Origin of the sequence: Providencia sp. PROV040, from assembly GCF_032706145.1 — a bacterium.
Classification (GTDB): Bacteria; Pseudomonadota; Gammaproteobacteria; order Enterobacterales; family Enterobacteriaceae; genus Providencia; species Providencia hangzhouensis.
On record NZ_CP120530.1, the window covers coordinates 3,460,288 to 3,575,630 of the forward strand.

Consider the following 115,343-nt stretch of genomic DNA (forward strand, 5'->3'; position numbering starts at 1 on the left):
CAAAGAAGCGACAACAATACCAATCAGCGCCATAAACAGGAAGTTACCCATACCTGTTAAGCTACGTTTAGTGGTATAGCCGTAGAAGCTTAATGCACCAAACATTACCGCAGTAATGACAAATGTGCCCGCAACAGACTCACCAGTATATGCGGCAAGAATAACTGAAATCGTTAAGCCGGTGAGCAATGAATAGAGCATAAACATGCCCGTTGCTGCCATGCCACTAATTTTTTGCAGCAGGAATGAAATGCCCATCACTAAACCAAGTTCAGCAATTATCATTCCAAAAAAGAGAATCTTATTGGTTGCAATGGTGTAGTACAAACCACTGCTTACAGAATACCATGCCACAAAAGCTGTCAGCAGTAGACCGACTGTCATCCAGCCGTATACTTGCGACATAAATGCCTGAACGCCAGTATTGGCACCCTGGACAAGAGAATCATTACGTTGATCAAACTGACCCATGATGGTTACCCTTTCGCTAAAAGAAAAATCGACCCAGTAAAAATACTGCAATCGGAGAAATTAACCAAAGTCTAACACATTCTTTTGACAATACCATTCAGCAAATTCGTATTTTTTAGCGGAAAAAATGCGATTACCAGCGGTTTGCAGACGCCTCGTCGGTTTCTTTCGCTTCCACCCAACGTTCATTTTCAGGTAAGGTTTCTTTTTTCCAAAATGGGGCTTTCGTTTTTAAGTAATCCATAATAAATTCAGCCGCTTGAAATGCTGCATTACGATGAGCACTCGTGACCCCAACAAAAACAATTTCTTCACCGGGTTGTAAGGTGCCAATGCGGTGGATCACACTAACTCTCTGCAATGGCCAACGCTCTTTTGCTTCTATGACTATATTCGCTAACGCTTTTTCAGTCATTCCTGGGTAGTGTTCGAGTGTTAATGCCGCAACGCTGTCACCTAAATTATGGTTACGCACTTTCCCCGTAAAAGTCACCACTGCGCCATCACTATCACACTGTGCAAGCCATTGATATTGCTCACCAACACTAAAATTTTCAGTTTGTACTGCAATATGGGTGTTTTCCATATTACCCCCCAGTGACAGGTGGGAAAAATGCCACTTCGTCCCCTTCTGAGAGAGGGTGGTCTAGTGAAACAAATGATTGATTAACAGCGGCAAGTAATTTGCCATCTTCAAGTGCCAACGCCCAACGATCCCCTTTTTGTGAAAGTGCTTGGCGCAAGTCTTCCACTTTTTGGTACGAGTCTGTAAGTTCTAAACGTTCCGTTCCAACTAGCTCACGTACCTGAGCAAAAAATAATACTGTGATCATTATTCCACCTTAAAATGTCCAGATTTGCCGCCTGTTTTCTCTAATAAACGAACAGGGCCAATCACCATATCTTTTTGCACGGCTTTACACATGTCATAAATCGTTAACGCAGCAACGGATGCGGCTGTTAACGCTTCCATTTCTACCCCTGTTTTCCCTGTTAACCGGCAACAAGTTTCAATACGGACGCGGTTATGTTCAGGTTCCGCTTTCAAGGTCACTTCAACTTTGGTTAACAACAATGGGTGGCATAATGGGATAAGCTGCCAAGTGTTTTTTGCCGCTTGAATACCCGCAATACGTGCCGTGGCGAACACATCCCCTTTATGATGGCTACCATCGACAATCATCGTTAAGGTTGCTGGGTTCATGGTGACATAAGCTTCTGCGCGAGCTTCACGGACAGTTTCAGCTTTGGCTGAAACATCAACCATATGCGCCTCGCCCGACGCATTGAGGTGAGTCAGTTGGGACATATTTTCTCCTGAAATAAAAAAGAGTTAACCGCCGATTACGGATAAATTTGGTGTAATTCCGCTATCGCCCATATGCAGAAAATGGGTTTCTCGTTTATGGTGTAAGCCCCGTTGAATACGCGCTTTTAACGCTTCGTTTTGGTCATCTGCGCCCAATAAATCACGAAGTGGAATACCATTTTCACCAAATAAACATAAATGGAGATTTCCTAGTGAGGAAACACGTAAGCGGTTACAGCTTTGGCAAAAATCTTTTTCGTAAGGCATGATAAGCCCAATTTCGCCTTGGTAATCTGGATGACTAAAGACTTGAGCTGGCCCATCACTACGAGAACGAGGAAGCATATACCAGCCTTCTTCAATTAAGCGATCGCGAATGGTTTCGCCCGAAATATGAAAGCGTTGGAAGATATCACTACCATCTCCCGTTTCCATGAGTTCAATAAAACGTAATTGAATTGGTCGGTGCTTGATCCAATTTAGGAATGACTTCAACGCAATATCATTGACATTTTTCATGAGCACTGCATTGACTTTTACTTTTTCGAAGCCTGCTTCAAAGGCGGCATCAATGCCTTTCATCACCTGAAAGAATTTATCTTGCCCTGTGATGGCCGCAAATTGGCGTGGATCTAAGCTGTCAACGCTCACATTGATCGCGTTCAACCCTGCGGCTTTCCATTCATGCACATCTCGCGCCATACGGTAGCCGTTGGTTGTTACGGCTATTTTTTTGATTGATTCATTTTCATTGATGGCAGCAATAATATCACTGAAATCTTTGCGCATAGTCGGCTCACCGCCCGTAATACGCACTTTTTCTGTGCCTAATTCTGCAAATGCCGTACTGATACGACGAATTTCATCTAATGTTAAGAATTCATGGCGACCGCTTGGCTTGTAGCCATCGGGTAGGCAGTATGTGCAACGAAAGTTGCAAACATCTGTTATAGAAAGCCGAAGATAATAAAATTTCCGGTCAAATTGATCGACAAGTTGCTGCATAATCACACCTTTCCAAGTACGGGAGATGCAGACATTTCTATCTTGCACCCTGGTGGCTCTAGGCCACGGCCAGTGCATCATATTCAGTCGTTCAAACTTAGACGCAAAGGCTAGGAGTTTTATCTGGAACCGAGTCACTGATTTTAAACTGTAAAATGCGTCACTCTGTTCACTTAATTTATGTAAGGATTCTAGCCGATAGAAATTGAAAAAGCGAATTGCAATTCGATATATATCATTATATACAACGACTTACAAAAGACATAGTTGAATCACCGAAGCTATTATTATCAATGACAATTTTCCATTTTGAGTGGTTTCAAACCGTATAATTTCATACTAATTGATTAACATCTCTAACTATTTAATTAAACATTTATTGATATAGATCTAAAATGGGGAACAAGCTCCCCATCTGATTGTTTACGTTATAAATATCAGCACTTAACGCTTATCAAAACCGATATTTCAAATTGAATAATTGGCATATCAATTAAAAATAAATAGTGAAGCACAGAATTCATTAATCAAAACGCTAAATAATTTGCGTTGTTAGTTGTGATTAGGCGACAGATGAAGATACCTTGGAATTACACACCAATACAGAATCGTCTCTTTTATTGTTTTTTGTCACGGTACTTAAGCCAAGAATGATGTTTTATGATAGATTAACGCCCAATTTATTTTAGTCGCCATAAAACGGGCATTAGCGTAAAAAACGTATTTCGTAACTCGCTGGTTTACTTGCTTTTATAAGTACTGAAAATTAACTGATATAGGAACACTATGCCGAATTGTAGTCTGGCGGATCTCAAACATGTTGTCGCTTTAGGTGGCGGCCATGGGCTTGGTCGCGTGATGTCTTCACTTTCTTCTTTAGGTTCTCGTTTAACGGGTATTGTCACCACAACCGATAATGGGGGCTCGACTGGTCGTATTCGTCGCTCTGAAGGTGGGATAGCTTGGGGAGACATGCGTAACTGTTTAAATCAGCTAATTACTGAGCCGTCCATTGCTTCAGCGATGTTTGAATACCGTTTTAGCGGAAATGGTGAGCTTTCAGGCCATAATTTAGGTAATTTAATGTTAAAATCATTAGATCACTTAAGTGTGCGGCCACTAGAAGCCATAAATCTTATCCGTAATATGCTAAAAGTCGATGCGCAGTTGATCCCGATGTCGGAATCTCCTGTTGATTTAATGGCTGTCGATGAAATGGGTAATGAAGTGTACGGTGAGGTGAATGTTGATGCCTTACATGAAATCCCACAAGAGTTACGTTTGTATCCAACAGTCAAGGCAACTAAAGAAGCCTTGCAGGCTATCCACCAAGCAGACTTAATTATTATCGGCCCTGGCAGTTTTTTTACTAGTTTAATGCCATTATTACTTTTGGATGAAATTGCGGCTGCACTACGCGAATGTAAAGCCCCGATGATTTATATTGGCAATTTAGCGAAAGAAATTAGCTCCCCAGCTGCAAACCTGTCTTTACCTGACAAACTAAAAATGATGGAACAGTATATTGGCTGCCAAAAAATTGATGCGTTAATCCTTGGCCCACGCACACAAACCAATAATATCAGCCCTGACCGCAAAATAATCCAACGGGTACTCGAAGCTGACGATATTCCGTATCGCCATGATAGAAAGCTGTTACTGCAAGCCATCGAAGAAACCATCAACTTGTTATAATCCCCAACCGCCATTCCGCTGCTAAATACCCGCAGCGGAAAACCTTCCCTAAAATTAGCCCTTTGTTTCCCGTATTTCCACAAAATCTATTTTCAAAATACTTTGCGTTGTGGGTAGGCGGCAAGTGAAGGCAGCTCGGGGAGCATACATAAAGTATGTGACCCGAGTGACTGAACGAAGCCAACACCCCCACAACGCGAAGTATGAAGAAAATAAAGGCAGCTCGGGGAGCATACATAAATATGTGACCCGAGTGACTAAACGCAGCCAACACCCCCACAGCGTGAAGTATGAAGAAAATAAAGGCAGCTCGGGGAGCATACATAAATATGTGACCCGAGTGACTGAACGAAGCCAACACCCCCACAACGCGAAGTATGAAGAAAATGATGAAAATTAGGAATTAGCGATAAACTGGGAGCGTATCTCCTGCAATTCGTCTCTGACTCGCGCAGCCGCTTCAAATTCAAGATCTTGAGCATGTTTATACATTTGCGCTTCAAGTTGCGAAATCCGTTGCTCCAATTCTTTTGTTGACATTGATTGAATATCAACCGAATTATTATTTTTGGTATTGTCTTTCGTGCGGCTTTTTCCTTTGCCACCCACTTTGTGACCAATTTGCAGAATATCACCGATTTTCTTATTCAACCCTTGTGGAACAATGCCATGTTCTTCGTTGAACGCCATTTGTTTAGCACGGCGACGCTCTGTTTCTGCAATCGCTTTTTGCATGGAGTTGGTGATCCTGTCTCCATAGAGGATTGCCTTACCATTTAAGTTACGAGCCGCACGCCCTATGGTTTGAATAAGCGAACGTTCCGAACGCAAGAAACCTTCTTTATCCGCGTCTAAAATAGCCACCAGAGATACCTCTGGCATATCCAAGCCTTCTCTTAATAAGTTGATCCCAACCAGCACATCAAACTCACCAAGCCGCAAGTCGCGAATAATTTCCACGCGCTCGACTGTATCGATATCTGAGTGAAGATAACGAACTCGCTCCCCGTGTTCTTCGAGATATTCCGTTAAATCCTCGGCCATACGTTTAGTTAATGTGGTGACTAACACACGTTCATTTTTCTGCACACGTATACGAATTTCAGACAGTAAATCATCTACTTGGGTAGAAACTGGGCGAACTTCAATTATCGGGTCAAGTAGGCCTGTAGGCCTAACAACTTGCTCAATCACCTCATTGCCTGATTTATCAAGCTCATAGTTACCCGGTGTTGCTGAAACATAAATAGTTTGCGGCGCTAAAGCTTCGAATTCTTCAAAACGCATTGGCCGGTTATCTAATGCAGAAGGAAGACGAAAACCATATTCAACTAAGGTCTCTTTTCTTGAGCGGTCCCCTTTGTACATCGCGCCTATTTGTGGGATGGTAACGTGAGACTCATCTACCACTAGCAAGCCATCTGCAGGCAAGTAATCGAATAATGTCGGAGGTGGTTCACCGGGCGCACGACCCGATAAGTAGCGCGAATAGTTTTCGATACCTGAACAATAACCGAGCTCATTCATCATTTCTAAGTCGAATTGTGTTCGTTGGGTAATACGCTGTTCTTCAAGTAGTTTATTGTTTTCCAGTAATACTTTTCGCCTATCCGCTAATTCAACCTTAATTTGTTCCATTGCTTCAAGGATACGTTCTCTCGGTGTGACATAGTGCGTTTTTGGATAAACGGTAAAGCGAGGAACACGATGTTGTATTTGACCTGTCAATGGGTCAAATAATGATAACCGTTCAACTTCGTCATCAAATAGCTCAACGCGTAAGGCATATTCGTCTGATTCCGCTGGGAAAATATCGATAACTTCGCCGCGAACACGGAAAGTCCCTCGCGTGAAGGCTTGGTCATTACGCGTATATTGTAAGTCCGCTAAACGCCTTAAAATTGAGCGCTGGTCGATAATCATGCCATCCGTTAGGTGCAACATCATTTTTAAATAGCTGTCAGGGTCACCCAAACCATAAATAGCTGACACAGAAGCCACCACAATTACATCGCGGCGTTCGAGTAAGGCCTTAGTCGCAGATAGACGCATTTGCTCAATATGTTCGTTTACAGAGGCGTCTTTTTCAATGAAAGTATCTGAGCTTGGGACGTAAGCTTCAGGCTGATAATAGTCATAGTAAGAAACGAAATATTCCACAGCGTTATCAGGGAAGAAGGCTTTCATTTCACTATAAAGCTGTGCCGCTAAGGTTTTATTATGCGCCATTAGCATGGTGGGCCGGTTCTCTTGCGCAATGACGTTGGCAATAGTGAACGTTTTACCGGACCCCGTTACGCCTAATAGAGTTTGATGAGCAAGTCCATCTTGTAGCCCTTCCCTTAATTTATGGATAGCTTCGGGTTGGTCCCCTCCCGGCTGAAAATCAGAATACAGCTTAAAATCCTTACTCATATTAACGCCCCTTAACAAGTTTCTTCCAATATGATACTGGATAAAAAACCAGCTTCAAGTATTGAAGCTAAATTTTCTGTTAATCTCCGCTCTGATATGTTTATAAAAATGTTATCCCCAAAAAAGTACTTGACCTTTTTGAAACTTTATATTTTATGCTATTGCATTTTTATGCCATACCTCAAATACAAATTGAAGGCTTGATTTTATTTAACCATTTGTATTTATTATAGATTAATTTAAAGTCCAGAATCACATCAAATAAACCCAAAGCCGCTTGTCACCTAGCGTAGAACTTGTTTTATAACGTTAATACACAAGGTTATCCACAGAAATGGTGGATAACTCTTGAAGCCCTTAGAGCTCATGGATTCACAGGATCTCTAAGATTTGCTCGATGGAGGCAAAATGACAAAAAGATGGCAGTTTAATGAAAAAATTTTTAAGTAGTAACTGCTATGAAAAACAGATTTTATATTTTTTATTAAGATCTGAGTGGTATTTTTACTGAAATACTTGACAGTATTTTAGTTGAGAACGTTAAAAAAGATCGGCTCCCTATTTAACAATTGATCAGCCCCAAGCATTGAGTGTGGCTTGGGGAAAAGTATTGATATTTTTATATAATCAAATAGTTAATAAAGAAAGATCCAAATAGCTTCCTAATTTACCGTTGAGTGTTTTTTGGTGTGGGATCACCCCTAAACAAGGTGCTTTGATCATTCGGTTAAGTGTTGACAAATATTGCTCTTGGAAAATACCTGCGGGTTCAACTTCATTGGCAACCCAGCCGGCTACGGGTAAACCTGCAGCTTCGATAGATTCCATGGTTAACAATGCATGGTTTATACAGCCTAACTTAACACCAACAACTAAAATAACGGGGAGTTGCTGTTCAATCACCCAATCTGCATAAGTTTTTTCTACAGATAACGGGGTATACCATCCACCAGCCCCCTCGACTAATAACCAATCCGCTTGGGACTTCAAATAAGCCAACCCTTTATTTATCACTGAAAATTCAATGGGTTGATTTAATTTCTCACTGATAATGTGCGGTGAAGTTGGCGCTTCAAATACAATAGGATTAATCGCCTCATAGGGTAATTTTACTCGGCTATTGGCTTGTAATAACAACGCATCGCTATTACGTAGGCCATCCGCCGTGAGCTCACTCCCAGATGCGACAGGCTTATAGCCCACCGTATTCAAACCTTGATAACCTGCAGCTTGCAATAAAGCACAACTTACAACGGTTTTCCCTACTTCTGTATCCGTTCCTGTTACAAAATACATTTTAGTCACGGTAAATCGCTCCAAACACCGTATGATAAGTTAGAGGTAAGCCTTGCTCTGTCATTGGATAGAGCAAAGCAAGTTGCTGCAAATGCTGGCGGGTCATTAACCCTGCTTTACGCCCAGCAGTCAAATGTGTCGCCCCAATGCCTTTCAATGAATGAAGCAACGCTATTAATTCAGGAAAATAGACGGTATCCTTCTGAAAAATAAGTTTATGTCTCCATGACTGACAACTATTTTGTATCTGCTGAACACTGAGAAAGGAATTCACATGTGAATAGCCGTCAAGTGAATGCCAAGCTGAAGACAATTCTGCGAGAGAATGCTCTGCAAGTGTGGTGAACACCACAACTCCCCCCGGTTTTGTCACTCGATATAATTCACTTAATGCTTTGCTGAGATCTTGGCACCATTGGACCGATAAATTGGAAAAAACCACATCAAAGGTTTGTGAATCTAACGGAATGGATTCTATGTCAGCACATAAATAATGATCAGCCACAGCTTTCGTTTGCGCCATTTCGAGCATACCAGCAGAAAGATCTAAAGCCGTGATGTGATGTCCTTGATTTTTCAGTTTATGGCTAAAATACCCCGTACCGCACCCTGCATCTAAAATATGTAATGGTGCTGTGAGTTCTGAACTGTTTAAGACTGAAGTCAGTTGACCAAGCAGTTGTGTTCCTGTTGATCGTTGATAACTTGCCACTGAGTCATAACTTTTAGCCGCACGGCCAAATGCCGCTGCAATTTTATGCTTTTCACGACTGAGCGATAACGTCATGTAAAGCCTCCAATAATTGATCGATATCTTGACGTTGATGCGCAGCGCTTAATGTGACTCGTAACCTAGCACTCCCAGGCGGAACCGTTGGCGGCCTGATCGCTTGCACCCAAATATTTTTTTTGCGTAAGAAATTGGCTAACTGTTGGCTAGCTTGGTTTTCCCCGATAATTAATGGTTGAATAGCCGTCATTGAATTAGCCAGCTGCATGCCATTAAAATCAGCATTATTTCTAAAATACGCAATATGTTGGTTAAGGTCTTCTCGTGCTTGATCTGCGAGCTGAATTTGCTCAACTGCCGCTAGAAGCGCGACAGCCTGAGCCGGAGGCATTGAAGTGCTATAAATTAAATGGCGTGCGGATTGGACAAAAAATTCAGCCGTTGACTCATCACACAATACCGCTGCGCCACTTAAACCAAACGCTTTACCAAATGTCACGACTAAAATTTCAGGTTTAACCCCATTCGCGAAGCAACTACCACGGCCTTGTTCTCCGATAACACCAATACCGTGTGCATCATCAACCATCAGCCAAGCATGCTGATTTCTAGCGATTTCCTGCAATTGTTGAAGTGGAGCACTATCGCCATCCATACTAAAAACGCCTTCTGTGACGACAAGCGTTTTTCCCGAAACCGGTTTTTGAATTAAGTTATCAAGTGATAGAGGGTTATTATGCTTAAAGCGCCTTAATTGAGCCCCTGAATGAATCGAGGCCTCCATTATTGATGCATGGCTAAGTTTATCCGCTAAAATACGATCATTTGCCGTCATTAATGCCGTGATCACCGCATGGTTCGCGGCAAAGCCTGAAATAAACAATAAGGCTTTTGGGTAGCCGAGCCAATCAGCGAGAGCATGCTCTAATTTATCATGTGCTTTGGTGAACCCTGTAATATGGCCCGATCCTCCACTACCCACACCATATTCATCAGCCCCACGTTGCCACGCGGCAACCACTTGAGGATGATGGGCTAATCCCAAATAATCATTGGATGAGAAATTAAGAAATTCTTTTCCAGCCAGAAAAAGCGAACGACCATTGGCACTATCAATACACTGCCGTTGACGCCAGATAGAAGCCTGCTTACGCTGCTCTATCTGGTTTTGTATAAATGATTGCCAAGTCATTATACTGCTGCGTTATAAAATTGAGGGTTATCGGCGGTTAACAACGTTTCGGCTAACTTAGCGGCTTGATGGTTATCCCCTTCGTCAGTTTCAATTCGCTCAGGGTTAATATCCAGTTTTCTAAATAGTGCTAAATCTTTGTTTTCATCAGGATTTGGCGTCGTTAATAATTTACACCCATAGAATACTGAGTTCGCACCGGCCATAAAACATAATGCCTGAGTTTGCTCATTCATGTATTCACGGCCTGCCGACAGCCTAACGTATGACGTTGGCATCATGATACGTGCAACGGCAATAGTACGAATAAAATCAAACGCATCGACATCTTCGTTATCTGCCATCGGGGTTCCTTCAACCTTCATCAACATGTTGATCGGCACACTTTCTGGCGGTTTAGGTAAATTTGCCAGTTGCACCAATAAGGCCGCTCGGTCACTGACTTTTTCGCCTAAGCCTAAAATCCCACCAGAGCAGACTTTGATCCCTGCGTCTCGGACATTTTCGAGTGTATTTAAGCGGTCTTGATAACTGCGAGTCGTAATAATATTGCCATAGTATTCAGGAGAGGTATCAAGGTTATGATTATAATAATCTAACCCGGCTTCTGCTAAGCGTTGAGCTTGAGAATTATCAATCATCCCTAAAGTCATACAGGTTTCCATCCCTAATGACTTCACTTCTTTTACCATCATTTCAAGATAAGGCATATCGCGTTCTTTCGGATTGCGCCATGCCGCGCCCATACAAAAACGCGTTGAACCTGCTTGCTTAGCTTTTTTCGCAGACTCCAGAACTTGCTGAACTTCCATTAGTTTTTCAGTTTCTAGTCCTGTTTTATAGCGCGCGCTTTGCGCACAATACTTACAATCTTCTGGGCAAGCCCCAGTTTTAATCGATAGCAAAGTACTGACTTGCACTTGCTGGGGGTCGAAATGTTGGCGATGAATTTGCTGTGCCTGAAATAACAATTCAAAAAAAGGCATTGAAAACAGTTCATTAGCTCGTTTTATTGTCCACTGTTTTAATTGGCTCACGGAAACTCTCCAGTTGAAAAAGTTGTTGCCAGTTTAAATATTGCGATTATCATGTCAACTAAAATGATCTAAAAAAGTTGACAATGATAACGAATGGATAACGTAGATATTCAGTTTGATGCCAAACATATTTGGCACCCTTATACCTCGATGAGCCAGCCAATTCCGGCTTATCCGATTGTTGAAGCCCATGGCGCCGAGCTAATCATGGCCGATGGGAAAAAATTAATTGATGGGATGTCTTCATGGTGGGCAGCCATTCATGGTTATAATCATCCTGTATTAAACCAAGCGGTCACAACGCAATTAGCGAAAATGTCCCATGTGATGTTTGGCGGAATTACGCACCCACCCGCAGTGAACCTATGCAAACAGTTGGTAGCAATCACGCCAGAGCCGCTGGAATGTGTGTTTCTCGCTGACTCAGGGTCAGTGGCGGTTGAAGTTGCTCTGAAAATGGCATTGCAATATTGGCAAGCCAAAGGGGAAAAGCGTCAACGGATCCTCACATTACGTCATGGATATCATGGTGATACCTTCGGTGCGATGGCCGTTTGTGACCCTGATAATTCAATGCATGGCCTGTATAAGGGGTATTTACCTCCGCATATTTTTGTGGAAGCCCCACAATGCGGTTTTTACGATGAATGGGATAGTGCAGATTTGCACCCTCTTGAGGTACAACTTGCCGAAAATAGCCATGAAATTGCAGCGATCATCCTTGAACCGATTGTTCAAGGCGCTGGTGGAATGCGCATCTATCACCCTGAATATTTAAAGGGAGTTCGCCATTTATGTGATCAATATGGTCTACTGTTGATCGCTGATGAAATTGCGACTGGTTTTGGTCGTACGGGTAAATTGTTTGCTTGCCATCATGCTGATATATCACCCGATATTATGTGTTTAGGTAAAGCACTAACTGGGGGCTATATGACACTTTCTGCCACTCTCACAACTCGCCATGTGGCAGAAACCATTAGCAATGGTGAAGCAGGTTGCTTTATGCATGGACCAACCTTTATGGGTAACCCTCTTGCCTGTGCGGTGGCGGATGCCAGCCTGACTTTGTTACTCAATAGTCCTTGGCAGAAAATAATTGCCACTATCGAACAACAACTTAAGGCTGAACTGATGCCTTTAATATCCCACCCTAGTGTTGCAGATGTACGTGTTCTTGGTGCAATTGGCGTGATTGAAATGAAGCAGCCAGTCAATACAGCCGCTTTACAAAAAGTATTCGTGGAAAATGGTGTTTGGGTTCGCCCATTCGGCAAACTTATTTATGTTATGCCACCGTATATCATCACCCCCGAGCAACTCAGTAAAGTAACAAATGCAATGGCAAAAGTGTTGGGATAGCACAATAAATGCAATGATAATCGAAGTGATTTTTTCTGGATTTTTAATCTAGAGTATTTCATAAATCATTTGAGCTGTAACAAGGCGGCAAGTGAAACTAAGCCCTAGGAGCATACACCAGTATGTGACTAGGGTTAGTAAACGTAGCCAACACAGTTACGGCTCAAAGGATGACTGAAATAACCCACATAGGACCTTTCCCGACCATATACCTTCCTATTTGTGTCAATTTCCCTGTAATCGGGTCAATTTCAGAAACTGAAATATGGTCTGATTTTTGCCCACTCGAAATTAAAAAACGCCCTGTCACATCAATATTAAAGCCTCTTGGGTGCGTCTCTGTTGGGTAACGTGCTTCTAATGTTAGCTCGCAACCGTCATCAGAAACCAGATAGTGGCTGAGGTAACTTTCAGAACGTTCACTAACATACAAATGGCGGCCATCTGGCGTAATGTGGATATCTGCAGCCCAGCGCTGACTTTCGTTACCTAATGGGTAATTTGCCAAAGTTTGCATGTTACGATAGCGAGTAAATTTACGATACACGCCTACCGTTGAGTCTAACTCATTCACACAATAAATGACTTTTTCAGTAGGATGGAAAGCCAGATGACGGGGGCCGGATTTCGCAGCTGTGGTAATTTGATCTGCGGTTGCTTCGGTTAAATAACCATTTTCATGTAAATCGAATAAACGGATATGGTCTTCGCCTAAACAAGGAACCCAAAGCTGTTGGTTATCAACATCAACATGGGAAGAATGTGGATTACGCAAGCCTTCAATCACTTGAACAACGCGATCTGGGACGCCTTCTTCATTAATGGTTAACACTGACAAGTTATGTTGATGATATGAAGGAACAAATAGATATTTGCCATTATTATCAAGGGATAAATGAACCGGTGTACCTGGAATTGATGTCTCCGCTTTTAAACGTAGTAACCCTTTCTCTTCAATTTCATAGGTTACGACACGGAAATTCGGGCGCACACCAATATAAAGGTGTTTTTTATCATGGCTTAATACCATAGGTTGCACTTGACCCGGTGTTTTTACCGTTTGCAGAAGAGTAAGCTCCCCAACCTCATTCATCGACCACACGTGAATTTGCTGACTCTCGGGGCTCGCAATATAAACAACCTGATTCATCCTGACTCCTTAATTCATGATAAAAATACAAAACCGCATCTATAATCCACTATATTGGCTTCACTATACTTTATATTATGCAAATTACACTGGGTAAATAGCACTGACGCGGCTGTTACATATCGTACCAAGAACAAATAATAATGATACTAAAACGGTTCAGTTAACGTTATGATGATAAAACATATCAAGTTGACTATTTTTATAGCAATAATTTCTCGTTATTCGTTAAATTCATCATCTCCCTATCTCTACCCCTTTAGTAAGATAGGTAACAACTAAATCACGTGGAGCCGTTTATGTCATACCGCGTTATTGCGCTCGATCTTGATGGAACACTGCTTGATCACCAAAAGAAAATTCTGCCTGAATCTTTAGCAGCCTTACAAGAAGCACGCCGCCAAGGCGTCAAAGTGATCATTGTCACAGGCCGCCATCACGTTGCGATTCATCCGTTTTATCAAACTTTAGATCTCGATACTCCAGCCATTTGTTGTAATGGAACCTACCTATACGACTATTTAGGCAAAAAAGTTCTAAAATCAGATCCTATGACCCTCGATTCTGTCACACAAATGATAGACAAACTGCGTGGAACAGATATTCAGCATTTAATGTATGTTGATAATGCAATGCTCTATAACGCACAAACAGAAGGCATTAAACGTACATTGAATTGGGCCGAATCCTTACCTGTTGCACAGCGTCCAACCATTGAATTTGTTGAAGATTACGCTGATGTGATGCATAACTATGATTCTATTTGGAAATTTGCTGTTAGCTCGCCAAATACGGAGCAACTTCATCAAGTCGTTAGCGAAATTGAAAATGATTTTGGTTTGGACTGTGAATGGTCTTGGATGGATCAGGTTGATGTCGGCCGCAAAGGCAATAGCAAAGGCCAACGCTTAAAAGAATGGGTCGAATCCCAAGGGATGACGATGAATGATGTTGTGGCTTTCGGTGACAATTTTAATGACTTAAGTATGCTGACAACCGCAGGTTTAGGTGTCGCAATGGGCAATGCCGTTGATGAAATCAAGCAACAAGCCAAGCTAGTGACTCGAGTCAATACTGAGCCAGGTATTGCTGAAGTTATCCGTAAATACGTTCTGTAGTCTACTCGCTAATTATCAATTCAAAGGAAAGCCCTGCTTTCCTTTTTTATTTTTATAAAATTTTAATCCTCTAAGTAATTCGTACTACAGCTGAATGTAGCCAACAACGCGGTAGCACGAACTATACGAGAATTTAGAGGTGGCGGGAAAGTGACACCGACTTCACCTGCGCGTAAACTTTACGCCCTTTGCGAATAGAAAGCTCATCCCTTGCCCAGCGAGTGATCCGCGCCCATAAATAATGTTCTTCTCCTAAATCTAGCTTCACATCTACTTGCTCGCCATCTTCAATCCATTCAACCACTTCTGCGGCTAAAATATTACGAATACTGCTCACTTGCGGTTTTTCAAGCACCAAAGAAACATCAGCGGCGTCAATACGTATACGCACATCAACACCTTGTTGGGCTTCAACGCGTGGGATCCACAGTTTTTGGCTACCTACAATCACCGCTGTCATTTCATAATCAGGGTGTTGGCTATGCACCTTTGCACTTACCACACTGCTTAACGTTTCTTGCTGTAACCAAGGGCGCAAAGCACTGCTTGCCCAAACATCTTCCAAAGCGCCAAAAGCTTTAACTTTTCCTTGCGCCATGACAATCACTTTGTCAGCCAGACGCAAAATTTCATCCAAACTATGGCTAACATATAAAATGGGAATTTTAACGTCTTGAGAAAGCTTTTCTAAATACGGCAGCAATTCACGCTTTCTGGGTAAATCCAAAGAGGCTAATGGCTCATCCATCAGGAGAATTTCAGGGGCTGTTAATAGCGCCCGTCCGATAGCGACACGTTGTTTTTCACCACCAGAAAGAGTTATAGGGTAGCGATTGAGTAATTTTTCAATCCCTAATAATTCAACAATATCATCGAAGCGATCTTTCATTACGGGTGACATGCCATAACGCAAATTGCTTTTCACCCGATAATGGGGAAATAGCCGTGCATCTTGAAATACATAACCGATATGGCGTTGTTCAGGTGGTAAGCAAATACCTTTTTCCATATCCACCAATGTGCGGCCATTTAATACAACACGCCCTGTATTAGGTTTAGTTAACCCACCTATCACATTGATAAGCGAGGTTTTACCAGCGCCTGAAAGCCCAAAAACGGCAGTAATACTTTCCGTTGGCAATTGCGTTGTGACTTCAAGCTGTAAGTCCCCTAGTTTTTGAGAAAAGTCGAGTTCTAACATGCTAAGCCACCCCCAAACGCTTTTTACCCCAACGGGTGAGCCACTCTGAAATCAGTAATGAAATCAAGGCTAAAATAATCGCAATCACACATAATCGCGCAGCGTCTACTTCCGCCCCTGGCGTTTCAATTAAGGTGTACATCGCTAATGGGATGGTTTGTGTTTCACCTGGTATATTCGAAACAAAAGTAATTGTGGCGCCAAATTCACCAAGTGAACGTGCAAATGCTAATACTGTTCCGACAATAATACCGGGAAGAGAAAGCGGAATGGTGATCGTGAAAAAGACACGTAGCGGTGTTGCGCCTAATGTCCTCGCGGCTAATTCCAATTTTTGGTCAACCGCTTCAAGCGCCAAACGGATCGCACGCACCATCAGTGGAAACGCAACCACAGCAGACGCAAGCGCAGCCCCCCGCCAACTAAAGGTAAAACTAAAGCCAAACCAGTTATATAACCATTCACCGATAAAACCGCGTTTACCCATACTGATCAATAATAAATACCCCACTACCACTGGCGGCAATACCAGTGGTAGATGAATAATACTATCGAGCAGTGTTTTTCCAGGAAAATTACAGCGAACCAATACCCATGCCATTAAAATACCTAACGGTAAACTGAAAATTACAGCCACACTGGATACTTTTAGACTTAGATAAATCGCTTCCCATTCATAAGGACTTAACATCTGCAAAAAAATACTCTCTTAACATTTATTTAGTACGAGGTTCAAAACCATAACGTTTGAATACTTCTGAAGCCGCTGGGGTTTTCAAGTATTCATAATAATCACGGGTTGCTTTGTTATCTTGATCTTTAACAATTGCCATTGGGTATTCAACAGGTTTATGGGTATCTGCAGGGAAGACACCTACCACTTTGACTTTTTGGCTAGCGACAGCATCAGAGCCATATACAATACCTAAAGGCGCTTCTTGGCGCTCAACCAATGCCATACCACTACGCACGTTATTTGTACGTGCTAACAGCGGGTCAACTGTTTCCCATGCACCTAAGTTGCTTAATGCTTCTTTGGCATAAATACCAACAGGGACATGGTCAGGGTCACCAACGGCTAAACGACCACCATCTAACAGTTTTTTCCAATCAGTTTGTTTATTAATTTCAACTTTATCAATTTTGGCATCTTTCGGTGCAATTAACACCAATTCATTACCTAATAATGTATAGCGTGTATCTTCTACCATCAATTTTTTATCGATAGCATAATCCATCCATTGCTGGTCAGCCGAAATGAATAAATTAGCGGGGGCACCTTGCTCAATTTGACGAGCCAGCGTTGAAGAAGACGCATAGGATGCAACAACCTCTACTTTAGTGTCTTTCTTATATTGCTCAGAAATTTCATTCAGTGCATTAGTTAGAGAAGCCGCTGCAAAAACCGTAATTTTATCAGCTGCAAAGCTATTGCTAGCCATCGTTAACGTCAATGTTGCGCCAGCGAGAAGTGATACCAAACCTTTTTTCATTTTTATCTACCCTAGTATTAATCGACACGTTATATATAACAGGACACAGCGATAACTTAAAGTCAAACTCGTAATAAAAGTGTGCTGGCGCAAGAAATGATGCAATTTTGTTGCATGTTTTCTCTAAAATCCCACGAACGATGAAAAATTCCTCAGCCGTAAAATCGTTTTTATATAGAGAACAATTTATATCCTTTGTAACTTTATCGGCACAAATCGTACACAATTGAATATTTTATCCAACTTTTGCAGATAGATAAAAACAGAGGAGATAATATGGCTATTCAACCGACAGCGCTTTCTCCAACCCAAGCTCACTATATGAGTGGATTAACCATTGAGCAATTTAATGGGTTATTTGAAAAAAATATTTCCCCTGAAGCTTTAGCTTCTTTAGCAGAATCAGCGGGTAATGGGAACTTAGAGAGTATCGATTTATTACACAATATCGCTCTACGGCAAGACAACGAAGGAAGAAAAGCAGAAAATATCCTATTTGATTTATTTAGTGGAAAGCTGCCTGCAAAGAAAGGTATAGATAAAGAAATACAAGAAACTAGCAAAAAATTATATCAATTACACCTTAATACAAAAATCAAAAAACACCTAAAAGATTCGAAACTAACGACCCCTTCTAAGCTCCTTTATATTGTCGGATCTGCAATAGAAAAAGTTATTGATAAAATTAGTTTAACTAAACTATTGATGAAAAATGAACCCGCGGAATCTACTCTTTGGGATAATAACAGGATGACAACAAGTGATGAGATTGATGCAAGCAATAAAAATAACCCAACTTTGCCATCAAACATGACCATCAATTGCTCAATAGGACTCATGCAAAATGGCTACAACTTATTAGCCGATGTAATTGAACAAAAAATTTTAAATAATAAAACATTAGATAAATGTGAGTTATTTCCTATCAATATCAATGAGAACCATTGGGTCTTAGCTGTGTTCTATCAGCCGGAACATAAGCAAGATATGAAATGTGTCGTCTTTAATTCATACCAAAATGTCAGCCCTGAAATTACTAATGAAATAGCAAAAGCCGCAGAAAAGGCAGGTATCATAGAAAAAGATATAACCTATATTGAAGGGAATATCCAACAACAAGTCCCTAACGGATGTGGATTATTCGTTGTTGAAGCTATTAAGCAACTCACTGAAAATACTCAGCAAGATCCTTATGATACATTAAAAGAATTTCAAGAAAGTTTTATAAAAAAGACAATGGCTGAACAAAAAGAGTTTAATATTCAAAACCGCAGACAGCTATATTCAAATTACCATGATAGCAAATATCCATCATTATAATGCCCACTGCTATATGAAAAACCCCCTGACTGCATTTACAATCAGGGGGTCTATAATCAGTCAGACAAGAAATTTTGTTAAAAATTACTTGTTTTCAGTATTATGATGATGAGGTACGTGTGCTTTAGACAGTAAGTTAAAGAACGCGCCCAAACCGTAGATCAAACCCATGATCAAAAACATAACAACTGGAACCATCATCAGGGCAAAACCCAAACTTTTAATTAGTTCTAACATAGGAAAAAGCCTCTTCAGTGATACTGTACCCACCAGCCTACAAGATACGCTGACGAGGGAAAACTTGACTCTCAGTATATTGAGTATAAATCAAATCAAAATAATAACGCACAATTACGTTATAATGGAGACTATTTTAGACAAAATATTATACTAACGACATACTAAACGTGCTTTTTACGTCTGTCATCACCAGCCACGCCGGAAGGGAGAAATTTATGCAGGCCGAAATTTTACTCACACTGAAGCTACAGGGCAGTTTATTTGCTGATCCTCGCCGTATCGCGCTACTAAAACAAATTAAAGCGACAGGGTCAATCAGCCAAGGCGCTAAACTCGCAGGGATCAGCTATAAAAGTGCTTGGGATGCCATCAATGAAATGAATCAACTCACTGATGATATCCTTGTTGATAGGGCGACAGGTGGTAAAGGCGGTGGCGGCACAACACTGACTCACTATGGTGAGCGATTACTTCAACTATATGATTTACTGGCGCAAATTCAGCAAAAAGCCTTTGATGTACTCAAAGAAGATAATCTCCCTTTAGACAGCTTATTAGCAGCTATTTCGCGTTTTTCACTGCAAACCAGTGCCCGTAACCAATTTTTTGGGACGTTAATTGCACGCGACCACATGCAAGTTCAGCAACATGTACAAATTCGTTTAGCAGACAACAGAACGGTGATCAACGCCGCACTAACAGAGCAAAGCGCTAACCGTTTAGGGTTAACGGAAGGGAAAGAAGTGCTTGCATTGATTAAAGCACCTTGGGTCAAAATTACTAAACAACCTAACCCAACAGGCTTTGATAACCGCCTTGAAGGCAAAATTACCACTTTAGAGCGGGGTGATGAGAACAGTGAAGTGATTGTGACACTCACAGGCGGTGAAACTTTATGTTCAACTATGCCAAATAGCGAAATTGATGCCCAATCTTTGAAAGTGAATAATAGCGTTATGGCATTATTCAATGCGGACCAAGTGATTGTTGCCACACTTTGCTAATTTGCTAGTTTGCCCTGCTTACTTACAATAAAAGTAAGTAAGCATTCACCTTTTTTCCTTATCATATCGTTCTGTTGTTGACTTTAGCTTCAATCCTGATTATTTGTGATAGATGACTCGGTAAATAATCATGATAAGGAAGCTTGATGGGCGCAATAACAATACAACACGGCAACTTTAAGCTCAGTGAAATTCAGACTTTAGACATTCAGCAACTTAACATCGAAAAAGGGGAAAATTGGGCTTTTATTGGTGCCAACGGTAGTGGTAAATCATCACTCGCTCGAGTACTTTCCAATGAGCTCCCTCCACTTTCTGGTGTCGTAAAAAATACATTCACCTCTCCTGTTCGTCTATCATTTGAACAATTACAAAAAATCATTAATGAAGAGTGGCAGCGCAATAATACAGATATGCTCAGTGATGATGAAGATGACACGGGATATACAGCAGCTGAAATCATTCAATTTAACCATAAAGACAATGAATACTGCCTTGAGCTTGCCGCTCGCTTCGGTATCAGTGACTTGTTGTCTCGTCGGTTTAAGTACCTTTCTACGGGTGAAACTCGCAAAGTACTGTTATGCCAAACATTGATGGGTAATCCTGACTTACTGATCCTTGATGAGCCATTTGATGGCCTAGATGTTTATTCAAGAAGTCAGCTCAGCGAACTACTATCAAGTTTGTCTGAAAAAGGCTTAACTTTAGTGTTAGTGTTGAACCGCTTTGATGAACTCCCTGATTTTATTGAAAACATAGGTGTTGTCGCTGATTGCAAACTAGCAATGGTGGGAAATAGGGAGTCAGTACTTGCTAACACGCTAATAACGCAATTACAGCATAGTGAGAAAATTAAACAGCTTTCTATCCCTGAAACTGAGGCTCCAACCGCAGATGAAAAACTGGATGACACGACACCTCGTATTATTTTGAAAAATGGAACTGTTAGCTACAATGACAAACCGATCTTGCACGGTTTAAATTGGCAGGTAAACCCAAACGAACACTGGCAAATTATCGGTGAAAATGGCGCTGGAAAATCCACCTTATTGAGCTTGATTACAGGAGATCACCCTCAAGGGTATAGTAATGACTTAACCTTATTTGGTCACCGTCGTGGGTCAGGAGAAACCATATGGGATATTAAGCGCCATATTGGTTACGTCAGCAATAGCATTCACCAAGAATACCGTGTCGCAACCAGTGTGCTCAATGTCATTATTTCCGGTTTTCATGATTCTATTGGCCTGTACCAAACCCCCTCTGATCGTCAAATACAATTAGCATATGAATGGCTAGCTCTGTTAGGTTTTTCTACGCAAACAGCTCAACAACCTTTCCACAGTCTTTCGTGGGGGCAGCAGCGCTTAGTCTTGATAGCTCGAGCACTAGTTAAACACCCTGCTATGCTTATTCTAGATGAGCCATTGCAAGGGCTTGATGGCCTTAACAGGTTGTTAGTTCTGCGGTTTATTGATGTAATGCTAAGACAAGGTAACACACAACTCTTATTCGTCAGCCATCATCAAGAAGACGCCCCTGCTTGTATTACACATCGGCTCACTTTTGTCCCTGATAATGGGAAATACCGTTACGATATTGAAAAACTTTAATTTTTGACTTATTTGCCAATAGACACGATGAAACTGTTGGCAAATTAATCTAATGTTTAATAGATGGTAACTAAGTTATACACAAATAACTCTTTGATTTTATTTTATTTATATTTTTTAGGTTATTTTAAATTAGAAAATTCACATAAAATCATTACACTGCGCCTATTCTAATAATTTAGACATCATAATGGATATTTTTTATGGCTTGGTTAATGTTAGCCTCTTCACTTGCAGTACTTGCAACACACCGTTTAATTGCTCTTTTTTTACTCGCTTGCACAATTATTACCGCAGCACTTACACACGTTATTGATTGGCAAGCGGTTCTACTATTGGTTTGTATTACAATAATTGCCATTATTCGTTTGCGTTTCCAACACTATCTATCCGCCAAAATTATTAGTGAAATCATCTTACTAATCTGTACGATTGGGTTATTTATTCACTTATTCCCTGGGTTTAATAACCTGAGATATCTTGATAACGTTACCGTAGGGGAACATAGCGCCCCTTTCACAATGTATTTTAATTTTGATAAAGCACTCGTCCCTTTTATTTTACTCGCCTGCTTACCAACGTTATTTGTCTGTCGGCCAGCCAAGCATGCAACTAAAATTCAATGGGCACTGCTGGTTATTTCTATGCCACTTTTATTGCTGGTCGCAACTGCTGCTGGCGGATTAACCTTTGAATGGCATTTTCCTAGTTGGTTACCTGCTTTTGTGCTCTGTAACTTACTTTTTGTTTCATTAGCTGAAGAAGCGCTATTTCGTGGTTATTTACAGCAACGTCTAACCCTTTGGTTGAGGTCTCCTTACCTCGCACTAGTGATTACCTCACTGTTATTTGGCGCTGTGCATTTTGCAGGTGGACCACTATTAATTCTCTTTGCTACATTAGCGGGTTTGATTTATGGCCTAGCTTGGATGTGGAGTGGTAAATTATGGCTGGCTGTATCGATTCACTTCGGGTTAAATTTGGGACATCTGTTATTTTTTACTTATCCAATTAAGTTGGTTTCTAATTAATGTTAACTAATTAAAAATTCATAATCACTCAAAAATTGGATGATCTTCACCGTAAAAAATCACTAACACGAATAATGTTAGTGATTTTTCATTATTATAGCCATGTTATCTATCGTTAATCTAATGACTAGTTTGATTAACATTCATTGGCTTAATTTCCCCAGACTCAATATTAAGATAAAAATCTCGACTTGGATTTCCTTGTAGGTATTTATCAATTACAGTGAAAATACTGCCAAAGCGTAATTTAAAAATATTCTCAAATGAACTATCCGCGTTAATTTTATCAGTCTCATTTGGTAATGACGATAACAAGGTTCCTGTGAGGAATCGATATTGGTTTAATCTTTCTACAGGTATATCTTGCAACGCAAGCTCGTCTGCATTACGTAAACGATAAAAATCCACAGCAAGGTCAAAACCATTCCATTTTGCAAAATCATTTAACTGATACCCTGTATTTTTAGCAAGAGTAGCAGCTTTATCACTGGCTTTTTTCCATGCATCGGAGTCTTTATTCAAGTAGATTTCGGTGACATTGACAGTTCCCGGGTCTTTAGCGCAAATTTCATGATTTTGACTCAATGGTGCCGTTAATACTTCATTATAAGCTTTCTTAGTATCTAACTGGCTTAAAATAAGCATCTCTTCGCCATTCAAACTAAATAACATTTGACGAATTTCACATGGCCATTCCTCTGGAATAAAACGTAAACGTGTCAGTTCAGTAATATGCCAGTTAGTGAAGTCATAATAATTATTCGCGCTTAAGATATCTTTATTCCAAAGATGCGACGAATTAGTATTTTTGAGGTGATCCCACTCTTGCTGATAGTGCTCAAATAACTCATCAAACCGAGGAACATCTTCTATTACAATGGTTTGTACATCAATTTCATTCGCATTTCTAAAATTCAATATTTTATAAGCAGGAACATATGCAGCCATTGAAGGAGCTTGAATATTAAAAAGTAAGCTGCCATCCGAATACTTACGTACACCTGTATCATTAAAATGCATATGACCGCCAACATGAACACCGATACCTGTTTTTGCCATTGCATGGCTAGTGTCTTCTTTTGGTGCCCTTTCTAACTGAAATTTACCTTTGCCAAAAATGGTTTCAAGGTCATCTGCTGCACCATTATCAAATTCAACCATCGGGAAATGGCTAAACGTGATTAATGTTTTATTTTGCTCTTTCGCGCGCTTTGCAACATCCGCCATCCACTCAACAGTCTGTTGTTTGTGTGTCAACATTTTGTTGTAACCCGCATTCCCCGACCCTGCAAAGTTTTTAGCTGCTTTAGGGTGATTAATATCTGCTTTTTCAGAAGGAACATAGACATTGGCATCAACGGCCATTAACCACAAACCAGGAATAGGCTCAACAAGGTAACTGCTGTCTGCAACATTAAAACAAGGCCCATATCCCTCTTGTTTATATTTACCGCCTGTTCCTTGAGTACAAATTTCATACTGCCTTTGGTTAAAATCACTGGCTTTTAAGGCTGCTTCATAGTTGTAACCTTGAGAACCATAGTTTGAGTATGGTGTTTCCCAATAAATATCTTCTGGTAACGGATTAATACCAAATGATTTCATTGCATCCATCACTCGACCATAACCACTATATACCATCTCTTCAGAGCAAATTGTTGGCAGCTCAGCTCCCGTTTCTATAACGGCAGTCTTTCCTTTATATCCCGTACACTCACTTGCCCCTAAACTAAAGATACGCTGCGTTTTACCATCAGTTCCAAGAAAATCTTCTTTTCCTGCTGGCATATCAAATGGACGGTTCGGATCATGATTCCCTGGTGTAGCAAAGAAACGCATACCATATTTTTGCTCGTACTCTTGCAATACTTTTACTAACCCACGTAAGTGAATAGGCTGGCCGTCATCAGTAAAATCACCAGGTAATGCAATAAGTTTAATACCTTTCTTACCTGCATCATCAAGTGCAGCACGTAGAGCAAAATAGTTTTCATTAAATAAACGCGTAGATGTTAATTGCGCATACATAGAACGAATAACGGCATTTTGACCACTTTTACTATTTTTTAATCCTTCAAATGCATTATCAGCAAACTGCCCATATACATCATGAAAATGGATATCAGGCATAAACGCGACGCGATAATTATAAGGTTGAGCCGTAGGGGCATTTGCCATTGCGACAGTTCCAATGGACATTAATGCAAGGGCAAAACTATATTTTAATTTATTGTTCATATTTGTTCCCTTTAGATAATTAACTATTTCTATCAGAAGTTATATGCAATGCCAACGCGATAACGCCACTGCCATGCATCACGGTAAGTTTGTCCATTTTTGACATATGAACCATCATCATAGGACACATACCCTAATTCAACATAAGGAACCCATGTCTTATTACCAATCCAAGACACATTCAGATTATGTGCATAATCCTTTTCTTTACCTTTATATGCAGGATAATCAGTATCAAATTTATATTCAAAGTCATAACTTAATGAAAAATCTTGCAGCTTATAACCTAAATAAAAATTACTCTGCCAATAATGCTGATTATCTTTTTTAGGCTTATTAGAGTTATCATAATGTCTTACGCCATAACGTAAACGAGTTCCAATATTAAAATCATCCGTTAAATTATAGGCAGCTTTGACACTGAATTTATAAGCCGTATCTTTATCTCCTGAATCTAGAGCAAAAGAAGGTGTTAAAACAAAATCTTTTGTGGCTTTATATTTATAACCAACTTCAACCTCATTTCCTTTTGATGATAGGTTTTCACCAAAACCACCATCTCGACTTCTCCATTTTCCTTCAAGGCTAAAATAAGTTCCATTTTGCATGCTATGGCCAATTTTGACACGGTCTTCATGGCGATGTTCATCCCCTAACCATTCATGACGATAGTCAATATATGTCGCATTCGCTGCTGTGCAAAATAATAATGTAGAGATACCTAGAGTTAAGTTTTTCATAAACTGATTCCTATAATTAATATTTATTTTTTATTTAATCGTTAAAACAATGATTCATTATCTATCTTTTATTTATAGATATACCCCTTATATTTTTAGAAAAAAACCATCCCATCCTTTTAAATAACTTAAAAGAAAATTAATTTATTAAAATTTTAATTTTTTATATTCTTATCTCATAACTCTAATTCCAGCTTCAATAATTCAACAATATCCTCTGATTTTTTAGCATTTAACATTTCATTTCTAAAAGACTCATGCATTAATTTACGTGCGAGAACAGAAAAGATTCGCATATGCTGATTTTCATCTGAATCATTAATTGTTAGCATAATTACTAATTTAACATTAACACTATCTCCCCACGCTAACTCATTCGGTAAACGTAATACAGAAATACTACTGTGTTTAACAAAAGGTGATTTACAGTGCGGTATTGCAATTGAGAAACCTAATGCCGTACTAAAAATCTCTTCTCTTTGCCATATTGCTTGTTCAACTTGTGATCCAGAGTCAGTTCGGTGATTAACTTCTAAATTATCAGTTAATCGTTTAATAACTTCCTCTTTACTTTCCATTCTTTCATCAAGAAAAATTAAAGACGGATCCAATACTGAATAATCATTTTTTGGCGTATTAGCAGAGATAGACAAACGAGATAGTTTATCTTTTTCAAACTTGAACCAATTATCTGCATATGTATCAGGCTCAATAATTAATAAATCGTATTGCGTATCTAATAATAAAACATGAGCAGATTGAATTGATTCAATTATGGAAGATGAAAGACATATTAAAGGAAGAGAGAAAGATTGTGCTAAAATAGCGGTATGTGATGTTTCTGCCCCTGAAGCCATCACAATACCTTGCAAATACTCCCCTCTCAATGCCAATAATTCGCTTGGTGTCAGTAATCCTTGGCAAATAATAATCGAATCTTCTGTTAATTTAGGAAGTTGTATTTTAGATTCGATACCAAGATGCCTTGCTATACGCAATCCCAGATCCTTAATATCTAACTCACGTTGGCGTAAATATTCATTACTACTGCTTCGAAATGGTAAGCTGAGCTCTTCAATTGCCATTGATAACGCAGCAATCGCATTATTTGCCTCTCTTGGTTCAAGTAAGCACGCTTCAATATCCTCATCATCCAATAATTGGCTTTGTGCCTCTAAAATATCAACCGCTGTTTTATCAGCTTGCTGAATATCTAGACTAAATTGTTGACGAGCACTTTGTAACGCACGTTTTAGTATTTCACATTGTTCTGATTGTGAATTTGATGGCTCTAATAATGAAATCTTTTGTAAATCAAAAGATTTCATATAGATAGCCCTACCTTTTGCAATCCCTTGGCTAACACCATAACCCTGAATAATTTGAGATGATGTCCGACTCAGATATATAGGGATCATTCCTTGCTCTGGTTTATCTTTTTTTGGCATTAATCCATCACAATGAATAAATTCTTGCTCAATAAATATCTTTAGTTTTTCATAAGCCAGATTTTCATCATCTCCACTGATTGTAAAATAACATTCATCACCAACAGCGACATCTGCCCCAACAAGAGCCAAAACACTTTTTGCATTGGCTTGGCGTAGTTTGCTTTTATTAAAAAGTAAAATATCTGATTGAAAACAAGCTGTTTTTTGCTCAATTGCACTCGCTGGTCTTGCATGAATACCATTAGGTAACTCACAATAAAATGGAAGTATTTGCATAATTTTTCCTTTATTAATTAGTCAATTAACCAAGACACAGGTGTACAAGGAGCTGCTTTATCTGTGTTTATGCATATAGACTCCGATAAAGTAACTTGATGTATCAACGTATTCGACTTAGGTTCTGTATAGGTTTTGGTTTCACTACTTGGGTTCCACCCACGTAAAATCAGTGACTCTTGATTCTGTGCTTTTTTCAACGTGCTGAAGTGCAGCTCACTATCCCACGTCAATAAACTATAATTATCAGGAAAAACAATATAATGAGGATTCGTTTTAAATTGAGACCAACCGGAATCTAGGTAACCAAATGCAGGTAAACGCCAATGCTCAATATCACGCCATAGTTGAGCGCTTTGGCCATTTTCTATCGGCAATACAGCAAAATGGAAATGATGAAGCCCCTGAATTTGTGATTCCGGTGACGGCAAAACCATACCTGATGCACGCCCTGGCCGCCAAGTTAGTTCTGCTTGGCCTAACCAACCCACACTGCGCAAAAGTGTTATTCTTATCATGTCAGGTTGATTGGCTGGGATTTCATACTCTCTTAGTCCTTCAGTAACGATACAAATACCTTTTTTATCATCATGTTGCATTACCAGACTTTGCATTGGATAAAGCGCTGTTGGTGCCTCTACCCAATTTTCACTTTGCCAAATATCCATATTGGCTGGATTATTTTCTCGCTGAATCAAACCAAAAGGTTGGTCTGCAAAGTGAAATGTCTGTTGAATTTCCGTAGGAATTTCAACCTGAATTCGATGGTCTTCAATGGTATTATCAATTGTGATTTCAACATCTAGCCATGCCTTATCATGAGGTAAAGAAACCTGCATTGTGGCAGATAAACACGCATTAACCTGTTTGGTTTGGCGAGCAATTGCATTCTGTGGTACTGGAATTCGCCAATTTAGAATAAATGAATCCATTAACGATGCTCTTACACAATTAAATTGCTGTAAGTGTCCATCACTACTAATTAACCAATCATCTTCAGGTGGCGAATAGTTATAATTATCTCCTTCGTCCCCACCATCAATTAATCTAAGAATATTTGGGTATTGTTGTTGATTACGTTTATCAGTTAATAACAATCGTCCTTGGTGCAGTTCAAGTTTCAGCCATTCATTCTCTAATGTATTTTCAGTTTGAATGTTTTGTTGAATTTCAAAACCTGAATTTTCCCCTTCAACCAAATAAAAAGTCTGATAACCACATGAAGGTAACTCTTTCACTTCAAGCAAGACTTCGCATTTCCGGTACCATGTCGTTGTCGTGCTATTCGCCAATTCTTGTACAATCAAAGACATATCTTGTTTTTCTTCATGAATAAGTTGCCAGCGGCAAGGTTTTCCTGCATCGTCTTTAATACAAAAATCATTTTCAGGTGTATAAAGAGTAATACGAACTTGAGCATCTCTTTTATGTGGCAACGAATTGAAAATGATAATTTTTTTACCATCTTGTTTTGCTTCAATCCCACGAGCAAGCATCTTCATATTAAGGTCAAACAATTGATTTGCACTTTCTAAACCATCTTGTAAGCGTGCTTTCACCATGCTATTAACACGATCAGAATTACATCCGCCGATACTATCATGAGCGTGTGACTGCATAGCTTTACGCCAAATATTGTCAATCGCAGTTTGTGGATAAGGTAAACCAAGCCGCCAGTTAATGGATAGAAGAGGCTCAAGTTGTTGACTAACAAATTGTTCTAATTTTGCATTTAATAATTTAATGTCCATTCGAGTAGAAAAAATACCACGATGTACACGCATATATTTCGGGCTCAGCAATTCACCATTAAATTCAGGTAGTTCAGTGCTATTTGCTTGTACAGCATCAAAAAATGCACTGAAACTACTTTTGACAAAATAATATTCCTTTTGAGCTTTATTTAATTGCTCAAGCATCGCAGGTACGGCATATTCAAAAGGGGATTGGTCATTACCATTAGGTAGTAATATTTGGTCTGAGTGAGCAAAACGGGCTTGTTTTTCCAAGATAGCAGGTAAAACGGCAGAGGCTTTTTCTGGATTATCAGGTAACCATTTCGCGCAGCCGTAGCCCCAAGGTAATACAGCAGTAGCCACACTATGACCTGACTGCGATTTCCAAATAAATTCACTACTTGCGACATCATGTTCACACCATCCACGCCATACGACCGCATGTTTGATAGCAAACTCTTGCAAAAACATAGGTAGCTGTGCACTTTGTCCAAATGAATCAGGCACATAGCCTATTGGCATATAACCGCCCCATTGCTCACAATCTACTTTTCCCAACAGTAAGTTTCGCGTGATAGATTCCGCTCCAACGACTAAAAAATCAGTTTGTGTGTACCAAGGGCCAATAAGAATTCGGCCTTGTTTAATTAATTTCTGTAAGCAATCACGCCTTTCTGGTGCAACCTGTAAATAATCTTCCAGCACCACGGTTTGCCCATCTAAAACAAAGGGGCCAAGAGAAGGATCTTCTTCTAAATGTTTAATTAAATCATTCATGAAATAATAAAGAACAATTTTTGAATCATTCTCAGTGAAATACCATTCACGATCCCAGTGCGTATGTTGAATTAAATGTACCATTTTCATTTTATGACCTTAAAATATTTTTAGCAGAACAGCCCCGTCACGTTATTCACGCTAATTAACACTGTACGACATTATTAAAATAACTCTCTAATTAACGACCGACTTTAAATTTAGGAATAGCTGTTTCTGTTTTTTTAGTTTCTATCGTTTCATTACCACGAAATATTAATAAAGAGCCAATAGTAATAATTGCAGATCCCACAGCAACCGATAATATATATATCGGCCATTTATCTACGGCTAACCACCCATAAAATCCCGAAATAGGAGCATGATTTATCGCACCTAGACCGACCGCCATAGCTGCACCTGTTGCTGCACCAATAATGTTAATGATAATAATCTTTGGATTAGCAAGAGCAAATGGGATCGCGCCCTCAGAAACGCTAATTAATCCCATTAGCGTAGAAGCTTTTCCTGCTTCTCTTAATGATTCAGGAAAACGTTTTGACCAAATTAGCGTTGCTAAACCGATCCCAATTGGGGGAATAATAATAGCAACTTGAGCTGCTGTATTTGGCTCGTAAATTTCCGATGCTAATAATGCCATTGCAGTGGTTACTGCGGCTTTATTAACCGGGCCACCAAGGTCAAATCCAACCATTGCGCCAATAACGGCAGCAAGAATTACTTTATTAGATCCCGACATTGATAAAAGCCATTGCTCCATACCATGATTAAGTGCCGCTAAAGGTGCACCAATCACAAATGCCATAATAATACAGGTGAGTAATGTACCACCTACTGGCAAAATAAAAATCGGTCCTGCTGATGCAAGTGATTTTGGTAATTTCGTATATTTAGCTAACAAACGTACAATATAACCAGCAATAAACCCTGCTGCTAAGGCCCCTAAAAACCCGGTGCCTAAATTACTTGCCAACAAACCACCGACCATTCCAGGCGCTAAACCAGGCTTATTCGCGATAGCAAAGCTGATATACCCCGCGACGATAGGTAACATAAGAGAGAGTGCTAATCCTCCAAAACCATCAAATTTATGAAGCACTTGGACGACGAAATTTGTAGCTTCCAGATGGCTAGAATCCCAAATATTATCAATACCATATAAAGATGCACCAATACGAGATATCCCCATAATCACTGCACCTGCGATAACAAATGGCAGCATCCATGACACACCCGTCATAATGGCATTTTTTATTTCCGTACCAATGCCTAGTTTCGATGTTCCATTAGACTGCCCCATTTTTCATTTCCTCCTCAATTGCATCAATAATTGCATCGCCATACTTGATTGGGTCTGCAACACTGCATTCAAGCTTAATCATCCCATTAAATCGCTCCTTATTAATAACAGCGACATCAGCAGCCAAAATGACCGCATCTGCTCTTGCTAAATCGTCACTGGTAATCTCATTTTCAATTCCCATACTCCCTTGAGTTTCAACTTTAATTTCATGGCCTCTTTTTTTTCCTATGATATCCAACGATTCAGCAGCCATATATGTATGAGCAACACCAGTAGGACAAGCCGCAACACAAACAATAAACATAACAACTCCTTAAAATTTAATTCAGGCAATAAAAAAAGCACAATGGCATAAATGCGCATTGTGCTTTTTAAAGGCAGCTAAAGGTAAAGAAATAATATTTCCAGGTGCACCACTAGAATGACGACAAATCATTATGTGGCGCAAACTGGACACAAGGAATAAAAAGATCAATTCGTGACGTTTACGAATATTTAATGATATTAAAGGATTAACATAAGCATTTCTTTCTAATTTAGTTAAATCGCTATCAAATACAGAAATATAAAGCTTCTGTGCACTCTGCCATAACTGCGACCAATTAACTGAGAAATCATTTTCAGATTGATTAGAATTCTCAGATTCATCTTTTTCAAGGGAAGCAATTGGTACAAACCAGCAAATTTTGCTTAATAAAGCTTTCATTTTGCTATCAAGTGATAGCAAAAATAAAATGCAGCCTTTAAAAAATAAAGCAAAATGTAAAGACATAGTGTCCCCCTTTAGAAACTAGTACCATTCTAAACGTATAAAATAGAAAATTACTGTGATTCCACCCTCATTTATTAAATTAAATAAAAATTAAAATGCTAAAAATATTAATGGCTATTTTCATTCTTCAATAAAAACCTGATTATCAAAGATTTATCTAAAATAAATTTTTTAGATAAATAATAACCTCACTGAAAACCTAAAAGTATAATAATCTAAGAATTTCGCAATACTATTAATTATTAATCTGAGCTTTTTATATTAATCCAATAGAAGCTATTTTTATATGTTTTTATATAGAATGTCATTTTTCTTATTGGCTAAATTTAAAGAGATACAATGAAACAAAAAAATCAAAAAACAATTAATTTAGGATAGAGGAATATAATAATTCGATTGATACCCCTAAAGCACCTAAATGATATTACTCAATATAAGATTATAAAATAACGCATAAATAAACATTAAAAAATTCAACCTTATCAATCCATTAGTCACTTTCATGCTCATTTTTCTTAGCTATATCATTAAAAAATTTAGAGTGAATGCATCCTTGAACAAAAATCATACGAAAAGAGAATCTAATGCTGTAAAATTATAGATAGAAGCAATAATCTCCAATAACTCGTAAAAAATAGCCATTACCGGTTCTTCTTGTTAGAGGTAATTGAGTGCTTAGATTGATATCTATCATGGGAATGCACAAACAATCATTTTACCACTTGCTGTATCGATTCAATTCGAGTTAAATTTAGAGTATCCACAGGATCTATGAACCTAGAAAACAAGTCATCACTCTCGTGTAAAATTTGTTTTTCGCATTGATAGGGAGAAAATGCAAGTTGCTACTAGCGTTCGAGTTGACTATCCCTATAATGTAGGTCAGCAATAATTCATTTTTAATTTGAGTGTACTGATAGGAGTTTTAGCTATGGCTGTAACTAAACTGGTTTTAGTAAGACACGGTGAAAGTGAGTGGAACAAAGAAAACCGCTTCACAGGTTGGACTGATGTAGAACTGTCCGATAAAGGCCGCGAAGAAGCAAAAATTGCAGGCCAACTGCTAAAAGACGAAGGTTTTGTGTTTGATTTTGCTTACACTTCCGTTCTGAAACGCGCTATTCATACTTTATGGAATATCCTTGATCAAGTTGAACAATCATGGCTACCCGTTGAAAAAAGCTGGAAATTAAATGAACGCCACTACGGTGCTCTGCAAGGCTTAGACAAATCAGAAACTGCGGCAAAATACGGTGACGAGCAAGTTAAATTATGGCGCCGTGGTTTTGCTATCACACCTCCAGACCTAGAAAAAGATGATGAGCGTTACCCAGGGCACGATCCTCGCTACGCGAAACTGTCAGATAAAGAATTACCCGTTACTGAAAGCTTAGCAACCACTATTGAGCGTGTCGTTCCTTACTGGGAAGAAGTCATCAAGCCTCGCGTTACTAGTGGCGAGAAAGTCATTATTGCCGCTCATGGTAACTCTCTGCGTGCTTTAGTGAAACACTTAGACAACTTAAGTGAAGATGAAATTTTGGAATTAAACATCCCAACTGCGGTACCAATGGTTTATGAGTTCGATGAAAACATGAAACCAATCAAACGTTACTATTTAGGTAACCAAGATGAAATTGCTGCAAAACAAGCCGCAGTAGCAAACCAAGGTAAAGCGAAGTAATTATTAACTTTATCTCTAAATATTGAAGGGCTAAGCCATATGCTTAGCCCTTTTTTCTTATCCATTTACTTCTATTCCTCAAAAAAACTTAACTCACTGTGTAAGAAATCCCAATAACCGATTATTATAGGGAAAACACATTGAAAGGTTGATAAAACAATAAAATGAACAAATTTAATATGTATGTTTGGGTTGGCCTTGTACTTAGCGCCAGTATCTTGGGTTCCCTGCTGTATATGATCCAAGGTGGCGAATTAGTCGTTGATGGTTCAAATGGTGCTGCTAATGCCGAGCTGATGAAAACCTTAATGATCATTGCTTGTATCAGCTTCCCAGTACAAATTATTAGTATGATGGTGATGACTTATAAACCTCGGTTATCCATTGTCCTTGCCGTACTCAGTAGCCTAGCATTAATGCCAATCACCATTGTATTTACCATGGGAATGATTTTCTCTGCGATCCGCTGGCGTTACCATCAGTTAACCCAATTTGATACCTCTTTAAATGTTCAATTTGACCAACGCGTTGAGTTCAACAAACGCAATAACCGTATTTTAGTTGTTGCACTTGGCTTAATCAGTATCACCTTTATTATATTAAGCCAAAGCTTAGGGATGTTCCTGTTTGTTTTCACCATTTTCCTTGGTTACTTTGGCAAAAAAGCGGGTGATGGTGTCTATTTAGCGATTAAAGACTCATATTTCTATATTCGCCCAAACATTTTCGCTTACTGTTATCGTATTCCATTAAAAGAGGTGGAATATACAAAAGGCGAGAAAGGCAAAGTACATTTTGATGTCCAGACCGATACTGAACGATTGCAATTAACGGCAACTCCGGCGAATGCAACACCGGAAGAACAGTCAAAATTGCATACCTTCATTAACCAAATTCAAAAAAAACAGTAAGTGGGCGACACAATGACTGCCGCTTGACAAGCCGGCAGTCGTTACGATTAATTTGCGTTAGGTATCATAGGCATTACAGGTGGAGTCAAGTTAATAATATTCACTTCATTAGGAGAACCTATACTAATAAAGTGATTATCTATGAACGAAACAGTCCATTCTCCCAAAATATCTACTGGAGAAAAACCACTATTCCCACTTAAATGAATTGTACTATTAGGATTTTTAATTACATATTCTTTAATAGTTTCATTAATAATAGAAACTATTCTTTTATCTTCTTTAACTTTATCTTTTAAACTTGATATAAATTCATTGTAATATTCAGCGCTAGGAAATGATTCTTTGTCCGATACATAGTCTGCCTCATATTCTAAAATTGATTTCTCAATGCGGGGGATTCCTTCCCGAATATATTTAACATCCTCCATATAATTATAGACATTATTGGAAATATATCCATTATCGTTATCTATTTCTGCATTCATTAAATTAAATATATATTCAACTTCATACTTGAAATCATTATTTAATTTAGGTCCAGAAATATTCGCTTTCAAATCATACCAAATTGCTGAATTCATTGAAGGATAATTTTTGCGAGACAAAATAGGCACTTCATCTAATTGACTTACCTTTTCAGCGAGAGGGCGGATTTGTTCTAAGATAGCCGTTCTTTTATCTGGGTTTTCAATGTACTCATTCATTAACTCAGATACCTTAATATTATCCTTATATTCACTTGCTCTTATGTTAAGATAATCATTTAACGAATCAATATATTTAAATGAATCGGTTTTATCTTTATCATTCCCCCAGCCTCCTCTAATGCTAATATCAATATCATTATTCAGTCTTACACGATCTTCCTCTAACTCTTTTCTAGCATTCATAATACTTTCTTGCATTATTTCTGCATTCTCTTTCAATTTATTAGAAAGTACTCTAAGATTGATTTCATAATTAATTCTTGATTTATCAGTTAATGCCATTTTATATACTCCTTTATATGAAAACTTAACTAACTTTAAAGAATGCCATTAATAAAAATGACAAAAAAATAATAATGCAGCTTAGAATAAAAAACTAATTTATTTTTTGTATAATAAAAAATATAAAATTCCATCGTGCTGTATATATATAAAAAAAGCCAGATATTAAAATATCTGGCTTGATGTACTTATTATTCTTAAATTATTTATTTCGACGAGCGATCACCGCATCTGATAACTGACGCAATACTTTTTCAGTATCACTCCAACCAATACACGCATCCGTCACACTTTTACCGTAAACTAATGGCTCATCAGATTCGAGATTCTGGTTACCTTCAACAAGATTACTTTCAATCATAATCCCTGTAATCGAACGGTCACCTTGGCGGATTTGCTCGCTAACGTCCGTCGCCACTTCCATTTGTTTTTCGAATTTTTTGCAGCTATTTGCATGGCTAAAATCAATCATGATACTAGGCACAAGCCCCGCTTTCTCTAGCCCTTCACGGACTTCTTGCACATGCTTAGCACTGTAATTTGGTTCTTTACCACCACGTAAAATAATATGGCAATCTGGGTTTCCGCTGGTGTTCACTATCGCAGAATGGCCCCACTTAGTCACTGACAAGAAACAGTGGGCTGAACGCGCTGAGTTAATTGCATCAATGGCAATTTTAATTGTGCCATCTGTACCATTTTTAAAACCAACAGGGCAAGATAAACCAGACGCTAGCTCACGGTGAATTTGTGATTCAGTGGTTCGAGCACCAATAGCTCCCCAACTCATCAAATCTGCCACGTATTGTGGGCTGATGACATCTAAGAACTCACCCGCGGTTGGTAAGCCTTGGTTATTGATTGTCAGCAATAATTCACGAGCAATACGTAAACCTTCGTTAATATCAAAGCTACAATCCATTTTAGGGTCATTAATTAGCCCTTTCCAACCTACCGTTGTGCGTGGCTTTTCAAAATACACGCGCATCACAATTTCCAGAGAACCTTTTAATTCCTCACGTAATTTACCCAAGCGCTCTGCGTATTCTAAAGCCGCTTTAGTATCATGAATCGAGCAAGGGCCAATAACTACCACTAAACGGTCATCTTTACCGGCTAAAATATTGTGGATTGCCAGGCGTGCTTCATGAACGGTAAACGCAGCTTTGTCGGTTGCTGGAAATTTTTCAAGTAGAGCAATTGGTGGTAATAATTCTTTTATTTGTTTTATTCTGACGTCATCGTTCTGATAATTCATACCTGTATATCCAATGTTTATTATTTTTACTGTAGTTGATTTACATGCCAAATTTATCCAAGTTGGTTTCGCCCGAACAAAGCGCAGAGTAGACAGCTGAATTCCTTCACTGTACTCGAAAGGATAAAAGATAATTAGCATCGAAATTTTAATCTAACCGTTCAACAGACATCTGTAAACAGGCAAGCGCACGATAAAACTAGGACTTTATTAGTAGCCAATTATAAAATGAGGTGAAATGTTGAAATTTAGCATGATAAGTAGGCAAAACTGGCATTTTTCAGAGCAAATAATAACTAAAACAGCTAAATGACGATAATGCCACTTTAGCTGTTTTAGATGATTTTTTCTGTCTAAGTACGAGAAATGGGCATGGAGCCGTTTTCTTTTGCTGATTTTATCCAAAGCCTAGAGCCATTTAGGGCGATACCTAATAAAATTAAGTATTCTAAGGACATGGCATAAACACCTTGAATAAAGAAAATCACAATACTGATGACGTTAATAATGACCCACAACAACCAGTTTTCTACATATTTACGTGTCATTAAAATCATCGCGACAACGGAAAGAATGGTCATCGTCGAATCCCAGAATGGGAAGGCATCAGGTTCTATTGCAGGCATTGCGAGGTTAGCGCCAAATAGATTTAATAACTCGACGGCCCATTTCGCCAACACACCAAATACCGCATCAATATTAAATGTCAGATAAATAATCGCGATAATTGAAATAACCAGTGCTATAGCTGCTTTTGGTAAGCTCAACCAACGAATTTTTAGCTCTGCTTGCTGCGAACTAGTAACTCTGCTCCATGCGTACCAGCCATAGATATTGGCGGCAAAGAAAAATATCTGTAATAATAGATTTGCATATAGCTGAATTTGAAAGAAAATAACTGCAAACAGAGAAACGTTAATTAACCCAAATAGATAATTAATCGTTTTTTCTAGACTCGCAAGTAGAATACAAAGTAAACCAGCAATGGTCCCCACGGCTTCAATGTAAGATAAATCATAAACCGATCCCCAAAGCGGGATCTGCACTAACGTATTGGCTGTACTAAAGAAATCCATCCCAAAATCCTTTATAAGTGTTCGTTAATGTTGTATTGCTCAGTATTTCATTGAAATTGTATTTTATTATTTTAGACTCTCTGCAAAATCTAGCATTTTATTTAATGGTCGTAATGCTTTTTCTCGTAATATCTCACTGACATGAATTTGATGGTCTTGCGAATTCCCTTCCAAAGCGTCAGTAATCGCTTTTAAGCCATTCATTGCCATCCAAGGGCAATGTGCACAAGTTCGACATGTTGCGCCCTCACCAGCTGTTGGAGCGATATAAAGCGTCTTCTCCGGGCAAGCTTGCTGCATTTTGTAAAAAATACCTTTATCCGTCGCCACTATCATCGATGGGTTAGGTAAATTTTGTGCTGCTTTAATTAACTGACTTGTAGAACCGACCGCATCTGCAAGGTCGACTATCGCTTGTGGCGACTCAGGGTGAACCAATACCGCAGCTTCAGGGTATAGGGCTTTCATTTTTTCTAATGATTGTGTTTTAAATTCATCATGAACGATGCAAGCCCCTTGCCAACACAGAATATCAGCCCCGGTTTGTTGTTGGACATAACGCCCAAGATGGCGGTCTGGAGCCCAAATTATTTTTTCACCTAAGCTATCAAGGTGCTCTATTAATTCAACAGCAATACTGGATGTGACTACCCAATCAGCCCGAGCCTTTACTGCTGCTGAAGTATTAGCATACACCACCACAGTTCTATCTGGATGCTCATCACAAAAACGGATAAATTCTTCTTCAGGGCAACCTATATCAAGGGAACATTGGGCTTCTAATGTTGGCATTAAGACTTGTTTTTCTGGGCTGAGAATTTTTGCGGTCTCGCCCATAAATTTCACTCCAGCAACAACTAAGGTAGATGCCGAATGTTTAGCCCCAAAACGCGCCATTTCAAGTGAATCTGCAACACAGCCCCCAGTTTCTTCTGCAAGTGCTTGAATTTCAGGATCAGTATAGTAGTGTGCAACGATTACCGCATTTTTCTCCACCAATAGCGACTTAATCTTCTGCCGATAAAATTCTTTTTCATCCGAGCTTAATCGTGCTGGTTTTGCTGGGAACGGATAAACTGACTGGTCAAAATCGATAAACACGCTCATTGGTTGCCTCTGTTTAGCAAAAAGCGATTTTATTACCTTATTCAAGTTTAAAACCGCAAGTTTACACACATTTTGTTTTATATACTAAACACGATACGCTAGTTTGCTCAATAAGTCTTCACTATTTTTACTTATCTAGCATCATTTCCTCCCTATTACCGATTTACCTCAAAGGATATACCAGACATCAAAGTAAAAGTTGATTGATCTTTGATTTATCAATAAATGGTGTTTAATTAGAAGGTTAATTTGTATATGTAATAGGGAGCGTACAAGTTAATTTTACATAACCCAAATAATTCGAACTGTGATATGCGACAAGGGAAATAGACGGGATGCATAGATAAACTCTGTGACTCGGCGAGAGTAGCCCAGTCACTTATACCTCAACTAAAAGCGCTGCAACTTGAAGAATTACGGTTATAAATGTCATGAAATGAAAAAGTAACAACCTACCTACTTGCATTGTAGGCAGGTATGATGAATCAAAGGAAGATATGCAACTAATATATTGGTATAGGTAGAAGAATGGATTCTATAATATTATCATGACTTACTACATTAGATAGAATTTGCTCTCTGCTATAAAGTCCTGCAATATTATCTGTTAAATTACTACCATCAATATGCCATTCTGATTTTATTTTATTTTTATTACTGATAACCTCACCTTCTTTAGTATTATCTTGTATTAATTTATCACTCGACATGTCCATTTCTTGTCTACATTCATCAACAATTTTAAGTTCATCATTCTCAGAATTACTAGTATTTAAACTCTCATCTAATTGGTTATTATAATGTAAATATCCTACCATATAAGATATATCATTTGCAGTGTATCTTACTTTAGCCAAGGAACCGTGAAAAGCTAAAGTATCCCCTTTAGCATCAATGACCAACTGGCTAACCCTGGCATCAGACTTGGATAACAGTCGGTGTAATCTAGAGCCAATATATGGATAATTACGAATTTTTTCTGTCACATTATCATAATCCTCAGCGATGTTTGGTGTAATGTTTTTTTTCTCTGCTGGGTTTTTAATATAAAAACTTAAGTTATCTTGCAGTTTCTGATAGCTATTTAGAGCATCCTTAACGGTATCGATATAATCTTTAATTCTATAAATATATTTTTTAGATTGAACATATTCAGAGTATGTTAGTTTACTTTCAAACAGGTCACTTTCGGCATCGAATATACTCTTACGTTTAGTTTCTGTTTTTAATATTTTTTCAGCTAACTCACCTAGTTCTGCATGAAGTTCTTGTATAATTCCATTCATATATTCATAATGTTTTTTTAATTCCAAAAAACATTCATCTCCGTTTAGTTCCTTTGTTCTCATTCCCATTTTAATTCCCTCTTAAAAAAACAAATAATAATTTGTTAAGCAATTAAATACAAATTTCATTTTAATATATAACAAAGTAAATTATACCTTATAAATATAGTTACAAATAATAAAATACAGAGTAATTTCAGAGTGCTTTCAAAAAGTAAAACTTAAAGTAAATTCAGATTAGCTATATCATCATTGTAATCTTTTTCATCCCCATGTTTAATGTAATATACTTTTAGCGATTAAGGCAATTTTGGTACTAACACAGCCGAATTTCTGATACCTCTCCTATAAATGTTAACGACTTTCCCTCACTTTAGAAAAAACTTAGTCATTTAAGTACTCTTTTCATACTTTTTACGTTTGAACCTTCGCTTTTCTACCTCTTTATCGGTATCGTAGCCATCCTTACTTAATTCATTAGGTCAGTTATGGAATCACCTGCATTATTAATAAATAAAATTATTTCAGTTTCATTGCTCGATCCAAGAATTGAAGCCGTGGTATTAACCGGCTCTCGAGGGCGAGAACAACATATCGATAGTTATTCTGATATTGATATCGAATTGATTGGCCACGGGGTGACAGAGCTATTCCAACAAACACATTGGGTTAATAACTTTGGTACCCCCTTGGCTGCTCTTCATTTACTTAACGAAGAAAATGATGCGCCAGACTGGCCTACTTGCTTGGTGATCTATGAAGAAGGCCGCAAAGTTGATTTCACTTTTGCAGAACCTGAGCGTCTCGAAAAAATGAAGTGTGAAGGTTTAGATGCGACATTTTCACGGGGCTTTACTGTTTTATTGGATAAAACAGGGATCGCTAATGGCCTGCCTGAAATTGCCAATTCAACATCTTTACAGCCAAAGCCTGTTAGTGCCTCTGAATTTGCCGAGATAATCACCGATTTTTGGCATGAGGCTCATCAAGTCGCCATCGCACTCACACGAAATGAGTTATGGGTGGCATGGTCGCGAAGTGCAGATATGAAGCAGTATTTTCTCACACTAGTTGAAAACCTAGTTTCTCTGCAAGGTAAGCATGTTTGGTATAAAGGCCGTCAATATCACGAATGGATGCCTAAACCCTATATCGAGGCATTGGAGGTCATTTTTAATTGTGGAACGGCTCACAGCGCTTCATTGTCTCTTCAGTGTTTGATGCGCTGCTTTAATGAAGTAGCTACCGAGCTCGCTAGCCTTCAAGGCTTCAATGATATGCAGCTTATGGCAGAAAAAATGCAAGAACTGCTTATTGGCATTTTGCAGGATAACGCCCTACTCCCTGAAACACTGTAAAATAAGATAAATATAAATGAAGCACAGCAAAGGAATGCGGTGCTTTTATTGTTGTGAGCGATTAGACAACTAAGTACTTACTTAGGTAAATATTACTTGGATTGCTTGCTTGATAATGGCTTGAGATGGTGGGTCGTGCAGGATTGAAATCCTTCGGATTTGCCCTACGGGCTGAACCTGCAACCAGCTTGTCGAGGTATGGCTTAACGACTGAGTGTTTACTTAGGTGAGTATTGGCTTGGATCGTTTGTTTAGGAATAGCTTTGAGATGGTGGGTCGTGCAGGATTCGAACCTGCGACCAATTGATTAAAAGTCAACTGCTCTACCGACTGAGCTAACGACCCATCTTGGAAGTTCTGATTTTTTTACTGCTTAGATGGTGGGTCGTGCAGGATTCGAACCTGCGACCAATTGATTAAAAGTCAACTGCTCTACCGACTGAGCTAACGACCCATCTAAAACAATATTTCCAACTAAATTTCTTTTTGTATCTCGAGATTTTTGGCTAACCACATTCTCGTCTCAACGGCGGCCTATATTACTGATTTCTGACGAGGGTGCAATGATTTTTTTTAAAAAAAAGTTTAAATGCGCACTTATCATACTGATAACCCCGAAATATTCGGTAATATTGCTTCGGGGCTATAAATTAAAGTGTACTCAGCTTTTTTTCGGCTAATTTTGAACCAGCACTGTTTGGATATTGTTTCAATACCTGCTGGTAAACAGCTTTCGCTTTATCTTTTTGTCCCTTATCTTGCATGATCAGCCCAACTTTATATAAGGCTTCGCTGCTTTTTTGGGATTTAGGATACTGCTTAACTACAGTGGCGAAATAAAAAGCAGCATCGTCTTTGCTACCTTTATTGTAGTTTAACTGCCCCAGCCAATAGTTGGCGTTAGATTGATACCCAGACTTAGGGTAGGCTTTAATAAAACCTTGTAATGCACCTATTGCTTGGTCAATTTGAGCTTTGGATTTGCTTTCCATCGCTAATTTGACTGCAGCATTGTAATCATCTTTCTCATTTCCACCTGTATTGGCCGCTGCCGTAGGTGTCGCTGAGGAAGATGATCCATTTGATGCGCTAGTGTCAGGTGTTGCTGTATCGCCTGAGGTTGCTGAATTACCACCGCCCGCATTGTCTAATTGCATGTATAAATCTTTCTGACGCTCAATGACTTGATTCAATTTGTATTCACTTTCTTGAATCTGACCACGTAACATGTCGATGTCGCGTTGATTGTCAGCGAGTTGCTGTTGAATTTGATACAGAATTTGACCTTGAGAGCTAACTGCTGTCTCAAGTTGGGTAAGGCGGTCTGCTGTTGAACCAGATCCGACATTGTTGATTGGCGCTTGGGCAATAGCGGCCCAAGGGGCCGCTACGCCAACCAATAACGACAGACCGACTAGTAAGTGTCTGAAGTTACTGTTCATAATAGATAATTTCGCTTATCTATTAGTATGCAATGACTGCACGACGGTTTTTCGCGTAGTCTGCTTCAGTGTGACCTAACACAGCTGGTTTTTCTTTACCGTAAGAAACCAGTGAAACTTGGTCACCAGAAACACCTTTGCTTTGCAGGTACATTTTAACTGCATTAGCACGACGCTCGCCCAGCGCGATGTTATATTCTGGAGTACCACGCTCATCCGCATGACCTTCAACAACAACACGTACAGATGGGTTGCTACGCAGGAATGCTGCGTGTGCATCTAACATTTCAGCGTACTCTGGAGATACGTTGTATTTGTCAAAGCCAAAGTAAACAGTGTTGTTTTGTTGCAGCTGTTCCATTTGCTGACGTGCCAGCTCTTCCGCAGACAGACCAGTATTAGTTTGGTTAGTAGAAGTATCTACGCCATCTTGGTCATTGTTTTTGTTAGAGCTACAAGCTGCGACTGCCATGATTGGTAACGCGATCATCAGCCCTTTAAGCACTTTATTCAGTTGCATCGTTTTGATCCTTAATATTTTTTGCCACACATTATTATTATGCATCACAGATACGGCGACCAGGCAGGAAATTTAACCTGTCCATCGGTAGCCGGAAGACGCGCTTTGAAACGCCCGTCGGTCGAAACTAGCTGCAATATAGTCCCCAAGCCTTGAGAGGAGCTATAAATTACCATAGTGCCGTTAGGTGCGATACTCGGCGTTTCATCTAGGAACGTTTTCGTTAAAAATTCAACGTTATTCGTTGCCAGATCTTGTTTGGCGACATGTTGCTGACCGCCACCGGAGCTGACCATCACTAAGAAAGTACCATCCGGGCTAACATCAGCGTCCTGATTTTGTGTTCCTTCCCAGGACACACGCTCAGGGCTGCCACCATTAATATTCATTTTATAAATCTGCGGACGTCCTGCCTGATCTGAAGTATAGACTAAAGTTTGGCTATCTGGCATCCAGCTTGGCTCGGTATTGTTACTACGACCATCGGTTACCTGACGAATTTGCCCACTCGCTAAGTCCATTACATATAAATTCAAGCTGCCTGTTTTAGACAATGCAAATGCCAGTTTAGTCCCATCCGGAGAGAATGCAGGTGCCCCATTGTGACGAGGGAATGATGCTACCTGACGAACCGCTCCTGTCGATAAGGTTTGAATGACAAGTGCTGAACTGCCGCTTTCAAATGTAACATAAGCCAGTTTTTCACCATCTGGTGACCATGCTGGCGACATCAAAGGTTCTGGTGAACGGTGAACCGTAAACTGGTTAAAACCGTCGTAATCAGAAACACGTAATTCATATGGGTACTGACCGCCTTTGTTGACAACAATATAAGCAATACGTGTACGGAATGCACCACGAATACCTGTCAATTTTTCAAAGACTTCATCACTTGCAGTATGCGCTGCATAACGTAACCATTCTTTTGTTACTTTATATTGGTTCTGAGATAAAACAGCACCTGGGTTAGCCGCGACATCGACTAACTGATAGCTAACAACAAAGCTACCATCTGCTGCAGGCTGTACTTGCCCCACAACAACTGCGTTAATACCTAACGCTGTCCACGCTTCAGGAATCACTTCAGAAGCGGTACCCGGTTGTTGAGGCATACGGCTTGGTTCGATAGGGTTAAATTTCCCGCTATTGCGTAAATCAGCACCGACTATTTGGCCGACTTCTTGTGGTGGTGCACCGGCACCTGACCATTTGAACGGAACAACACCAATAGGTTGAGCTGAGTTAACACCTTCAGTGATCTCAATACGTATTTCAGCCTGAGCCACTGTCGCCCATAGCATTAGGAACCCTAAAACTACTTTAAAAGCCTGCTTCATTCTTATCTCCCTTACTGCGGATTATTTACTACCGCAATAATTCGCTGAATTTTAACAAAGGTATAATAACAAAACTAGATACCACACAAACTATTTATGCTATTGCCTTAATAATATCAATACAGACTGCTCTGAGTTATTGAATATTAAGGTTTAAACACAACCGTGCTACCTGCTTTATTAAACGTATCATAGACTTCTCTGCTAGGTGGTTTAGGCATCGTTGCAAGTTTTGCTGCTCGGATTGCTGCATCACAGAGTGCCGCGTCATTGGCCGGGCTATTTTTTGGTGTAATACTCACCAATAACCCATCTGGCGCGAGCTTCAATTGAAGTTCACAAGTACGCCCACGGAAAGTATCTGAATCATAAAACTTACTTTGGATAGCCGCTTTGACTTTACCAGCATAGCTGTCCACATCAGCATTGGATGCCCCTGATTTTTTACCGCCACCTTTTCCAGCTGCAGCTTCGCCACCTTGCTTGCTAGGGCCTGATGCCGTTAAATCACCAAGCAAATCGTCAACGGAAGCCGCATTTTTTGCAGCCTCAGCCTTAGCTTTTGCCGCTTTGGCTTTCGCTTCTTTATCTGCTTTTTCTTTGGCTTCCTTATCGGCTTTAGCTTTAGCTTCTTTCTCAGCTTTTACTTTAGCGTCCTTTTCTGCTTTTTCCTTGGCTTCTTTTTCGGCTTTCTCTTTAGCTTCTTTTTCAGCTTTGGCTTTCGCCGCTTCTGCTTCTTTCTGAGCTTGTGCCTCAGCTTTCGCCTTTTCAGCGGCTTGCTCTTTAATTAATTTTTCTTTTTCTGCTTTCGCTTTCGCGGCAGCTTCTTCAGCTATTTTTTGCTCTTCCTTCGCTTTTTTAGCCGCTTCTAATGCTTTTTTCTGTTGTTCTTCGGCTTGCTTTTGTTGCTCCGCCGTTGCACGCTCAGTTTTAATACGCTCTTCTTCAAGCTGCTGAAGACGCTTTTGTTCCTTTTCTTGCTGCTCTCTAAGCTCAGCCTCTTGCTTTTGTTCTTGCTCTTTACGCTCTTTCGCCGCTTGTCTGACGTTATTTTGCTGCCTTTGCATTTCTTCATACTGCTCAACAACCACGCCAGGGTCAACCATCACCGCATCGATGACAGTTCCCTCTTCTCCGCCACCACCAAGTTTGACGACGGAAACTAAAGAGCCTATAACAATCAAGCCGATCAATAGGACGTGCAATACAATTGACATCACTAATGATCGATTTAAGTTATCTTTTTTCTCTTTTGTTTTTCCCACTCTGGTATCCAAAAAAAGAATTGTGACTTATTCAAACGACAATAACCCAGCCTAAATAGGCTGAGTCATCAAGCCAACCGATTTTATCCCTGCGCTGTGTAATATATTCAGCGCCTTAATCACTTCTTCATAAGGGACTTCTTTTGCTCCACCAATCAAGAAAATCGCTTTTGGATTTTTCTCTAATTGAGATTTTGCTTCTGCCGCAATTTGCTCTGGTGGTAACAATTCTAGAACCTCACCATCAAGACGCATATTATATTGGCCAACCCCCGACACTTCTAAAATAATCGGTGGGTTATCACTTGATGAAACGGTTTGTGTATCTGTTGCATCCGGCAATTCAACTTCCACACTTTGAGAAATAATCGGTGCTGTTGCCATAAATATCAGCAACAGTACCAACAATACGTCCAGTAATGGAACAATGTTGATTTCGGATTTCAGCTCACGTCTGCGACTTGTGCGCGCCATTCGCTTATCTCCCCCGTCTTATTTCTTATCAGCAGAGAAAGCTTGACGATGCAAGATGGCTAAAAACTCTTCCATAAAGTTATCGTAGTTTTGCTCTAATTTGCTGACACGTAAGTTCAAACGGTTAAATGCCATAACTGCAGGGATCGCTGCAAACAAACCAATTGCGGTTGCAATCAATGCTTCAGCAATACCCGGTGCAACCATTTGTAATGTTGCTTGTTTTACCGCGCCCAATGCAATAAATGCATGCATAATCCCCCAAACGGTACCAAATAAACCAATATAAGGGCTAATTGAGCCAACAGTACCTAAAAATGGGATATGCGCTTCAACTGATTCAAGTTCACGATTCATTGAGATACGCATTGCACGAGAAGCGCCCGTGACAACCGCATCTGGCGCATGAATATTCGCTTGGTGTAAACGAACGAACTCTTTAAAACCAGAATGGAAAATTTGTTCGGCACCACTCAATTCATCACGGCGAGCTTGGCTTTCTTTATATAAGCGCGATAACTCGATACCTGACCAGAACTTATCTTCAAATGCTTCAGCCTCACGAGTTGCCGCATTTAAAATTTTCGTTCTTTGAATAATGATCGCCCATGATGCGATAGAAAAACCGATCAAAACGAACATAATGAGCTGAACCAAAAGGCTCGCTTTAAGGAATAAATCCAGGATATTCATGTCAGTCACTGTTTAAACTCCGCGACAATAGACTTAGGAAGCGCAATCGGCTTCATTTTTGATGTGTCCACACAAGCAATAAGGGCATTTGCCCCACAAAGCAGGTTACCTTGCGAATCAACTAACCTTTGCTGAAAAGTTAATGAAGCGCGTTTCATTTCAATAATTTTCGTTTCAACTTCCAGCAGGTCATCTAGCTTAGCGCCTTTGACAAAATCAATTGTCATGCTTCGCACAACGAAGCCAAGGTTTTCAGCAAGCATACTTTGTTGATTGATACCTTTATTTCGCAGCATTTCGGTTCTTGCTCGCTCAAAAAAGGCTAAATAGCGTGCATGATAAACAACACCGCCCGCATCTGTATCTTCATAATACACGCGAACAGGCCAGCGAAATAACATAACAATCACTCCGTCTTAGGTTAAATTAATTAACGGTGCCACTATACGCAAGACAGTGCCAGTTTGGAATCACTTTGAAAGTAAAGATATCAAAAATAATTATGGGTCCATTGACCCATAATTAGCAATTAGAATTATCTAAAGACCTGAAAAAGTCCCCAAATAAGAATGATGGCAGCTGGCAATGGATGGAAAATTGCACGGAAGATAACTTTTTTAGGTTTAAAACCCACACCAAAAATCATCGCGGTACATGTTGCCCATATTAACAACAGCCCTTGCCATATCTGAAATGAACTCGTTTTCGCAGCAAATAGGGTTGGATCCCACATGACTGCACCTGCAGTTACTAAAGCTAAAATAAGGATAAGGGCCCTTATCGGCCCCTTATCCAATAGCTGATAGGTTTTATCCACCAGCATTTTTATTACTCACCATCTTTAGCTGTTTTAGAGTCTTCTGAGTGCTCTAATGCTAATGCTGCAATCACTGCAAAACTACAAGCTAACAGCGTGCCGAGGATCCAGGCGAAATACCACATAGTTATGCTCCTTAATACAGCGAGTGCTTGTTGCCTTCGATGAAGTTTTTGTCCAAACGACCGAACATTTTGTAGTAACACCATGCGGTGTATGCCAGTACGATTGGAACAAAGATAATAGCAACAACAGTCATCACTTGCAGTGTGAACAAGCTAGATGTTGCATCCCACATGGTCAAACTTGCGTTTGGCATGATGCTTGAAGGCATGATGAATGGGAACATTGCTACACCACAGGTTAAAATGATACAAGCGATAGTTAATGAAGAACTCACAAACGCCCAACCATTTTTGTCTGCTTTACTAAACAGCATTGTGATTAACGGTAGTGCTACACCTAGAGCAGGCAACGCCCACAGAATTGGGTAAGTGTTGAAATTAGTCAACCAAGCACCTGATTCAACTGCGACTGTTTTGTTGAGTGGGTTAGAAACACTCAATGTATCGATAGTTGAAGTAACAACATAACCATCAATACCCATTACTAACCAAACACCTGCGCCTGCGAAAGCAACTAAAGTAACTAATGCACAGATATAAGTCGCTTTACGAACACGTAAGTACAGTTCACCCGTGGTACGCATTTGCAAATAAGTTGCACCTTGCGTCACAATCATCATTAAGCCGACAACACCCGCTAACAGACCATATGGGTTTAGCAGACCAAACAGGTTACCTGTATAAGTCAGGTACTGCTGGTTATCGATTTGTAGTGGAACACCTAATAACAGGTTACCAAACGCAACACCGATAACTAATGGTGGAACGAAACCACCAATAAACAGACCCCAGTCCCACATATTACGCCATTTTGGGTTCTCCAGTTTTGAACGGTAGTCGAAACCAACCGGACGGAAGAACAGTGCTGCTAATACCAAAATCATAGCGACATAGAAGCCGGAGAATGCCGCAGCATAAACTTGTGGCCATGCAGCGAACATAGCACCACCCGCGGTGATTAACCAAACTTGGTTACCATCCCAGTGAGGTGCAACTGCATTAATCATGATACGGCGTTCAGTATCTGTTTTACCTAAGATAGGTAATAAGAAGCCAACGCCCATGTCAAAGCCATCTGTGACAGCAAACCCAATCAGTAATACACCGATAAGGATCCACCACACAAATCGAAGAACTTCATAATCAAACATAAGTGGACTCCTATTTACTGAACGTCGTGTGCAGAAGTGTTTTTCTGTTCAAAGTGGTAACGACCGGTTTTCAGGCTACTTGGCCCTTTACGAGCGAATTTGAACATTAAGAACATTTCAGCAATTAAGAACAGTGTGTACAGACCACAGATCAATACCATAGAGAAGATCAGGTCATGGGTTGTCAAGTTGGAGTGTGCAACCGAAACCGGTAACACTTCACCAATTGCCCATGGCTGACGACCATATTCAGCAACGAACCAACCCGATTCAATTGCAATCCATGGTAATGGAATACCGAGTAGTGCAATACGCAGCAATAGTTTATTTTGACCAATACGGTTACGAACTACTGACAGGAATGCCCAGCCAATAATCAACAGTAGCAGGAAGCCAACACCAACCATGATACGGAATGCCCAGAACAGAGGCCCAACGTTAGGAATACTATCTTTCACTGCTTTTTGGATTTGAGCTTCAGTTGCATCAACAACATTTGGTGCATATTGTTTTAACAGAAGACCATATCCAAGATCTTTTTTGCTTGCTTCGAATGCCGCACGCAGTTCAGGATCTTTATTACCTGCAAGAAGTTCTTGTAACTGACCGTATGCAATCATACCGTTACGAATGCGAACTTCGTGTTGTTTCATTAGGTCTTTCAAGCCTAAAACAGGTGTGTCGACAGAACGGGTTGCAATGATACCCATCGCCCAAGGAATCGAGATAGCAAATTTATTTTCTTGTTTCTCGGTATCTGGCCAAGCGATTAAGTTAAACGCGGCTGGAGGAGCATGAGTTTCCCACTCAGCTTCAACGGCTGCAAGTTTCGTTTTTTGTACGTCACCCATTTCGTAACCTGATTCATCACCAAGAACGATAACAGATAGAACCGCTGCAATACCAAAACTTGCCGCAATTGCAAAAGAACGCTTAGCAAAAGCAACATCACGACCTTTAAGCAGGTAGTAAGAGCTAATACCTAAGATAAACATTGCACCGGTACAATAACCTGCAGCAACTGTGTGGACGAATTTAACTTGTGCGACTGGGTTCAAGACTAGCTCAGAGAAGCTAACCATTTCCATACGCATGGTTTCAAAGTTGAAATCAGCAGCGATTGGGTTTTGCATCCAACCGTTCGCGACCAAAATCCACAGAGCAGAGAAGTTAGAACCTAAAGCAACTAACCATGTTACAGCAAGGTGTTGTTTTTTGCTTAAACGATCCCAACCAAAGAAGAATAAACCAACAAAGGTAGATTCTAAGAAGAACGCCATCAAACCTTCGATTGCAAGAGGTGCACCGAAGATATCTCCAACGTAGTGAGCGTAGTAAGACCAGTTAGTACCGAATTGGAACTCCATGGTCAAACCCGTTGCAACACCCAGAGCAAAGTTAATACCAAATAACTTACCCCAGAACTTAGTCATATCTTTATAAATTTGTTTGCCTGACAGTACATATACCGTTTCCATGATCGCAAGCAAAAACGCCATACCTAGCGTTAATGGTACGAACAGGAAGTGATACATCGCAGTTAAGGCAAACTGTAATCGTGACAGTTCGACAATATCAAACATCTTGACTCCTTGCTCCTAGCAGGAAGACACCGACTTGCGGCAACCCAGCTTCCAGTTTTAAATACTTAGAAAGCCTCTTAACTACCAGCAAAAAATGCCTCAAAACAACAAATAATTAACAAAATTAAAAGAACAAACGTTACTATAATAATAGTACGCCTATCTTCACACACAATAAACTTCTTTTACGTGACTCAGATTTGAATTCTGAATTTACATCAATAATTATACCCTTTAATAGAAAACCGAGTATTTGATCGAGCACCAATTTAAGCAATTTGAACAAATAAAGCCAGAGGCAATGAATTGATTTACGTCAATTTTTTTCCTGTTGTTAATTGATATACCTGTCAGTCAATTAATGGTTATTTACTTGTTAAAATGCTGTTATTGATAATGATACAAATGTTCTTAATTTTTCCAAAGATTAACAAAAAATATAATCATTGAATTAAAGCCTCGAAAAAAGAATATTTAATTTGTAATAGTATCTTATTTTAAACTTATTATGAATTTTATTAATATAGCCGTTTTTATCAACTAAACGGTTATATTGGTTTAATTGAATTGTCGTCAATATTATAAAATTGACATGCCGCAATTTTGCTATTTTTTGCACAAAATGCGATTAGCGCCTCCCCTACTCGTCTAATTGCCCCTCATTATCAATTTTCCTTCATATAAGCCTGTAATACGCATTTTTAAGTATAGACACTCTTTTCAGAAAACCGCATAACCACATAAAATTTGTTTGAAATGTTTTTGTAAACCATAAAAAAACCCGCGCTCACATGAGCACGGGCTTTCGTCTCTTACTCTTGCTAGTTGCCTAGCAAATCACTTATTTGTTCAGTAATGATTTTACTGCATCACCGATGTCTGCAAGGCTACGAACGGTTTTCACACCAGCCGCTTCTAATGCAGCAAATTTCTCATCAGCTGTGCCTTTACCGCCAGCGATGATTGCACCTGCGTGCCCCATACGTTTGCCTTTTGGCGCAGTTACACCTGCGATGTAACCGACAACAGGTTTAGTGACGTGCTCTTTAATATAAGCCGCCGCTTCTTCTTCTGCGTTACCACCGATTTCACCGATCATGACGATAGCTTCAGTTTGCGGATCCGCTTGGAATAATTTCAGGATATCAATGAAGTTTGAACCTGGGATTGGGTCACCACCAATACCTACGCAAGTCGATTGACCTAAGCCTGCATCTGTTGTTTGTTTAACAGCTTCATAAGTCAACGTACCTGAACGCGAAACGATACCGACTTTACCTGGCATATGGATATGACCAGGTTGGATACCAATCTTACATTCACCCGGAGTGATAACACCTGGGCAGTTAGGCCCAATCATACGAACGCCTGCTTCGTCTAATTTCACTTTCACTGTCAGCATATCCAACGTTGGGATACCTTCAGTGATGGTGATTATCAGTTTAATGCCTGCATCGATAGCTTCTAAAATAGAATCTTTACAAAATGGTGCTGGAACATAGATAACAGAGGCTGTTGCGCCCGTTGCTTCTACAGCTTCACGAACAGTGTTAAATACAGGTAGACCTAAGTGAACAGTGCCACCTTTACCTGGAGTCACACCACCGACCATTTGCGTGCCATAAGCAATCGCTTGTTCTGAGTGGAATGTACCTTGACCACCAGTGAAACCTTGGCAAATTACTTTAGTGTTTTTATCGATTAAAATAGACATTATTTAGCCTCCGCTGCTGCTACTGCTTTCTTAGCTGCATCTGTCAGGCTATTTGCAGCGATGATGTTCAAGCCGCTATCTGCCAGTTTTTTAGCACCTAACTCTGCATTGTTACCTTCTAAACGCACAACTACCGGTACATTTACGCCAACTTCTTCAACTGCACCAATGATGCCGTCTGCAATCAGGTCGCAACGAACGATACCACCAAAGATGTTAACAAAAACCGCTTTCACGTTTTCATCAGAAAGAATGATTTTAAATGCTTCAGTTACACGCTCTTTTGTCGCGCCGCCGCCAACATCTAAGAAGTTAGCTGGTGCGCCGCCGTGTAATTTAACGATGTCCATCGTACCCATTGCAAGGCCTGCACCGTTAACCATACAACCGATGTTGCCGTCTAATGCAACATAGTTCAGTTCCCACTGAGCTGCTTGTGCTTCACGCGCATCTTCTTGTGATTCATCACGCAGTTCACGGATTTCAGGTTGGCGATATAACGCGTTGCTATCGATACCTAATTTACCATCTAAGCAAACTAAATCACCCGCAGTGCTGATAACCAGTGGGTTGATTTCAGCTAATGCTAAATCACGTTCTAGGAATAATGTTGCTAGGCCCATGAAAATTTTCGCAAATTGGCTAACTTGTTTGCCAGTTAGACCTAATTTGAATGCTAACTCACGACCTTGGAAAGGCATTGGGCCAGTCAGTGGGTCGATAATCGCTTTGTGAATTAACTCTGGGGTCTCTTCTGCGACTTTCTCAATTTCCACGCCACCTTCGGTAGAAGCCATGAACACAACGCGGCGAGTGCTACGGTCAACAACAGCACCTAAATAGAGTTCTTTATCAATGTCAGTCGCAGTTTCAACTAAAATTTGGTTTACTGGTTGGCCATTAGCATCTGTTTGATAGGTAACTAAGTTTTTACCTAACCAGTGTTCTGCAAACGCTTTAACTTCATTGATATCGCTAGTGACTTTCACGCCACCCGCTTTACCACGTCCACCAGCGTGAACTTGGCATTTAATTACCCATGGGCCGTTACCAATTTTTTTAGCTGCATCGACGGTTTCAGCAACTGATGAACAGGCATAACCTGTCGGTGCAGGCATCCCATAACGTGCAAACAACTGTTTTGCCTGGTACTCGTGTAAATTCATGATGTTCTATCCATAATTGAGTCTGAAGAGGCGTTTATTCGCCTCCTGCAATTGTTACTGATTTAGCAACCCGCGAACGGGTTGCATCGGTTACTTCAGACCGGGCAAGTTGTACCCTGCCCTGTTATGTTGCTATACGTCCAGCAGTAAACGAGTTGGGTCTTCCAGCATATCTTTGATAGCGACTAAGAAGCCAACTGACTCACTACCATCGATTAAACGGTGGTCGTAAGACAGTGCTAAATACATCATAGGAAGAATTTCTACCTTACCATTTACAGCCATAGGGCGGTCTTTAATCGCATGCATGCCTAAAATCGCGCTCTGTGGTGGGTTAATGATAGGTGTAGACATCAGAGAACCGAATACGCCACCGTTAGTGATAGTGAAGTTACCACCACTTAAGTCTTCGACAGTTAATTTACCGTCACGACCTTTGACAGCCAGTTCTTTAATTTTCTTCTCGATATCAGCCATGCTCATTGCATCGACATCACGCAGCACTGGCGTTACCAGACCACGAGGTGTTGATACAGCAATACTGATATCGAAATAGTTATGGTAAACCACATCATCGCCATCAATAGAAGCATTCACTTCTGGGTAGCGTTTCAGTGCTTCAACCGCAGCTTTAACATAGAAAGACATAAAGCCTAAACGAACACCATGACGTTTTTCGAATACTTCGCCATATTGTTTACGTAAGTCTTTGATTGGTTGCATGTTGACTTCGTTAAACGTCGTCAGCATTGCAGTCGTATTTTTCGCTTCTAACAGGCGCTCTGCAATACGTTTACGTAAACGAGTCATTGGAACACGTTTTTCACTACGGTGCGCTAAAGGCGCTTGTGGCGCTTCTGGTGCTTTCGCTGCAGGTGTCGCAGATTTATTTGCCGCTAAATGTTTTTCAACATCTTCACGAGTTAAACGACCGCCAACGCCAGTCCCTTTGATATCCGCAGGGTTTAAATCGTGCTCTGCAATTAAACGACGAATAGCTGGTGTCAGCGCATCGTTGCTTTCTGTTTCTAAACTTGCAGTTTGACGTTGTGCAGGTGTTGACTCTTGTGCTTCTTTCACTTCAGCTGGAATACCAGTGCTATCGCCTAAACGAATGCGACCCAGTAACTGCTTAGACAATACTGTTGCACCTTCATCTTCAACGATAGCTTCTAATACACCCGCTTCGCTTGCAGGAACTTCTAATACGACTTTATCTGTTTCGATCTCAACCAGTACTTCATCACGCTGAACACTGTCACCTGGTTTTTTATGCCATGTGGCAACCGTAGCATCTGCAACGGACTCAGGAAGATCGGGAACAAGAATTTCTACGCTACTCATTTTCTATCCTTTAATTATTCAATGTTCAAAGCGTCATTAACCAGGGCTTTTTGTTGTTCCTGGTGTACGGACGTATAGCCAACTGCTGGAGATGAAGAAGCAGCTCGACCTGCATAACGTAAAGTTGCCCCAGCTGGGATAGCTTCACGGAAGTTATGTTGACTGCAATACCAAGCACCTTGGTTTAATGGCTCTTCTTGACACCATACAAAGTCTTTTACATCAGTAAATTGCGCCAACGCTTTTTGGATATCTTCGTGTGGGAACGGATATAGCTGTTCGATACGCACGATAGCAACGTCAGTTTGTTCATTTTTACGACGCTGTTCTAACAGATCGTAATAGACTTTCCCTGAACACAGAACGACGCGTTTCACATTTTTCGGATTGATTTCATCGATTTCACCGATAACTGGCTCAAATGTACCATTAGCCAATTCTTCCATGCTAGAAACCGCTAACGGGTGACGCAGCAGAGATTTTGGTGACATCACAATCAGAGGACGGCGCATTCCACGTAAGGCTTGGCGACGTAACATGTGATAAACCTGAGCTGGTGTTGATGGCACACACACTTGCATGTTTTGGTCAGCACACAGTTGCAGGTAACGTTCTAAACGTGCAGATGAGTGCTCTGGCCCCTGACCTTCATAACCATGAGGCAGTAGCATTACCAGACCACACATACGACCCCATTTTTGCTCACCAGAGCTAATGAATTGGTCGATAACCACTTGCGCACAGTTAGCGAAGTCACCGAATTGTGCTTCCCAAATAGTCAATGCGCGTGGTTCTGTCGTTGCATAACCATATTCGAATGCTAATACGGCGTTTTCAGTCAGAACAGAGTCCCAAACATTAAAGACACCTTGGCCGTTATGGATATTCTGCAGTGGGACGTAAACTGAACCATTCGTTTGATTGTGAATAACTGCATGGCGATGGAAGAATGTACCACGGCCCGCATCTTCACCCGATAAACGTACTGGAACACCTTCATCAACCAATGTTGCGTACGCTAAAGTTTCAGCAGCACCCCAGTCGAGAAGTTTCTCACCTTTTGCCATTTCGGCACGGTCAGCATAAATTTTCTCAACACGAGATTGCGCAACCACGCCTTCTGGAATAGTACTGACTTTAGTTGCCAGTTCAGTTAGGCGTTTAATATCAACGGTTGATTTGTATGATGCATCCCATTCATGGTTTAAATATGGAGCCCATGTGTATGAGTTCAGACCCATTTCACGGTATTCTTCAACCACACAGTTACCCGCATCTAACGCATCACGATACAGATTAACCATTTCAGTGACATCATTAGCACTTAACACATTTTCTGCAATTAAACGGTCTGCATAAATTTTACGTGGTGTTGGGTGCTGTTTGATTTTTTGATACATCACTGGCTGAGTTGCACTTGGCTCATCCGCTTCGTTATGACCATGACGGCGATAGCATACTAAATCAATCATAACATCACGTTTGAACGTGTTACGGAAATCCAGTGCCAAACGTGTTACAAATGCCACTGCTTCAGGGTCATCTGCATTCACGTGGAAAATTGGCGCCTGCACCATTTTTACGATGTCAGTACAGTATTCGGTTGAACGTGTATCTTTTGGATTTGAAGTAGTGAAACCAATTTGGTTGTTAATTACGATACGCATTGTACCGCCAACTTCATAACCACGTGCTTGAGACATATTTAATGTTTCTTGCACAACGCCTTGGCCAGTTACTGCTGAGTCACCATGAATGGTAATTGGCAGAACCATATTGCTGCGGCCTTCATCCAGACGGTCACGACGAGCACGTACTGAACCAATAACCACAGGGCTAACAATCTCAAGGTGAGATGGGTTAAATGCTAATGCTAAGTGAACACGAGAACCTGCGGTTTCAAAATCAGAGGAGAAACCTTGGTGATACTTAACGTCACCCGCACTAGAGTGATCTTTATGTTTGCCCGCGAACTCATCAAATAATTCGCCAGGTTTTTTACCTAAGATATTAACTAGAACGTTTAAACGACCACGGTGAGCCATACCCAAAACAACTTCACGGGTATCTTGCTTGCCTGCGTGGTGGATTAAATCTTTCAGCATTGGGATTAGTGAATCACCACCTTCCAATGAGAAACGCTTGGCACCTGGGAATTTAGCCCCAATGTAACGCTCAAGCCCTTCAGCTGCCGTTAATTCTGCTAAGAAGCGTTTTTTCTCTTCTACTGAGAAAATTTTAGATACGTCTACAGATTCAAGACGCTGCTGAATCCAACGTTTTTCTTCTGTATTTGTGATATGCATATATTCAGCACCGATAGAACCGCAATAAATACGTTTCAGGTGCTCATATAGCTCACTCAGCTTCATGGTTTCTTTGCCAATAGCAAATGAACCCACATTGAAGGTTTCGTTGAAGTCTTCTTTCGTCAGGTTGTGGAATGCGGGGTCTAAATCTGGAACAGATTCACGTTTCCAAAGACCTAACGGGTCAAGATTCGCATTTTGGTGCCCGCGGAAGCGGAACGCATTGATTAATTGCAAAACTTTAACTTGTTTTGCGTCGATAGCTGGATCGCTAACAGAGGTGTGATAACGTGTAGAGTCTTTTGCTAAGCGACGGAAGTAATCGCGCGCTTGGGAGTGGAATTGTTCACCGCTAGTACCTAATGCCGCACCAGGTAGTTGATCAAAAATTGCTTTCCACTCGGCATCGACAGAGTTAGGGTCAGTCAGATAATCTTCATAGAGCTGTTCTATATAAGTCTGGTTCGCGCCTGCCAGAAAGCTTGAATCCAGCCAGTCCTTCATTACGCCGTTCTGCATTGTGATCCCTTAAGCTTTTAAAGCTTTAGTTTTCGCCGTGGTTAACTAATCGCCGCATTTAAGCGACCTCGATAAAGGTTCTCTTGGACGTGCTTTATGCATGTTCTCTCTTTGGGAGGCCCTTTATCAGTAAGGGTTTCCCTTTTAAGGAACCTTTAAAAACTGGCTGCGGTTTTTAAAGGCCCCTATGCTTGGGCTGTCGTCTTCATCTTTTTTTGCAGTTGGCTATTTTTTCTACTTTTTGCTGTTACTTTCTTTGCTTTCACTTTTTTACGCTTTTGTAATGACAACGTTTTAATAAGTACTACTTTTTATGGGTGACAATGTTACTTTCTGACGCTCTTTGTTGGTATTTCGTTTTCGCGCTTTTGTGAGCTTCCGCGCATTTAAATCATGTCATTGTTTTTACTTTACGCGTTTCTTTTAACTTATGTTTTTATTTTGTGCTATTTCATTTTAACCCACAGTACCTGAGCACTGCGGGTTAAATATGCATCATTAAGCACTATGTTTTAGTAACATAGATTTAATATGACCGATAGCTTTCGTTGGATTTAGTCCTTTAGGGCATACATTGACACAATTCATGATGCTATGACAGCGGAAGACACTAAAAGCGTCGTTCAGATCATCTAATCGCGAATCGGTTTCTGTATCACGGCTATCAATTAAGAAGCGATACGCCGCCAGCAAGCCTGCAGGCCCGATAAACTTGTCCGGATTCCACCAGAAAGATGGGCAAGAAGTCGAACAACATGCACACAAAATACACTCATATAAACCATCGAGTTTTTCACGTTGTGCAGGAGTTTGTAAATTCTCACGCGCCGGTGGATTCTTATTATCATTAATAAGATATGGACGAATTTTTTCATATTGGGTATAGAATTGTGTCATATCGATGATCAGGTCACGTACAACAGGCAGACCTGGTAATGGGCGAATGACAATTTTCTTCCCACCACGGATTAACGCGGATAATGGCGTAATACATGCCAACCCGTTTTTACCGTTCATGTTCAGACCATCAGAACCACATACCCCTTCACGACAAGAACGACGGAAGGATAATGTTGGGTCTTGCTCTTTAATTTGGATTAACGCATCCAGCAACATCATGTCACGCCCTTCAGGAACTTCTAGCGTGTAATCTTGCATACGTGGTGCGTTGTCCACATCAGGATTGTAGCGATAAATCGAAAATTGTAATTTCATAGTTTATTTCTCCGCAACTGGATTAACACCACGCATTAGTAGGTACGAATTTTCGGTGGGAAGGCTTCACGCAGTTTTGGCTGCATGTTGACTTCACGACGCGTCATCGTTTCAGATTGCGGTAAATATAATGAGTGACATAACCAATTCGCATCATCTCGCTCTGGGTAGTCAAAGCGGCTATGCGCACCACGGCTTTCTGTACGGAAGTTTGCAGCTTGTGCCGTTGCATAAGCCGTTTCCATCAGGTTATCCAGTTCTAAACATTCGATACGCTGAGTATTAAACTCAGTCGAGGTATCATCAAGACGTGCATTTTGCAGGCGCTCACGAATCACTTTCAGCTCGTCTAAACCTTTCGCCATGGCATCGCCTTCGCGGAATACCGAGAAGTTATGCTGCATACAGGTTTGCAGTGCTTTACGGATTTCAGTTGGGTCTTCACCAGTACGTGCACCTTCCCAACGGTTAAAACGTGTCATCGCTGCATCGATATCAGATTCAGACGCATCACGCATTGAACCTTGTTCCATGATGGACTCTTTCAAATGCAGACCCGCTGAACGACCAAATACCACTAAGTCGAGGAGTGAGTTACCGCCTAATCGGTTAGCGCCGTGTACTGATACACAGGCAATTTCGCCGACTGCAAACAAGCCAGGAATGACTTCATCTTCACCTTTTTCGTTATAACGAATGGCTTGGCCTGTAACTTTAGTCGGAATACCACCCATCATGTAGTGGCAAGTAGGAATTACTGGGATTGGCTCTTTGATTGGGTCAACGTGAGCAAAGGTACGAGATAACTCAAGAATACCTGGTAAACGAGATTCCAGAACTTCTTTTCCTAAGTGATCCAATTTCAGTTTAGCATGTGGACCCCATGGGCCATCGCAACCACGACCTTCACGAATTTCAATCATGATAGAACGCGCAACAACGTCACGACCCGCAAGGTCTTTCGCATTCGGCGCATAACGTTCCATGAAACGCTCACCGTCTTTGTTCAGCAAGTAACCACCTTCACCACGGCAGCCTTCAGTAACGAGAACACCCGCACCTGCGATACCCGTTGGGTGGAACTGCCACATTTCCATATCTTGTAGTGGAACACCTGCACGAGCAGCCATCCCCACACCATCACCTGTATTGATGTGTGCGTTAGTGGTTGATTGGTAAATACGCCCAGCACCACCGGTTGCTAAAATAGTTGCTTTCGCTTTGAAATAAACTAATTCGCCTGTTTCCATACAAATTGCAGTACAACCTACAACATCGCCATCTTGGTTTTTAACTAAATCAAGGGCATACCATTCAGAAAAAATGGTCGTGTGGTTCTTTAAGTTCTGCTGATACAAGGTATGTAACAGTGCGTGGCCAGTACGGTCAGCCGCAGCCGCAGTACGTGCAGCTTGCTCACCACCGAAGTTTTTAGACTGACCACCAAATGGACGTTGATAAATACTTCCGTCATCAAGGCGAGAGAATGGCAACCCCATATGCTCTAATTCAAGGATAGCCTCTGGCCCTGTTTTACACATGTATTCAATAGCGTCTTGGTCACCGATGTAGTCGGAACCTTTCACGGTATCGTACATGTGCCATTCCCAGTTATCAGGGTGAGTATTACCTAACGCAACAGTAATACCGCCTTGCGCTGAAACAGTATGAGAACGGGTTGGAAAGACTTTTGACAGCAGAGCACATGACAGACCCAACTGTGAAATTTGCAGTGCAGCACGCATACCTGCGCCACCAGCACCGATAACGATAGCGTCAAACTCTCTGATTGGCAGATTCATTTATGCACCCCACACAACAATTGTTCCGTAAATTAAATAAGCCAACAGACCTACAACGATAGCCAGTTGCAACACTAAACGAATTGCTAAAGGCTTAACGTAGTCAGTCAGCACCTGCCACATGCCAATCCACGCATGGACAAGAATCGAGAACAACGTGAGGATAGTGAATACTTTCGTCACAGAAGAGGCGAAAAAGCCACGCCAGACGTCATAGGTAATGTCATTAATAGCAACAAAACCAACAATGTAGAGTACATAGAGCGCGATGACAATCGCAGAACCACGGATTAATAGCCAGTCCTGGATACCAGTACGGCCTAAAGCTGAAGCATTACTTACCATACTAAAACCCCCGCCAGAATTGCTAAAATCACGGTAATGACAAATGTAATTTTTGCAGATGAGTTACCAGCAGCAAGCGTTTCATCAACACAACCGAAATCCATTAGCATATGACGAATACCACCACAGATGTGGTAAGCCAATGCTGTCAAGATGCCCCAAAGAATGAACTTAGCAAAAAAGCCAGTCATTATTTCAGACGCGTATTGAAAACCTTCTGGAGAGGAGAGAGATGTCCCTAACAACCAAAGCAGAATACCAACTGCGATGAGAGTAATGACGCCAGAGACACGGTGCAAGATCGAAGATATTGCAGTGATCGGGAAGTGAATCGTCTGCAAATCAAGGTTGACAGGTCTTTGTTTTTTCACAATTTTGCCCACACAGCTCTTTATTATTTTCCATCCTCCGGACCTGGGGTGGAAATCAGACAGCGACAGGGGGTACAAAATGCAACTTAACACAAACTCTAATCCATCATGTTTAAATAAAGTTGCATACTGATCACGCTGGGAACTCCTACTACAGGGTAATCCGGAGACCTGCCGCTAGTATAAAGTCTTCACAATGCCATTACAATTCCCACACAAAATGTTTGGAGACATTTAGCCCGAACAGTGAGAAGGATCACGATTTAAACATTTTGTATAAATGTGCTTATCTTATTTGACAATGATTCAACATTTATCTTACATATAGGTCTGGCAGAATTATCTTAACGGTGCTGTTGACACTTCATCGTAAAAGAAAAAAACGTGAATGTTGCAATGTTAAGTACTCTTCAATTTGAACTATGATGGGTATTAATAACAAAAGTTATGAAAGTTGTTCCTCTTACCACAAATAATGATATTGTAGGGAAAACAACAAAAAGAACATAACATCTACACACTCATAAACAACCTAACTACATTGTCATCGGTCTCAGATTTCAGGTTTTATGTGATAGCTAGCTGATTTCCAAAGCATACCGGTAGAACAATGCACGAAGACGCAGTATAACGCTGGGCTTCTGGGTTGTTGGGTGTCGATTATCAAGCGCTAAGGAGACCGTAATGGCTGATAACAAAGCTAAGCTAACGACTGGTAGTAAGGGTGATATTGACCTAGATATTTTAAGCCCAACGATTGGTCAAGACGTTATCGATGTCCGAACTTTAGGTTCTAAAGGGTTCTTTACCTACGACCCTGGTTTTACTTCTACTGCATCCTGTGAATCAAAAATCACCTATATCGATGGTGAGCAAGGCATTCTGTTGCACCGTGGTTTCCCTATCGATCAACTCGCTACTGAAGCCTCTTATCTCGAAGTTTGTTATATCCTGCTATACGGTGAAGCACCGACTCAAGAACAATATGACGTATTTAAAAATACGGTGACTCGCCACACCATGATCCATGAGCAAATTACTCGCATGCTTAATGGTTTCCGCCGTGACTCACACCCAATGGCTGTATTATGTGGTGTTACAGGCGCACTAGCGGCTTTCTATCACGATGCATTAGACGTGAATAACCCACGCCACCGTGAAATTACGGCTTATCGTCTGCTATCAAAAATGCCAACAGTTGCAGCGATGTGTTACAAATATTCAATTGGCCAACCTTTTGTTTATCCACGTAATGACCTGTCATACGCGGGTAATTTCTTGCACATGATGTTCTCTACACCATGTGAAGAATACACAGTTAATCCTGTTTTAGAACGCGCAATGGATCGTATTTTGATTCTGCACGCTGACCATGAACAAAACGCCTCAACATCGACAGTTCGTACTGCGGGTTCATCTGGCGCAAACCCATTTGCTTGTATCGCAGCGGGTATCGCTTCACTGTGGGGGCCTGCTCACGGTGGAGCTAACGAAGCTTGCTTACGTATGTTGGAAGAAATCCAAACTGTTGAGCACATCCCTGCATTTATCGAGCGCGCTAAAGACAAAAATGACTCTTTCCGCTTAATGGGCTTCGGTCACCGTGTTTATAAAAACCATGACCCACGTGCAACCGTAATGCGTGAAACTTGCCATGAAGTTCTAAATGAACTTGGCTTGAATGACAGCTTGCTGGAAGTCGCTATGGAGCTGGAACGTATCGCATTAAACGACCCGTATTTCATTGAGAAAAAACTGTACCCGAACGTTGACTTCTATTCAGGTATCATCTTGAAAGCAATGGGTATTCCATCTTCAATGTTTACTGTTATTTTTGCCATTGCACGTACCATTGGCTGGATTGCACATTGGAATGAAATGCACGATGACGGCCTGAAAATTGCACGTCCTCGCCAGCTATATACCGGCTATGACAAACGTGAATTCAACTCTGAATTATCAAAAAAATAATATTTAATTAAATCTGAACCCCTACATATGCTAAGGCCTCGAATTTTCGGGGCTTTTTCATGTTTGTTTACCAAAGTCATTTAGCTTACTGCTGCTGATATTCCCTTGGGGTCATCCCACTCATTTTACGGAAAAAACTAATAAACGCACTATCACTTGTTAAGCCAAGTTCTTGAGTAATATAATGATATGGCTTTTCTTGTGCGAGTAATTCAATGGCTTTAATATAACGCCACTGTTGGCGCCATGCTTGATAACTCATTCCTGTTTCTTTAAAAAAAATCCGTGTAATCGTCTTCTCACTCGCACCGATAGTTTGCGCTAATTGGTTTAAATTCGGTGGTAATTGTTCGATATCAACCCCTTTAAAGCGCCTATCTTGCGGTAGTGCTAACAGTGTTGGTTCTAAAGCAGCACTCTGTAATTCATCAATAAATACCGGTAATAAGTTGGCCAAACGCCCCTGCTGCCAATCACTATCAAACGGAGCAATAGCAATACGTTCTAACACTTCCCTTAGCAATGGGGAAATATTTAAAATAACCACATCGTTCCCGATTTCTTTGGCATATTCTTCTGATAAATAAACCGAACGATACCCCACTGATGCCCTCATTTGCGCCCGATGAAGAACAAATGGTGGGATCCAAGCCATTCTACCAGGGGGAAGCAAAGACAGGCGATTTTCCAGTGAAATCCGTATACACCCTTGTTGTGTAAACAAAAGCTGTCCCATTTCATGTTTATGAAAACCTGAGTCATGCTGCCCCAATTTTGCTGCAATTCCCAATACTGGGGCGTGGTACCAGTGAGTTTGAAATTCATCTGTTTGATTTAACCAAGCCATAATGTCTCTTTTTTGATATTTATAGTCTTTATTATTGTAATAAGACAATAAAAATAACACTAAACTGCCTGCTATTAAATCGTTGTATACGATTAGACCCTTTATTTTTAGTAGATTGGCAGGAAAAAGTATGAAACATCCTCTCTCATTATGGCTTGCTGTTGCCTTAATGATGTTTCCTCAAATTGTGGAAACCATATACAGCCCCGCTCTCACTGATATCGCCAGTGCTTTCTCAGTAAATGCGGAACAAGCTTCACAAACACTGTCGCTTTATTTCTTTGCTTTTGCATTAGGCGTGGTGTTTTGGGGACGAATGTGTGACACCTTAGGGCGTCGCCCGACTATTTTGGCGGGTTTATTGATTTATGGTATTGCCTCTGTTGGCGCGTTATTTGTGACACATTTTTATTTATTATTATTAATGAGAATGTTGTCAGCATTTGGCGCTGCCGTAGGTTCAATTGGCACACAAACTACCATGCGTGATAGCTACCAAGGCCATGAATTAGCGAAAGTTTTTTCTATTATGGGAGTTGCTTTAGCAATTAGCCCTGCGTTGGGAATGTTATCTGGTGCTGGGTTAGCCAATTTTGGTGGCTATCGTGCCGTTTTTATCGGCTTAGCGATTTTAGCAGCGGTACTTTTTCTCTGGTCCGTCTGTCGCTTACCTGAGACCAAGCCTGAAAACGTGACACAAGTCTCATTTATTGAGACATTTTTACGCATGATTGCGGATAAAGAAATTATTAGAAATGTGATCTTGATTGCATTTTTCAACATTAATTTATTTAGCTATTATCAGCTGGCACCTTTCAGTTTTGAACAATTAATGCTCACTCAACAACAGTTTGGATTAACTGGGATATTATTAGCACTTGGGGTCGGTTTAGGTTCGATATCAAATCGCTATTTATTGGCTAAAAAACACACATCTGAACAACTTGTTAAGCTATCAAGTATCATTTCTTTAGTTAGTGGCTGCTTAGTTTTTGCTCTAATGGATTCTATTTGGTTTGTTTTACCGGTTATTGGTGTCGTTATTGGTTACGGAATTGCGATCCCGAACATACTTGCCCATGCATTAAACCGTTATAGCGACCGAAAAGGCACTGCCGGGGCAATTTTAGGTTTATTTTACTACATCGGACTCGCCATCGGTCTAATGGTCGCTGGTTGGAGCCAACACTTAGGTTTAGTACTAACTATTTCGGGTTTGGTGTTGGTTTTTGCGTCACTAAGGTGGAGTAGCCAAGTACACTAAATAGATTTAGAGAAGCCCTTTTAGGTAGCTGTACAGCTAAAATAATGCCTGCTTGAGCCTATGGTCGACCAATAATTCAGAGACACGGATAACTTTTCTTCGGTTTCTAGAGGGATAACGTTACCGTGTCTATACATATACTTTGAAAGCGCTTTTTCTTAAAAATAAACGACATTCCCAAGATGAGCAAACCAAACTACGATAAGCCCTGTAAATTCTGATATACATAGAAACAAACTATGCAACTAATTACTTCAAACATACACTAGTAGCATGATAAATAAAGGTATTGTATTAGTGAGTTGGCTATTACGCTGTGGTGAGTTATCACACAACGCTGTTTATTGACCGTATCTAAAAATACCAGTTTTGAGGCTACAATGGAGCATCGTAGTGATGACTTTCCGCAATTAATGGCGTGGTTTCTAATTGCTTGGAATGCTTTGTTACGGTGTATAAACTCGTCATTCGGTGCCTTCCTCATCAATGGAGGTATTCAAAATTTACTGAAATACATGACAAGATTATTGGTACTTTTACTGAAAGAGAACATTATATTTAACCAAATCAACATATTTAATACACGACCAGCTAGGTGAGATTCACCGGACGCTTACTTATAAACCTAAATCAAGACTTTAGTAGAGACTTTACCAATGCCCTGAAGCACCGCCACCACCGCTAGAACCGCCTCCCCCACCGCTTGATGAACTTGATGAGCTAGATGAGCTAGATGAGCTTGATGAACTTGATGAACTTGATGAACTGAAATCGTGACTGGAAGTAAAATTAGAAGCATGTTTATGGGATGTGTTTACTGAATATGAAGTTTGATAAAAAGGTGAACCAAATCGACTGAACTCACAAATCGCTTTCCATTCTTTTCTCTGCTGTCGATAAATAGGAAATAAGATATTGATGCCAATAAACAACACGGTTAATGAAATAAGGTTAAAGAATAATGATAACACCACCATCAGTAATAAGATAAAAGGGTTAACAATACCACTAAGAATTATTTGTGTATAAAAAATGACAACGACTGAACAAAACACTACAGGGAAATACAGCGAAAATGATGTTGGAAAATAGAATGAGTAATTCAGATAATTTTTTAACCGTTTTAGCTGATTTGCACCTATCTTATATCCTCGCTTTTCTGAATTTTTCTTTTTTTTACCTGACTGCGCTATCACTTGATTAATTTTTCTTTTTAATTTTTTCGTTGAAAATACAAGCTGAAAACAATAAATTAGCCCTAATATTATCACATAAATTAAAATAAAATGTGTTTGTAATATTTTAAGAGGAATAAGATCTGTCAAAGAATTCGTTGAGCTTATTGGCCTATCATTAGCTACATGAATGGCATTTATAATCCCTTGCTCAATCCCCGTATAATAGTTTTCTGCTCTAAAATACGGCAACATATTTTTTCGAATAATTCTCCCAGCAAGAACATCGGTAAATGTCCCCTCATAGCCGTACCCGACTTCAAAGCGAACACTGCGGTCATTTATTGCCACAACAAGCAGTAATCCATTATCAAGCCCCTTTTTACCTATCCCCCATTGATTAAAAACACGATTTGCGAAAGTTTCGATATTTTCACTCCCAGTAGTCGGAACGATATAAACAACAAATTGTGAACCATCATTCCGATTATTTTCAAAATTAATCAATAAATTATTTAGCGTTTTGAATTGCTGCGCCGTTAATAAATTTGCACGATCAATGACCCTATCTATTTTTAATGGGGGTGTATTATTCACTGATGCGCTCGCAATAGCACTAAATAAAAGCAAGGAAAATAAAATATTACGTATCATGAGTTAAAATCCACCGTTGGTGTTCTTTTGATTTCATGCCCATTCTCAACGTTAAAATTAATTTTTTTATCATACCCCATAGATTCCGCAATTAAGTTATAGGGGAATTGCCTAATTTGAGTATTATAATGGCGTACCGCCTCTATATACCGCCCTCTCGCAACTGAAATACGATTTTCAGCTCCCTCCAACTGTACCATCAGGTCTTGATAGAGTGAGTTTGCTTTCAATTCAGGGTAATTTTCTGAAATGACTAACAGACGTGATAGAGATTGCCCTAAATTATCTTGAGCTTTTTGATAGCTCGCAGAAATTTCAGGATCATCAAACACGCGACCATCCACATTAATTTTCCCGACAGACGCTCTCGCCTTTACAATTTCTTGTAACACATTGCTTTCATGACTTGAATATCCCTTAACTGTACTGACCAGATTAGGGATCAAATCAAATCGACGCTGATATTGGTTTAATAATTCTGACGCTGCCGCAGAGACTAACTCATCATTTTTTTGGATTGTATTGTAAGAATTAACTAACAGAGTAAAAATTACAACCATCACTAATACCAAACCTATCGCTAACTTGCGCATTAAATATCCTTATATTAACCACTTAATGTTAATATTGACTATCTGGTGTAACACTAATTTCTTTACTATCATCAATCCTAGCGAACTCAATTATTATCTGTCAGAACATCGTATTTTCTAACCAATTTTTACCGTTGAATTACCAATTAATACGCCACCGCAACTTACTGTATCACCTGTTCTGGCCGCAGGCTTACCATCAATAAATACACTACTTGATCCACCAACGATAGTTCTTGAATGCCCACCGTGAGGCGCTAACGCATCTCCTTGCCGAGCAACCGCTTTACCATCGACTTTTACCGTTGATGAACCTGTAATCACATGGGTAGGGCCATGTTTACCATGGCCTGTATCAGAATCACCAATAAGAATAATGTTTGGCATATAATAGTACCCGACTATATGACTGGAATGAATTTTCCATTAACAAATGAAAAGATAGGAGAAAAGCTATATAATAATTTTTTACCCTTATCATTTAAATAAATCATAGTTATTGGTGAGTATGAAAAATCTTCTTTATATATCATCTTTACCATTTTCCGATCATTCATTACAACAGGTATAAAGTTATCCCAGGTAATTTCTATCATTTTTGATGATTGGTCTCGTACCCTCTCAGTTATACTATAAGATTCAAATATTTTTTCTTCTGTAGAATTTGATGATAAAGCCCAAGCTTCATTTGCATGATAATTTAACTTGCGAATTTTAGAAATATCTTTTTCATTAAAAGCATCCCACAATTCTTGATATGCAAGCTTTAATTCTGGTAATTTACTTTCATCAAAATCATCTGACTTAATCCATATCCAATCTGGTATATTTTTAAGTTCTATATTCTTTTTAAATTTAGTTAATTTAACGTTTTTAGGATACTCAAAATCCCCAATAACATTTCTAATTTTGTTAAATAATACTTCCTTTGTATTCTTAGACAAAGAAAAAATCACCTCAACACTAGTATCAACTTTATTATTAACGTATGCCTGAGGAACACCATCCTTGCCTATTAATATATTTACATCTGTAATTTTTTGGTTCTCATTGGTTATACTATTAGTCTGATATATATTGATATTACAAAATGCATTTTTATTAAAGAAATGAGAGTCATTATTTGTTTTATTGGGTTCAAACCATGATAATGGTGCTACTTCAATCTCAATTGTATTCATACCATTTTTGGCCAAAATTTGGACATTAGTATTTGTAGATACTATTCCTTTATCAACAAAAGTTTGCCTTCTATTATCAAAGCTCGATACTCCATTCACCTTAAAATCACAAAACATATAAGCGACATCAATGCTCGCTCTAACTGTATAATTATTATCCTGCGCATGAACCATGTTAGCCCCTCCTAAAAAAAATAAAATAAATAAAATAATATTTTTCATGTTTACACCCCCTAGTATTTAAGTTTAAATCCTGGATTTGCCCCAGGAGGAATAGCAGATCTAATATGCTGACGTTCTCTCTTAGGAACTTGTTTTATTGCGCCAATTAAATTAAATCTTAAATCAGAATCTTCTAACTTGAGTGGATCTGCAATTTCATATAATTCATAATCCTTTGGACTAGATGAATAATTTAATTCATCAGGTGACTGTTCATCTGTCTCCTTTTTTATATCAGCTGACAACCCTAACCCTAGAACAATACCATCATGGCAAACAACTAAGTCAATTCCATTTTTATGAGATTCAAGCTCAATTGATGCAGCTGTTTTTAATTCTAATTCAAAATTAAACGATGCTGTCATGAAAAATACATTCGCTTCTGCATGGGCTTTGATGCCGCCACTAATTGTAATTTTAAAATTATTATCTCCATCAATACAAAACTCAGTGCTATTACTACCTGATAATTGAGCCATTCCAATGAAACAGTTAATTTCACAGGATAAAACTAGATCAATATTAAATTCAGCGCTAACGGCTTGGCCTTCTCTTTTTTTCAACGCATCTTGCAAAGCGTTCACTAACTTTTTGGTCAGAACACCTCCATAGCTTGCGGCAATTTGCAATACATCTATTTTAATTTCGCCCCCAAAAAAAGGTGATCCTTGTAAGGCGCTCACAAGTTTTGCATCATTTTGTTTAGCTACATTATCAATATAAAAAGTTAGGCCAAGCTTTAAGGGTAAGAACGAGAAATCAAATATAGGATATTCACTACTTTTCTCTGGAATACGTTTATCTGAAACACAAAGAAATTTGTCTTGAAAATCATTAAAAATATCAGCAATTTTGGCTAAACCACTCAAACTATCCAGTAACGTTTTTTTCTCATTGGACACGCCATACGGTGTAAATGTATATTCATTTCCTGCAATATCACAATATAATTCAATATTAAAGGATGTTGATTCCGACTTAAAGAATGGAACTGTCCTTAACGTCCAACCTTTTCGGTATCGATTGAAATCTTCAGGTAATGTATTTTGTCCCGGCCTTCCTTTCATTCTTTCATTAACCAAATTTCCCGCTTGCTCTTTTCTTCTTTCATTATCCGATCTCTTACCAGCACCAAACGCGTATTCCAGTTCAAGTGAGAAACCAATCTTAACTGATGGCTTAACATCAAACATCCAAGTGGGTGTATCACCATTACAGTTCATAGCTTGAATTTTATACTGTTGTGATTTAAACGCACTAAATGGGCCTAAAGCACCTAAAAACATATCCATCAGTTTACTGGCGTTAAAGAAGCTTGTATTCTGATATTCGTCATAAGTAACGTGAAATGACGTTGGTGAATTAATGCTTATTGATTTTTGTGTTCGGTTTGATGAAATAAAGGCTGTATGAATATTTTTTTCATGTAATTTACCATTAAGCATAATTTCAACATCAACACCATCACCTTCATCAATTATTGTCTCGCCATAAAAAGGTAGCGGTTCACCTCGCCAGTGCAATAATACGTCTCCATTGATATCGACATCTTTACTAACTTTTGTTATTTTTAATTGTTGATAGCAAGGCTCTGGTATCCCACAAGTTTGACAGGCATTTGCAACAACTGTTGAATATTTAGACATCCTCATTTCTCCATAAATAAAAAGTCAGGAACAAAACCTAATTGTTGCTTAACCAATTCTTCTACTCGAAATGACGGTCCCCCTTCAGCACTTGATAGCTGACTTAACCATTCTTTTGGCATATCACCAATCCCATAAATTTGGTACCTTACCAATAAAAAACAGAACAACTGATAAGAGTGTTTATCTTCAATTCCATATTGTTGGCATAATGAAAGTACATCTCTGGCTAATTGCCAATTTTGCCGCCAAGTGGTTTCACCATAACGCTCTTGTATTTTTTGTGCTCTCGGTGCTGGTCGTTCAAACGCACTGACAACCCAATCCTCTAATGAAAAATCCATTTGTGATTGATAACTCATACTTTTGGCGTGAATAAAAAAGTAAATTAACTGGTCTAAAAATTGGCGTTCAAAAACGAGATTTACTGCATCATATTGAATGGGGGTAAAACGCATCAGCTTGCCCCCAAGCTTCGCATTATCCGGAAATCCACGGCGCTCACGCTCAAAGCGGGAAGCCGTTTCCTCTCCCCATAGCAATGTCTTCAGTTTCGTGATAGGACCTAAAAACACATGCAATCGCCAATTATCAAAGGTTCCAAGCACATCCCACACATTGCGAGGGTCATAAAAACGCCAAAAGACCGGCTTTTCTTGTCCCGGTATCATCACCATCAAGTATTTGCGCAGATGCTGACGTAACTCACGCATGGTTGCGTGCGTATAAACATAAATTCCCCAAGGCGTCTCTCGCGTACTTAACCAGCGTTGCACCTCTTCGGTCACTTCCACTAAATAGGGCGCTAATGACACAATTTCAGGTTGAATCGGTTCGCTGTATAGGCAACTCGCCGGCGGTTCGTGCTCGGCGAACAAATTAAAGACATCGGGCTCGGAAAGCTGCATCGATAACGGCATAGCACGTTTCAGGTTTAACCATTTTCCGCCTCCTCTTGCCCTTCCTTCATGGGACAATGCGCCACAAAGGCCGCGCCACTGCTCGCAGCGGCTTTAAGTACCGCAGGGTTAGTTGCTTGCAGGATATCCCCAGGGCTTCCCCCTGAATTTAAGTTTATCGCCGGTCCTTTAATATCCACGCCACCGCTGTGAACAACGACAAAGCTTCCGCCCACTTTTAACGTGATTTTACTGCTGCTTTGTAAGGTGATATCCCCTTGTGCATTCACGCTGACCACACCTTGTATTGCCTTAACCAAATCCCCCTCAACCGAAAGGTGGTGGTCTCCTTCCACTTTATCTTGGTAGTTACCGGTTGTTTTGTGCGCTTGATTACCTTCAACCGTCACGGTCCGATTACTGGCAACAACCAGTTCATCGTTATGACCAATACTGGTTGTCCGGTCGTAATTAATCCGTTCACCCCGTGAGTTCAGCACATTGATGGCCAAATTCTTTTGCGCATGCAGATAGATTTCTTCTTGGCCTGCTTCATCTTCAAAACGCAACTCATTAAAGCCATCCCCTTTGTGGGTTTTGGTGCGAAATGTCGTGCGTGTTTTGTGTTTCGGTAAATCAATGGGCGGTCGATTACGGCCATTATAGGTACAGCCTGTAATAATCGGTTTATCTATATCATTGTTAAGATAGGAAATAATCACTTCCTGCCCAATTCTGGGGATGGACATAAACCCAAAGCCATCGCCGTTCCAACCGTGGGCGACTCGCACCCAACAAGACGCGCTATGGTCAGGTTTGCCGCGCCTGTCCCAATGGAAATAGACCGTAACCGCCCCTTGTGAGTTGGTGTAAATTTCTTCACCCGGTGGCCCGACAACGGTAGCCAGCTCATCCCCATCCGCTGTGGGTTTATACCGATAGGGCGGTCGCCACTCTTGGGTGCTGGGGATAAAGGAAAGCTGGTTGCTCAGTTGGGTGCCTTCACCGCCACTGTTATCGGCAAGGGGCTGCACGCCGTGGTGGGATACGCTAATCACTTGCCACGTCGTATTCATTCGAGGGCTAGGATGGTTAGACAAGGTAAAAATACGCCCCGGTGCTAACTCAATGCAGTTCGTCGTAGCCGTTCCTACTTGCCGCTGGTTTTGTGATTGTTCGTAGCGAATTTGGTTAAAAGGTTGCCCCTGCGCATCTTCTTGAAAGCGACCATAGCTTTCAAAGATTTCATGTTGTTGATGCACTTCCCCAGTGACTTGATGACTCAGCGGGTAAGAGGGCCTGAGTTGATTGTAGTCTTTATCCACGCGAATATCGCTGCACAACTGCTCGGCATAGCGCCATGTGGTGGCGGTGCTGTCGGTGATATCCGTTTCAGATTGCGGATTATAGGTGAGCGATATCCCCGCTTTCATGCCTAAATGACGGTCACTGTAAAACAGTTGTGGGCCTTCTTCGAACCAGTAATTAATCCCTTCTTCGGCAGCGAGGCGGCACCAGAACTCATACATCGTTTCACGCTTTTGGGTGATATACTCGCGTTTTAGATGCTCTTCAGGGTGGTAAAACTGCTTATCAAATTTGATGTGAGACTCGCTTAATAGCGTCTCAAGAATGTTCGGCACCGTCATATTTTGGAAAATGCGGCTGTCCTGCTTAAGCGTCATCACCCACATTTCGGGGCGTATCACAAAGTGATACCAGGTTTTAACCCCATCGGTATTGCCTTGCTCTGCCCCGGCTAAAATGCCTTGTACCGTGCGAAGAATTTTTCCATCTCGCTTTACAGTCAACGAAGAGGCCACACCCAGTACCGTTTGAAAATCAATCTCGGGTAGCGGGCTGACCGCCTGAATCGACAGTGAAAAGAGCTGGGAAAGCCCTTCTTGTAAATCAAACTGGGTCACTTGAAAGGTATTTTCAGGTAACCCACCAATTGTGCAAGTGAATACCAATCCTGTCCCCATTTCGCCACTCATAATACGCTCTAGCAGTTGCCCATGGGCTTCTTGCAAGGCTTGGTCTTGTGCATAGGTTCTGCCACCCGCATACCCACCACCGTGAATAAGTGGGTTATTTTCGGGGCTGCCAAGTCGTTTGTTTTTATTGGGGTCTGTCCAAGACATGGGAATTTCCTCTACGGAAGAAAAAGCTAAAAACGCAAACGAGCCTCGAAAGGCTCGCTAAATTTGAACTTACGCTTCGAGCGGCGCACGCCAGTCATCAGCACCGGATGTGCCTGCAACGGTGTGTTCCCAATCGATTTTACGGTAAGACAGAGAGACTTCGATTAACTGCGTGAAATCCGCTTTCGCGGGGTCTTGGCAGTGTGGCATTTGGCAATCGATATTCACGATAGTCGCATCCGTTAATGTGGTGGTGAAGAAATGCTCTTGCTTCCCTTCAACCGATGTGCGGTACCATTTCAGTTCCACTTTCGGCAGCATTTCGCCAGACGCTAAGGCGTTATACAGCAGTGGAACGGCTTTATTTAACGCCACGGTGAAACGGAACGGCTTGTGCGCACGTTGGCCTGAAGGCTGGCCGGATTGTGGGTCAGTCGGTACAGTCACAACATGAGAAAATTCTTGCACCAGCATCTGGTCTTCATGACCTTGTACATAGATGTTACCCACTGAATCGGCAGTAAATGCACCGGCAGTGATGTTGCCTTGGGTTTTTCCCTCAATGGAAATATAACATGGAGTTGGCATAGCGATATCCTTTATCCAGAATGACAAATTGGGTTAAGTCGACATAATTATCGATTAATTTCCGTCATCTCAGCCAGTGCGCACGGTAAGATTTACTTGAAGGATAATAAAATCTGATGAATGATATGTAAACCTGAGGGCTGGTTTGTATCTCTCTAGGATAAGTGACTTAGCGTAAACGGGTTGAAATATCGCTATATAATTTCAGAAAAACACCAAAAACGAATCATAACAAAACAATCATCGAGCAAAAAATAGACCAAACTGCGGTAAGCCCAGTAAGTTCTAATGTACATAGAAATAAACTATGTAACCAAATATTTCAGCTTAAGAGGTTATCGCAACAACATGATTTAAAATAAATAAAATAGAGAATTTAAGCTACCCTCTACTAGCAGTGAAATTATCGGTCTAATTCATCAGTGTATTTAACTATTTATCATGCAATTACTAGTTATTAATATTGATAAATATGCTAACCAACTGTAAGTTTTACGTTTTTCCTGTGTGACATAGGAGCGGTACAATAATTTAGCAAGAAAGCACTATATTAAAGAATAATATTAAAAGAAAACAGAAGGATACTTATCTAAGCTTATGAAAAGTATCGGTCATATTGATAATACGTTCAAATATCAAACTAAATCTTAGGTACATACATATTAAGTGAAGCCAACACCGCCACCGCTCGAATAAAACGAAAATTTAATTCTATAAATATATTATTAATCCATCTTCTATGCTTTTCAAATCACAGCTAGGCGGCAAGAGAGCGAAGCCCTAGGAGCATACATAAGTATGTGACTAGGGTTCGTGAATGCAGCCAACAACGCTGTGGTTTGAAAGGCGACGAAGATTAGGCAGGGTTATCGATATCGACAAACTCTGCATCTAACCCCTGCTCATCGACTAACCACTTAGTTAACGCTTTAATCCCATAACGCTCCGTTGCGTGATGCCCTGCACTGTAGAAATGGATACCCATTTCTCTTGCTATATGAATGGTTTGCTCGGAAACTTCCCCTGTTACAAAGGCATCTACGCCAAATTCCGCCGCTTGTAGGATGAAACCTTGCCCTCCTCCTGTACACCATGCAATTTGGCGAATTTCTTCTTTTGCATTATCACCACAATGAAGAACTTTACGGCCAAGACGAGTTTCTAAGCGAGACGTTAATTCTGAAGGTGTAATAGGTTGATCAAAAAAACCAAATGGCATTAATGGGTCGATTTGGCCGTTCACCTGCACCCCCATAATATAAGCAAGCTGGGTATTATTACCTAACTGGTGATGTGCATCTAATGGGAGGTGATAACCATATAGGTTGATATCATTCGCTAATAATGTTTTTAAGCGATTTCTCTTCATGCCTTTGATAATGGCTGGCTCATTTTTCCAAAAATAGCCATGATGAACAATGACGGCATCAGCTTTCTTTTCAACAGCAACATCCAGCAATGCTTGGCAAGCTGTCACCCCTGTGATGATTTTATGTACATGGGGTCGCCCTTCAACTTGCAATCCATTCGGTGCAAAATCTTGGAACTCACTAACTTTCAATTCTTCATTAATGATTTCTTCTAATCTTAAATTATGCATTATGTTGTCCTTTTTACTGCACAGCTAAACGGTTTATCCACCAGTTTGAACGTAATTGACTGATAATCAATAAGCATAAACGGAAACATAATTTTTTTCTGTGTTATTTAAAGCAAATCGAGGGCATTAATCGATAAAAATTCAGCTGGATAGTAAATGAAAGTAAAAAAATAAAAAAACAAAACCCCCACAATTCAACATCGTAGGGGTTATTACTCGCCATTAAGTACTAAATTAGCGGTGGCTTTCCAGCGTTGTCTCTGAACGTTCTAGCCAAACCGGTTTATCACTGGTTTTTGCCCAAACTTTATGTAAATGGCTATAAAACTTTGCTCTTTTTGGATAAAAAACCATAACCGGAAACGCAATAATGCCAGCTGTTACAGCAGCAGTGCGGCGTGCAAGTACCTGATTACGGGAATATTCGCGATATGTGGACATCGGTATCCTCCTTCAGTTGCCACTTTATTTGTCGATTCCAGCTTTGCTCTACCATTCCCCATTAACACACATTTCCCATTAACACAGTAGTAAAGAGCGACTAAAACCGAACAGATAATATGAAATATATTGACTGTAGATAGGATATCGCAAATTGTGTAATAAAACTACTCATCTGACCACTTAGTATGTAAATTTTTCTAAAAAATCTGTTCATTCCGTATTTTTATTACATTTTTTAACCAATTAATGTTTTATTTGTACATTTAAATTACAATTATTTAACAAATAAATTAATAAAACCACACGCCACTTTCTCTATTAAGCACTCTCTTCTTGCTCGATAAATAACCATTTTTATACTTTTTTTACACCCTACCCGTGATTTTTATCAGCTTCTTTACAACGAACTCTTTAGCCTTATCTCATGGAAATAATAAGGAGAAAATACTGTGTCATTACTTTCCATTATTGGGGCAGTTCTCGTTGTTTTACTGCTGGCGTATCTGATTTATGCCCTGCTTAACGCGGAGGATTTCTGATATGACTACCACTACATTGTTATTTTTAGGTAGTTTTTTACTGATCTTATTCATCTTAGCAAAACCTTTAGGTAACGGTATTGCTCGGCTAATCGACAATGATATACCTCGTCGGTTAGCAAGCAGTGAGTCCTTACTTTGGCGCCTTGCTGGAGTCAAACAACCAGGGCGTGAAATGGCTGAGATGAATTGGCGACAATATGCCTTAGCAATTGTATTATTTAATCTTTTAGGCTTTGTTTTATTATTCGTTATTTTAATCTGCCAAGGCCGTTTACCTCTTAACCCTCAACACTTTGAAGGGATGAGCTGGGATTTAGCCTTTAATACCGCGGTTAGTTTTGTTACTAATACTAACTGGCAAGCCTATAGCGGCGAAAATACATTAAGTTATTTAAGCCAAATGGCAGGGCTGACTGTACAAAACTTTCTTTCCGCAGCGACAGGCCTTGCTGTGGCCTTCGCAATTATTCGTGCTTTTTCACACCATGGCAATAAAACTGTCGGTAATGCGTGGTTAGATATTTACCGCATTACTGTGTATTTGCTTTTCCCTTTAGCGATTATTTTTGCGCTATTTTTTGTCAGCCAAGGTGTGATCCAAAATTTTTCCAATTATTTACTTATTCATCCTTTAGATAGCAGTGAACAGCTATTACCGATGGGGCCAGTTGCGTCCCAAGAAGCGATAAAATTGCTCGGCACAAATGGTGGCGGGTTCTTCGGCTCTAATTCATCGCACCCTTTTGAAAACCCAACTGCACTGAGTAATTTTGTGCAAATGTTAGCGATTTTCCTAATCCCTACTGCACTTTGCTTTGCCTTTGGTCGTGTCGTTGGTAACAACAAGCAAGGCCATACCTTACTCTGGGTTATGGGGATCATTTTTGTGGTTGCTGCCATAGTCGTAGTTAAAGCGGAATATGTGGGAAACCCATTTTTAGCCGAACTGCATGCCACTAGCTCTGCCAATATGGAAGGAAAAGAGAGTCGTTTTGGGATTGTCGGCTCCGCTTTGTTTGCCGTCGTCACCACCGCAGCCTCTTGTGGAGCGGTTAACGCCATGCATGACTCCTTTACTGCAATGGGTGGAATGGTGCCGATGTGGTTAATGCAAATTGGTGAAGTGGTATTTGGCGGTGTCGGTTCCGGTTTATACGGCATGTTGCTATTTGTATTACTCGCAGTCTTCCTTGCTGGTCTCATGATTGGCCGTACACCTGAATACCTGGGTAAAAAAATTGAAGTGCGTGAAATGAAAATGGTCGCACTGGCGATTTTAGTCACCCCAACCTTAGTGCTACTTGGTACAACTATTTCATTAATGACCGAAGCTGGGCGTGTAGGGATTTTAAACCCAGGCGCGCATGGGTTTAGTGAAGTGCTATATGCCTTTTCTTCTGCCGCCAATAATAATGGTAGCGCTTTTGCAGGGCTCAGCACGAATACGCCGTTCTACAATGTGCTACTTGCAATAGCCATGTTTATTGGTCGTTTTGGTGTGATCCTTCCCGTCTTAGCGATTGCAGGCTCAATGGCCAATAAAAAGCCACAAGCCCAAAGCCATGCCACTTTACCCACAACAGGACCTTTATTCATTGGGTTACTTATTTTCACCGTGCTTCTCATTGGCGCACTCACCTTTGTGCCGGCTTTAGCATTAGGGCCAATCGCTGAACAATTACACATTGGTTTTGCAGGATAATGAGGGGAAAAAAAATGAAAAATAAACAAACTAAATTATTCAACAATCAATTAATTAAACAATCTATTATTGAATCAATCAAAAAATGCACCCCGCAAGCGCAATGGCGTAACCCAGTGATGTTTGTAGTCTTTATTGGCAGTATTATCACTACGTTACTTTGGTTAGCCATGGTAATGGGTTACACACAAGGTAGTGCTTGGTTCAGTGGTATGATCACCCTTTGGCTGTGGTTTACGGTTATTTTTGCCAACTTTGCGGAAGCGCTCGCTGAAGGGCGTAGCAAAGCACAAGCCCAAAGCTTAAAAGGCGTAAAGCAACAAAGTAGCGCAACGCGTTTAGCGTCTGCTTCGCTGGATGCCAATCAAGAAATAGTGAATTCAGATCAGTTACGTAAAGGCGATATTGTGTTGATCCGTGCCGGAGATACCATTCCTTGCGATGGGGAAGTCATCGAAGGCGGCGCCTCTGTGGATGAAAGCGCAATTACAGGGGAATCCGCTCCAGTGATCCGTGAATCTGGTGGTGATTTTTCCTCTGTAACAGGGGGAACTCGCGTACTTTCCGATTGGCTGATCGTGGAATGTACGGTCAACCCCGGTGAAACCTTCTTAGATAGAATGATTTCCATGGTGGAAGGTGCGCAACGCCGTAAAACACCCAATGAAATCGCACTCACCATTTTGTTAACTGCATTAACGATCATTTTCGTCCTTGTCTGTGCAACTTTGTACCCCTTTACCTCTTTTGCCGCAGATTATGCCGGTGCTGGCGATGCAGTTTCTATTTTAGTGTTGATTGCCCTATTAGTTTGTTTAATCCCAACCACCATTGGTGGCTTGCTTTCGTCTATCGGTGTAGCAGGAATGAGCCGCATGCTAGGAGCCAATGTTATTGCCACCAGCGGGCGTGCCGTAGAAGCTGCGGGAGACGTTGACGTTCTATTACTCGATAAAACAGGGACAATTACACTGGGAAACCGCCAAGCCTCCGAGTTTTTACCGCTAACGGGTATCACTGAACAGCAACTGGCTGATGCAGCACAATTATCTTCTTTAGCCGATGAAACACCAGAAGGCCGCAGTATTGTGATACTGGCAAAACAAAAATTCAATTTACGTGAAAGAGATATTCATGCCCTGAATGCGACTTTTGTTCCTTTTTCTGCAATGACGCGTATGAGTGGAGTCAATATTGGCGAACGGATGATCCGCAAAGGCTCTGCGGATGCGATCCGTCGTTATATAGAAGCTAACCACGGTAAATTCCCAGTAGAAGCCGATCAACTGGTCGAAAAAGTTGCTCATTTGGGAGGAACCCCACTCGTTGTCGTTGATAACCAAACTGTATTAGGGGTTGTGGCACTCAAAGATATCGTTAAAGGTGGAATGAAAGAGCGTTTTGCTCAAATGCGCAGTATGGGCATAAAGACCGTGATGATCACGGGAGATAACCATTTAACCGCCGCTGCTATTGCGGCAGAGGCTGGGGTTGATGATTTCCTTGCTGAAGCCACACCGGAAGCCAAACTGGCGTTGATCCGCCAATATCAATCTGAAGGCCGCTTAGTTGCCATGACAGGTGACGGCACCAACGATGCGCCAGCACTGGCGCAAGCGGATGTCGCAGTGGCAATGAACTCTGGCACCCAAGCGGCAAAAGAAGCCGGTAACATGGTTGATTTAGACTCTAACCCAACCAAATTAATCGAAGTCGTGCATATTGGTAAACAAATGTTGATGACTCGCGGCTCATTAACGACATTCAGTATTGCCAATGATATTGCTAAATATTTTGCCATTATCCCTGCAGCTTTTGCGGTGACATGGCCACAATTAAATGCATTAAATATTATGCAATTACATTCACCTGCGTCCGCTATCCTTTCTGCGGTTATCTTCAACGCATTGATTATTATCTTCTTGATCCCTTTAGCCATTAAAGGTGTCCATTATCGCCCAATGAGTTCCCAATCATTATTGCAACGTAATTTAGGCATTTATGGCTTAGGCGGGTTAATTGTGCCATTCGTTGGGATCAAACTGATTGATCTGCTTATTAGTTTTTTTGGAATATAAGGAGTTGATTATGAATATGATCCGTTCGTCGATTATCATGTTACTAGTACTCACCATTTTTACCGGTATTGCTTACCCATTAATGGTAACTGGTCTCGCTAACATCTTTTTTCCATGGCAGGCTCACGGCTCTCTACTTATGCAAGATGAACGTACTGTTGGCTCAGCCTTGATCGGGCAAAATGTGGGTGATGTCCGCTATTTTCACGGTCGCCCCTCTGCGACGGTTGATAGCCCCTACAACGCATTAGCTTCTGGCGGAAGTAATTTAGCGGTCAGTAACCCGTTATTACAACAAACGATGATTGAGCGTAACAAACAACTGCGCGCAGCAAACCCCGATGCAGATAACGCCACCCCAGTGGATTTACTCACGGCGTCTGCCAGCGGCTTAGACCCCAATATTTCTATTGATGCAGCGTTATACCAAGCTCCACGCGTTGCAAAGAGCAGGCAAATTCCTTTGGATGCGGTAAAATCATTGATAGAAACACATACTGAACAGGCGCTGTTACCCTTTTTAGGCGAATCAGTCATTAATGTGCTAAAACTGAACCTAGCACTTGATGAATATCAACAACAAATAAACAGTCAAACTCACTAGGGGCTGTGATGAACAATCAGGAACCTATTCGCCCTAACCCCGATGAACTTTTGGTCAAAGCCAATGAAATTGGGCGTGGCAAATTAAAGATTTTTTTCGGTGCCTGTGCAGGTGTTGGAAAAACGTATGCCATGCTGCAAGAAGCGCAAAGGCTTAGAGCCCAAGGGCTAGATGTTCTGGTTGGCGTGGTAGAAACCCATGAAAGAGAAGAAACGGCCGCGTTAATTGACGGCCTTTCTCTGTTACCACCCAGACGCATTACCCATCACGGCCGCCGCCTAAATGGCTTCGATATTGATGCTGCAATTGCTAGGCATCCTGCCATAATTTTAATGGATGAATTAGCATTTAGTAATCCTAATGGCAGCCGACACCCTAAACGTTGGCAAGATGTCGAAGAGTTACTTGATGCTGGAATTGATGTACTGACGACCATCAACGTTCAGCACATTGAAAGCCTGAATGATATTGTTGGAAGCATTACAGGTATTCGAGTCCGTGAAACGGTTCCAGACCATATTTTTGATGCCGCTGACGAAGTGGTGTTAGTCGACCTTCCCCCTGACGACCTACGGCAACGTCTTAAAGAAGGTAAGGTATACATACCAGGGCAAGCCGAACGCGCCATTGAGCATTTTTTCCGCAAAGGAAATTTAATTGCACTTCGTGAACTCGCACTTCGTCGCACTGCCGACCGAGTTGATGACCAAATGCGTGAATTTCGTGGCGGTAAAGGCCAAGCGCCCGTATGGCACACTCGCGATGGGCTATTGTTATGCGTTGGCCATAATACGGGAAATGAAAAGTTAGTTCGTACCGCGGCTCGGCTTGCCGCAAAATTCGGTAGTGTCTGGCATGCTGTTTATGTTGAAACCCCTTCGCTTCATCAGCTACCTGAAACACAGCGTAGAGCTATCTTAAAAGCATTGCGACTTGCTCAAGACTTAGGGGCAGAAACAGCGACCTTATCAGATCCTTCTGAAGAAAAAGCCATATTGCGTTACGCACGAGAACATAATTTAGGGAAGATATTAATTGGCCGACGTAATAAAACAAATAAATGGTTTAAGTTCAATTTACGCCCCGGTTTTGCCGATCGCCTAGGTAAGCTCGGCCCAGATCTAGACCTAGTGATCGTCGCACTTGAAGAAAAAAGTGAGTGGGACAAAGAACCCGAAAGAAAACCGTTCTCTGAAAAATGGCGATCGGATATGAATGGCTATTTAATGGCCATTGTGATGTGCGCCGCTATCACCTTATTTTCACGTACCTTTTTATTAGCACTCGATAAAGCCAACCTCGTGACACTCTATCTATTAGGTGTCGTGTTAATCGCATTATTTTATGGTCGACGCCCCTCTGTCTTTGCCGCCTTGGTTAACGTGATCAGTTTTGACCTGTTCTTTGTTCAACCCCATTTTTCCCTTGCTATCATGGATATGCAATATTTAGTCACTTTTACGGTGATGCTAATTGTTGGGGTTGTTGTGGGGAATTTAACTGCGGGTATGCGCTACCAAGCTCGTATTGCTCGGTATCGCGAACAACGGACCCGTCATTTATATGAAATGACAAAAGAATTAGGCCAAGCCATCACCACTGATGATATTGGAAAAACAGGGTACCATTTTCTCAATAATGCCTTCCAAGCCAAAAGTTGCTTATTATTACCTGATGAGGATGGGCAATTAACACCGTTGCAATGTGATGGCTACACGGCAATGCAAATTGATAAAGCCATTGCTAAGTGGAGTTTTGATAAACGCCAGCCAGCCGGTGCTGGTACGGATACTTTGCCAAGTGTTCCTTATCAATTACAACCTATCACTACTGCCGACCAAACCCTTGCCGTTCTTGCCATTGAGCCAAGAAACATGCGCCAGTTATTGATCCCAGAGCAGCAACGCATGCTGCAAACCTTTACGGGGCTGATTGCAAGCTCGCTTGCTCGTCTACAACTGACCAAACAAGCTGAATTAGCCAAATTAAATATTGAACGTGAACAACTGAGAAACTCGTTACTTGCCGCACTTTCCCATGATCTAAAAACGCCACTTACCGTTTTGTTCGGGCAAACTGAAATTTTAATGTTGAACTTATCAGCGGAAAATTCACCATTAACAGAGCAAGTCAACCAAATGCGCCAACAAGTACTAAGCACTTCTCGCTTAGTTAATAATTTACTGGATATGGCTCGTTTGCAATCTGGCAGCATTCAACCCAACTTAGCGTGGGAATCACTACAAGAAATTACCAGTAGTGCCGTTAGAACCTTAGATTACACCTTACACAGTCACCCTTTAGAGATTGATATTCCAGCAGATTTATTGCTTTATTGTGATGCCAATTTGATTGAGCGAGTACTAATCAATCTCTTAGAAAATGCCGTAAAATATAGCAATAACGATACCCCGATTGGTATTCGAGCCGCAGTTGAAGGACAAAAAATTCATATTGAAATATGGGATGCCAGCAATGCGATCCCAAACGGGCAAGAAAAAACCATTTTTGATAAATTTTCTCGGGCACAAAAAGAATCAGCAATCCCAGGCGTTGGCTTAGGGCTTGCCATTTGTCGTGCTATTATCCAATTGCATGAAGGCGAAATTTGGGCGCAAAACAATAATAAAGGTGGAGCCAGTTTCCATTTTGTTTTACCTTTAAAACAACTGCCTGATATTGAGGCAGAAATATAGAAGGACCCTCGATATTGTGAGTACTAACCATCAAATACTGGTTATTGAAGATGAAAAAGAAATCCGTCGCTTTGTTCGTTTAGCGTTGGAGGGTGAAGGCTGGAAAGTGTTTGAAGCCGAAAATTACCACCGCGGCCTAATCGAATCGGGTACTCGGCAACCTGATTTATTGATTTTAGACCTTGGCTTGCCCGATGGTGATGGGCTTGATTTAATTCGTGACCTACGTCAGTGGAGCAGTATTCCGATTATTGTTTTATCCGCTCGCGAAGAAGAATCACAGAAAGTGGCTGCATTGGATGCAGGCGCTGATGACTACCTCACAAAACCCTTTGGGATTAGCGAATTACTGGCTCGTGTTAGGGTTGCTTTACGGCGTTTCGGCAAACCCACCCAAGAAAACTCAAAATGCCAGTTTGGCGATATCACTATCGATTTTATTAATCGAATTGTGACCAAGCAAGGTGAAGAGCTCCACCTTACCCCGATTGAGTTCCGTTTACTCAGTGAACTCGTGGCTAATAGCGGTAAAGTATTAACTCAACGGCATTTATTACTGCAAGTTTGGGGGCCTAACTATGTGGAACATAATCATTACTTACGCATCTATATGGGCCACCTACGGCAAAAATTGGAAAATGACCCTGCTCGCCCTATTCACTTATTAACCGAAACAGGGATTGGTTATCGGTTTATGCCCTAATGGATTACCATTCATTGAATTCTAGGAATCTTACCGATAGTTTAAATTAAAAGGCTGCCTATAATTTACTCACCTTTTTTCTATGGAGAGAAATTCGTGCAGTCACTCACAGCCCAACTATCAAACCGTTTTTCATCTGCTTTAGTACTTTTTTTAAGCGTTTTTGTTACCACCCAAGCACTTGCGCTAAGCCCTGAAGAAAAAGTTCGTACTGAATCATTACTAGCAGAGCTTGGTAAGCAACAGAACCTTACTTTTACTCGTAACGGAACTGAACATTCTGCTGCCGACGCAGAATCTCACTTACGTTTAAAACTACGTAAAACAGAAAAACGTCTCAAAACTACAGAACAATTTATTGATAATGTTGCCTCAAAATCGTCCATTACTGGCGAAGAGTACCAAGTCAAAGATGCACAAGGTAATGTGATCCCAGCCAATAAATATTTGCATGGTTTACTGAAAGACAAAGTGGATAACAAATCTGAGTAAATTCTGTAGGTTCTGTTGATTACTATAAAAAACGCTGGCAAATAAATGTCAGCATTTTTTTGTTCTAATATTCGATCTAGCCCCTAAATAATTTGTACCACAGGTAGGCGGCAAATTAAGTTATCCCGTGAGCATACATAAGTATGTGACTCGGGTAACTTAATGAAGCCAATACCCCTGTGGCACAAAGAATGACAGGGACATCAAGTTAAGAGTTCTCAATCTTAGCCCAAGTATCACGCAACCCCACCGTCCGATTAAAGACTAAATGATCTGCACTACTTAGCTTATTATCCGCGCAGAAATACCCTTCACGCTCAAACTGATACGCTTTTTCTGCCTCTGCATTTTTCAGGCTTGGCTCAACAAAACCATGACGAATAATTAACGATTCAGGATTGATAACGGATAAGAAATCGTCTTCTGCACCTGGGTTTGGCACAGTGAATAAACGGTCATACAGACGAATTTCTGCAGGTAATGCATGCGCTACGCTAACCCAATGAATAACGCCTTTCACTTTACGGCCATCTGCTGGGTCTTTATTTAATGTGCCTGCATCATAAGTACAGTAAATGGTTGTAATATTACCATCCGCATCTTTTTCAACACGCTCTGCTTTAATGATATATGCATTACGCAAACGAACTTCTTTGCCTAATACTAAACGCTTATATTGGCGATTTGCTTCTTCACGGAAGTCCGCACGGTCAATATAAATTTCGTTACTAAAAGGCACTTGGCGTGTTCCCATCTCCGGTTTATTTGGATGGTTTGGCGCTGTTAAAATCTCTTCACCAGCAGGCATGTTTTCAATGACAACACGAACTGGGTCGATAACAGCCATAGCACGTGGTGCTGACTCATTTAGATCATCACGAATACAGGACTCTAAAGAGGCCATTTCGACGTTGTTATCTTGCTTCGTCACACCAATACGTTGGCAAAATTCACGAATAGATGCAGCGGTATAACCACGACGACGCAAACCTGAAATGGTTAACATCCGTGGGTCATCCCAACCATTTACGTGTTTTTCGGTCACTAATTGGTTCAGTTTACGCTTAGACATCACCGTATATTCCAGATTCAGACGAGAAAACTCATACTGACGAGGGTGACAATCAATCGTGATATTATCTAAAACCCAATCATATAAACGGCGGTTGTCTTGGAATTCTAAGGTACATAAAGAGTGAGTAATGCCTTCTAATGCATCAGAAATACAATGCGTGAAGTCATACATTGGATAAATACACCATTTATTGCCAGATTGGTGATGTTCCGCAAATTTAATACGATATAAAACTGGGTCGCGCATCACCATAAATGGCGAAGCCATATCGATTTTCGCGCGTAAACACGCTTTTCCTTCTTCGAAGCCGCCCGCACGCATTTTTTCGAATAATGCTAAGTTGTCTTCAATTAGGCGCTCACGGTATGGGCTATTTTTACCAGGCTCTTTGAGTGTCCCACGATATTCGCGAATTTCGTCTGGGCTGAGCTCATCAACGTAAGCTAAGCCTTTTTTGATCAACTCGATCGCGTATTGATACAAAGTATCAAAGTAGTCAGAGGAATAACGAACATCGCCGCTCCACTCAAAACCAAGCCATTTAACGTCTTCTTGAATAGAGTTAACGTATTCGACATCTTCTTTTACAGGATTTGTATCATCAAAACGTAAGTTACATTGGCCCTGATAATCCTTGGCAATGCCAAAATTCAAGCAGATTGATTTCGCATGACCAATATGTAAATAGCCATTCGGTTCAGGTGGAAAACGCGTATGCACTGACGTGTGTTTTCCAGTCGCCAGATCTTCATCTATGATCTGACGGATAAAATTTGTTGGGCGAGCATCTGCCTCATTCATTGTCATCATTCCTCAATGCCAAAAGCGCGCAAAAGCGTATAGTAATTAAATATATTCTACCATAATCAATCAGGAAACAACCGTTTGATTGCGCCAAGTGCAGCAAAAGCGATGATCAGAAGGAATTTAGGGTAAAAACCTCATCTTTACCCACCGATATACGCGATTCTAAGCCAGTATCATGACGGCTAAAACGACGAGTAACAGTAACGGATAGCTTTGGGCATGACGTTTATCGCTCAGGTAAGGCATTAATAAAGAAGCAAAACGGATCCCTAACCACGATGTCACAATTAAAATTAATGCCCCTTTGATATAGATCATCCCCAGAAACCCTGCTCCGAGATCAATGTGCTTATCAATAGCGAAATAAAAATAGGTTAATGTGCCCGTGATTGCCATTGGTAATGTCAATGGGTTCGCAAATGCGGCTGCTTGGATCATACTGGCACCACGGCGCCGCATTAGTGGAACAGTCATCACACTGCCGCCAACACCTAAAAATGCCGCCACCGCACCAATCACCACGCCAATCGGGGTATCGGCAAAAATACCGCCACGGGAGGCTTGTATACCTATAGATTCTGTTTTCATAAAACCGGGACGAATAAAGCAATCTAAAATAGTGATAATTAAATAACCAATAAATATCCAACGAATTAATGCACTATCTACGGATAGCGCCACTATTGCCCCTAGAATTCCGCCAATTGAAATAGGGATAATAAAAGGGCGAATAATTGGCCAACTCAGGTTGCCTTTAAGGTAATGAGCACGACTCGAAAGCGTCGATGAAAAGATCATCACACAGGTTGATGTTGCCACCGCAATTTGCATTGCCACACTGCCTGCATCGCTTTGCGGCCCCCACACTAAGGTAATCAAGGCATATAACAGTGGAACCGTAATAAAACCGCCACCGAAGCCGAATAGTGCGGTGGTGATCCCCGAAATAAAGCCAAATAAACACAGAAGCAGTTCCACAGATAACCCCTCTCAGTAATTGAGAAAATATTTTATCGATGAAAAAAGCCCCTTGCTTATGCAAATTTGACAACCTTGTTTGAGATTTCGCCAATGTTATTAACAAACGCAACTTTTTTAACACAGAAAATTAAAGTATTCTTTGTTCTATACTTTTAAGTTATTATTTATAATGACCTTTCACACTAGTCACAAAATAAAACTTTACTAAATCAACCAATCGCATCTTCTTCTTTTTGATTTCCTCTATGTTTTTTTAGATATGTTTCTATTTGTTTTTCTACTTTATCATTACATTCTTTAACCCAAATACGATTATTAGGATCCTGTTGTTTACATTTATCGCCCTCATTTGATATTTTGAGTAAATCAACATAGGTATCAAAATTCTTGAGGTAATATGCATCTTGCCCCTTTGGATTATCTCTTGCTACCATTTCTAAGTAGTATTTAGCTTTATTAAAGTCCTGAGGGATCCCGCCGAGTCCATGTAAATAAATCGTCGAAAGATTTTTTCCTGCTACAAGTACCTTATTACCATGGAGGTGGTAAGCTCGTTCATAATATGAAATTGCTTCTAACATATTTTTTTTCGAGCCTTCATTACCATGCTGATGGTTTACCCCTGTAAATAACAGAGCTAACCCATTATTAGAATTAATTTCTAATACTCTCTTCAAAAAGAAATTTGCCAGTGCACACTCTTCTTTTGCAGCTTTCACATTATGTAAATGCTTAAAATCGGTGCAACCAATTCTGAAAAAAGAAAATAAGGCATAATTATCATCTTCATTATTGTTTTTTAATGCCCGATGATATAACTCAACCACTTGTTGTTGGTTTTTGGGATAAGGAACTCGCTTAGGTAGGTCTGGATCATAACGAAGTTCTGTTTCATTATATTCAATGGTATATAGACGATCCCTCACAGTTGGAATTAAAGGAGGATTTATATTTCCCCCCCAAGTTGGAGTCCCGATCATGAACGCTCCTATAACGATAAACCATGAAATCAACCTCACGAAATTTCTCCTAAATCATAAGTCGAGAGTGAAGTTATAAGTATTTCATTAATTCAGTCATATTGCATATTCCTTATGTTTTTGTTTTAGATAAATATTAATTTGTATAAAACAAGTAAATTAAATTATTTACTAATAATTTATAAATATAGATAATTACCATTCATCTCGATAATCGAATGAAACTTGATAATCATATTTACTAAATTCAATGTTATGTTTTATATGATTTTGAAGATTAGAAACCCAGTCAGAAACCATATCAAAACAACCATTATTAATAATATTTTCCTCAGGATTAATGGTTTCCTCTATAATGCTATCATTATCGCCTAGATCTAGAGAATACTCTTCACCAACATATTCCTCTGTTTGTTTATCAAACCAAACCAAATGAATTTTTAATCCCATTTCTTTCTCCTTATAGATACTTTTTTATAATTATTTTAGGCGCTTTAATTTTAATTATTCGCGTATTTTAGAAAAAACACCTCCCCACAAAGCTAACAATTAATTATATTTTCTTTATAAACTAAACTCAATTGATAGTGATTATCATTATTTGTTATACCCTGTATGATTATCTTTTTCTTATTTAACCACCATAAAAAAAGGGTGGCCTAAGCCACCCTCTTACTAACTTATAATATTAAACTGAACTATTTCAGAACATTATAAATAACCGTTTCGCCTGCTTTTACTTCACCGTCAACTAAAATCTCGACGCCAGCAAAATCATCGATATTACTAATGATAACAGGGCTAATCATTGATTTGGCATTAGCTTCAAGGAACGCGAGGTCGAGGTTCAGAATTGGTGTTCCAGCAGTCACTTCCGCACCTTCTTCCACTAAACGTGCACAACCTTCACCTTTCAGTGCAACAGTATCAATACCCATATGAACTATGAGCTCAACACCGTTTTCTGTTTCAAGGCAGAATGCGTGGTTAGTTTCGAAAATTTTCACCACCGTACCTGATGCCGGCGCTAGCACTTCGCTGCTTGTTGGTTTGATGGCAATACCATCGCCCACAATGCGGCTAGAAAACGCTTCATCTGGCACATCGTCAAGGGAGAACACTTGACCACTGACTGGCGCAACCAGAGATAAAATCACATTACCTTTTGTTTTCGCAGGCTCTGCGGCTTTTTTCTCTTCTGGTGCAGCTACCGGAGCAGCTCCTGCGATAGGGCCTTTTGCAATCACTTCAGTCATCGCTTTTGCCACCAATTCAGCACGTGTACCGACAATCACTTGCACATTTTGTTTGCTTAAGCGGATAACACCTGAAGCGCCTAAACGTTTTGTCATGGCGTCATTAACAATCGCTGAATCTTTAACGCCTAAACGTAAACGTGTAATACAGGCATCAATACTGACGATGTTGTCACTACCACCAACCGCTGCAACATATTGGCGAGCTTCTTTTTGAATATCGCTGTCACTGTTATCGGCAGGACTAATGCTTTCGTCATAACCATCAATCGTTTCATCACCTGCGCTCTCTTCACGGCCTGGTGTTAACAGGTTGAATTTACGGATCATGAAACGGAAAATGACATAATAAATGCAGAAGAAGACTAAACCTTGGACAATCAACATATACCACTGAACGGCTAATGGGTTACGTGACTGCAATAGCATATCGACTAAACCTGCGCTGAAGCCGAATCCGGAGATCCACTCCATCGTCGCTGCAATATAAACAGAGATACCCGTTAATAATGCGTGGATTACGTACAGAATTGGTGCCACGAACATGAAAGAGAATTCGAGTGGTTCAGTGATACCTGTAAAGAATGCCGCAAACGCACCGGCAATCATAATACCAGCAACTTTCGCTTTATTTTCTGGACGTGCGCAGTGGTAAATCGCTAATGCCGCGCCCGGCAGACCAAACATCATAATTGGGAAGAAACCAGCTTGGTAGCGACCTGTAATACCTACCGTTGCCAGACCTGCATCAATTGACTTAGCGCCGCCTAAGAAGTTTGGAATATCATTGATTCCTGCAACGTCAAACCAGAACACCGAATTGAGTGCGTGATGCAGACCGACAGGAATTAATAAACGGTTGAAGAAGGCGTAAATACCCGCACCCACAGAACCTAAGTCTTTAATGCTTTCACCGAAAGAGACTAAACCGTTGTAAACCACCGGCCAGACATACATCAGTATGAAGGCTAAGATGATCATTAAGAACGAGGTCAAAATCGGTACGAGACGACGGCCGCTAAAGAAAGACAACGCTTTGGGTAGCTCTACGCCACTATAACGGTTGTACAATTCAGCTGATAGAACCCCAACTAAGATACCCACGAACTGGTTATTAATTTTACCGAATGCCGCAGGAACGCTTTCCAGCGGAACATTCATGATCATGGAATAAGATGCAGGCGAACACAGTGTTGTCACCACTAAAAAGCCGACAAAACCGGTCAGTGCAGCCGCACCGTCCTTATCTTTTGACATCCCATAAGCAACACCAATAGCAAATAGCACGGACATATTATCGATAATAGCCGCACCCGATTTAATCAGTAACGCCGCGATTGCACTATTGGCTCCCCAACCATCTGGGTCAATCCAATAGCCAATCCCCATCAGGATTGCTGCGGCTGGTAGTACAGCAACTGGCACCATAAGTGCCCTACCAATCCGCTGTAAGTAGCTAAGAATATTCACAAACTCCCCCTTTATCGCCCTATTTTTGCCCCATTTACGGGATCTTATTGTTCACACACCTAAATCATAATTTAGGTTATTGAGAGTATCAATTTTATAGTCTAAATTAATTGTTTCGCGATGCAAAATAAATAGGTTCGATTTGTGATAAATGTCAACGAAAGAGTTACCGATATGACTAAATTACTAGCTATTATCGAAAACTTATTTTATGATTAAAAATAACTTATTTATGTTATTAACCTGTATATTCTCAGCGCGTTTAAAATGCAGGTGTAGCCGTTAAAACGGCACTGTGTACCAACACCAGCGCGTAATAAATTTGTAGTATAACGAGTATTCCTATATCTAATGAATAACATCAGGGATACATATATACATGAAAGATTTCACAGACTTATTAGAGGTAATTGAGACATGAGGCTAATTCCACTTAACAATGCGCATGATGTCGGCATTTGGTCCGCACAGTATATTGCTGACAAAATTAACGCATTCAACCCAACTGCTGATCGCCCTTTCGTTCTTGGGTTACCAACAGGCGGCACTCCTCTTGCCACTTATAAGGCATTGATTGCTTTATATAACGCAGGAAAAGTCAGTTTTAAGCATGTGGTAACATTTAATATGGATGAGTATATTGGTATTCCCGCTAATCATCCTCAAAGCTATCACACATTTATGCATGATAATTTCTTTAACCACATCGACATTCAAGCGCAAAATATCAATTTACTGAATGGTAATGCCCCTGATGTTGATGCGGAATGCCAACGTTATGAAGATAAAATTAAATCTTACGGCAAAATTAATTTATTTATGGGCGGCGTAGGTAACGACGGTCACATTGCTTTTAATGAACCCGGTTCTTCATTGAACTCTCGTACCCGCATTAAGACATTAACACCAGAAACGCGCCAAGCTAACTCACGTTTCTTTGATAATGATATCAATCAAGTACCAAAATTCGCTTTAACTGTGGGTGTAGCCACGTTAATGGATGCTGAAGAGTTAATGGTACTCGCTACGGGTGCGAATAAAGCGAACGCAGTTCATGCAGCAGTTGAAGGTTCAATTAACCATATGTGGACAGTAAGTTGCGTACAAATGCACCCAAAAGCACTGGTCGTTTGTGATGAACCCGCAACACTCGAATTAAAAGTTAAAACGCTTAAATATTTCAAACAGCTAGAATCTGAAATTATTGAAAAGTTTAACTAAGATTATGTTTATCAATCACCCGGTCAGCGAAAGCTGATCGGTGACCCACCTTCCAGAGGTCAGGAGTTTTAAGCCATGTATGCATTAACAAATTGCATTATTTATACAGGTCATGAAAGACTGGATAACCATGCGGTCGTCATTGATGGTGAAATCATCAAAGATGTTTGTCCTGTCTCTGAATTACCTTCCCATATTCCACAGCATGACCTACAAGGTGCAATCTTATCCGCTGGGTTTATTGACCTGCAAGTCAACGGCTGTGGTGGTGTCCAATTCAATGATAATAAAGAAAATGTCACATTAAAGAATTTGGATATCATGCAAAAAGCCAATGAGCGTACAGGGTGTACCAGTTACCTGCCAACGCTGATTACTTGCTCTGACGAATTAATGAAGCATGGTATTGAGGTCATGACAGAGTACTTAAAAGACCACAAGAACCAAGCTCTAGGACTTCATTTAGAAGGCCCATATATTAATGTTATCAAAAAAGGTACGCATAACCCTGAATTTATCCGTCAACCATCCGCGCAGATGATTGATTATTTAGCCGCTCATGCAGACGCTATCACTAAAATTACTTTAGCGCCTGAAATGGTAGAACTTGATTACATTCACCAATTGAAAGATTCCGGCATTGTTATTTCTGCTGGACATTCAAATGCGACGTATGAAGAAGCCAAACTGGGTTTTAAAGCCGGAATTCGCTTTTCAACGCACCTTTTTAACGCCATGCCATATATTTCAGGCCGTGGCCCAGGTTTAGTTGGCGCTATTTATGACACTCCTGAAGTATATGCGGGAATTATCGCTGATGGCTTGCATGTCCAGTGGGCAAACATTCGTAATAGCAAACACTTAAAAGGTGATAAATTAATTTTAGTGACTGATGCCACAGCGCCCGCAGGAATAGATCCTCAAACTGGTGAAATGGATCATTTTATCTTCGCAGGTAAAACCATATACTACCGCGATGGATTATGTGTAGATGAAAATGGCACACTCAGCGGCTCATCACTCACAATGATAGAAGCAGTGAGAAACAGTGTAGAGTACGTGGGTATCCCATTAGATGAAACACTGAGAATGGCAACGCTCTACCCCGCAAGAGCCATCGGAGTTGATGAGACCTTAGGGTCTATTGCTCCGGGTAAAATTGCGAATTTAACCGCGTTTAACCACGACTTCGACGTCCTTGCAACCTATGTTAACGGAGCCGAAGTCTACAAAAAATGAGTAACTAGCTAATGAATCAAAGCCACTCGCTGAAGCAAATTGGTAATATTGATCTCGTCAAACAACTAAATAGCGCTGTCGTCTATAGTTTAATTGACCAACATGGCCCGATATCAAGAATTCAAATCGCGGAGCAAAGCCAACTTGCCCCAGCCAGTGTGACTAAAATCACTCGCCAGTTACTCGAACGTGGTTTAATTAAAGAAGTTGACCAACAGGCCTCCACTGGGGGCCGTCGTGCTATATCTATTGTTTCTGAGCACAAAAATTTTCATACGATTGGCGTCCGCTTAGGCCGCTATGATGCCACCATCGCCTTATACGACTTAGGTGGCAAAATGATCGTCGATGCTCATTACCCTATCACAGAGCCCTCTCAGCAAGCGGTTGAACAAAAACTGATTGCCGCCCTTGAAGACTTTATCGAACACAATCAGAAACGCTTAAAAGAGTTGATCGCGATTTCTATTATTCTCCCTGGGTTAGTTAACCCAAACAGTGGTATTGTTTACTACATGCCGCATATCAAGGTCGATAATTGGCATCTCATCGACAACTTGCAAGCACACTTTAAAATTACCTGTTACGCAGGGCACGATATTCGCAGCCTAGCCCTCGCTGAGAGCTATTTTGGTGCAACTCGTGATTGCGAAGACTCACTGCTCGTTCGTATCCACAGAGGTGCAGGGGCAGGCTTAGTCATCAATAAAGAGATATTGCTCAACCATCGAGGTAACCTAGGGGAAATCGGCCATATCCAAGTTGACCCCCTTGGCGAACTTTGCCACTGTGGTAATTTTGGTTGTTTAGAAACCATTGCCTCAAACCAAGCGATTGAAGCCCGCGTAAAACAGCGTTTAGAACAAGGCTATTCAAGTTCCCTTACATTGGAAACTTGTACGATTTCCCATATTTGCCAAGCTGCTAATAAGGGAGACCCACTTGCTACGGAAGTTATCCAGCACGTTGGTCGGCAAATCGGTAAAGCGATTGCTATCTCTATAAACTTATTTAACCCTGAAAAAGTCGTTATTGCAGGGGATATCACGGAAGCAGAACAAATTCTGTTACCCGCGATTCAAAGCTGTATTGACACACAAGCCTTGAAAGGATTTAGGGAAAATCTTCCCATCGTCACATCGCAGTTGGTTCATAATTCGGCAATAGGCGCTTTCGCACTCACTAAACGTGCGATGCTTAATGGTGAATTATTACAAAAATTGTTTGAAAGCTAATTTTTGGCGTTATTTTCTTTAAAGCAGGTTGAGATACCTGCTTTTTTATTAGCTATAAACTGAATTCTTCGTTTCATGAGTCATTTTTAAAACACTTCACACTCTTTCAGCTATCCTCCTCTTACAAATTCTTGGACTCTTTCGATGTTTTATTTCGCGTCATCACCAAATTACATTTATCTAGCAGGTAAGACAAAAGTGATTTTTTTCAAATATGGGCTTGTTTTTTGCTGGCTTTATCGACAAAATGATTATTCATCAAACAAACAGACACATTTTCTGAAAAATAGTGCAAAAAGCTGTTGACTGTCGTGTCTGTAATTAGCATAATGCGCCCCGCAACGCCGACGAAGGTAATGCAAAAAAAGATGGCTATGTAGCTCAGCTGGTTAGAGCACAACACTCATAATGTTGGGGTCACAGGTTCGAATCCCGTCATAGCCACCATTATTTTGCGGGAGTGGCGAAATTGGTAGACGCACCAGATTTAGGTTCTGGCGCCGCAAGGTGTGCAAGTTCAAGTCTTGTCTCCCGCACCATTTTCCTTCTCGGTAGCATTGAATTTAAGATTGGGGTATCGCCAAGCGGTAAGGCACCAGGTTTTGATCCTGGCATTCCCAGGTTCGAATCCTGGTACCCCAGCCATCTTAAAACAATCAATAGTAGAATTCCCGGATGGGGTATCGCCAAGCGGTAAGGCACCAGGTTTTGATCCTGGCATTCCCAGGTTCGAATCCTGGTACCCCAGCCATCTACTATCCTACCTATAGTTGCACAATTCATTTTAAAGAAATCATATATGGCTATGTAGCTCAGTTGGTTAGAGCACAACACTCATAATGTTGGGGTCACAGGTTCGAATCCCGTCGTAGCTACCATTTCTTTTGTTGGGGTATCGCCAAGCGGTAAGGCACCAGGTTTTGATCCTGGCATTCCCAGGTTCGAATCCTGGTACCCCAGCCATTCTCTTTTCAACATCGCTTAAATTAACTCCCTGCTCTATCTTACTATGCTTAGGCAGTCTTAATTTTACTTATCGATTTTATTGATAAATTAAATAAAAAGTAACAAATTAGCAGATAACTCCATTTTTTAAGCAGTAAAGTATCCCTCTCTACTGTTTTCTATATTTACATCCCTATTTTTAGTTTAAATGATTACTTTTTGGTCATTTGCTTATTTATTTAATCCTAATATTACCGATTAACCAATAGCTTAATCGTTTAAAGTGATGTTAAAGCAACATTTACCTCATAAAATTTACGTTTGCATAACTTTTCTATCAAATGTGTGACTTCAATCATTTCTATATAACCATCGAAAGTGGTAATCTGCGCTCGAATTGTAGTTAGGTATGATTATTACCAGTTAAATTATTATCAACCTCTGGTACTAATAAACTCAGTCCCTTCTTCCATTCCAACTAAATTAGTTCTCAGAAACTCTAATAAAAGTTTTAAACCTAATAATTATAAATTGCCAAACGCAACATTTTTACAGAGAAAATTTATGCGAAACATGATAAAGCAACCCATATATAAGATCTTATATGTTCAGGTGATCGTAGCCATCGTTCTGGGTATAGCACTTGGCCACTTTTTTCCCGACATTGGAGAGTCATTAAAACCGCTTGGTGATGCATTCATCAAAATCGTTAAAATGATTATCGCGCCAGTTATCTTCTTAACGGTTGTCACTGGTATTTCAGGCATGTCAAACATGAAGGCAGTGGGTAGTGTCGCAGGTAAAGCGATGTTGTACTTCATCACTTTTTCAACCATTGCATTAATTATTGGTCTTATTATTGCCAATATCATTCGCCCAGGCTCTGGCCTGAATATTGACCCAGCAACCTTAGACAGCACTAAAGTTGCTACTTACGTTGAAAAAGCCCACGAGTCTTCAATTGTTGGCTTTTTGATGAATATCATCCCCGATACCGTCATTAGTCCATTAGTAAATGGAAATATTCTGCAAGTTCTATTTATTGCGGTTATTTTTGGGTTAGCGCTAGCTGCAACGGGTAAACACGGCGAGCCTATCGTTAAGTTACTGCAAAACTTTTCTGAACCTGTGTTTAAAATGGTTGCGATGCTCATGAAACTCGCGCCTATTGGGGCATTTGGGGCAATGGCTTTTACCATTGGTAAGTATGGGATTTCATCTATTGGCAACTTAATGATGCTGATAATGACTTTCTACATTACATCCGTTCTATTTGTGTTGTTAGTGTTAGGAGCAGTTGCTAAATACAACGGCTTCTCCATCATTGCGCTAATTAAATATATCAAAGATGAGCTCTGGTTAGTTTTAGGTACCTCTTCTTCCGAAGCCGCACTGCCAAGCTTAATGCGCAAAATGGAGCATGCAGGGTGTGAAAAATCAGTTGTCGGGTTAGTTATCCCAACAGGTTATTCATTCAATCTTGATGGTACGAATATTTATATGACCATGGCTGCATTATTCATTGCTCAAGCTACCAATATTGAATTGACGATTTGGGAGCAAATTTCGCTGTTGCTCGTTGCAATGATTAGCTCTAAAGGTGCTGCTGGCGTTACTGGTGCGGGTTTCATTACATTAGCGGCAACCTTAATGGTTGTTCCAAGTATTCCTGTTGCAGGTATGGCCTTAATCCTTGGTATTGACCGCTTTATGTCTGAATGCCGTGCTTTAACTAACTTAGTGGGTAACGCGTGTGCGTGTATCGTTGTTGCACGTTGGGAAAAAGAACTGGATACCGAAAAACTGGCTCATGCGTTTTCAGCAAAAAATGAAACATTGGATTCTGTGATTACTGAAGATGACAGCATCAATACAGACACAAGTAATATTCAACCGGTTGATTTAGCTAATAATAAATAGCACTAACTTCTTCACTTAATAATAAATAGGCCGCTAATTAGCGGCCTATATTTATTATATTCAAGATAATTTCTATAAACCTAACGCATACTTCAACGCCAGCTTTTTCGCTTCTCCAGCACGCTGTGCCGCCATCAACCCAAGATTCCTAAATATTTTTAATCCTGGTAAGTTTTCACTAAATGCCATGTAAAAAACATCCATCCCAGCTTGCATAATTAAATTATCAGGCAAACGACGTCGTTGATAACGTTTCAATACACCAAGAGAATTCCAAGGTTGTATATATTCACGCGCGTAAGTCACTTCTTTCAACAGAGCATCAACATCTCGGTAGCCTAAATTCACACCCTGCCCCGCTAATGGGTTGATAGTATGGGCTGCATCGCCAATCAATGCTAACCCATCCATCACATAGCGGCTTGCATGATGACGAGTCAGTGGAAATGCCCCTGACGCAATTGCAGTAACAGGCCCTAAACGTTCAGGAAAGGCTTCGGATATTGCTCCCGTCAATTGTTCCATTGACATACCTTGTAAACGTCTAATCTTTGCGGGACTGTCATACCAGACTAATGAGGCCCAATTATCATACAGAGGTAAAAATGCCCTTGGCCCTGATGGGAAAAACTGCTGCCATGTTTTATCTTGCTGAGGTTGCTGTGTTTGAATGCTAATCAACATACATGACTGGCGATACTGCCAGCCGCGGCTACCAATTCCTGCCATTTTACGGACTTGCGAATTAGCGCCATCGGCTCCGACCACAAGCTTAGCTTGTAAAGTACGGCCATCATCTAATGCTAACATCCATTCTTTTTGCTGCTTAGGTTGGTATAAATTGATGAGTTTCGCCGGGCAAACAAGGTCTAGATTGCTGTATTTTTCACATTCTTGCCATAACGCAAGCTGTAGTACTCTGTTTTCTACCATAAACCCAAGTTCAGGTAGCCCAAGGCTTTTAGCATCAAAAACCACATTGCTATCTGGTTCTTCCCATGTTTCTAACTGGCGATATGGGGCACTTCGCATTGCCTTAACATGTTGCCAAGCCCCTAATTGCTCCAACAATTCAACAGAAGCGCGGCTAATCGCAGAAATACGAACATCAGGGGCACTTTGTGGGTCAAAGGCCACAGGTTGTGCTTTTTCAAGCAAAGCAACTCGCATGCCTTCTTGAGCAAAGCCCAATGCTGCTGCCGCGCCAGTCATACCCGCGCCAACGACGACAACATCATAAGATTCGATTAATTTATTCATACGTTCGCTACTATTTACTGTTTAATAAAGGTTATTGTTTGATAACAGTGACCACGTGGATAAAGGTATTGTACCGAAAAATGAGGGTTCTCACAGGAAATATAGGCATTGAAGTCTCAGAGGCCATTCATTCCTCCACCTTAATAACCTTACAAATAGTATATTTTGCTGAAAACACTTTGATTTGCACAAAAAACAACCACAATTTTGCAACATCCTCTGGTCACTGATGCCGCAAATGAATACAATACGTGCTAATTTTAAAACAATAGGCAAATTGCCTGCCCTTAGATTTCGTGTAGTGATATCATTTTAAATATCTTTGCATTTATCCCATCATACAATGATGTCCTTAATCAAAATGCATGCGAGTTCCCAAAAATATAAAGGGTAGGACTTTGGATTTACAACGCGTTTCGGAGTCCATTACACTAGCCGCTTCGAAAACACCGGATATACGACATGTCGACGAATAAAAAGCTATATATTAAAACTTGGGGTTGCCAAATGAATGAGTATGACTCATCCAAAATGGTTTCTTTATTAGAAAATACCCATGGTTATCAACTCACTGAAGTTGCAGAAGAAGCAGACTTATTACTGCTTAATACCTGTTCCATTCGTGAAAAAGCACAAGAAAAAGTCTTCCATCAGCTTGGTCGTTGGAAGTTTTTTAAAGATAAAAACCCTGACATCATCATTGGTGTAGGCGGCTGTGTTGCTTCGCAAGAAGGGGATTTTATTCGCCAACGTGCGCCAAGCGTTGACATCGTTTTCGGCCCGCAAACTTTGCACCGTTTGCCTGAGATGATTAATCAAGTTCAAGGTACGCGTAGCCCTGTTATCGATATCAGTTTCCCTGAAATTGAAAAATTTGACCGCTTACCAGAACCTCGCGCAGAAGGCCCGACCGCATTCGTTTCCATTATGGAAGGCTGTAACAAGTATTGCACTTTCTGCGTAGTGCCTTATACCCGTGGTGAAGAAGTTAGTCGCCCTTGTGATGATATTCTATTTGAAATCGCACAGTTAGCTGCACAAGGTGTACGTGAAGTTAACCTACTGGGTCAAAACGTGAATGCATACCGTGGTGAAACCTTTGATGGTGAAATTTGCTCATTTGCAGAATTACTGCGTTTAGTCGCGGCTATTGATGGCATCGACCGTGTCCGCTTTACCACTAGCCACCCAATTGAATTTACTGACGATATCATCGAAGTTTACCGCGATACCCCTGAATTAGTCAGTTTCTTGCATCTACCCGTGCAAAGTGGCTCAGACCGCGTTCTAACAATGATGAAACGCGCTCATACCGCACTTGAATATAAAGCCATTATTCGCAAACTGCGTGAAGCACGCCCTGGTATTCTAATCAGTTCAGACTTTATCGTGGGCTTCCCCGGTGAAACAACCGAAGACTTCGAAAAAACCATGAAACTGATTGCAGACGTGAACTTTGATATGAGCTACAGCTTTGTCTATTCCGCGCGTCCAGGCACCCCAGCTGCGGATTTACCTGATGATGTAACCGAAGATGAGAAAAAACAGCGTCTATACTTACTGCAACAGCGTATTAATCAGCAGGCATTAAGCTTCAGCCGCCAAATGGTGGGAACCGTTCAACGTATCTTAGTTGAAGGAACATCGCGTAAAAACGTCATGGAGCTGTCTGGACGTACTGAAAATAACCGTGTTGTGAACTTTGAAGGTACACCGGATATGATCGGTAAATTTGTGGATGTCGAAATTGTGGATGTTTATACCAACTCATTGCGCGGTAAAGTCATTCGTACAGAAGATCAAATGGGTCTTCGCGTTCATGAATCACCAGAGTCTGTTATTGCACGTACTCGTAAAGAAGATGAGCTAGGTGTTGGCAGCTTTCAACCCTAAGCCACAACCATAGGATATTCAGTGACCGAGACAAAAAATTTGCAAATCGCAACACAAGAAATCTTTCTAGAACCCGCAGATAACCAGCGTTTAATGAGCCTCTGCGGGCCATTTGACGATAATATCAAGCAGCTAGAACGCCGCCTTGCTATCGAAATTAATCGCCGCGATAACCGTTTTAAGTTATCGGGTAAGCCGCTGAATGTTCAAGCGGCGAGCAAAATTTTGCGTCAACTGTATGTCGATACCGCGCCTGTGCGCGGTGTTATCCCTGATATCGACCCTGAAAATATTCACTTAGCCATTCTGGATAGCCGTGTTTTAGAGCAATCTGCCGATAGCGTTCCTGACTACGGTAAAGCGTTGAATATTAAGACTAAACGTGGTGTGATCAAACCACGTACTCCAAATCAAGCGCAATATATCGCCAATATTTTAGACCATGATATTACATTTGGCATTGGCCCTGCAGGAACTGGGAAAACCTATTTAGCGGTAGCCGCGGCGGTAGATGCGTTAGAGCGCCAAGAGGTTCGCCGTATTTTGCTAACCCGTCCTGCGGTTGAAGCAGGTGAGAAACTTGGTTTTTTACCTGGGGATCTCAGCCAAAAAGTCGACCCTTATCTACGCCCACTTTATGATGCGCTATTCGAAATGTTAGGCTTTGAAAAAGTTGAAAAGCTGATTGAGCGTAATGTTATCGAAGTCGCACCGCTGGCCTATATGCGTGGCCGTACCTTGAATGATGCTTTTATTATTTTAGATGAGAGCCAAAACACCACCATCGAACAGATGAAGATGTTTTTAACACGTATTGGTTTTAATTCCAAAGCGGTTGTGACGGGTGATATTACTCAGGTTGACTTACCTCGCGGTAGTAAATCAGGGTTACGTCATGCCATTGAAGTGCTTTCCGAAGTCGATGATTTAAGCTTCAATTTCTTCCACAGTGAAGACGTAGTTCGCCATCCAGTCGTTGCAAAAGTTGTCATGGCTTATGAGGCTTGGGAAGAACAAGACAATAAACGTCGCCAGCAGTTACGTGAAGAAAAAGAACAACAAAAGCAATTTGAAAAGCAGGAAAATCTATAAATGAGTGACATTATTCTCGATTTACAAATTGCGTGTGAAAACCCTAATGGCTTGCCTTCGGAAGCCGAGTTTCAGCGTTGGTTAGCGGCTGTTTTGCCTAAATTTCAAGCACTAAGTGAAGTCACTATTCGGGTAGTTGATGAACAGGAAAGCCATCACTTAAATTTAACCTATCGCGGCAAAGACAAACCGACTAACGTGTTGTCATTCCCCTTTGAGGCTCCACCAGAAATTGAACTGCCTTTGCTTGGTGATTTAATTATTTGCCGCCAAGTCGTTGAGCAAGAAGCTATTGACCAACAAAAAACAGCAGAAGAGCACTGGGCTCATATGGTCGTTCATGGTTGCCTTCATCTTTTAGGCTATGATCATATTGAAGATGATGAAGCGGAAGAAATGGAAGGTTTAGAAACTGAAATTCTGGCTGAGTTGGGCTATGAAGACCCATATCTTGCAGAAAAAGAGTGACCTAACTATAATTTTTTGAGATATCTTTGTCAAAGAAAGCATTATTTTACAAAAAATTGACGGTTATTTTGCAGATAAACCGTCAATTTTGTGCTAAAAAAGAATGTAGTAAACTGTTTTTATTAACTAACCTAAGCTCCAAATACTTTGACTTGGGCTACTTTTGGTACCAAGTGCAGCCAACAACGCTGCGGTTCGAGATACGACGAGTGAATACTCTAAATAATTCGAATTGCAGCTAGGCGGCCAGCGAGGATATCTCGATGAGCATACATTAGTATGTGATTCGAGTAGCCGAGTGCAGCCAACAACGCTGCGGTTCGAGATACGACGAGTAAATACTCTAAATAATTCGAATTGCAGCTAGGCGGCCAGTGAGGATATCTCGATGAGCATACATTAGTATGTGATTCGAGTAGCCGAGTGCAGCCAACAACGCTGCGGTTCGAGATACGACGAGTAAATACTCTAAATAATTCGAATTGCAGCTAGGCGGCCAGTGAGGATATCTCGATGAGCATACATAAGTATGTGATTCGAGTAGCCGAGTGCGGCCAACAACGCTGCGGTTCGAAGTATGACGAGTATTTTTTGAGGAAAAAAAAATTAACCGCCATGAGCGACGATAACTCTTCGAGTAGCGATAACCCTGGTCCTAAGAAAGGGTTCTTTGCACTGTTAAATCACCTATTCCATGGTGAACCTAAAAATCGTGATGATTTGGTCGAATTAATCCGCGACTCTGAACAGAACGATTTGATCGATCCTGACACCCGCGAAATGCTTGAAGGGGTAATGGATATTGCGGATCAGCGTGTGCGCGACATTATGATCCCGCGTTCCCAAATTGTTACCTTAAAACGTAACCAAACGCTTGATGAGTGCCTTGATGTCATTATTGACTCTGCTCACTCACGCTTCCCTGTTATTAGTGAAGATAAAGACCATATCGAAGGGTTATTAATGGCAAAAGATTTACTGCCATTTATGCGTACTGACGCTGAGCCTTTTAGTATCGATAAGGTATTACGCCAAGCGGTTGTTGTCCCTGAAAGTAAGCGAGTAGACAGACTACTCAAAGAATTCCGCTCTCAACGCTACCATATGGCTATCGTTATCGATGAGTTTGGTGGTGTTTCTGGTCTAGTGACCATTGAAGATATTTTAGAGCTCATCGTGGGCGAAATTGAAGACGAATACGACGACCAAGACGATGTTGATATTCGTCAACTTAGCCGCCATTCTTATTCTGTGCGCGCCCTTACGCAGATTGAAGATTTCAATGAAGCCTTTGGGACTCATTTTAGTGACGAAGAGGTTGATACGGTCGGTGGCCTCGTTATGCAAGCCTTCGGTCATCTACCTTCTCGTGGTGAAACCATCACAATTGACAACTATCAATTTAAAGTTGCGATGGCAGATAGTCGCCGGATCCTTCTGCTTCACGTGAAAATTCCAGACAACGCGCCAGTTCCAACTTTGGAAGAAGAACAGACTTAATGAACTCAACGTCTATTTATCAAAGTCAGCGGTTGCGGTTACTGCTGGCTTTAATTTTCGGAGCCAGTGGAACGCTGGCTTTTTCGCCTTTTGACATCTGGCCTGCCGCACTTCTTTCTATCCTTTTTCTCCAATTACTGACCTTGCAGCGCACAGCCAAGCAATCTTTTGCTATCGGTTTCGCTTGGGGATTTGGCTTATTCGGTAGTGGCGTTAACTGGGTTTACGTCAGTATCGCGGATTTTGGGGGGATGCCAGGGCCTGTTAACGTCTTTATTGTCATTCTTTTGGCAGCATACCTTTCCCTTTATACGGGGCTTTTTGGGGCATTGATGGCTAAATTTGCCCCACATGCCAATATTTGGCGTTTAGTATTTCTTGCTCCTGCCCTGTGGCAAGTCACTGAGTTTTTACGTGGTTGGGTTCTCACTGGTTTCCCATGGCTGCAATTTGGCTACAGCCAAATTGATGGCCCCATGAAATCGCTCGCTCCAATATTCGGCGTCGAAATGATCACATTGCTATTATTTAGCATTAGTGGTTTGTTAGTGCTCGCTATCCTACGTCGTAGCTTTATTGCATTAGCCACAGCGGTAGTTTTACTGTTTGCCCCATTAGTTGCCAAAAATATTCAGTGGTTTACCCCGCTTGAAGACAACAAAATGCAGGTGGCATTAGTTCAAGGTAATATCCCGCAATCAATGAAATGGGAAGCCAGTTTTTTACAGAAAACCAAAGATACCTATATGGAGTTATCTCGTCCTTATATTGGTAAAGCATCGCTAATTATCTGGCCTGAATCTGCCGTACCTTCTGTTGAACTGGATAACCAAGCATGGCTAAAATCCCTCGACCGGCTGTTAGCGGCTTCGAACACTCAATTAATCACAGGGATCGTTGATGCAAGGCCAATGGATGGGGAATATGAGTTCTTTAATACGATTATTGTATTAGGGGATAAAAACCCGTATCTCTACCCATCAAAAAACCGTTATAACAAACATCATTTAGTGCCATTTGGGGAGTTTGTTCCATTAGAAGATATCCTGCGCCCTATTGCACCGTTTTTTAACTTACCGATGTCTGGATTCAGCCGTGGTGATTACCAACAAGCCCAACTCGCTGTAGGGAATATTCACCTCACTGCCGCTATTTGTTATGAAATTATCTTAGGTACACAGGTCAGAGATAATTTTAAACCTGATAGCGACTACTTACTTACTGTTTCAAATGATGCGTGGTTTGGCCAATCTATCGGCCCATGGCAGCATTTCCAAATGGCACGTATGCGTTCGTTAGAATTGGGACGCCCATTATTACGTTCCACTAATAACGGAATAACTGCGGTGATCCGTGCGGATGGTTCAATACAAGATATGCTACCACAATTTAAAACAGCGACTCTTGCCACTGAAGTCACACCGACAACAGGGCTAACCCCTTACGCACGTTGGAGTAATCATCCAATGTGGGGAATCGCCATTATGTTTGGTATTCTTGGTTTTGCTATGAATAGACGTCAAAAGTAACGATGTTGACCCCACCTCGGTACCTATAAATGAGGTGGGGAATTAGCTAAGCAACCAATAACCCCTGTGTGTCCGCAATCTTCACCGTCACAATACAGCCTGAATTAAATTGTAAGAAATCATCTTCAATGCCATCAGAAAAAATAACGCCGTTATCTGGCATTAATGACTCAACAGCTAACGGGCTACTCGGCTCAATCGTGCCAAATACCCATCTGGTTCCTGTCGTTTTACTTAAAAACGGCTCCCTAACACTAAATTGTAATTTACTTTCCCCCCAACCAAATCCTTTTGCCAACGGGTGAGTACTTACTCCCATAATGGCCTGTGCTCCCGCTAAAATAGATTGAAACCACCCCGTTGACCCAAGTCCTGTGGATATAATTATTCCAGAAGATGATTGAAACTCTTGTTCCCCATTCCAGTTCAATAAATAGCGTGCCGAAGTGTGGCTTTTCGGGCCAATGAATAAATCGTTTACCGCTAATAGTGATTGCCCATCATTGGTTGTAGCTTGTGCAAAAGTCACTATTTTTTGCTCTATTTTTCCTTTTAAGGTATTTATCACGACTTCCTGCAATTGGCCTATTTCAAAAGGAAGTAGTTGGCCATCCCACCTTTCAGGATCAGGGTTAATAGCAATAACTGGCTGTCCATTTAAGTATTTCAAGGTATTCGCCACTAAACCATCTTGGCCAATAACAACAACAATATCGTGTTTAGAAAATTGGTAACTAGGCAATAATTTTCGTTCCAATAATTGAAATCTACCCAATGATTTCAATACCGATTCGGCTTGCACTAATTGGCGCTGATATAAATCATGCTCATTTAAATAATCGCTCACTTCAACATGGTTGTGCTCCAAGTAAAATTTGGCTTGAGGCCAGGTGTTAAAGCGTTCAATCAATTCCTGTAAACGCGTTTTACGCATGACTAATACAAATCGCACGTCATTATTCCTTTGCATTATTTACCTCCTTTTTTCATTAACTGGCCAAATAAATCAGGCGATATATTGAGCTCACCAATTTTTCCAGCATTTTGTGCCAATGATTCGAATGCCATCGCCATCAACTGCTCAGGTCCCATTTTAGCCAACGCTAACGCTTTTAAGTTTTCAACGGGTAATTGGCTATAAGCTTTCATTTTAGACTCAATGGAATAAGCATCTGCATCAGACTGTATACGTTGGTTTTCAACACTAAGCGCAACCAGCTCATTACGTTTTGCCTCTGCATTTACTTGTGCAATTAACTCTTCTTGCTCTATTTCGGCTCGCTCTCGCAATATTTTTCGCTAATTATCAAGACGAGCCTCTTCAATTTGTTGTTCTTTGGCCTGAACAGATAAATCTGTTTCTAATTCAGCTTCTTTAATTGTTCGTTCTTGTTCTACAGAAAACTTACGTCTTGCATAAATGGCATCATCAGCCTCTTTCAGTATGGATTCTCTCGCTTGTGCTTCTAACGCTTTGAGCGTTTCAGGTAATGGTGCGATGGCAGAAATAGAAACATCCAAAATTTCAATTCCCAGTGACTCAATAACCGCCTGCTCTGCTAATTGCTGGTTCACCAAAATCACTAATGATTGGCTAATTAGTAATGCATCTCGCAATGAAGTAGTTTGTATTTTGGCTTGAATCACTGTTTGAGCTGCTCGCACAACTCGGTCACTTAATTTAAGGGGATCTTCAGAAGAGTAGCTTTTCCCATCCTTAGATAAATTAAAATTTAAGACATCCGCGGTTTTTTCCGGCTGCTTTACCTGAAAAGAAATTTGCCCCTGGATACGTAAACTTTGGAAATCAGACGTTTGTAAATTAAAAATAAATGGGGCTTCTTGGGCATTTAATGGAAGTGCCGCAATGGAAGTTTTATCGGAGTTATACCAAAAACTGAGCCCCTTACCTTGCTTACGCACTTTCCCATTCACCGATTGAATAACAAAAGTTGATGAGTCTGCTTTGAAATATTTAAAGTTAATCATAGTGGATTCCTCATTATTGTCTTTATGACCTTAATTAATTATTGTCTTATAGACACAAATAAGTCAAGTATTAAATGTCTTAATGACAATAACTATTTTTACCTGTATGATTTAACCCTAAACTTCATCTTTAGCGATAAGTGGTAACAATATGAATGAAAAAGAGTTTCTTGCTAGTTATGACAGAAAAGATTATTTATCGCCTTTACTCACTGTCGATGCCGTTTTATTTACTTACCATGAAAACACGTTGAAAGTATTACTGGTTGAGCGAGCAAGTTTCCCTGAAAAAGGGAAATGGGGCTTACCGGGAGGATTTATTGATGAGCAAAATGATCAAACCTTAGAAGAGACTGTTTTACGTAAACTAAAAGAAAAAACAGGAGTTATTCCTCCTTATGTTGAGCAACTTTGTACGGAAGGAAACCACCAACGAGACCCTCGCGGCTGGTCTGTCACTGTTTGCTATACAGCTCTAATTGCTTACCAAGCCTGCGAAGCCCATATTGATACCGTGGATTCTGTAAAATGGGTTTCTATTGATGAAATTGAACAACTGACTCTTGCATTCGACCACCTCAAACTTTATCAACAAGCGAGAGAACGCCTAAAGCAAAAATCACTCTATTCGATAGTTCCAGGTTTTGCATTACCTGACGTTTTTACCTTAGCAGAGCTACAACATGTCCATGAAGTTTTGATTGGTAAGCCTTTACAAAATAAATCGTTTAGGCGCCGACTCGAACAAGCTGATTTGTTAATTGATACCGGAGAAAAACGCCACGAGCGTGGCCGACCCGCTAATTTGTATCGTTTAAAACCACAATCAGCGGACTACCGTTTTATTCGTAATTTAGAATTTTAATCATTGATATGCCTGATAAACAAATATTATCAGGCATTCCAATGAATGCTATTGGCAAATTGCAGGGGTAACAATATAGGTAAAAATGAGTTTGTTAGACTTATGATAATTATGCGTAATGCCTTCGGGAAACATTTCATGCAAAATATCCATACCTGCATTTTTACCGCAATAGTTGCGATTTAAAATCTCACGCATATTTTGCTGCCAGCTATCACCTTCCAATATATTGTCAGGGATCCCTTTGATAGTGTATTGGTAAAATAACATGCCATTTTTAGCAGTCACTTCCGTCAATAGTGTTACGTCATCAATCAGCATAGGCAATGATTCCGCCATGTCAGATAGAAAAATGCCCCGTAACATCGTTGGGTCATCATCTCCTTTTGCATTAAACGCATTGATTTTATCTTCTGTTGAATTAGCTTTTATTTCATCATAACGCTGTTCTATTTTTGAATTTTCTATTGTTCCTGATGGTTCTTTCGTTGTCGTTTTTTCTTCCACATCAGGGGAGCATCCCGTGATTAATACCGCGCCTAAAAATAATCCAACCACTTTTTTAAACATAGCCATCCCATTCACCTATTTTATTATTTATATAGCCGAATGAGTTTACCATAATGATAAATTAAACTTATAGGCAGAAAAATCCCCTTTTTAAGCCAAAGGGGATGATAGAAAAATTAAAACGATGCCAACCACATACGCATTTTTAGGCCATAAGAGCTAGTCCAACCCGATGTAAAGCTGACTAATTCACCGTTATCAATTACCATAAATGTGGGAGTTGCGCTGACCCCAACCGCATTGGAAAGCTGACCGCTGGTATCGTTAATCACAGGAAACGTTAATTCCTTGTTTTCCATTCCCTTGATTAAGCGAGATGTTTCACCTGAACGTATCGCGATCGAAATAATTGGCATACCTGATTGGCTTAACTCTGATACCGTTGGCGAAGTCAAATTACATACCCCACACCAAGTTGCCCAAAAATACACTAGAATCGGTTTTTCTTTACTTAACTCAGCTAATGAAACGCTCTCACCATTCACTAGAGTGTGCTGCTCCAATAATACGGGCGCAAGGGTTTGTGGTTTGCGCCATAAATCCATCACCGTAAAGGCAATAAATAAAATAATTGCCAAAACAATAATTTCTTTAGACCACTTTTTTATTTTATTCATATAGTTACTTACCTATTTGTTATCAAATAGTACAAATCAAAGATGTAAGAAACCAAAACATCCACTTAAAATGAATGCTTTAGCATTTAATTAAATATTTTTTTCCTATCCTCTAATTTTAGAGTTTGGATTGTTTAATCTTTATCCTCTAAATAATTCGTGTTGAGGCTAGGCGGCGAGTGAAACTAAGCCCTAGGAGCATACATAAGTATGTGACTAGGGTTAGTAAGCGAAGCCAACAACGCCACAGCACGAAGTATGACGAGGATTATTTGAGCTTAGCGAGCTGCTCCTTCACTACCGCCTCAAACTGCTGTGCATCAATAGCACCTGGGATCATTTCATCACCCACCAATGTTGCTGGGGTACCATTCACACCCAATTTTTCTGCCAATATCATATTGGTACGAATACCATCGCGGCTCTTATCACTCGCTTTTAGCTTATCGTTGCCAGTGGCTTTGAGAGCATCTTTGATATTTGCATCTGATAGCATGCCCTGTTTTTGCATAAATTTATGGTGTAAAGCTTCAAATGCTTTCGGGTCTTCTTGCCACAGTGTCATGGTTAACTGAGCTGAATCCATTGATGTTTGGCCTTTAAATGGTAAATATTTGATTACCACTGCCACATCATTTGGATATTTTTTCACAATATCCATCAGTTGAGGGTCGAAACGCTTACAGAATGGGCAGTTAAAATCAGTAAAGTTAACTAAAACTAACTTGGCATCTTTTTTACCGATACGCGGGCTGGTTGGGTCATTGAATAAAGCATCGTGCTCCGCTTTTAACGTTTCTTTCATTTGGGCTTGTTGTTTTTCCCCTTGTTTGGCTTGCAGGGCAACGATAGCTTCTTCGAGAATTTCTGGGTTTTCAACCAAAGTATCACGCACTAATTTACGCACTTGTGCTTCTTGGTCTGCACTCAAAGGTGCCGCCTGTGCTACTGACCCAATCATTAGTGACGAAAATAAAACAGCTAAAATTGTTTTTTTCATTTTGTGGCTCCTTTGGCCTGATTCATAACGGATATTAGCGATTCACGATCAAGTATCGTTGAAAGTACTTCGCCTTCGGCCAAGTTAGGGCCATAGATTTGATTAAATGGAACAGCGACCTGCCCACGTTTTTGTAAAAATGCCGTAATTTCAGGTGAAGGCTTCGTCCAATCACCACGTAAAGCAACAACATCAGGTTCACTAAGCAGCTGTTGAATATCATCTCTTAGCAATACATTGTATTTATTTGCCTTACAGGTTACGCACCATTCCGCGGTAACATCAATAAATACGCGTTTATTATCCGCTAGCGCATCAGCAATTGCCTGTTCAGTTAGCGGTTGCCAATTCACCGTATCTTTAACGAGAGAGCGGCTACCAGAGTGCTGTTCTTGCGTCATCCAAACAAATCCACCAGCAAAAACGGCAAATAATATAAATGGCAAGATAGCCGCCCTTACACCACGTTTTATCGCGATAAAGACCACTAATAACACTAAGAAAATGACAGCAATCGCGGTCGAAGTAGAGACACCAAAATGCGGAATTAATAAGCTAATTAGCCATAAGCTGGAAACTAGCATCATGACTCCAAGTATTGCACGCAATTTGAGCATCCACATACCCGGTTTTGGTAACAACCTCGCAATGGCAGGAAAAGCGGCAATTAATAGCCAAGGTAAACTCATTCCTATACCTAATGCGGTGAAGATCAACCACAACTCTTCCATTGGTGCAGCCAGTGCAAAGGCCACAGCTGTGCCCAAAAATGGTGCAGAGCAAGGCGTTGCCAGTAATGTCGCAAATACTCCTTGCCAAAAATGACCACTATTGCCATGACCACCTGCGGTCGCCAAGCGTGTATTGGCCTTACTGCCTAGGTTTATTTCGAATAAACCAAATAAATTTGCAGTAAATAACGCCGTTACCACCACCATAAAGCCGATAAACCATGGGTTTTGGAACTGAATGCCCCAGCCAACGGCTTGCTGACCGACCCGCAGTAAGGTCATCAGTAAGGCGAGTAACCAGAAGGAAACCAAAATCCCTGAAGAAGACAGTAAAAATTGGCGACGAATGGTTTTCTGCTCACCTTGTGGAACCATTAAGACTGAGCCCAGTTTCATGGCGAGCACAGGAAGAACGCATGGCATTAGATTAAGGATCAAGCCACCTAAAAGTGCAAATAACACCACTTGCCATAAAGAAGCACCACTCACTTTTGACACTATTGTGCCAGTAAATGTGCTAACTTGATGGCTAATTTTCTGGGAAATGTCACCATCAGAAACCACAAAAGAAATGGTTTTTCCGGTTAAATCAGGAGACTCGCCCCCCCAATCATCACCAACATCTATTGTTGCTGTTAAATGTTCTCCTGATGTTTCTATTACAGGTACGCCTAACGCCGCCCCTTCAACCACATCAGTGAAAATGTTCGGTTGTTCCCACGAGTTCCCTGTATTTTTTTGTAATTCAATGATTAGCTTATCATTAGCAAAACCAACTTTGGTTTGCTCAACTAAACCACTTGATGGTGGAACCGCACCTTTGGCTTGGTTAAACGCCCAAGTAAAGTCAGCAGGAACAGGTTCTGTTAAATCGAGCTCAAATGGGTAATCGGTTAAAATACAAACATTGCTACATGTTGATAATGTTAACGTTCCTGCCAGTTTGTCCAACTTCTCATTACTTGTTACTGTTATCGGGAAAACTACATCGCCCATATAACCTTGAGTTGAAACACCAGCAACATCAAAGCGCCCTGGTGTTGGCCATTGCCAATCTGTTGATTCGACAGGTGACGACCATACAATTTCAGGCGCTACTCCGCCTTCGCCTGGTGAGCGCCAATAGGTTTTCCACCCCTCATCAAGTTGCACATCAAGCAAAACTTCAATTTTGCCATTTTCCTGTGCTGAACTTAATAACCTGACCTGCGCATGCCGTGGAGTGTTGTCATTCATCCACCCCGTATTCGCAGGTTGCAACCACCCCGTATCTGCAGCGTATAAACTGCTCGAAAATAGTGCAAAAAATATAAAAAATGAATTAATTAAAAAACGCATTGTTTCCTCCAGAATAAATTACACAAACGAATCCCTATTCGTTGTGTGTTAATTCCGAAGATTACAAAATTGTAAGTGTCTTCTGACTCTTGGAGGGGCATGCTTCTCTTCATTATTTGCTCTAGATATAAATAGATTAGTACAAAATAAAGTTAGCGCAGCCAAAGTAAGGAACATAAAGAAGAATGGTTCAAGCACAGCAGGTAACAAAGTCATTAATGACTTGGCGCTAAGTTCACAACTAGAAAGATGTGTACTACTGCTATCACCTTGTTTTACTTGTGATTGTTCGATATAGGAAAGGTTAGCTCCAGTATTAATTTGCACTTGAGCTAAGACATCTGGCACAAAAAAATTGGCGAGCAGACGCTCTCCGACGGCGCGTTGATTCATACAAATCAATACCATCAGACAGGCGAATATCACTAATCCTTTACCTAATTTTAAATGCCTGTTCATGCGCACCTTGGTATAACTTCCTGAAATAATACTAATTATGCGACTTTGATAACCATAACGATAAAAACCAGTCTTTGATTAATACCGTTACACCGTCTATAAATTAAATAGAGGTTACATCTTACACAGCAAAATATTCCGTACAAGTGTCATCAGCTAACTTTACAAATATTATTCTCTTCCCAATGAACAAAAATGCAGTTCCATCAAAACTAGGCACGTAAATTGCTTTATCCAATATATGACATGAAATGAAGATAGATTGCACCTTAACAGTGCGTGACTATCAGTTTAGGACAATATTAAGTGGCAAATCACCATGTTAGTGCGGTAATTCAAAAATTACCCAAATAATATGCGAGACAGCTCCCGAAATTGAAACAATTTGTTTTCATTAATTAACAAATTTAATTACTTTTTAACAACAATAAAACATATAGCGGATAATCGCGGTATTGTCTAAATCTGCGAAATATTTGCAAACACAACACTACAAAACCACAGTAATTCAGGCGTTATCTCGTGATGACCCCTTAAAATTACAACGGGTTTACACCGATGTTCTAAAGGAGTTGTAATTATGCGTATAAGTAAACTTGTATTATCGATGATGATTTTAGGTGCAACCTGCGCAGTCCAAGCAGAAGAATTAAACGGCACTCTGAAAAAAATCAAAGACAACGGTGTAATAGTTGTTGGTCATCGTGAATCATCCGTACCGTTCTCTTACTATGATAATAGCCAGAAAGTGGTTGGTTACTCGCAGGATTATTCAAATGCCATTGTTGATGCAGTGAAGAAAAAATTAAACATGCCTGATCTGCAAGTCAAACTCATTCCCATTACATCACAAAACCGTATTCCACTCCTGCAAAATGGCACATTTGATTTTGAATGTGGTTCAACAACCAATAACGTAGAAAGACAAAAACAAGCAGCTTTCTCTAACACTATCTTTGTGGTCGGGACACGCTTACTCACCAAAGGTGATTCCGGTGTAAAAGACTTTGCTGACT

At 40.6% G+C, this 115,343-nt stretch carries 99 protein-coding genes, 8 tRNA genes, 2 pseudogenes and 1 riboswitch (2 of these 110 only partly in view); of the genes and pseudogenes, 36 read left to right on the forward strand and 73 right to left on the reverse strand.

The features are described from left to right. From P3L40_RS16050 to moaA, 5 genes are all read right to left on the reverse strand, one after another. Positions 1–471: the 5' portion of a Bax inhibitor-1/YccA family protein gene (locus tag P3L40_RS16050; RefSeq protein ID WP_004256664.1), read on the reverse strand. Its footprint begins 237 nt before the window's first position; the window shows 471 of its 708 coding nt (coding positions 1–471); its start codon is at positions 469–471; its stop codon lies beyond the left edge, outside the window. Positions 472–604: 133 nt separating this feature from the next. Beyond that, positions 605–1,057: a molybdopterin synthase catalytic subunit MoaE gene (gene moaE, locus P3L40_RS16055; protein WP_004256668.1), complete on the reverse strand. Its 453-nt coding sequence runs from the start codon at positions 1,055–1,057 to the stop codon at positions 605–607. A 1-nt stretch (position 1,058) separates the two neighbouring features. Continuing rightward, positions 1,059–1,304 carry a molybdopterin synthase sulfur carrier subunit gene (gene moaD / locus P3L40_RS16060; RefSeq protein WP_004256672.1) on the reverse strand — a complete coding sequence of 82 codons (246 nt, stop codon included), beginning with the start codon at positions 1,302–1,304 and terminating at the stop codon, positions 1,059–1,061. Then, on the reverse strand, positions 1,304–1,780 hold the full coding sequence (moaC, locus tag P3L40_RS16065; RefSeq protein ID WP_094962424.1) for a cyclic pyranopterin monophosphate synthase MoaC: 477 nt from the start codon (positions 1,778–1,780) through the stop codon (positions 1,304–1,306). Before moaC ends, moaD begins: the two co-directional genes overlap by 1 nt. A 24-nt stretch (positions 1,781–1,804) precedes the next feature. Continuing rightward, positions 1,805–2,785 carry a GTP 3',8-cyclase MoaA gene (gene moaA / locus P3L40_RS16070; protein ID WP_136135079.1) on the reverse strand — a complete coding sequence of 327 codons (981 nt, stop codon included), beginning with the start codon at positions 2,783–2,785 and terminating at the stop codon, positions 1,805–1,807. Beyond that, positions 2,775–2,914: riboswitch (molybdenum cofactor riboswitch) on the reverse strand. (Overlaps the previous gene by 11 nt.) 657 nt (positions 2,915–3,571) lie before the next feature. Between moaA and P3L40_RS16075 the strand changes: the two genes are divergently transcribed. Further along, positions 3,572–4,480 (forward strand): uridine diphosphate-N-acetylglucosamine-binding protein YvcK, encoded by a 909-nt coding sequence (locus P3L40_RS16075; protein ID WP_094962422.1) that lies wholly within the window; start codon positions 3,572–3,574, stop codon positions 4,478–4,480. Between the two features lie 396 nt (positions 4,481–4,876). Here P3L40_RS16075 and uvrB read toward each other — a convergent pair whose 3' ends face one another. The 5 genes from uvrB to bioB all read right to left on the reverse strand — a co-directional run bounded on the left by uvrB (position 4,877) and on the right by bioB (position 11,150). Continuing rightward, the gene (gene uvrB / locus P3L40_RS16080; RefSeq protein ID WP_004256681.1) at positions 4,877–6,895 is read right to left on the reverse strand and encodes an excinuclease ABC subunit UvrB; all 2,019 of its coding nucleotides are present in this window, start codon (positions 6,893–6,895) and stop codon (positions 4,877–4,879) included. Between the two features lie 627 nt (positions 6,896–7,522). Further along, a complete protein-coding gene (bioD, locus tag P3L40_RS16085) occupies positions 7,523–8,200 on the reverse strand; it encodes a dethiobiotin synthase (RefSeq protein WP_004256682.1) in 678 nt (225 codons plus the stop codon). Beyond that, positions 8,193–8,978: a malonyl-ACP O-methyltransferase BioC gene (gene bioC, locus P3L40_RS16090; RefSeq protein ID WP_004256683.1), complete on the reverse strand. Its 786-nt coding sequence runs from the start codon at positions 8,976–8,978 to the stop codon at positions 8,193–8,195. The genes bioD and bioC overlap by 8 nt, the downstream gene beginning before the upstream one ends. Next, positions 8,956–10,113, reverse strand: a complete 1,158-nt coding sequence (gene bioF, locus P3L40_RS16095) for an 8-amino-7-oxononanoate synthase (RefSeq protein WP_136135077.1) — start codon at positions 10,111–10,113, stop codon at positions 8,956–8,958. Before bioF ends, bioC begins: the two co-directional genes overlap by 23 nt. Further along, a complete protein-coding gene (bioB, locus tag P3L40_RS16100; RefSeq protein ID WP_136135076.1) occupies positions 10,113–11,150 on the reverse strand; it encodes a biotin synthase BioB in 1,038 nt (345 codons plus the stop codon). Before bioB ends, bioF begins: the two co-directional genes overlap by 1 nt. A gap of 93 nt (positions 11,151–11,243) precedes the next feature. On the opposite strand from bioB, the gene bioA reads away from it, so the two are divergent. Next, positions 11,244–12,512, forward strand: coding sequence for an adenosylmethionine--8-amino-7-oxononanoate transaminase (bioA, locus tag P3L40_RS16105; RefSeq protein WP_136135075.1), 1,269 nt, complete (start codon positions 11,244–11,246; stop codon positions 12,510–12,512). A 163-nt stretch (positions 12,513–12,675) separates the two neighbouring features. On the opposite strand, the gene pgl is transcribed toward bioA, so the two are convergent. Beyond that, positions 12,676–13,662 (reverse strand): 6-phosphogluconolactonase, encoded by a 987-nt coding sequence (gene pgl / locus P3L40_RS16110; RefSeq protein ID WP_136135074.1) that lies wholly within the window; start codon positions 13,660–13,662, stop codon positions 12,676–12,678. A gap of 299 nt (positions 13,663–13,961) precedes the next feature. On the opposite strand from pgl, the gene P3L40_RS16115 reads away from it, so the two are divergent. Further along, positions 13,962–14,780, forward strand: coding sequence for a pyridoxal phosphatase (locus P3L40_RS16115; RefSeq protein ID WP_140170867.1), 819 nt, complete (start codon positions 13,962–13,964; stop codon positions 14,778–14,780). 133 nt (positions 14,781–14,913) lie between these two features. Here the strand turns inward: P3L40_RS16115 and modC are convergent, their stop codons facing one another. Genes modC through modA form a run of 3 tightly spaced genes read right to left on the reverse strand, consistent with a single transcriptional unit; the run spans position 14,914 to position 17,474 of the window. After that, entirely contained in the window at positions 14,914–15,981 is a 1,068-nt protein-coding gene (modC, locus tag P3L40_RS16120) for a molybdenum ABC transporter ATP-binding protein ModC (protein ID WP_181489509.1), read from the reverse strand. Between the two features lies 1 nt (position 15,982). Continuing rightward, positions 15,983–16,672 (reverse strand): molybdate ABC transporter permease subunit, encoded by a 690-nt coding sequence (modB, locus tag P3L40_RS16125; protein ID WP_094962413.1) that lies wholly within the window; start codon positions 16,670–16,672, stop codon positions 15,983–15,985. Positions 16,673–16,697: 25 nt separating this feature from the next. Further along, on the reverse strand, positions 16,698–17,474 hold the full coding sequence (gene modA / locus P3L40_RS16130) for a molybdate ABC transporter substrate-binding protein (protein ID WP_096864111.1): 777 nt from the start codon (positions 17,472–17,474) through the stop codon (positions 16,698–16,700). A gap of 276 nt (positions 17,475–17,750) precedes the next feature. Here modA and P3L40_RS16135 point away from each other — a divergent pair, with 276 nt between their 5' ends. Next, positions 17,751–18,794: an ElaD/SseL family deubiquitinase gene (locus P3L40_RS16135; RefSeq protein ID WP_136135071.1), complete on the forward strand. Its 1,044-nt coding sequence runs from the start codon at positions 17,751–17,753 to the stop codon at positions 18,792–18,794. An 84-nt stretch (positions 18,795–18,878) separates the two neighbouring features. Here the strand turns inward: P3L40_RS16135 and P3L40_RS16140 are convergent, their stop codons facing one another. Then, a complete protein-coding gene (locus tag P3L40_RS16140; protein WP_004256731.1) occupies positions 18,879–19,031 on the reverse strand; it encodes an AcrZ family multidrug efflux pump-associated protein in 153 nt (50 codons plus the stop codon). Positions 19,032–19,249: 218 nt separating this feature from the next. Between P3L40_RS16140 and modE the strand changes: the two genes are divergently transcribed. The 3 genes from modE (at position 19,250) to P3L40_RS16155 (ending at position 22,685) form a co-directional block, all read left to right on the forward strand. Continuing rightward, entirely contained in the window at positions 19,250–20,038 is a 789-nt protein-coding gene (gene modE, locus P3L40_RS16145) for a molybdenum-dependent transcriptional regulator (protein WP_096864109.1), read from the forward strand. Positions 20,039–20,184: 146 nt separating this feature from the next. Beyond that, entirely contained in the window at positions 20,185–21,654 is a 1,470-nt protein-coding gene (modF, locus tag P3L40_RS16150; RefSeq protein ID WP_210852911.1) for a molybdate ABC transporter ATP-binding protein ModF, read from the forward strand. Positions 21,655–21,857: 203 nt separating this feature from the next. Next, entirely contained in the window at positions 21,858–22,685 is an 828-nt protein-coding gene (locus P3L40_RS16155; RefSeq protein ID WP_136135069.1) for a CPBP family intramembrane glutamic endopeptidase, read from the forward strand. Positions 22,686–22,805: 120 nt separating this feature from the next. On the opposite strand, the gene P3L40_RS16160 is transcribed toward P3L40_RS16155, so the two are convergent. The 7 genes from P3L40_RS16160 to P3L40_RS16190 all read right to left on the reverse strand — a co-directional run bounded on the left by P3L40_RS16160 (position 22,806) and on the right by P3L40_RS16190 (position 31,978). Beyond that, positions 22,806–24,923: a metallophosphoesterase family protein gene (locus P3L40_RS16160; RefSeq protein WP_210852912.1), complete on the reverse strand. Its 2,118-nt coding sequence runs from the start codon at positions 24,921–24,923 to the stop codon at positions 22,806–22,808. Positions 24,924–24,955: 32 nt separating this feature from the next. After that, positions 24,956–25,663 carry an oligogalacturonate-specific porin KdgM family protein gene (locus tag P3L40_RS16165; RefSeq protein WP_210852913.1) on the reverse strand — a complete coding sequence of 236 codons (708 nt, stop codon included), beginning with the start codon at positions 25,661–25,663 and terminating at the stop codon, positions 24,956–24,958. A 176-nt stretch (positions 25,664–25,839) separates the two neighbouring features. Further along, on the reverse strand, positions 25,840–27,390 hold the full coding sequence (locus P3L40_RS16170) for a fructose PTS transporter subunit IIA (protein ID WP_136135067.1): 1,551 nt from the start codon (positions 27,388–27,390) through the stop codon (positions 25,840–25,842). Positions 27,391–27,407: 17 nt separating this feature from the next. Then, positions 27,408–29,993 (reverse strand): glycoside hydrolase family 38 C-terminal domain-containing protein, encoded by a 2,586-nt coding sequence (locus P3L40_RS16175; RefSeq protein WP_210852914.1) that lies wholly within the window; start codon positions 29,991–29,993, stop codon positions 27,408–27,410. 91 nt (positions 29,994–30,084) lie between these two features. Next, positions 30,085–31,203 (reverse strand): PTS fructose transporter subunit IIC, encoded by a 1,119-nt coding sequence (locus P3L40_RS16180; RefSeq protein ID WP_210852915.1) that lies wholly within the window; start codon positions 31,201–31,203, stop codon positions 30,085–30,087. Then, complete coding sequence (locus P3L40_RS16185; protein WP_004256746.1) at positions 31,190–31,510, reverse strand: PTS fructose transporter subunit IIB; 321 nt, start codon at positions 31,508–31,510, stop codon at positions 31,190–31,192. Before P3L40_RS16185 ends, P3L40_RS16180 begins: the two co-directional genes overlap by 14 nt. Before the next feature lie 21 nt (positions 31,511–31,531). After that, positions 31,532–31,978 carry a hypothetical protein gene (locus P3L40_RS16190; protein ID WP_210852918.1) on the reverse strand — a complete coding sequence of 149 codons (447 nt, stop codon included), beginning with the start codon at positions 31,976–31,978 and terminating at the stop codon, positions 31,532–31,534. Positions 31,979–32,909: 931 nt separating this feature from the next. On the opposite strand from P3L40_RS16190, the gene gpmA reads away from it, so the two are divergent. Beyond that, the gene (gene gpmA, locus P3L40_RS16195) at positions 32,910–33,662 is read left to right on the forward strand and encodes a 2,3-diphosphoglycerate-dependent phosphoglycerate mutase (protein ID WP_004256752.1); all 753 of its coding nucleotides are present in this window, start codon (positions 32,910–32,912) and stop codon (positions 33,660–33,662) included. Positions 33,663–33,826: 164 nt separating this feature from the next. Next, positions 33,827–34,573: a hypothetical protein gene (locus P3L40_RS16200; protein WP_112307257.1), complete on the forward strand. Its 747-nt coding sequence runs from the start codon at positions 33,827–33,829 to the stop codon at positions 34,571–34,573. Positions 34,574–34,620: 47 nt separating this feature from the next. Here P3L40_RS16200 and P3L40_RS16205 read toward each other — a convergent pair whose 3' ends face one another. The 5 genes from P3L40_RS16205 to P3L40_RS16225 all read right to left on the reverse strand — a co-directional run bounded on the left by P3L40_RS16205 (position 34,621) and on the right by P3L40_RS16225 (position 40,361). Then, positions 34,621–35,565, reverse strand: a complete 945-nt coding sequence (locus P3L40_RS16205; RefSeq protein WP_096864102.1) for a hypothetical protein — start codon at positions 35,563–35,565, stop codon at positions 34,621–34,623. A 202-nt stretch (positions 35,566–35,767) separates the two neighbouring features. Further along, positions 35,768–36,823, reverse strand: coding sequence for a 3-deoxy-7-phosphoheptulonate synthase AroG (aroG, locus tag P3L40_RS16210; RefSeq protein WP_036957937.1), 1,056 nt, complete (start codon positions 36,821–36,823; stop codon positions 35,768–35,770). A 353-nt stretch (positions 36,824–37,176) separates the two neighbouring features. Then, positions 37,177–37,899 carry a nicotinamide riboside transporter PnuC gene (gene pnuC / locus P3L40_RS16215; RefSeq protein ID WP_136135598.1) on the reverse strand — a complete coding sequence of 241 codons (723 nt, stop codon included), beginning with the start codon at positions 37,897–37,899 and terminating at the stop codon, positions 37,177–37,179. A gap of 66 nt (positions 37,900–37,965) precedes the next feature. Next, complete coding sequence (gene nadA, locus P3L40_RS16220) at positions 37,966–39,006, reverse strand: quinolinate synthase NadA (protein ID WP_136135597.1); 1,041 nt, start codon at positions 39,004–39,006, stop codon at positions 37,966–37,968. Between the two features lie 503 nt (positions 39,007–39,509). Further along, a complete protein-coding gene (locus P3L40_RS16225; RefSeq protein ID WP_196731817.1) occupies positions 39,510–40,361 on the reverse strand; it encodes a hypothetical protein in 852 nt (283 codons plus the stop codon). Positions 40,362–40,780: 419 nt separating this feature from the next. On the opposite strand from P3L40_RS16225, the gene P3L40_RS16230 reads away from it, so the two are divergent. Beyond that, positions 40,781–41,650 carry an aminoglycoside 6-adenylyltransferase gene (locus tag P3L40_RS16230; RefSeq protein ID WP_136135421.1) on the forward strand — a complete coding sequence of 290 codons (870 nt, stop codon included), beginning with the start codon at positions 40,781–40,783 and terminating at the stop codon, positions 41,648–41,650. A 269-nt stretch (positions 41,651–41,919) separates the two neighbouring features. On the opposite strand, the gene P3L40_RS16235 is transcribed toward P3L40_RS16230, so the two are convergent. From P3L40_RS16235 to sdhC, 21 genes are all read right to left on the reverse strand, one after another. Continuing rightward, positions 41,920–41,995: transfer RNA gene (locus tag P3L40_RS16235), tRNA-Lys, on the reverse strand. Between the two features lie 33 nt (positions 41,996–42,028). After that, a tRNA-Lys gene (locus P3L40_RS16240) sits at positions 42,029–42,104 on the reverse strand. A 196-nt stretch (positions 42,105–42,300) separates the two neighbouring features. Next, the gene (cpoB, locus tag P3L40_RS16245) at positions 42,301–43,092 is read right to left on the reverse strand and encodes a cell division protein CpoB (protein ID WP_004256777.1); all 792 of its coding nucleotides are present in this window, start codon (positions 43,090–43,092) and stop codon (positions 42,301–42,303) included. A 22-nt stretch (positions 43,093–43,114) separates the two neighbouring features. Further along, entirely contained in the window at positions 43,115–43,612 is a 498-nt protein-coding gene (gene pal, locus P3L40_RS16250; RefSeq protein WP_004909091.1) for a peptidoglycan-associated lipoprotein Pal, read from the reverse strand. Between the two features lie 44 nt (positions 43,613–43,656). Then, positions 43,657–44,949 carry a Tol-Pal system beta propeller repeat protein TolB gene (gene tolB / locus P3L40_RS16255; RefSeq protein ID WP_004256782.1) on the reverse strand — a complete coding sequence of 431 codons (1,293 nt, stop codon included), beginning with the start codon at positions 44,947–44,949 and terminating at the stop codon, positions 43,657–43,659. A 146-nt stretch (positions 44,950–45,095) separates the two neighbouring features. Then, positions 45,096–46,214, reverse strand: coding sequence for a cell envelope integrity protein TolA (gene tolA, locus P3L40_RS16260; protein WP_004256784.1), 1,119 nt, complete (start codon positions 46,212–46,214; stop codon positions 45,096–45,098). A 51-nt stretch (positions 46,215–46,265) separates the two neighbouring features. Beyond that, positions 46,266–46,688: a colicin uptake protein TolR gene (gene tolR, locus P3L40_RS16265; protein ID WP_004256786.1), complete on the reverse strand. Its 423-nt coding sequence runs from the start codon at positions 46,686–46,688 to the stop codon at positions 46,266–46,268. 18 nt (positions 46,689–46,706) lie between these two features. Continuing rightward, entirely contained in the window at positions 46,707–47,390 is a 684-nt protein-coding gene (tolQ, locus tag P3L40_RS16270) for a Tol-Pal system protein TolQ (RefSeq protein ID WP_004256787.1), read from the reverse strand. Continuing rightward, on the reverse strand, positions 47,387–47,782 hold the full coding sequence (gene ybgC / locus P3L40_RS16275; protein ID WP_094961834.1) for a tol-pal system-associated acyl-CoA thioesterase: 396 nt from the start codon (positions 47,780–47,782) through the stop codon (positions 47,387–47,389). Before ybgC ends, tolQ begins: the two co-directional genes overlap by 4 nt. Positions 47,783–47,916: 134 nt before the next feature. Then, a complete protein-coding gene (ybgE, locus tag P3L40_RS16280) occupies positions 47,917–48,204 on the reverse strand; it encodes a cyd operon protein YbgE (protein WP_004256791.1) in 288 nt (95 codons plus the stop codon). Between the two features lie 5 nt (positions 48,205–48,209). Then, on the reverse strand, positions 48,210–48,323 hold the full coding sequence (cydX, locus tag P3L40_RS16285) for a cytochrome bd-I oxidase subunit CydX (RefSeq protein ID WP_004256792.1): 114 nt from the start codon (positions 48,321–48,323) through the stop codon (positions 48,210–48,212). A gap of 11 nt (positions 48,324–48,334) precedes the next feature. Beyond that, positions 48,335–49,474: a cytochrome d ubiquinol oxidase subunit II gene (gene cydB, locus P3L40_RS16290; protein ID WP_004256794.1), complete on the reverse strand. Its 1,140-nt coding sequence runs from the start codon at positions 49,472–49,474 to the stop codon at positions 48,335–48,337. A 14-nt stretch (positions 49,475–49,488) separates the two neighbouring features. Next, positions 49,489–51,057 carry a cytochrome ubiquinol oxidase subunit I gene (cydA, locus tag P3L40_RS16295; protein ID WP_004256799.1) on the reverse strand — a complete coding sequence of 523 codons (1,569 nt, stop codon included), beginning with the start codon at positions 51,055–51,057 and terminating at the stop codon, positions 49,489–49,491. 841 nt (positions 51,058–51,898) lie between these two features. Next, positions 51,899–52,771, reverse strand: coding sequence for a succinate--CoA ligase subunit alpha (gene sucD, locus P3L40_RS16300; RefSeq protein ID WP_004256808.1), 873 nt, complete (start codon positions 52,769–52,771; stop codon positions 51,899–51,901). Further along, complete coding sequence (gene sucC / locus P3L40_RS16305) at positions 52,771–53,937, reverse strand: ADP-forming succinate--CoA ligase subunit beta (protein ID WP_004256812.1); 1,167 nt, start codon at positions 53,935–53,937, stop codon at positions 52,771–52,773. Before sucC ends, sucD begins: the two co-directional genes overlap by 1 nt. 132 nt (positions 53,938–54,069) lie before the next feature. Next, on the reverse strand, positions 54,070–55,281 hold the full coding sequence (odhB, locus tag P3L40_RS16310; RefSeq protein WP_004256815.1) for a 2-oxoglutarate dehydrogenase complex dihydrolipoyllysine-residue succinyltransferase: 1,212 nt from the start codon (positions 55,279–55,281) through the stop codon (positions 54,070–54,072). Positions 55,282–55,295: 14 nt separating this feature from the next. Beyond that, positions 55,296–58,109 carry a 2-oxoglutarate dehydrogenase E1 component gene (gene sucA / locus P3L40_RS16315; RefSeq protein ID WP_094961833.1) on the reverse strand — a complete coding sequence of 938 codons (2,814 nt, stop codon included), beginning with the start codon at positions 58,107–58,109 and terminating at the stop codon, positions 55,296–55,298. Positions 58,110–58,607: 498 nt separating this feature from the next. Next, positions 58,608–59,324 (reverse strand): succinate dehydrogenase iron-sulfur subunit, encoded by a 717-nt coding sequence (locus tag P3L40_RS16320; protein ID WP_004256824.1) that lies wholly within the window; start codon positions 59,322–59,324, stop codon positions 58,608–58,610. A gap of 35 nt (positions 59,325–59,359) precedes the next feature. Next, on the reverse strand, positions 59,360–61,126 hold the full coding sequence (sdhA, locus tag P3L40_RS16325) for a succinate dehydrogenase flavoprotein subunit (protein WP_136135423.1): 1,767 nt from the start codon (positions 61,124–61,126) through the stop codon (positions 59,360–59,362). Further along, positions 61,127–61,471, reverse strand: a complete 345-nt coding sequence (gene sdhD, locus P3L40_RS16330) for a succinate dehydrogenase membrane anchor subunit (protein WP_004256832.1) — start codon at positions 61,469–61,471, stop codon at positions 61,127–61,129. Next, positions 61,465–61,854 carry a succinate dehydrogenase cytochrome b556 subunit gene (gene sdhC, locus P3L40_RS16335; protein ID WP_004256840.1) on the reverse strand — a complete coding sequence of 130 codons (390 nt, stop codon included), beginning with the start codon at positions 61,852–61,854 and terminating at the stop codon, positions 61,465–61,467. The genes sdhD and sdhC overlap by 7 nt, the downstream gene beginning before the upstream one ends. A gap of 672 nt (positions 61,855–62,526) precedes the next feature. On the opposite strand from sdhC, the gene P3L40_RS16340 reads away from it, so the two are divergent. Further along, positions 62,527–63,813, forward strand: a complete 1,287-nt coding sequence (locus P3L40_RS16340; RefSeq protein ID WP_004256842.1) for a citrate synthase — start codon at positions 62,527–62,529, stop codon at positions 63,811–63,813. An 85-nt stretch (positions 63,814–63,898) separates the two neighbouring features. On the opposite strand, the gene P3L40_RS16345 is transcribed toward P3L40_RS16340, so the two are convergent. Further along, positions 63,899–64,660, reverse strand: coding sequence for an AraC family transcriptional regulator (locus P3L40_RS16345; protein WP_004256845.1), 762 nt, complete (start codon positions 64,658–64,660; stop codon positions 63,899–63,901). Between the two features lie 130 nt (positions 64,661–64,790). On the opposite strand from P3L40_RS16345, the gene P3L40_RS16350 reads away from it, so the two are divergent. Then, the gene (locus P3L40_RS16350; protein WP_210852922.1) at positions 64,791–65,924 is read left to right on the forward strand and encodes a multidrug effflux MFS transporter; all 1,134 of its coding nucleotides are present in this window, start codon (positions 64,791–64,793) and stop codon (positions 65,922–65,924) included. 263 nt (positions 65,925–66,187) lie between these two features. Here the strand turns inward: P3L40_RS16350 and P3L40_RS16355 are convergent. The 11 genes and pseudogenes from P3L40_RS16355 to P3L40_RS16405 form a co-directional block, all read right to left on the reverse strand. Next, a pseudogene (locus tag P3L40_RS16355) lies at positions 66,188–66,392 on the reverse strand (hypothetical protein); the annotation flags it as partial. 182 nt (positions 66,393–66,574) lie between these two features. Beyond that, on the reverse strand, positions 66,575–67,753 hold the full coding sequence (locus tag P3L40_RS16360; protein WP_210852924.1) for a TPM domain-containing protein: 1,179 nt from the start codon (positions 67,751–67,753) through the stop codon (positions 66,575–66,577). Then, positions 67,750–68,346: a LemA family protein gene (locus P3L40_RS16365; protein WP_136135427.1), complete on the reverse strand. Its 597-nt coding sequence runs from the start codon at positions 68,344–68,346 to the stop codon at positions 67,750–67,752. Before P3L40_RS16365 ends, P3L40_RS16360 begins: the two co-directional genes overlap by 4 nt. A gap of 117 nt (positions 68,347–68,463) precedes the next feature. Continuing rightward, positions 68,464–68,733: a type VI secretion system PAAR protein gene (locus tag P3L40_RS16370; RefSeq protein ID WP_136135428.1), complete on the reverse strand. Its 270-nt coding sequence runs from the start codon at positions 68,731–68,733 to the stop codon at positions 68,464–68,466. A gap of 14 nt (positions 68,734–68,747) precedes the next feature. Then, positions 68,748–69,749: a hypothetical protein gene (locus P3L40_RS16375; RefSeq protein WP_096864937.1), complete on the reverse strand. Its 1,002-nt coding sequence runs from the start codon at positions 69,747–69,749 to the stop codon at positions 68,748–68,750. Positions 69,750–69,760: 11 nt separating this feature from the next. Continuing rightward, complete coding sequence (locus P3L40_RS16380) at positions 69,761–71,395, reverse strand: hypothetical protein (protein WP_196731812.1); 1,635 nt, start codon at positions 71,393–71,395, stop codon at positions 69,761–69,763. Between the two features lie 2 nt (positions 71,396–71,397). Then, the gene (locus P3L40_RS16385; RefSeq protein ID WP_316927980.1) at positions 71,398–72,315 is read right to left on the reverse strand and encodes a DUF4123 domain-containing protein; all 918 of its coding nucleotides are present in this window, start codon (positions 72,313–72,315) and stop codon (positions 71,398–71,400) included. A gap of 14 nt (positions 72,316–72,329) precedes the next feature. Further along, positions 72,330–74,438: a type VI secretion system Vgr family protein gene (locus P3L40_RS16390; protein WP_316927981.1), complete on the reverse strand. Its 2,109-nt coding sequence runs from the start codon at positions 74,436–74,438 to the stop codon at positions 72,330–72,332. Between the two features lie 69 nt (positions 74,439–74,507). Further along, the gene (locus tag P3L40_RS16395) at positions 74,508–75,026 is read right to left on the reverse strand and encodes an Hcp family type VI secretion system effector (RefSeq protein ID WP_004246976.1); all 519 of its coding nucleotides are present in this window, start codon (positions 75,024–75,026) and stop codon (positions 74,508–74,510) included. An 856-nt stretch (positions 75,027–75,882) separates the two neighbouring features. Then, positions 75,883–76,626: a type 2 GTP cyclohydrolase I gene (locus P3L40_RS16400; RefSeq protein WP_136134925.1), complete on the reverse strand. Its 744-nt coding sequence runs from the start codon at positions 76,624–76,626 to the stop codon at positions 75,883–75,885. A gap of 234 nt (positions 76,627–76,860) precedes the next feature. Then, positions 76,861–77,067, reverse strand: a complete 207-nt coding sequence (locus P3L40_RS16405) for a YbfA family protein (RefSeq protein ID WP_036957942.1) — start codon at positions 77,065–77,067, stop codon at positions 76,861–76,863. A 452-nt stretch (positions 77,068–77,519) separates the two neighbouring features. On the opposite strand from P3L40_RS16405, the gene kdpF reads away from it, so the two are divergent. The 7 genes from kdpF (at position 77,520) to P3L40_RS16435 (ending at position 85,887) form a co-directional block, all read left to right on the forward strand. Next, complete coding sequence (gene kdpF, locus P3L40_RS25155; protein ID WP_071585860.1) at positions 77,520–77,609, forward strand: K(+)-transporting ATPase subunit F; 90 nt, start codon at positions 77,520–77,522, stop codon at positions 77,607–77,609. Between the two features lies 1 nt (position 77,610). Beyond that, positions 77,611–79,314 (forward strand): potassium-transporting ATPase subunit KdpA, encoded by a 1,704-nt coding sequence (kdpA, locus tag P3L40_RS16410; protein WP_112307271.1) that lies wholly within the window; start codon positions 77,611–77,613, stop codon positions 79,312–79,314. A gap of 14 nt (positions 79,315–79,328) precedes the next feature. Beyond that, entirely contained in the window at positions 79,329–81,392 is a 2,064-nt protein-coding gene (gene kdpB / locus P3L40_RS16415; RefSeq protein WP_164560946.1) for a potassium-transporting ATPase subunit KdpB, read from the forward strand. Between the two features lie 10 nt (positions 81,393–81,402). Beyond that, positions 81,403–81,996 carry a potassium-transporting ATPase subunit KdpC gene (gene kdpC / locus P3L40_RS16420; RefSeq protein ID WP_210853484.1) on the forward strand — a complete coding sequence of 198 codons (594 nt, stop codon included), beginning with the start codon at positions 81,403–81,405 and terminating at the stop codon, positions 81,994–81,996. An 8-nt stretch (positions 81,997–82,004) separates the two neighbouring features. Beyond that, positions 82,005–84,692 (forward strand): two-component system sensor histidine kinase KdpD, encoded by a 2,688-nt coding sequence (kdpD, locus tag P3L40_RS16425; RefSeq protein WP_004256931.1) that lies wholly within the window; start codon positions 82,005–82,007, stop codon positions 84,690–84,692. Between the two features lie 16 nt (positions 84,693–84,708). Then, entirely contained in the window at positions 84,709–85,395 is a 687-nt protein-coding gene (gene kdpE, locus P3L40_RS16430) for a two-component system response regulator KdpE (protein ID WP_110591329.1), read from the forward strand. 96 nt (positions 85,396–85,491) lie between these two features. After that, the gene (locus tag P3L40_RS16435) at positions 85,492–85,887 is read left to right on the forward strand and encodes a DUF5329 family protein (RefSeq protein WP_004256937.1); all 396 of its coding nucleotides are present in this window, start codon (positions 85,492–85,494) and stop codon (positions 85,885–85,887) included. A 208-nt stretch (positions 85,888–86,095) separates the two neighbouring features. Here the strand turns inward: P3L40_RS16435 and glnS are convergent, their stop codons facing one another. The 5 genes from glnS to nagE all read right to left on the reverse strand — a co-directional run bounded on the left by glnS (position 86,096) and on the right by nagE (position 92,456). Further along, positions 86,096–87,763, reverse strand: coding sequence for a glutamine--tRNA ligase (gene glnS / locus P3L40_RS16440; RefSeq protein ID WP_144140804.1), 1,668 nt, complete (start codon positions 87,761–87,763; stop codon positions 86,096–86,098). Between the two features lie 168 nt (positions 87,764–87,931). Continuing rightward, on the reverse strand, positions 87,932–88,747 hold the full coding sequence (locus tag P3L40_RS16445; RefSeq protein ID WP_004256943.1) for a sulfite exporter TauE/SafE family protein: 816 nt from the start codon (positions 88,745–88,747) through the stop codon (positions 87,932–87,934). Between the two features lie 212 nt (positions 88,748–88,959). Further along, a complete protein-coding gene (locus tag P3L40_RS16450) occupies positions 88,960–89,730 on the reverse strand; it encodes an SEL1-like repeat protein (RefSeq protein ID WP_187710100.1) in 771 nt (256 codons plus the stop codon). Positions 89,731–89,925: 195 nt separating this feature from the next. After that, positions 89,926–90,180 (reverse strand): colicin E3-like toxin immunity protein, encoded by a 255-nt coding sequence (locus P3L40_RS16455; RefSeq protein WP_004256948.1) that lies wholly within the window; start codon positions 90,178–90,180, stop codon positions 89,926–89,928. 248 nt (positions 90,181–90,428) lie between these two features. Further along, the gene (gene nagE / locus P3L40_RS16460; RefSeq protein ID WP_206277891.1) at positions 90,429–92,456 is read right to left on the reverse strand and encodes an N-acetylglucosamine-specific PTS transporter subunit IIBC; all 2,028 of its coding nucleotides are present in this window, start codon (positions 92,454–92,456) and stop codon (positions 90,429–90,431) included. 417 nt (positions 92,457–92,873) lie between these two features. On the opposite strand from nagE, the gene nagB reads away from it, so the two are divergent. The 10 genes from nagB (at position 92,874) to P3L40_RS16510 (ending at position 99,016) form a co-directional block, all read left to right on the forward strand. After that, on the forward strand, positions 92,874–93,677 hold the full coding sequence (gene nagB, locus P3L40_RS16465) for a glucosamine-6-phosphate deaminase (RefSeq protein WP_004256954.1): 804 nt from the start codon (positions 92,874–92,876) through the stop codon (positions 93,675–93,677). Between the two features lie 75 nt (positions 93,678–93,752). Further along, a complete protein-coding gene (gene nagA / locus P3L40_RS16470; protein WP_004256957.1) occupies positions 93,753–94,916 on the forward strand; it encodes an N-acetylglucosamine-6-phosphate deacetylase in 1,164 nt (387 codons plus the stop codon). An 11-nt stretch (positions 94,917–94,927) separates the two neighbouring features. Further along, on the forward strand, positions 94,928–96,151 hold the full coding sequence (locus P3L40_RS16475) for an ROK family protein (protein ID WP_004256960.1): 1,224 nt from the start codon (positions 94,928–94,930) through the stop codon (positions 96,149–96,151). Between the two features lie 370 nt (positions 96,152–96,521). Further along, positions 96,522–96,598: transfer RNA gene (locus P3L40_RS16480), tRNA-Met, on the forward strand. A gap of 7 nt (positions 96,599–96,605) precedes the next feature. Then, positions 96,606–96,690, forward strand: a tRNA-Leu gene (locus P3L40_RS16485). 31 nt (positions 96,691–96,721) lie between these two features. Next, positions 96,722–96,796, forward strand: a tRNA-Gln gene (locus P3L40_RS16490). A gap of 31 nt (positions 96,797–96,827) precedes the next feature. After that, a tRNA-Gln gene (locus P3L40_RS16495) sits at positions 96,828–96,902 on the forward strand. 50 nt (positions 96,903–96,952) lie between these two features. Further along, a tRNA-Met gene (locus tag P3L40_RS16500) sits at positions 96,953–97,029 on the forward strand. Positions 97,030–97,039: 10 nt separating this feature from the next. Beyond that, positions 97,040–97,114, forward strand: a tRNA-Gln gene (locus P3L40_RS16505). 546 nt (positions 97,115–97,660) lie between these two features. Next, positions 97,661–99,016, forward strand: coding sequence for a dicarboxylate/amino acid:cation symporter (locus P3L40_RS16510; protein ID WP_036957950.1), 1,356 nt, complete (start codon positions 97,661–97,663; stop codon positions 99,014–99,016). Positions 99,017–99,088: 72 nt separating this feature from the next. Here P3L40_RS16510 and ubiF read toward each other — a convergent pair whose 3' ends face one another. Next, positions 99,089–100,276 carry a 3-demethoxyubiquinol 3-hydroxylase gene (ubiF, locus tag P3L40_RS16515; protein WP_210853482.1) on the reverse strand — a complete coding sequence of 396 codons (1,188 nt, stop codon included), beginning with the start codon at positions 100,274–100,276 and terminating at the stop codon, positions 99,089–99,091. 462 nt (positions 100,277–100,738) lie between these two features. On the opposite strand from ubiF, the gene miaB reads away from it, so the two are divergent. The 5 genes from miaB (at position 100,739) to lnt (ending at position 106,758) form a co-directional block, all read left to right on the forward strand. Beyond that, positions 100,739–102,169, forward strand: a complete 1,431-nt coding sequence (miaB, locus tag P3L40_RS16520) for a tRNA (N6-isopentenyl adenosine(37)-C2)-methylthiotransferase MiaB (RefSeq protein ID WP_096864953.1) — start codon at positions 100,739–100,741, stop codon at positions 102,167–102,169. A gap of 39 nt (positions 102,170–102,208) precedes the next feature. Continuing rightward, positions 102,209–103,261 carry a PhoH family protein gene (locus P3L40_RS16525; protein ID WP_210853488.1) on the forward strand — a complete coding sequence of 351 codons (1,053 nt, stop codon included), beginning with the start codon at positions 102,209–102,211 and terminating at the stop codon, positions 103,259–103,261. Further along, positions 103,262–103,729, forward strand: a complete 468-nt coding sequence (gene ybeY / locus P3L40_RS16530) for an rRNA maturation RNase YbeY (RefSeq protein WP_004256989.1) — start codon at positions 103,262–103,264, stop codon at positions 103,727–103,729. 615 nt (positions 103,730–104,344) lie between these two features. After that, positions 104,345–105,229: a CNNM family magnesium/cobalt transport protein CorC gene (gene corC, locus P3L40_RS16535; RefSeq protein WP_210853486.1), complete on the forward strand. Its 885-nt coding sequence runs from the start codon at positions 104,345–104,347 to the stop codon at positions 105,227–105,229. Then, positions 105,229–106,758 (forward strand): apolipoprotein N-acyltransferase, encoded by a 1,530-nt coding sequence (gene lnt, locus P3L40_RS16540; protein ID WP_004256995.1) that lies wholly within the window; start codon positions 105,229–105,231, stop codon positions 106,756–106,758. Before corC ends, lnt begins: the two co-directional genes overlap by 1 nt. Before the next feature lie 46 nt (positions 106,759–106,804). Here lnt and P3L40_RS16545 read toward each other — a convergent pair whose 3' ends face one another. Together P3L40_RS16545 and P3L40_RS16550 are read right to left on the reverse strand one after the other, a co-directional pair. Continuing rightward, the gene (locus P3L40_RS16545) at positions 106,805–107,728 is read right to left on the reverse strand and encodes a sugar kinase (RefSeq protein ID WP_196732554.1); all 924 of its coding nucleotides are present in this window, start codon (positions 107,726–107,728) and stop codon (positions 106,805–106,807) included. Further along, positions 107,728–108,747: pseudogene (locus P3L40_RS16550) on the reverse strand (SPFH domain-containing protein). The gene P3L40_RS16545 and the pseudogene P3L40_RS16550 overlap by 1 nt, the downstream one beginning before the upstream one ends. A gap of 151 nt (positions 108,748–108,898) precedes the next feature. Here P3L40_RS16550 and P3L40_RS16555 point away from each other — a divergent pair. Then, positions 108,899–109,612, forward strand: a complete 714-nt coding sequence (locus P3L40_RS16555) for an NUDIX hydrolase (protein ID WP_004257005.1) — start codon at positions 108,899–108,901, stop codon at positions 109,610–109,612. Positions 109,613–109,660: 48 nt separating this feature from the next. Here the strand turns inward: P3L40_RS16555 and P3L40_RS16560 are convergent, their stop codons facing one another. The 5 genes from P3L40_RS16560 to P3L40_RS16580 all read right to left on the reverse strand — a co-directional run bounded on the left by P3L40_RS16560 (position 109,661) and on the right by P3L40_RS16580 (position 114,327). After that, positions 109,661–110,188: a protein K gene (locus P3L40_RS16560; RefSeq protein WP_096864955.1), complete on the reverse strand. Its 528-nt coding sequence runs from the start codon at positions 110,186–110,188 to the stop codon at positions 109,661–109,663. A gap of 110 nt (positions 110,189–110,298) precedes the next feature. Next, positions 110,299–110,799 (reverse strand): redoxin domain-containing protein, encoded by a 501-nt coding sequence (locus P3L40_RS16565; protein WP_110591315.1) that lies wholly within the window; start codon positions 110,797–110,799, stop codon positions 110,299–110,301. Between the two features lie 268 nt (positions 110,800–111,067). Continuing rightward, positions 111,068–111,799, reverse strand: a complete 732-nt coding sequence (locus tag P3L40_RS16570) for a DsbA family protein (protein WP_004257016.1) — start codon at positions 111,797–111,799, stop codon at positions 111,068–111,070. Then, positions 111,796–113,868 carry a protein-disulfide reductase DsbD family protein gene (locus tag P3L40_RS16575; protein ID WP_210853478.1) on the reverse strand — a complete coding sequence of 691 codons (2,073 nt, stop codon included), beginning with the start codon at positions 113,866–113,868 and terminating at the stop codon, positions 111,796–111,798. The genes P3L40_RS16570 and P3L40_RS16575 overlap by 4 nt, the downstream gene beginning before the upstream one ends. A 48-nt stretch (positions 113,869–113,916) precedes the next feature. Beyond that, positions 113,917–114,327, reverse strand: coding sequence for a metal resistance protein (locus P3L40_RS16580; RefSeq protein WP_094961801.1), 411 nt, complete (start codon positions 114,325–114,327; stop codon positions 113,917–113,919). A gap of 607 nt (positions 114,328–114,934) precedes the next feature. Between P3L40_RS16580 and P3L40_RS16585 the strand changes: the two genes are divergently transcribed. Continuing rightward, positions 114,935–115,343, forward strand: partial view of a glutamate/aspartate ABC transporter substrate-binding protein gene (locus P3L40_RS16585; protein WP_004257033.1) — the start only. The gene runs 458 nt beyond the window's last position; only the first 409 of its 867 coding nucleotides appear in the window; it begins with the start codon at positions 114,935–114,937; its stop codon lies beyond the right edge, outside the window.

Coding starts and splice junctions, on each gene's coding strand:
- P3L40_RS16560 (WP_096864955.1), bottom strand. CDS start 110,188: ATGGCTATGTTTAAAAAAGTGGTTGGATTATTTTTAGGCGCGGTATTA.
- P3L40_RS16200 (WP_112307257.1), top strand. CDS start 33,827: ATGAACAAATTTAATATGTATGTTTGGGTTGGCCTTGTACTTAGCGCC.
- modC (WP_181489509.1), bottom strand. CDS start 15,981: ATGTTAGAACTCGACTTTTCTCAAAAACTAGGGGACTTACAGCTTGAA.
- P3L40_RS16345 (WP_004256845.1), bottom strand. CDS start 64,660: ATGGCTTGGTTAAATCAAACAGATGAATTTCAAACTCACTGGTACCAC.
- P3L40_RS16545 (WP_196732554.1), bottom strand. CDS start 107,728: ATGCAAAGGAATAATGACGTGCGATTTGTATTAGTCATGCGTAAAACG.
- kdpB (WP_164560946.1), top strand. CDS start 79,329: ATGAAAAATAAACAAACTAAATTATTCAACAATCAATTAATTAAACAA.
- odhB (WP_004256815.1), bottom strand. CDS start 55,281: ATGAGTAGCGTAGAAATTCTTGTTCCCGATCTTCCTGAGTCCGTTGCA.
- P3L40_RS16380 (WP_196731812.1), bottom strand. CDS start 71,395: ATGTCTAAATATTCAACAGTTGTTGCAAATGCCTGTCAAACTTGTGGG.
- ubiF (WP_210853482.1), bottom strand. CDS start 100,276: ATGAATAAATTAATCGAATCTTATGATGTTGTCGTCGTTGGCGCGGGT.
- glnS (WP_144140804.1), bottom strand. CDS start 87,763: ATGAATGAGGCAGATGCTCGCCCAACAAATTTTATCCGTCAGATCATA.
- P3L40_RS16155 (WP_136135069.1), top strand. CDS start 21,858: ATGGCTTGGTTAATGTTAGCCTCTTCACTTGCAGTACTTGCAACACAC.
- moaE (WP_004256668.1), bottom strand. CDS start 1,057: ATGGAAAACACCCATATTGCAGTACAAACTGAAAATTTTAGTGTTGGT.
- P3L40_RS16510 (WP_036957950.1), top strand. CDS start 97,661: ATGCGAAACATGATAAAGCAACCCATATATAAGATCTTATATGTTCAG.
- sucA (WP_094961833.1), bottom strand. CDS start 58,109: ATGCAGAACGGCGTAATGAAGGACTGGCTGGATTCAAGCTTTCTGGCA.
- P3L40_RS16185 (WP_004256746.1), bottom strand. CDS start 31,510: ATGTTTATTGTTTGTGTTGCGGCTTGTCCTACTGGTGTTGCTCATACA.
- P3L40_RS16570 (WP_004257016.1), bottom strand. CDS start 111,799: ATGAAAAAAACAATTTTAGCTGTTTTATTTTCGTCACTAATGATTGGG.
- miaB (WP_096864953.1), top strand. CDS start 100,739: ATGTCGACGAATAAAAAGCTATATATTAAAACTTGGGGTTGCCAAATG.
- aroG (WP_036957937.1), bottom strand. CDS start 36,823: ATGAATTATCAGAACGATGACGTCAGAATAAAACAAATAAAAGAATTA.
- P3L40_RS16370 (WP_136135428.1), bottom strand. CDS start 68,733: ATGCCAAACATTATTCTTATTGGTGATTCTGATACAGGCCATGGTAAA.
- P3L40_RS16555 (WP_004257005.1), top strand. CDS start 108,899: ATGAATGAAAAAGAGTTTCTTGCTAGTTATGACAGAAAAGATTATTTA.
- P3L40_RS16340 (WP_004256842.1), top strand. CDS start 62,527: ATGGCTGATAACAAAGCTAAGCTAACGACTGGTAGTAAGGGTGATATT.
- P3L40_RS16170 (WP_136135067.1), bottom strand. CDS start 27,390: ATGCAAATACTTCCATTTTATTGTGAGTTACCTAATGGTATTCATGCA.
- P3L40_RS16580 (WP_094961801.1), bottom strand. CDS start 114,327: ATGAACAGGCATTTAAAATTAGGTAAAGGATTAGTGATATTCGCCTGT.
- P3L40_RS16360 (WP_210852924.1), bottom strand. CDS start 67,753: ATGATACGTAATATTTTATTTTCCTTGCTTTTATTTAGTGCTATTGCG.
- nagB (WP_004256954.1), top strand. CDS start 92,874: ATGAGGCTAATTCCACTTAACAATGCGCATGATGTCGGCATTTGGTCC.
- tolR (WP_004256786.1), bottom strand. CDS start 46,688: ATGGCGCGCACAAGTCGCAGACGTGAGCTGAAATCCGAAATCAACATT.
- kdpC (WP_210853484.1), top strand. CDS start 81,403: ATGAATATGATCCGTTCGTCGATTATCATGTTACTAGTACTCACCATT.
- P3L40_RS16175 (WP_210852914.1), bottom strand. CDS start 29,993: ATGAAAATGGTACATTTAATTCAACATACGCACTGGGATCGTGAATGG.
- P3L40_RS16230 (WP_136135421.1), top strand. CDS start 40,781: ATGGAATCACCTGCATTATTAATAAATAAAATTATTTCAGTTTCATTG.
- gpmA (WP_004256752.1), top strand. CDS start 32,910: ATGGCTGTAACTAAACTGGTTTTAGTAAGACACGGTGAAAGTGAGTGG.
- cydB (WP_004256794.1), bottom strand. CDS start 49,474: ATGTTTGATTATGAAGTTCTTCGATTTGTGTGGTGGATCCTTATCGGT.
- P3L40_RS16450 (WP_187710100.1), bottom strand. CDS start 89,730: ATGATCGGGACTCCAACTTGGGGGGGAAATATAAATCCTCCTTTAATT.
- P3L40_RS16395 (WP_004246976.1), bottom strand. CDS start 75,026: ATGCCAACTCCATGTTATATTTCCATTGAGGGAAAAACCCAAGGCAAC.
- pgl (WP_136135074.1), bottom strand. CDS start 13,662: ATGAATCAGGTTGTTTATATTGCGAGCCCCGAGAGTCAGCAAATTCAC.
- P3L40_RS16205 (WP_096864102.1), bottom strand. CDS start 35,565: ATGGCATTAACTGATAAATCAAGAATTAATTATGAAATCAATCTTAGA.
- pal (WP_004909091.1), bottom strand. CDS start 43,612: ATGCAACTGAATAAAGTGCTTAAAGGGCTGATGATCGCGTTACCAATC.
- moaC (WP_094962424.1), bottom strand. CDS start 1,780: ATGTCCCAACTGACTCACCTCAATGCGTCGGGCGAGGCGCATATGGTT.
- P3L40_RS16575 (WP_210853478.1), bottom strand. CDS start 113,868: ATGCGTTTTTTAATTAATTCATTTTTTATATTTTTTGCACTATTTTCG.
- P3L40_RS16320 (WP_004256824.1), bottom strand. CDS start 59,324: ATGAAATTACAATTTTCGATTTATCGCTACAATCCTGATGTGGACAAC.
- ybgC (WP_094961834.1), bottom strand. CDS start 47,782: ATGTTATTTCGCTGGCCTGTTCGCGTGTATTATGAAGATACAGATGCG.
- P3L40_RS16165 (WP_210852913.1), bottom strand. CDS start 25,663: ATGAAAAACTTAACTCTAGGTATCTCTACATTATTATTTTGCACAGCA.
- uvrB (WP_004256681.1), bottom strand. CDS start 6,895: ATGAGTAAGGATTTTAAGCTGTATTCTGATTTTCAGCCGGGAGGGGAC.
- P3L40_RS16160 (WP_210852912.1), bottom strand. CDS start 24,923: ATGAACAATAAATTAAAATATAGTTTTGCCCTTGCATTAATGTCCATT.
- bioF (WP_136135077.1), bottom strand. CDS start 10,113: ATGACTTGGCAATCATTTATACAAAACCAGATAGAGCAGCGTAAGCAG.
- sucD (WP_004256808.1), bottom strand. CDS start 52,771: ATGTCTATTTTAATCGATAAAAACACTAAAGTAATTTGCCAAGGTTTC.
- sdhA (WP_136135423.1), bottom strand. CDS start 61,126: ATGAATCTGCCAATCAGAGAGTTTGACGCTATCGTTATCGGTGCTGGT.
- kdpA (WP_112307271.1), top strand. CDS start 77,611: ATGACTACCACTACATTGTTATTTTTAGGTAGTTTTTTACTGATCTTA.
- modF (WP_210852911.1), top strand. CDS start 20,185: ATGGGCGCAATAACAATACAACACGGCAACTTTAAGCTCAGTGAAATT.
- lnt (WP_004256995.1), top strand. CDS start 105,229: ATGAACTCAACGTCTATTTATCAAAGTCAGCGGTTGCGGTTACTGCTG.
- modA (WP_096864111.1), bottom strand. CDS start 17,474: ATGAAAAAAGGTTTGGTATCACTTCTCGCTGGCGCAACATTGACGTTA.
- ybeY (WP_004256989.1), top strand. CDS start 103,262: ATGAGTGACATTATTCTCGATTTACAAATTGCGTGTGAAAACCCTAAT.
- cydA (WP_004256799.1), bottom strand. CDS start 51,057: ATGTTTGATATTGTCGAACTGTCACGATTACAGTTTGCCTTAACTGCG.
- P3L40_RS16455 (WP_004256948.1), bottom strand. CDS start 90,180: ATGGGATTAAAAATTCATTTGGTTTGGTTTGATAAACAAACAGAGGAA.
- P3L40_RS16225 (WP_196731817.1), bottom strand. CDS start 40,361: ATGGGAATGAGAACAAAGGAACTAAACGGAGATGAATGTTTTTTGGAA.
- P3L40_RS16135 (WP_136135071.1), top strand. CDS start 17,751: ATGGCTATTCAACCGACAGCGCTTTCTCCAACCCAAGCTCACTATATG.
- P3L40_RS16365 (WP_136135427.1), bottom strand. CDS start 68,346: ATGCGCAAGTTAGCGATAGGTTTGGTATTAGTGATGGTTGTAATTTTT.
- bioC (WP_004256683.1), bottom strand. CDS start 8,978: ATGACGTTATCGCTCAGTCGTGAAAAGCATAAAATTGCAGCGGCATTT.
- modB (WP_094962413.1), bottom strand. CDS start 16,672: ATGTTAAGTCCTTATGAATGGGAAGCGATTTATCTAAGTCTAAAAGTA.
- bioA (WP_136135075.1), top strand. CDS start 11,244: ATGGATAACGTAGATATTCAGTTTGATGCCAAACATATTTGGCACCCT.
- sucC (WP_004256812.1), bottom strand. CDS start 53,937: ATGAATTTACACGAGTACCAGGCAAAACAGTTGTTTGCACGTTATGGG.
- tolB (WP_004256782.1), bottom strand. CDS start 44,949: ATGAAGCAGGCTTTTAAAGTAGTTTTAGGGTTCCTAATGCTATGGGCG.
- P3L40_RS16565 (WP_110591315.1), bottom strand. CDS start 110,799: ATGAATAAAATAAAAAAGTGGTCTAAAGAAATTATTGTTTTGGCAATT.
- moaD (WP_004256672.1), bottom strand. CDS start 1,304: ATGATCACAGTATTATTTTTTGCTCAGGTACGTGAGCTAGTTGGAACG.
- pnuC (WP_136135598.1), bottom strand. CDS start 37,899: ATGGATTTCTTTAGTACAGCCAATACGTTAGTGCAGATCCCGCTTTGG.
- P3L40_RS16180 (WP_210852915.1), bottom strand. CDS start 31,203: ATGGGGCAGTCTAATGGAACATCGAAACTAGGCATTGGTACGGAAATA.
- P3L40_RS16075 (WP_094962422.1), top strand. CDS start 3,572: ATGCCGAATTGTAGTCTGGCGGATCTCAAACATGTTGTCGCTTTAGGT.
- P3L40_RS16190 (WP_210852918.1), bottom strand. CDS start 31,978: ATGTCTTTACATTTTGCTTTATTTTTTAAAGGCTGCATTTTATTTTTG.
- kdpD (WP_004256931.1), top strand. CDS start 82,005: ATGAACAATCAGGAACCTATTCGCCCTAACCCCGATGAACTTTTGGTC.
- nadA (WP_136135597.1), bottom strand. CDS start 39,006: ATGAGCGTGTTTATCGATTTTGACCAGTCAGTTTATCCGTTCCCAGCA.
- P3L40_RS16115 (WP_140170867.1), top strand. CDS start 13,962: ATGTCATACCGCGTTATTGCGCTCGATCTTGATGGAACACTGCTTGAT.
- cpoB (WP_004256777.1), bottom strand. CDS start 43,092: ATGAACAGTAACTTCAGACACTTACTAGTCGGTCTGTCGTTATTGGTT.
- cydX (WP_004256792.1), bottom strand. CDS start 48,323: ATGTGGTATTTCGCCTGGATCCTCGGCACGCTGTTAGCTTGTAGTTTT.
- corC (WP_210853486.1), top strand. CDS start 104,345: ATGAGCGACGATAACTCTTCGAGTAGCGATAACCCTGGTCCTAAGAAA.
- P3L40_RS16475 (WP_004256960.1), top strand. CDS start 94,928: ATGAATCAAAGCCACTCGCTGAAGCAAATTGGTAATATTGATCTCGTC.
- sdhD (WP_004256832.1), bottom strand. CDS start 61,471: ATGGTAAGTAATGCTTCAGCTTTAGGCCGTACTGGTATCCAGGACTGG.
- nagA (WP_004256957.1), top strand. CDS start 93,753: ATGTATGCATTAACAAATTGCATTATTTATACAGGTCATGAAAGACTG.
- P3L40_RS16400 (WP_136134925.1), bottom strand. CDS start 76,626: ATGCATAATTTAAGATTAGAAGAAATCATTAATGAAGAATTGAAAGTT.
- P3L40_RS16405 (WP_036957942.1), bottom strand. CDS start 77,067: ATGTCCACATATCGCGAATATTCCCGTAATCAGGTACTTGCACGCCGC.
- P3L40_RS16140 (WP_004256731.1), bottom strand. CDS start 19,031: ATGTTAGAACTAATTAAAAGTTTGGGTTTTGCCCTGATGATGGTTCCA.
- modE (WP_096864109.1), top strand. CDS start 19,250: ATGCAGGCCGAAATTTTACTCACACTGAAGCTACAGGGCAGTTTATTT.
- P3L40_RS16390 (WP_316927981.1), bottom strand. CDS start 74,438: ATGTCTTGGACAGACCCCAATAAAAACAAACGACTTGGCAGCCCCGAA.
- P3L40_RS16350 (WP_210852922.1), top strand. CDS start 64,791: ATGAAACATCCTCTCTCATTATGGCTTGCTGTTGCCTTAATGATGTTT.
- P3L40_RS16375 (WP_096864937.1), bottom strand. CDS start 69,749: ATGAAAAATATTATTTTATTTATTTTATTTTTTTTAGGAGGGGCTAAC.
- moaA (WP_136135079.1), bottom strand. CDS start 2,785: ATGCAGCAACTTGTCGATCAATTTGACCGGAAATTTTATTATCTTCGG.
- P3L40_RS16385 (WP_316927980.1), bottom strand. CDS start 72,315: ATGCCGTTATCGATGCAGCTTTCCGAGCCCGATGTCTTTAATTTGTTC.
- ybgE (WP_004256791.1), bottom strand. CDS start 48,204: ATGCTGGTGGATAAAACCTATCAGCTATTGGATAAGGGGCCGATAAGG.